General features: G+C 60.9%; 112 protein-coding genes and 2 tRNA genes (1 of these 114 running past the window's edge). 54 read left to right on the top strand and 60 right to left on the bottom strand.

Features of this window, described 5'->3' with window-relative positions; all coding sequences use genetic code 11:
* Window positions 1-266: 266 nt before the first annotated feature.
* Window positions 267-638, top strand: a complete 372-nt coding sequence (locus tag FHK92_RS18035) for a hypothetical protein (protein WP_181289237.1) — start codon at window positions 267-269, stop codon at window positions 636-638.
* A complete protein-coding gene (locus tag FHK92_RS27825) occupies window positions 635-760 on the top strand; it encodes a hypothetical protein (protein WP_258232681.1) in 126 nt (41 codons plus the stop codon). Before FHK92_RS18035 ends, FHK92_RS27825 begins: the two co-directional genes overlap by 4 nt.
* A gap of 1,043 nt (window positions 761-1,803) precedes the next feature.
* On the opposite strand, the gene FHK92_RS18040 is transcribed toward FHK92_RS27825, so the two are convergent.
* Window positions 1,804-2,157 carry a DUF6124 family protein gene (locus FHK92_RS18040; RefSeq protein WP_181289238.1) on the bottom strand — a complete coding sequence of 118 codons (354 nt, stop codon included), beginning with the start codon at window positions 2,155-2,157 and terminating at the stop codon, window positions 1,804-1,806.
* Between the two features lie 556 nt (window positions 2,158-2,713).
* Between FHK92_RS18040 and FHK92_RS18045 the strand changes: the two genes are divergently transcribed.
* The 24 genes from FHK92_RS18045 to recX all read left to right on the top strand — a co-directional run bounded on the left by FHK92_RS18045 (window position 2,714) and on the right by recX (window position 20,655).
* The gene (locus FHK92_RS18045; RefSeq protein ID WP_181289370.1) at window positions 2,714-3,448 is read left to right on the top strand and encodes a LexA family transcriptional regulator; all 735 of its coding nucleotides are present in this window, start codon (window positions 2,714-2,716) and stop codon (window positions 3,446-3,448) included.
* Window positions 3,449-3,909: 461 nt separating this feature from the next.
* Complete coding sequence (locus FHK92_RS18050) at window positions 3,910-4,068, top strand: Com family DNA-binding transcriptional regulator (RefSeq protein ID WP_181289371.1); 159 nt, start codon at window positions 3,910-3,912, stop codon at window positions 4,066-4,068.
* A gap of 64 nt (window positions 4,069-4,132) precedes the next feature.
* Window positions 4,133-4,714, top strand: a complete 582-nt coding sequence (locus FHK92_RS18055) for a DUF642 domain-containing protein (protein ID WP_181289239.1) — start codon at window positions 4,133-4,135, stop codon at window positions 4,712-4,714.
* A 48-nt stretch (window positions 4,715-4,762) separates the two neighbouring features.
* Entirely contained in the window at window positions 4,763-5,113 is a 351-nt protein-coding gene (locus tag FHK92_RS18060) for a phage holin family protein (RefSeq protein WP_181289240.1), read from the top strand.
* Between the two features lie 36 nt (window positions 5,114-5,149).
* On the top strand, window positions 5,150-5,662 hold the full coding sequence (locus FHK92_RS18065) for a hypothetical protein (RefSeq protein WP_181289241.1): 513 nt from the start codon (window positions 5,150-5,152) through the stop codon (window positions 5,660-5,662).
* Between the two features lie 3 nt (window positions 5,663-5,665).
* Window positions 5,666-6,277, top strand: a complete 612-nt coding sequence (locus tag FHK92_RS18070; protein WP_181289242.1) for a phage baseplate assembly protein V — start codon at window positions 5,666-5,668, stop codon at window positions 6,275-6,277.
* An 11-nt stretch (window positions 6,278-6,288) separates the two neighbouring features.
* Window positions 6,289-6,621 carry a phage baseplate protein gene (locus FHK92_RS18075; protein WP_181289243.1) on the top strand — a complete coding sequence of 111 codons (333 nt, stop codon included), beginning with the start codon at window positions 6,289-6,291 and terminating at the stop codon, window positions 6,619-6,621.
* Window positions 6,618-7,613 (top strand): baseplate J/gp47 family protein, encoded by a 996-nt coding sequence (locus FHK92_RS18080; protein ID WP_181289244.1) that lies wholly within the window; start codon window positions 6,618-6,620, stop codon window positions 7,611-7,613. The genes FHK92_RS18075 and FHK92_RS18080 overlap by 4 nt, the downstream gene beginning before the upstream one ends.
* Window positions 7,610-8,245, top strand: coding sequence for a phage tail protein I (locus tag FHK92_RS18085; RefSeq protein ID WP_181289245.1), 636 nt, complete (start codon window positions 7,610-7,612; stop codon window positions 8,243-8,245). Before FHK92_RS18080 ends, FHK92_RS18085 begins: the two co-directional genes overlap by 4 nt.
* A complete protein-coding gene (locus FHK92_RS27830) occupies window positions 8,246-10,357 on the top strand; it encodes a phage tail protein (RefSeq protein WP_258232682.1) in 2,112 nt (703 codons plus the stop codon).
* A gap of 10 nt (window positions 10,358-10,367) precedes the next feature.
* Window positions 10,368-10,769, top strand: a complete 402-nt coding sequence (locus tag FHK92_RS18095) for a phage tail assembly chaperone (RefSeq protein ID WP_258232683.1) — start codon at window positions 10,368-10,370, stop codon at window positions 10,767-10,769.
* 92 nt (window positions 10,770-10,861) lie between these two features.
* Complete coding sequence (locus tag FHK92_RS18100; RefSeq protein WP_181289247.1) at window positions 10,862-11,071, top strand: hypothetical protein; 210 nt, start codon at window positions 10,862-10,864, stop codon at window positions 11,069-11,071.
* 2 nt (window positions 11,072-11,073) lie between these two features.
* On the top strand, window positions 11,074-12,240 hold the full coding sequence (locus FHK92_RS18105; RefSeq protein WP_181289248.1) for a phage tail protein: 1,167 nt from the start codon (window positions 11,074-11,076) through the stop codon (window positions 12,238-12,240).
* Window positions 12,240-12,746: a phage major tail tube protein gene (locus FHK92_RS18110; protein WP_181289249.1), complete on the top strand. Its 507-nt coding sequence runs from the start codon at window positions 12,240-12,242 to the stop codon at window positions 12,744-12,746. Before FHK92_RS18105 ends, FHK92_RS18110 begins: the two co-directional genes overlap by 1 nt.
* 150 nt (window positions 12,747-12,896) lie before the next feature.
* Entirely contained in the window at window positions 12,897-13,463 is a 567-nt protein-coding gene (locus FHK92_RS18115; RefSeq protein ID WP_181289250.1) for a phage tail assembly protein, read from the top strand.
* 128 nt (window positions 13,464-13,591) lie between these two features.
* Window positions 13,592-15,742 (top strand): phage tail tape measure protein, encoded by a 2,151-nt coding sequence (locus tag FHK92_RS18120; RefSeq protein ID WP_181289251.1) that lies wholly within the window; start codon window positions 13,592-13,594, stop codon window positions 15,740-15,742.
* The gene (locus tag FHK92_RS18125) at window positions 15,742-16,125 is read left to right on the top strand and encodes a phage tail protein (protein ID WP_181289252.1); all 384 of its coding nucleotides are present in this window, start codon (window positions 15,742-15,744) and stop codon (window positions 16,123-16,125) included. The genes FHK92_RS18120 and FHK92_RS18125 overlap by 1 nt, the downstream gene beginning before the upstream one ends.
* Window positions 16,118-16,330 carry a tail protein X gene (locus FHK92_RS18130; RefSeq protein ID WP_181289253.1) on the top strand — a complete coding sequence of 71 codons (213 nt, stop codon included), beginning with the start codon at window positions 16,118-16,120 and terminating at the stop codon, window positions 16,328-16,330. Before FHK92_RS18125 ends, FHK92_RS18130 begins: the two co-directional genes overlap by 8 nt.
* Before the next feature lie 9 nt (window positions 16,331-16,339).
* Complete coding sequence (locus tag FHK92_RS18135) at window positions 16,340-17,356, top strand: contractile injection system protein, VgrG/Pvc8 family (protein ID WP_181289254.1); 1,017 nt, start codon at window positions 16,340-16,342, stop codon at window positions 17,354-17,356.
* A gap of 33 nt (window positions 17,357-17,389) precedes the next feature.
* Window positions 17,390-17,953 carry a glycoside hydrolase family 19 protein gene (locus FHK92_RS18140; RefSeq protein WP_181289255.1) on the top strand — a complete coding sequence of 188 codons (564 nt, stop codon included), beginning with the start codon at window positions 17,390-17,392 and terminating at the stop codon, window positions 17,951-17,953.
* Window positions 17,935-18,471: a lysis system i-spanin subunit Rz gene (locus tag FHK92_RS18145; protein ID WP_181289256.1), complete on the top strand. Its 537-nt coding sequence runs from the start codon at window positions 17,935-17,937 to the stop codon at window positions 18,469-18,471. The genes FHK92_RS18140 and FHK92_RS18145 overlap by 19 nt, the downstream gene beginning before the upstream one ends.
* A gap of 71 nt (window positions 18,472-18,542) precedes the next feature.
* Entirely contained in the window at window positions 18,543-19,043 is a 501-nt protein-coding gene (locus tag FHK92_RS18150) for a CinA family protein (RefSeq protein ID WP_181289257.1), read from the top strand.
* A gap of 83 nt (window positions 19,044-19,126) precedes the next feature.
* Window positions 19,127-20,179 carry a recombinase RecA gene (gene recA, locus FHK92_RS18155; protein WP_003198351.1) on the top strand — a complete coding sequence of 351 codons (1,053 nt, stop codon included), beginning with the start codon at window positions 19,127-19,129 and terminating at the stop codon, window positions 20,177-20,179.
* A gap of 8 nt (window positions 20,180-20,187) precedes the next feature.
* On the top strand, window positions 20,188-20,655 hold the full coding sequence (gene recX / locus FHK92_RS18160; protein WP_181289258.1) for a recombination regulator RecX: 468 nt from the start codon (window positions 20,188-20,190) through the stop codon (window positions 20,653-20,655).
* Window positions 20,656-20,703: 48 nt separating this feature from the next.
* Here recX and FHK92_RS18165 read toward each other — a convergent pair whose 3' ends face one another.
* Window positions 20,704-21,822: an LOG family protein gene (locus FHK92_RS18165; protein WP_181289259.1), complete on the bottom strand. Its 1,119-nt coding sequence runs from the start codon at window positions 21,820-21,822 to the stop codon at window positions 20,704-20,706.
* A gap of 470 nt (window positions 21,823-22,292) precedes the next feature.
* Here FHK92_RS18165 and FHK92_RS18170 point away from each other — a divergent pair, with 470 nt between their 5' ends.
* Window positions 22,293-22,487: a hypothetical protein gene (locus FHK92_RS18170; protein ID WP_030139438.1), complete on the top strand. Its 195-nt coding sequence runs from the start codon at window positions 22,293-22,295 to the stop codon at window positions 22,485-22,487.
* Here the strand turns inward: FHK92_RS18170 and FHK92_RS18175 are convergent, their stop codons facing one another.
* On the bottom strand, window positions 22,488-22,910 hold the full coding sequence (locus FHK92_RS18175) for a quorum-sensing-regulated virulence factor family protein (RefSeq protein WP_181289260.1): 423 nt from the start codon (window positions 22,908-22,910) through the stop codon (window positions 22,488-22,490).
* Between the two features lie 183 nt (window positions 22,911-23,093).
* Between FHK92_RS18175 and FHK92_RS18180 the strand changes: the two genes are divergently transcribed.
* The 3 genes from FHK92_RS18180 (at window position 23,094) to FHK92_RS18190 (ending at window position 25,139) form a co-directional block, all read left to right on the top strand.
* Window positions 23,094-23,837 carry a tRNA-uridine aminocarboxypropyltransferase gene (locus FHK92_RS18180; RefSeq protein WP_181289261.1) on the top strand — a complete coding sequence of 248 codons (744 nt, stop codon included), beginning with the start codon at window positions 23,094-23,096 and terminating at the stop codon, window positions 23,835-23,837.
* A 214-nt stretch (window positions 23,838-24,051) separates the two neighbouring features.
* Window positions 24,052-24,705: a response regulator transcription factor ErdR gene (gene erdR / locus FHK92_RS18185; RefSeq protein WP_181289262.1), complete on the top strand. Its 654-nt coding sequence runs from the start codon at window positions 24,052-24,054 to the stop codon at window positions 24,703-24,705.
* A gap of 71 nt (window positions 24,706-24,776) precedes the next feature.
* Window positions 24,777-25,139 carry a diacylglycerol kinase gene (locus tag FHK92_RS18190; protein ID WP_030139434.1) on the top strand — a complete coding sequence of 121 codons (363 nt, stop codon included), beginning with the start codon at window positions 24,777-24,779 and terminating at the stop codon, window positions 25,137-25,139.
* A gap of 4 nt (window positions 25,140-25,143) precedes the next feature.
* On the opposite strand, the gene FHK92_RS18195 is transcribed toward FHK92_RS18190, so the two are convergent.
* Window positions 25,144-26,070 (bottom strand): LysR family transcriptional regulator, encoded by a 927-nt coding sequence (locus tag FHK92_RS18195; protein ID WP_181289263.1) that lies wholly within the window; start codon window positions 26,068-26,070, stop codon window positions 25,144-25,146.
* 122 nt (window positions 26,071-26,192) lie between these two features.
* On the opposite strand from FHK92_RS18195, the gene fpr reads away from it, so the two are divergent.
* Window positions 26,193-26,972 (top strand): ferredoxin-NADP reductase, encoded by a 780-nt coding sequence (fpr, locus tag FHK92_RS18200; RefSeq protein ID WP_003198368.1) that lies wholly within the window; start codon window positions 26,193-26,195, stop codon window positions 26,970-26,972.
* Window positions 26,973-27,174: 202 nt separating this feature from the next.
* Here the strand turns inward: fpr and tsaA are convergent, their stop codons facing one another.
* From tsaA to rimO, 5 genes are all read right to left on the bottom strand, one after another.
* Window positions 27,175-27,873, bottom strand: a complete 699-nt coding sequence (gene tsaA / locus FHK92_RS18205) for a tRNA (N6-threonylcarbamoyladenosine(37)-N6)-methyltransferase TrmO (RefSeq protein WP_181289264.1) — start codon at window positions 27,871-27,873, stop codon at window positions 27,175-27,177.
* Between the two features lie 206 nt (window positions 27,874-28,079).
* Window positions 28,080-28,541 (bottom strand): YehS family protein, encoded by a 462-nt coding sequence (locus FHK92_RS18210; RefSeq protein ID WP_181289265.1) that lies wholly within the window; start codon window positions 28,539-28,541, stop codon window positions 28,080-28,082.
* Between the two features lie 57 nt (window positions 28,542-28,598).
* Entirely contained in the window at window positions 28,599-29,309 is a 711-nt protein-coding gene (locus tag FHK92_RS18215) for an rRNA pseudouridine synthase (protein WP_181289266.1), read from the bottom strand.
* 82 nt (window positions 29,310-29,391) lie between these two features.
* Complete coding sequence (locus tag FHK92_RS18220) at window positions 29,392-29,865, bottom strand: GNAT family N-acetyltransferase (protein ID WP_181289267.1); 474 nt, start codon at window positions 29,863-29,865, stop codon at window positions 29,392-29,394.
* A 251-nt stretch (window positions 29,866-30,116) separates the two neighbouring features.
* A complete protein-coding gene (gene rimO / locus FHK92_RS18225) occupies window positions 30,117-31,457 on the bottom strand; it encodes a 30S ribosomal protein S12 methylthiotransferase RimO (protein WP_181289268.1) in 1,341 nt (446 codons plus the stop codon).
* Between the two features lie 334 nt (window positions 31,458-31,791).
* Here rimO and FHK92_RS18230 point away from each other — a divergent pair, with 334 nt between their 5' ends.
* Window positions 31,792-33,633 (top strand): potassium transporter Kup, encoded by a 1,842-nt coding sequence (locus FHK92_RS18230; protein ID WP_375154615.1) that lies wholly within the window; start codon window positions 31,792-31,794, stop codon window positions 33,631-33,633.
* Window positions 33,634-33,830: 197 nt separating this feature from the next.
* Here FHK92_RS18230 and FHK92_RS18235 read toward each other — a convergent pair whose 3' ends face one another.
* From FHK92_RS18235 to FHK92_RS18250, 4 genes are all read right to left on the bottom strand, one after another.
* Window positions 33,831-35,120: a virulence factor family protein gene (locus FHK92_RS18235; protein WP_181289270.1), complete on the bottom strand. Its 1,290-nt coding sequence runs from the start codon at window positions 35,118-35,120 to the stop codon at window positions 33,831-33,833.
* Complete coding sequence (gene mprF, locus FHK92_RS18240; protein ID WP_181289271.1) at window positions 35,120-37,762, bottom strand: bifunctional lysylphosphatidylglycerol flippase/synthetase MprF; 2,643 nt, start codon at window positions 37,760-37,762, stop codon at window positions 35,120-35,122. Before mprF ends, FHK92_RS18235 begins: the two co-directional genes overlap by 1 nt.
* 150 nt (window positions 37,763-37,912) lie before the next feature.
* Window positions 37,913-37,989, bottom strand: a tRNA-Met gene (locus tag FHK92_RS18245).
* Window positions 37,990-38,208: 219 nt separating this feature from the next.
* Window positions 38,209-38,285 (bottom strand) — tRNA-Met (locus tag FHK92_RS18250).
* A 282-nt stretch (window positions 38,286-38,567) separates the two neighbouring features.
* On the opposite strand from FHK92_RS18250, the gene dinB reads away from it, so the two are divergent.
* Window positions 38,568-39,629, top strand: a complete 1,062-nt coding sequence (gene dinB / locus FHK92_RS18255; protein WP_181289272.1) for a DNA polymerase IV — start codon at window positions 38,568-38,570, stop codon at window positions 39,627-39,629.
* A gap of 149 nt (window positions 39,630-39,778) precedes the next feature.
* On the opposite strand, the gene FHK92_RS18260 is transcribed toward dinB, so the two are convergent.
* The 4 genes from FHK92_RS18260 to FHK92_RS18275 all read right to left on the bottom strand — a co-directional run bounded on the left by FHK92_RS18260 (window position 39,779) and on the right by FHK92_RS18275 (window position 44,578).
* Window positions 39,779-40,732: a hypothetical protein gene (locus FHK92_RS18260; RefSeq protein ID WP_181289273.1), complete on the bottom strand. Its 954-nt coding sequence runs from the start codon at window positions 40,730-40,732 to the stop codon at window positions 39,779-39,781.
* 17 nt (window positions 40,733-40,749) lie between these two features.
* The gene (locus FHK92_RS18265) at window positions 40,750-42,465 is read right to left on the bottom strand and encodes a proline--tRNA ligase (protein ID WP_181289274.1); all 1,716 of its coding nucleotides are present in this window, start codon (window positions 42,463-42,465) and stop codon (window positions 40,750-40,752) included.
* 143 nt (window positions 42,466-42,608) lie between these two features.
* Window positions 42,609-44,180 (bottom strand): AmpG family muropeptide MFS transporter, encoded by a 1,572-nt coding sequence (locus FHK92_RS18270; protein ID WP_030139421.1) that lies wholly within the window; start codon window positions 44,178-44,180, stop codon window positions 42,609-42,611.
* Window positions 44,181-44,224: 44 nt separating this feature from the next.
* Window positions 44,225-44,578, bottom strand: coding sequence for an MGMT family protein (locus FHK92_RS18275; RefSeq protein ID WP_181289275.1), 354 nt, complete (start codon window positions 44,576-44,578; stop codon window positions 44,225-44,227).
* A gap of 156 nt (window positions 44,579-44,734) precedes the next feature.
* On the opposite strand from FHK92_RS18275, the gene FHK92_RS18280 reads away from it, so the two are divergent.
* Window positions 44,735-45,742, top strand: a complete 1,008-nt coding sequence (locus tag FHK92_RS18280; protein ID WP_181289276.1) for a DUF481 domain-containing protein — start codon at window positions 44,735-44,737, stop codon at window positions 45,740-45,742.
* Between the two features lie 195 nt (window positions 45,743-45,937).
* Here FHK92_RS18280 and FHK92_RS18285 read toward each other — a convergent pair whose 3' ends face one another.
* Window positions 45,938-46,147 (bottom strand): cold-shock protein, encoded by a 210-nt coding sequence (locus FHK92_RS18285; protein WP_002554837.1) that lies wholly within the window; start codon window positions 46,145-46,147, stop codon window positions 45,938-45,940.
* A gap of 351 nt (window positions 46,148-46,498) precedes the next feature.
* Between FHK92_RS18285 and dcd the strand changes: the two genes are divergently transcribed.
* Together dcd and FHK92_RS18295 are read left to right on the top strand one after the other, a co-directional pair.
* Window positions 46,499-47,065 carry a dCTP deaminase gene (gene dcd / locus FHK92_RS18290; protein WP_017126297.1) on the top strand — a complete coding sequence of 189 codons (567 nt, stop codon included), beginning with the start codon at window positions 46,499-46,501 and terminating at the stop codon, window positions 47,063-47,065.
* Between the two features lie 104 nt (window positions 47,066-47,169).
* Window positions 47,170-47,376: a hypothetical protein gene (locus FHK92_RS18295; RefSeq protein ID WP_030139418.1), complete on the top strand. Its 207-nt coding sequence runs from the start codon at window positions 47,170-47,172 to the stop codon at window positions 47,374-47,376.
* Window positions 47,377-47,411: 35 nt separating this feature from the next.
* On the opposite strand, the gene pdeM is transcribed toward FHK92_RS18295, so the two are convergent.
* From pdeM to FHK92_RS18345, 10 genes are all read right to left on the bottom strand, one after another.
* Window positions 47,412-48,068, bottom strand: a complete 657-nt coding sequence (pdeM, locus tag FHK92_RS18300) for a ligase-associated DNA damage response endonuclease PdeM (protein WP_181289277.1) — start codon at window positions 48,066-48,068, stop codon at window positions 47,412-47,414.
* Window positions 48,068-50,554: a ligase-associated DNA damage response DEXH box helicase gene (locus FHK92_RS18305; RefSeq protein WP_181289278.1), complete on the bottom strand. Its 2,487-nt coding sequence runs from the start codon at window positions 50,552-50,554 to the stop codon at window positions 48,068-48,070. Before FHK92_RS18305 ends, pdeM begins: the two co-directional genes overlap by 1 nt.
* Window positions 50,555-50,761: 207 nt before the next feature.
* Window positions 50,762-51,526 (bottom strand): ABC transporter ATP-binding protein, encoded by a 765-nt coding sequence (locus tag FHK92_RS18310; RefSeq protein WP_181289279.1) that lies wholly within the window; start codon window positions 51,524-51,526, stop codon window positions 50,762-50,764.
* 13 nt (window positions 51,527-51,539) lie between these two features.
* Window positions 51,540-52,658 (bottom strand): succinylglutamate desuccinylase/aspartoacylase family protein, encoded by a 1,119-nt coding sequence (locus tag FHK92_RS18315; protein ID WP_181289280.1) that lies wholly within the window; start codon window positions 52,656-52,658, stop codon window positions 51,540-51,542.
* A gap of 27 nt (window positions 52,659-52,685) precedes the next feature.
* Complete coding sequence (locus tag FHK92_RS18320; protein WP_030139413.1) at window positions 52,686-53,396, bottom strand: ABC transporter permease; 711 nt, start codon at window positions 53,394-53,396, stop codon at window positions 52,686-52,688.
* The gene (locus FHK92_RS18325; protein ID WP_030139412.1) at window positions 53,393-54,121 is read right to left on the bottom strand and encodes an ABC transporter permease; all 729 of its coding nucleotides are present in this window, start codon (window positions 54,119-54,121) and stop codon (window positions 53,393-53,395) included. The genes FHK92_RS18320 and FHK92_RS18325 overlap by 4 nt, the downstream gene beginning before the upstream one ends.
* Window positions 54,122-54,178: 57 nt before the next feature.
* Complete coding sequence (locus tag FHK92_RS18330; protein ID WP_030139411.1) at window positions 54,179-54,961, bottom strand: transporter substrate-binding domain-containing protein; 783 nt, start codon at window positions 54,959-54,961, stop codon at window positions 54,179-54,181.
* A gap of 243 nt (window positions 54,962-55,204) precedes the next feature.
* Window positions 55,205-56,893 (bottom strand): ATP-dependent DNA ligase, encoded by a 1,689-nt coding sequence (locus FHK92_RS18335; protein ID WP_181289281.1) that lies wholly within the window; start codon window positions 56,891-56,893, stop codon window positions 55,205-55,207.
* Complete coding sequence (locus FHK92_RS18340; RefSeq protein ID WP_181289282.1) at window positions 56,890-57,921, bottom strand: ligase-associated DNA damage response exonuclease; 1,032 nt, start codon at window positions 57,919-57,921, stop codon at window positions 56,890-56,892. The genes FHK92_RS18335 and FHK92_RS18340 overlap by 4 nt, the downstream gene beginning before the upstream one ends.
* A gap of 234 nt (window positions 57,922-58,155) precedes the next feature.
* Entirely contained in the window at window positions 58,156-60,606 is a 2,451-nt protein-coding gene (locus tag FHK92_RS18345) for a penicillin acylase family protein (protein WP_181289283.1), read from the bottom strand.
* A gap of 212 nt (window positions 60,607-60,818) precedes the next feature.
* Between FHK92_RS18345 and FHK92_RS18350 the strand changes: the two genes are divergently transcribed.
* Window positions 60,819-61,376, top strand: coding sequence for a cysteine hydrolase family protein (locus FHK92_RS18350; RefSeq protein WP_181289372.1), 558 nt, complete (start codon window positions 60,819-60,821; stop codon window positions 61,374-61,376).
* A gap of 131 nt (window positions 61,377-61,507) precedes the next feature.
* On the opposite strand, the gene FHK92_RS18355 is transcribed toward FHK92_RS18350, so the two are convergent.
* From FHK92_RS18355 to FHK92_RS18370, 4 genes are all read right to left on the bottom strand, one after another.
* Window positions 61,508-61,711 carry an SEC-C metal-binding domain-containing protein gene (locus FHK92_RS18355; RefSeq protein ID WP_003198420.1) on the bottom strand — a complete coding sequence of 68 codons (204 nt, stop codon included), beginning with the start codon at window positions 61,709-61,711 and terminating at the stop codon, window positions 61,508-61,510.
* Between the two features lie 6 nt (window positions 61,712-61,717).
* Entirely contained in the window at window positions 61,718-62,203 is a 486-nt protein-coding gene (locus tag FHK92_RS18360; RefSeq protein WP_181289284.1) for an LEA type 2 family protein, read from the bottom strand.
* A 69-nt stretch (window positions 62,204-62,272) separates the two neighbouring features.
* The gene (locus FHK92_RS18365; protein ID WP_181289373.1) at window positions 62,273-62,749 is read right to left on the bottom strand and encodes a YchJ family protein; all 477 of its coding nucleotides are present in this window, start codon (window positions 62,747-62,749) and stop codon (window positions 62,273-62,275) included.
* Window positions 62,750-62,763: 14 nt separating this feature from the next.
* On the bottom strand, window positions 62,764-63,261 hold the full coding sequence (locus FHK92_RS18370) for a DUF6231 family protein (protein WP_181289285.1): 498 nt from the start codon (window positions 63,259-63,261) through the stop codon (window positions 62,764-62,766).
* A 191-nt stretch (window positions 63,262-63,452) separates the two neighbouring features.
* Here FHK92_RS18370 and FHK92_RS18375 point away from each other — a divergent pair, with 191 nt between their 5' ends.
* The 4 genes from FHK92_RS18375 to FHK92_RS18390 all read left to right on the top strand — a co-directional run bounded on the left by FHK92_RS18375 (window position 63,453) and on the right by FHK92_RS18390 (window position 66,144).
* Window positions 63,453-64,148 (top strand): OmpA family protein, encoded by a 696-nt coding sequence (locus FHK92_RS18375; RefSeq protein WP_181289286.1) that lies wholly within the window; start codon window positions 63,453-63,455, stop codon window positions 64,146-64,148.
* A gap of 90 nt (window positions 64,149-64,238) precedes the next feature.
* Window positions 64,239-64,964: an OmpA family protein gene (locus FHK92_RS18380; RefSeq protein WP_181289287.1), complete on the top strand. Its 726-nt coding sequence runs from the start codon at window positions 64,239-64,241 to the stop codon at window positions 64,962-64,964.
* 156 nt (window positions 64,965-65,120) lie between these two features.
* Window positions 65,121-65,393, top strand: a complete 273-nt coding sequence (locus FHK92_RS18385; protein WP_181289288.1) for a DUF1145 domain-containing protein — start codon at window positions 65,121-65,123, stop codon at window positions 65,391-65,393.
* On the top strand, window positions 65,386-66,144 hold the full coding sequence (locus FHK92_RS18390) for a collagen-like protein (RefSeq protein WP_181289289.1): 759 nt from the start codon (window positions 65,386-65,388) through the stop codon (window positions 66,142-66,144). Before FHK92_RS18385 ends, FHK92_RS18390 begins: the two co-directional genes overlap by 8 nt.
* A gap of 122 nt (window positions 66,145-66,266) precedes the next feature.
* Here the strand turns inward: FHK92_RS18390 and FHK92_RS18395 are convergent, their stop codons facing one another.
* Window positions 66,267-66,731: a CopD family protein gene (locus FHK92_RS18395; protein WP_181289290.1), complete on the bottom strand. Its 465-nt coding sequence runs from the start codon at window positions 66,729-66,731 to the stop codon at window positions 66,267-66,269.
* Between the two features lie 99 nt (window positions 66,732-66,830).
* Between FHK92_RS18395 and dinG the strand changes: the two genes are divergently transcribed.
* The 4 genes from dinG (at window position 66,831) to pdxH (ending at window position 72,188) form a co-directional block, all read left to right on the top strand.
* Window positions 66,831-68,975, top strand: a complete 2,145-nt coding sequence (gene dinG, locus FHK92_RS18400) for an ATP-dependent DNA helicase DinG (protein ID WP_181289291.1) — start codon at window positions 66,831-66,833, stop codon at window positions 68,973-68,975.
* A 271-nt stretch (window positions 68,976-69,246) separates the two neighbouring features.
* The gene (locus FHK92_RS18405) at window positions 69,247-70,392 is read left to right on the top strand and encodes a serine hydrolase domain-containing protein (RefSeq protein ID WP_181289292.1); all 1,146 of its coding nucleotides are present in this window, start codon (window positions 69,247-69,249) and stop codon (window positions 70,390-70,392) included.
* A gap of 119 nt (window positions 70,393-70,511) precedes the next feature.
* Window positions 70,512-71,516: an OmpA family protein gene (locus FHK92_RS18410; protein WP_181289293.1), complete on the top strand. Its 1,005-nt coding sequence runs from the start codon at window positions 70,512-70,514 to the stop codon at window positions 71,514-71,516.
* Between the two features lie 24 nt (window positions 71,517-71,540).
* Window positions 71,541-72,188: a pyridoxamine 5'-phosphate oxidase gene (gene pdxH / locus FHK92_RS18415; protein WP_181289294.1), complete on the top strand. Its 648-nt coding sequence runs from the start codon at window positions 71,541-71,543 to the stop codon at window positions 72,186-72,188.
* Here the strand turns inward: pdxH and FHK92_RS18420 are convergent.
* On the bottom strand, window positions 72,136-72,420 hold the full coding sequence (locus FHK92_RS18420) for a hypothetical protein (protein WP_181289295.1): 285 nt from the start codon (window positions 72,418-72,420) through the stop codon (window positions 72,136-72,138). The genes pdxH and FHK92_RS18420 overlap by 53 nt on opposite strands.
* Before the next feature lie 169 nt (window positions 72,421-72,589).
* Between FHK92_RS18420 and FHK92_RS18425 the strand changes: the two genes are divergently transcribed.
* Entirely contained in the window at window positions 72,590-73,054 is a 465-nt protein-coding gene (locus FHK92_RS18425; protein ID WP_024776354.1) for an outer membrane lipoprotein, read from the top strand.
* 88 nt (window positions 73,055-73,142) lie between these two features.
* Here the strand turns inward: FHK92_RS18425 and nhaA are convergent, their stop codons facing one another.
* Window positions 73,143-74,330: a Na+/H+ antiporter NhaA gene (gene nhaA / locus FHK92_RS18430; protein ID WP_181289296.1), complete on the bottom strand. Its 1,188-nt coding sequence runs from the start codon at window positions 74,328-74,330 to the stop codon at window positions 73,143-73,145.
* A gap of 271 nt (window positions 74,331-74,601) precedes the next feature.
* Here nhaA and FHK92_RS18435 point away from each other — a divergent pair, with 271 nt between their 5' ends.
* Window positions 74,602-75,696 (top strand): PLP-dependent cysteine synthase family protein, encoded by a 1,095-nt coding sequence (locus FHK92_RS18435; RefSeq protein WP_181289297.1) that lies wholly within the window; start codon window positions 74,602-74,604, stop codon window positions 75,694-75,696.
* A gap of 112 nt (window positions 75,697-75,808) precedes the next feature.
* Here the strand turns inward: FHK92_RS18435 and FHK92_RS18440 are convergent, their stop codons facing one another.
* From FHK92_RS18440 to FHK92_RS18450, 3 genes are all read right to left on the bottom strand, one after another.
* Window positions 75,809-77,422, bottom strand: coding sequence for an NAD(P)/FAD-dependent oxidoreductase (locus FHK92_RS18440; protein WP_181289298.1), 1,614 nt, complete (start codon window positions 77,420-77,422; stop codon window positions 75,809-75,811).
* A gap of 108 nt (window positions 77,423-77,530) precedes the next feature.
* Window positions 77,531-78,205, bottom strand: a complete 675-nt coding sequence (locus FHK92_RS18445; RefSeq protein ID WP_181289299.1) for a COG3650 family protein — start codon at window positions 78,203-78,205, stop codon at window positions 77,531-77,533.
* Between the two features lie 60 nt (window positions 78,206-78,265).
* The gene (locus tag FHK92_RS18450) at window positions 78,266-78,865 is read right to left on the bottom strand and encodes a short chain dehydrogenase (protein WP_181289300.1); all 600 of its coding nucleotides are present in this window, start codon (window positions 78,863-78,865) and stop codon (window positions 78,266-78,268) included.
* A gap of 105 nt (window positions 78,866-78,970) precedes the next feature.
* Here FHK92_RS18450 and FHK92_RS18455 point away from each other — a divergent pair, with 105 nt between their 5' ends.
* Window positions 78,971-79,879: a LysR family transcriptional regulator gene (locus FHK92_RS18455; protein WP_181289301.1), complete on the top strand. Its 909-nt coding sequence runs from the start codon at window positions 78,971-78,973 to the stop codon at window positions 79,877-79,879.
* A gap of 118 nt (window positions 79,880-79,997) precedes the next feature.
* Here FHK92_RS18455 and FHK92_RS18460 read toward each other — a convergent pair whose 3' ends face one another.
* The 6 genes from FHK92_RS18460 to FHK92_RS18485 all read right to left on the bottom strand — a co-directional run bounded on the left by FHK92_RS18460 (window position 79,998) and on the right by FHK92_RS18485 (window position 85,307).
* A complete protein-coding gene (locus FHK92_RS18460) occupies window positions 79,998-80,699 on the bottom strand; it encodes an ABC transporter ATP-binding protein (RefSeq protein WP_181289302.1) in 702 nt (233 codons plus the stop codon).
* Window positions 80,700-81,467, bottom strand: a complete 768-nt coding sequence (gene livG / locus FHK92_RS18465) for a high-affinity branched-chain amino acid ABC transporter ATP-binding protein LivG (protein ID WP_181289303.1) — start codon at window positions 81,465-81,467, stop codon at window positions 80,700-80,702.
* Window positions 81,464-82,720: a high-affinity branched-chain amino acid ABC transporter permease LivM gene (locus FHK92_RS18470; protein WP_181289304.1), complete on the bottom strand. Its 1,257-nt coding sequence runs from the start codon at window positions 82,718-82,720 to the stop codon at window positions 81,464-81,466. The genes livG and FHK92_RS18470 overlap by 4 nt, the downstream gene beginning before the upstream one ends.
* Window positions 82,717-83,640 (bottom strand): high-affinity branched-chain amino acid ABC transporter permease LivH, encoded by a 924-nt coding sequence (gene livH / locus FHK92_RS18475; RefSeq protein ID WP_181289305.1) that lies wholly within the window; start codon window positions 83,638-83,640, stop codon window positions 82,717-82,719. Before livH ends, FHK92_RS18470 begins: the two co-directional genes overlap by 4 nt.
* Before the next feature lie 230 nt (window positions 83,641-83,870).
* The gene (locus FHK92_RS18480) at window positions 83,871-84,998 is read right to left on the bottom strand and encodes a branched-chain amino acid ABC transporter substrate-binding protein (RefSeq protein WP_181289306.1); all 1,128 of its coding nucleotides are present in this window, start codon (window positions 84,996-84,998) and stop codon (window positions 83,871-83,873) included.
* A gap of 60 nt (window positions 84,999-85,058) precedes the next feature.
* Entirely contained in the window at window positions 85,059-85,307 is a 249-nt protein-coding gene (locus FHK92_RS18485; protein WP_181289307.1) for a hypothetical protein, read from the bottom strand.
* A 30-nt stretch (window positions 85,308-85,337) separates the two neighbouring features.
* Between FHK92_RS18485 and FHK92_RS18490 the strand changes: the two genes are divergently transcribed.
* On the top strand, window positions 85,338-85,643 hold the full coding sequence (locus FHK92_RS18490) for a DUF2288 domain-containing protein (RefSeq protein ID WP_181289308.1): 306 nt from the start codon (window positions 85,338-85,340) through the stop codon (window positions 85,641-85,643).
* Window positions 85,644-85,928: 285 nt separating this feature from the next.
* On the opposite strand, the gene FHK92_RS18495 is transcribed toward FHK92_RS18490, so the two are convergent.
* The gene (locus FHK92_RS18495; protein WP_181289309.1) at window positions 85,929-88,106 is read right to left on the bottom strand and encodes a hypothetical protein; all 2,178 of its coding nucleotides are present in this window, start codon (window positions 88,104-88,106) and stop codon (window positions 85,929-85,931) included.
* Between the two features lie 365 nt (window positions 88,107-88,471).
* Between FHK92_RS18495 and FHK92_RS18500 the strand changes: the two genes are divergently transcribed.
* Window positions 88,472-89,821, top strand: coding sequence for a spinster family MFS transporter (locus FHK92_RS18500; protein WP_181289310.1), 1,350 nt, complete (start codon window positions 88,472-88,474; stop codon window positions 89,819-89,821).
* A 150-nt stretch (window positions 89,822-89,971) separates the two neighbouring features.
* Here the strand turns inward: FHK92_RS18500 and FHK92_RS18505 are convergent, their stop codons facing one another.
* On the bottom strand, window positions 89,972-91,489 hold the full coding sequence (locus FHK92_RS18505; protein WP_181289311.1) for an MDR family MFS transporter: 1,518 nt from the start codon (window positions 91,487-91,489) through the stop codon (window positions 89,972-89,974).
* Window positions 91,490-91,550: 61 nt separating this feature from the next.
* On the bottom strand, window positions 91,551-92,741 hold the full coding sequence (pobA, locus tag FHK92_RS18510) for a 4-hydroxybenzoate 3-monooxygenase (protein ID WP_181289312.1): 1,191 nt from the start codon (window positions 92,739-92,741) through the stop codon (window positions 91,551-91,553).
* Window positions 92,742-92,913: 172 nt separating this feature from the next.
* On the opposite strand from pobA, the gene FHK92_RS18515 reads away from it, so the two are divergent.
* Window positions 92,914-93,807 (top strand): helix-turn-helix domain-containing protein, encoded by an 894-nt coding sequence (locus tag FHK92_RS18515; protein WP_181289313.1) that lies wholly within the window; start codon window positions 92,914-92,916, stop codon window positions 93,805-93,807.
* A 7-nt stretch (window positions 93,808-93,814) separates the two neighbouring features.
* On the opposite strand, the gene FHK92_RS18520 is transcribed toward FHK92_RS18515, so the two are convergent.
* From FHK92_RS18520 to gap, 13 genes are all read right to left on the bottom strand, one after another.
* On the bottom strand, window positions 93,815-93,991 hold the full coding sequence (locus FHK92_RS18520; protein WP_181289314.1) for a hypothetical protein: 177 nt from the start codon (window positions 93,989-93,991) through the stop codon (window positions 93,815-93,817).
* Between the two features lie 263 nt (window positions 93,992-94,254).
* On the bottom strand, window positions 94,255-94,614 hold the full coding sequence (locus FHK92_RS18525; RefSeq protein ID WP_181289315.1) for a DUF5064 family protein: 360 nt from the start codon (window positions 94,612-94,614) through the stop codon (window positions 94,255-94,257).
* Window positions 94,615-94,678: 64 nt separating this feature from the next.
* Window positions 94,679-95,608, bottom strand: coding sequence for a carbamate kinase (gene arcC / locus FHK92_RS18530; RefSeq protein WP_181289316.1), 930 nt, complete (start codon window positions 95,606-95,608; stop codon window positions 94,679-94,681).
* Between the two features lie 153 nt (window positions 95,609-95,761).
* On the bottom strand, window positions 95,762-96,772 hold the full coding sequence (locus FHK92_RS18535; protein WP_181289317.1) for an ornithine carbamoyltransferase: 1,011 nt from the start codon (window positions 96,770-96,772) through the stop codon (window positions 95,762-95,764).
* A 67-nt stretch (window positions 96,773-96,839) separates the two neighbouring features.
* The gene (gene arcA, locus FHK92_RS18540; protein ID WP_181289318.1) at window positions 96,840-98,096 is read right to left on the bottom strand and encodes an arginine deiminase; all 1,257 of its coding nucleotides are present in this window, start codon (window positions 98,094-98,096) and stop codon (window positions 96,840-96,842) included.
* A 31-nt stretch (window positions 98,097-98,127) separates the two neighbouring features.
* Window positions 98,128-99,555, bottom strand: coding sequence for an arginine-ornithine antiporter (arcD, locus tag FHK92_RS18545; RefSeq protein WP_181289319.1), 1,428 nt, complete (start codon window positions 99,553-99,555; stop codon window positions 98,128-98,130).
* Between the two features lie 208 nt (window positions 99,556-99,763).
* Window positions 99,764-101,110 carry a CoA transferase gene (locus FHK92_RS18550; RefSeq protein ID WP_181289320.1) on the bottom strand — a complete coding sequence of 449 codons (1,347 nt, stop codon included), beginning with the start codon at window positions 101,108-101,110 and terminating at the stop codon, window positions 99,764-99,766.
* 56 nt (window positions 101,111-101,166) lie between these two features.
* Window positions 101,167-101,577: a YbaN family protein gene (locus FHK92_RS18555; protein WP_181289321.1), complete on the bottom strand. Its 411-nt coding sequence runs from the start codon at window positions 101,575-101,577 to the stop codon at window positions 101,167-101,169.
* A gap of 178 nt (window positions 101,578-101,755) precedes the next feature.
* Entirely contained in the window at window positions 101,756-102,346 is a 591-nt protein-coding gene (locus FHK92_RS18560) for a biliverdin-producing heme oxygenase (protein ID WP_181289322.1), read from the bottom strand.
* 167 nt (window positions 102,347-102,513) lie between these two features.
* Window positions 102,514-105,105 (bottom strand): TonB-dependent receptor, encoded by a 2,592-nt coding sequence (locus tag FHK92_RS18565; RefSeq protein WP_181289323.1) that lies wholly within the window; start codon window positions 105,103-105,105, stop codon window positions 102,514-102,516.
* Window positions 105,106-105,225: 120 nt separating this feature from the next.
* Entirely contained in the window at window positions 105,226-106,188 is a 963-nt protein-coding gene (locus tag FHK92_RS18570) for a FecR family protein (protein WP_181289324.1), read from the bottom strand.
* Window positions 106,189-106,280: 92 nt separating this feature from the next.
* Window positions 106,281-106,793 carry an RNA polymerase sigma factor gene (locus FHK92_RS18575; RefSeq protein WP_181289325.1) on the bottom strand — a complete coding sequence of 171 codons (513 nt, stop codon included), beginning with the start codon at window positions 106,791-106,793 and terminating at the stop codon, window positions 106,281-106,283.
* Between the two features lie 202 nt (window positions 106,794-106,995).
* Window positions 106,996-107,997, bottom strand: a complete 1,002-nt coding sequence (gap, locus tag FHK92_RS18580) for a type I glyceraldehyde-3-phosphate dehydrogenase (protein WP_039593774.1) — start codon at window positions 107,995-107,997, stop codon at window positions 106,996-106,998.
* Between the two features lie 231 nt (window positions 107,998-108,228).
* Between gap and edd the strand changes: the two genes are divergently transcribed.
* From edd to FHK92_RS18595, 3 genes are all read left to right on the top strand, one after another.
* A complete protein-coding gene (edd, locus tag FHK92_RS18585; protein WP_181289326.1) occupies window positions 108,229-110,055 on the top strand; it encodes a phosphogluconate dehydratase in 1,827 nt (608 codons plus the stop codon).
* Window positions 110,052-111,011 (top strand): glucokinase, encoded by a 960-nt coding sequence (locus tag FHK92_RS18590; protein WP_181289327.1) that lies wholly within the window; start codon window positions 110,052-110,054, stop codon window positions 111,009-111,011. The genes edd and FHK92_RS18590 overlap by 4 nt, the downstream gene beginning before the upstream one ends.
* A gap of 182 nt (window positions 111,012-111,193) precedes the next feature.
* Window positions 111,194-111,493: the start of a response regulator gene (locus tag FHK92_RS18595; RefSeq protein WP_030139365.1), read on the top strand. The gene runs 432 nt beyond the window's last position; the window shows 300 of its 732 coding nt (coding positions 1-300); its start codon is at window positions 111,194-111,196; its stop codon lies beyond the right edge, outside the window.

Consider the following 111,493-nt stretch of genomic DNA (forward strand, 5'->3'; position numbering starts at 1 on the left):
TTTGCTAACAAATTGCGGTACGTCGCACCGATTAAGATTTTGTTGGACTCCATTTTGATTGATTTGGAAAATTAATCGATGATTCATTTGACAAGTGTGGGCTGCGAACGCCTATAGTCATCGCAGAGGGTATGCAAGCTGAATCGGATGGACTGCGTGCGGGTCTGGCCTTCCGACTAGTGGCATAGTGATTTTTCGACGGAGCGCGTGTAGAATCGCGACTCCAAAAATTCTTGTCGAATTTTCATCCATTGGCGTAAGGGAATATGACTGAAGGCACTCAAACTTTTTCGGTTTCGGACGATCATATTCAGTACAAGATCCCGCAAAACGTCCAGGACGCTTACGATATCGTTCTTGATGTTGCAAATCGGGTGCTGCGCCAATGCAAGCTCTTCAGTATTGAAAGCCTGCAGGAAGAGAACCCAACAGTCGGTGAAATCGCTCGTCGCTTGCATTTTATCTGCGGTTTGATGCAACAGCTTGACGAGTGCTCCGGCCTCGAAGGTGAGGCGACTGTTCAGAAGGCGCACGAATACGCCAAGCATGTCCAAGCGCTCGCAAATGCGATCGAAAAAGGTGACGTGATGGCCCTTGACCATGAATGTAATGAACTTAACCGGAGGAGCTTCATATGAACAATGACCTGAAGCGGCGTCGTATTCTTAAGGCCCTGCAAGCCGAGTGTGCCGCCCTTGGCAAGCTGACCAATAAGCTCGAGAGCAATCTCAAAGCAAAGCACATGAAAAAAGTAGCTTGATCTAAGGCTCAAAAAAAACCCGCTTCGGCGGGTTTTTTTGTGGATGCCTCAAAGATATGTCGACAGGGGTAATGGGCCTGGGGCTGTGGTTCTTGGGAGATGTTAGGCAGTGTCGATAAAGTTTGCTGCTGTTGATTATAAATATTTGAGGGGCAGCCTAACGAAGCGAATCCCGTACCCCAACAAGCCCCACCTTGTGTAGCAGAGTCATAACGCACGCAATACAGGCTCAAGCCTTTGATGAGCCCGTGGGGCAAAAATGGGGCAAGCCGGACGCCAAACCATGCCATTCAATGCCCATTATGCGTCTATGCAAGTCCGCCGAAGCGCGCTTTAAAGCCAGTAAATACGGGCTCCAACGCCAAATTCCGCCAGATACCCCAGCACAATCGGCGTGTGGGAGGACAGGTCGTTCACGGCTGTATTCATGGGTGTCAGGCAAAGCTCGTTGAAGGGTGTAGGCAAAAGGAGGGGCATTGGCCCGGCTTTTCCGCGATGGGCGCAAGATTAACATGGGCGGTCTGGTGCTACCCATATGTGAGTGGTTTTGGTGTATGTGGGATTGAGTGCATATCCGTTGCTGCGGTAATGGCTGCTGACGGTTCCGCTCTTACAGCGGGTCACTTTCGAAAAGCCCGGAAGCCGGCCCAGTCGAAAGTAACCAAAGCGCTTTTGCCCCACCACTCGGTGCCTCGCCTAGGCTCGGCATACCCTCACTCCGGCCTTGCTCCGTGGGCCCGCCGCGATGGGCCATCCATGGCCCTGCGCGGCTAACCCGGCATCCTTGCCGGGTTGCCCACTGCGCAAGACCTGCGTTCGGCCAGCGTGGTTAACGGGGCGCCGAGATCAACGTCCACCCCGAGGCGGCCTGATAGCCGACCTGGTTCTGTTTGGGATCACGTTCCCCCTGTGGGAGCGAGCTTGCTCGCGATGACGGCAGCCCATACGACTCAGTTGTAACTGGACTACCGCCATCGCGAGCAAGCTCGCTCCTACAGTGATTACCCGGGCTGCTCTTAGGTCTCGGCTTGCGTCATGAGTGCCTACCTCACCTCAACCACATCCAACGCCCGATTCGCCAACAACTGGCTCAGCTCGATCATCTGCTGGATCCCTAGCGCGATATGCCGTCGCGAGCCGTCCAGGTCGAATGCAAGATCACTGACCATCGCATTGGCCGAGGCCAACGTTTCGCTGAGGTTGGCGAGCAGGTTTTCGGCGTCGATGTTGGGGGCGATGATAAAAAGGGTGTCGGGTGTGTCGCCGATTTCTTTGTCGGCTTTCGGCTTGAGGTAATAGTCCAGGGCACGGGTGGCCGCGTCGTCGAGTTTCTTGGCGTTGGCCGATTGGGTGCGGGAAATGTGTTCTTTGGGAGGATTCGGTGTGTGCTTCGGCATTCTATGGATCCTTGAGGTTGAGCCACCACTCACTCGCGACTAAACGAGGGGGCGGCAGCTGTACGCAGGTTAGTCGACCGGGGATCCAAGGAACCGGCGCGCCCGAGGGCGCCCTGCGCACAGCTACCATCAAGTGCAGGCATAGAAATACCTGACTGAATGGAGCAGTGAGCACCTTGGAATACCGAGCGACTAAACCCGATCACTGATGGGCAGTGACAAGATCAAAACTACCGATGGGATCCAAGGCGCGCAAGCCGGCGGATTCTGGCGTAGTTGTAGGCAGAGGCGCAAGTTGACGTAGTCTTGTGTTGCGCATTTGAAGGACGGGCTTGGAGCCTTTTCCTAGGGACGTGTAGGGCAAATCCCGTGGCGAGGGAGCTTGCTCCCGCTGGGCTGCGCAGCAGACCCTTTTTTGTGAGCGCTTCGCACTGGAGCGCCAGCCCGGTCAAGCGGGAGCAAGCTCCCTCGCTACAATGAATGCAACTGGATGGAATTGCATATTTATGCAAATCAGCATTTGTCTTCTGCGAAAAGAACAAGCACTATGCGCGTTATGCAAAAACGCAACGTTTCTACCGTATTAAGAGCATTGCTCGATCAGCACGGGATCTCCCCTACGGAGCTTCACCGGCGTACCGGCGTGCCTCAGTCCACACTCTCGCGGATCCTCAGCGGCAAGATCGTCGATCCTTCGGATAAACACATTTCGAAGATCGCCGAATATTTTGCCGTCAGCACCGACCAGTTGCGCGGGCGTGCCGATGTTGTGCCCGCCGGTAACAGCCGCCGCGACGAGCCGCATTCCGAACTCAAGGATATAAGCCTGTGGGACGATGACACGCCCGTCGAGGAAGACGAGGTGTCCGTTCCTTTTCTGCGCGAGGTTGAATTGGCTGCTGGATCAGGAAGATTCGTCATCGAGGAAAGCGAGCGCTCCAGCCTGCGTTTCGGCAAGCGCAGCCTGCGCCACAACGGCGTGCAGTTCGATCAGGCAAAGTGTGTGACGGTGCGCGGCAACAGCATGTTGCCGGTGCTGCGCGACGGCGCCACGGTCGGGGTGAATTCGGGCAAATGCGGGATCGGCGACATCGTTGATGGTGACCTCTACGCGATCAATCACAACGGCCAGCTACGGGTAAAACAGCTTTACCGCCTGCCCACCGGCATTCGCCTGCGCAGCTTCAATCGCGATGAGCACCCGGACGAGGACTACACGTTCCAGGAAATGCAGGACGAGCAGATCGTCATCCTAGGTCACGTCTTCTGGTGGGGCATGTACGCCCGTTAACCCCTTCCGCTGTCAGATAAAACCCGCCGCCGTGCGGGTTTTTTTTCGCCTCCTGATAACCCGCGACCCCTGCATTTATGGGGGTTTCATGCGTTTACGCATTCTTCATGCATAAATAAATGCATTTACGCATTGACTGTATATGCATCCATGCATATTCTGTGTCCAAGCCGCTCGACAAAGCGGCTGGCAACAAAGCTCTTTAGTTCCACCAACAGGCAGCGATGAACCGGCCTTAACGGTTCAGAGGGTTGGCAACTGGCCCGGGTGTGCAGCGTAAAGCACCAGAAGCAGTTATCCGGCGGGCAGGGACCGCGGCCGGAGGAACAATTTGAATGGATCCGTACCGCGCCAGTCGCGCCGAAGGATCAAGCGCATTACTGAAAAGCCTGGGCGACCGGGCTTTTTGGAATGCCTGTGCCGCGAGGCAATTCAAACCGCCGCCAATGGGAGGGCTTTCGATGCTGAAGGATTTCAGATGCGGTCATTGCAAAAAACTTCTGGCCCGAATGGGCGAGCACACCGAACTCCAAATCAAATGTTCCCGATGCGGGACATTGAATCATGTGAAGGCCGTTGAGCCTCGAGTGAACGCCGGCGAGCGAACTGCGTGTGGGTAAACCCTGCATGCCATACCCAATGCCAGTCCTCCGCAAACAATCACTCGACTTAATAGGTATCACCATGACCTCTATTAAAAAAACCATTGCCCCGTTCCTGCTGGCCTTCGCTCTTTTCACGGCAACGGGTAACGCCACGGCGGCCAATCTTTTGATCAACGGCAGCTTCGAGCAGCCGGGCTGCGCCAACAGTTGTGTATTGGATACGACGGGAGAGGCTGATTTCATCACCGGTTGGACAACATTCCTGTCTGGAGCGGAGTACTTCAATTTAGCCGCTTCGATCCGTGGTTCCGTAGCGCCTGAAGGTGTGGTGATTGTCGATCTGGCTAATAGCGTTTACGGCAACGGCGGGGGGATTCAGCAGAACTTTGCCACCGTGGTCGGCGCTAAGTATCGCTTGACGTTCAGCGCCGGTAATTCGGTTTACGCCAACCGCTCCGGGGAAGGTGTTATCCAAGTAAAAGTCGCCGGGCAAACCGCAACATTCAACACACCTGCGGCCCGAGGCAGCGTGGTCGAATGGGCCACCATGACCCTGGACTTTACCGCGACCACCACCAGAACAACCCTGGCTTTCTTCAACGAACAGAACCCTTACACAAATTTCGCCTTCATCGACAACGTCATCGTTGAGCGACTGTAGAACTACGCCTGTCTCCAACGTTCACCACTCACCCCCAGGAAGCCTGACATGACAAACGAGCAACAAGCGTTGCTGGACATGCCGATCTGGCTGGTCATCGTGCTCGCCCTGGTGGGCGGGGTGTCCGGCGAGATGTGGCGCGCCGACAAGGAGGGCGCCCGTGGCTGGCCGTTGCTGCGCCGCGTGGTTCTGCGCTCCGGTGCCTGCGTGGTCTGCGGCGTGTCGGCAACGATGCTTTTGTACGCCCTCGGGATGTCGATCTGGAGCGCGTGCGCCTTGGGTTGCCTGACCGCCATGGCCGGAGCCGATGTGGCCATCGGTCTTTACGAGCGCTGGGTCGCCAAGCGAATCGGCATCGGCGAAATACCCCCGCGGGACGTTCCTCCCGACCAGCCGTGAACCTACGTCGCTGATCCATAAAAAAGGAGGCGATCAATGCCCACCCTTATCGAAAAACCCTCGCAGATGTTCTTCGCCATCGCCCAGACACTGCGCGCCATTTATCCCGCCTTGAAAGTCGGCAGTCCCCGAGAGTTCGACGGCACTGACGACCAACCTTGGGTGCTTATCGCCATTGAGCGCGATGCCCCCGGCCACCGTTCCAACAACGGGCGTATCGCCCATGTATTGACGGTGTCACTGCAAGTGGTCATGGCCGTTCCGGGATGGGACGCCTGCGACTTGGCCGCTGAGCTGAAACACCTGGTCATGGATAACCGCTGGGGGCTGTCCGGCGATCAATGCGATCTGCCCACAGAGATCGATGGCCTCCCATCCGCATTCATCAACCCGACACGGCAATACACCGCCTGGACCCTTTCCTTCAGCCAAACCCTGTACCTCGGTCCGACGCTGTTGGATGACCCGCTGGGCATCCCGAAGTTTGCCCGCACCTGGGAAGTGTCGAATATCGACGACCCGGACCAATACACCTCACTTGAGGGCTGAGCCATGTTCGATGCGCTGTTACGGATGCATCTGGGGCCGATCATCGAGCGTCTGGCGCAAATGGAAACCGAGCTGGACGACCTGCATCGGCGCGCGGAGAGTTTCTGCCGCATCGGTGTTTGCCAGGAAGTCGACGCGGCCAGCAATACCTGCAAAGTCAGCCATGGCGGGCTGCTGACGCCGGCGATCCGTTTCTTCAACCCGAGCGCCGGCGCCCAGAGCGAGTCGCGGATTCCGTCCGTGGGCGAGCAGTGCCTGCTGCTGAACCATGGTGGCGGCGACGGCGGCGGGCAAGCGGTGGCCTTGTTCGGCCTCAATGGCGGTCAGTTTCCGCCCGTCTCGACCCAGGCTTCGCTGACGCGTCGCCTCTATCAGGACGGCACGGAAAACGGCTACGACCACGCCAGCCATGTCCTGCATTGGGTGAACGGCCCGGCGACGTTCAGCGGTTCCCGTGAATCGCTCCAGTTGAGCATTGGCCCATCGAGTCTGGTGATGACGCCGCAATCCATCGAACTAAAGCTGGGCGCCGTTGGCATGCGAATCGACGCGGCTGGGGTGCATTTCAGCGGCCCGGTGGTGGATCACCAGGGACGCGTCATCAGTACCGCATAAGAGATTTCCTCATGATTGGAATCGATCGAAATACCGGCGCCACGGTGGACGACTGGCTGCAGTTCGTACAGCGCGCCACCCGTGCCTTGACCACGCCGCTGGGCACTCGCCAGAAACGCCCTTTATATGGCTGCGCATTGACCGAGTTGCTCGGACAGAACCTCGGCGACGACCTGCTGATCCTCGCCCAGAGCCACGCGGCCCAAGCGTTCTACAACCCCCACAACGGCATCGATGACTTCAACCCTGAGGTCATCGTCGCCAGCCGGCACGGTGCCGGATTGCTGCTGCGTTTCGCCGGCACCTGGAAAAACCGCAAACAGACTTTCGAGGTGGTGACATGAGCATGTTGATACCCGGCCAGAACCAACTGGCCGAACCGGCCATCGTCACCGTCGAAGCGTTCGAGGACTTGCTCGCAGAGTTCAAGACCTTTGTGGTCGAGTACGTCGCCGCACGCTCTCCCGCAAGTGCCACCAAGTTGGTGGACAGCCTGGAAAACGAAAGCGAATTGCTGACCCTGGCCCTCGAGGCGTTCTGTGTCCGGCTGCAAACCCACGAACGCAAATACAACGCTCGTATCAAGCAGATGCTGGCGTGGTGGGCCACCGGCACCAACCTCGACGCACGCCTCGCGGACATGGGCCTTGAGCGCCAGTTGCTCGACCCGGGTGACCCTGCGGCATTCCCGCCCGTTCCCCCGGTCTACGAGAGCGATGACGATGCACGGTTGCGCTACTACTTGGCGCCCCACGCCCCGGCGGCTGGCTCGCGCATGCAGTATCGGCGGGAGATTTTTACCTTGGGGCAACGTCCTGTGGTGAAGGTCGAAAATGCCTCGGCGGGTGTGGTGACGGTCACCTACACCTTCGCCCCGGACAGCTACGCCGCCCGGATCAAGGACGGCAACGGACGCCGTACCGCACCCGGCGAAGTCACGGTCACGGTGTTGTCCCGCGACGGCGATGGCACGCCGTCCGAAGCGTTGCTCGACGGCGTCCGTGAGCACTTCGCCCGGCCGGATGTACGGCCGGAGACGGACTTGGTCATCGTGCAGGGCGCGCAAATCAAACCTTACAAAATCCGCGTCGTGGCGAAGATCAATCCCGGGCCTGACTCGGGCCTGACCAAAGCTGCCGCACAGCAACAATTGCAGGAATACGCCGAGGCCTGCCATCGCCTGGAAGGGCGAGTGGACCCGAGCTGGATCGACTACACACTGCACAGCGCTGGCGCGGTTCAGCTGCAGATTCTCGAACCGCTGGCACCGATTGTGACGACGGCTTTCCAGGCGCCGTACTGCACGGGCGTCGAGGTCGAGGTGGACACGTTATGAGTGACGACACATCTCGCCCGAGCTTGCTGCCGGTCAACAGTTCACCGCTGGAGCGGGCGCTGGATCTTGGGTTTGCCCGGTTGCTTGGGCGCATCGATCCGCCGTTTCCGGAGTTGATGAATCCGCAGGAAACACCTTTGGCATTCCTGCCGTATCTGGCGGCGGATCGTGGGGTCAGTGAGTGGAGTTCCGAGGCGGTCGAGGCGGAGAAACGCCTGACGGTAGAACTCGCTTGGCCTACCGCGCGACAAGCCGGGACGCGAACGGCGCTGGAAAACGCCGCCAAGGGTTTGCAACTGAGACCGGAGATCCGGGCCTGGTACGAGCAAACGCCACCTGGCCCGCCCTACAGCTTTTCCGTCAGGGCATTCACTGAGCAGCCCTACAGCGAAACCATCGACGCGCGTCTCGATCGTCGCTTGGCCGACGCAAAAAGCGAGCGCGACATCTTGACGGTTTCCGTCGGCTTGAGTGCCTTCGGCCGTCACGTCATCGGCGCCGCCACGCTGTGCGGCGAGTTGACCACGGTTTATCCGATCGTCATCGAAGGCCTCGAAGCTTCGGGCCAGGCCTTCTTGGCCGCCGCGCTCTACACCGTCGAAACCTCCACTATTTATCCACAGGGGTCCTAAATGGCCGATTACTACACCCTGCTCACCGATGCGGGGATCGCCTACGAAACCGCCTGCAAGGCGGCGGGCACACCGATCAAGCTGTCACAGATATCCGTCGGTGACGGCGGCGGCACCGTCTACAACCCGGCGGCCACCGCTACCGCACTCAAGCGCGAAGTCTGGCGCGGGCCGCTGAATGCGCTGTTCCAGGATGAGAAGAATCCGAGTTGGTTGCTGGCCGAAGTCACCATCCCGTCCGAGGTGGGCGGCTGGTATGTGCGTGAAGCCGGGATTTGGACCGATACCGGGATTCTGTATGCGATTGTCAAATATCCGGAGTCGTTCAAGCCGGTGTTGGCGACGTCCGGTTCGGGGAAAGAGTTTTATATTCGGTCGATATTCGAGACGAGTAATGCCGAGCTGGTGACGTTGTTGATTGACGATACGGTGGTCAAGGCGACGCGGGCTTGGGTTGCAAGCTACGTCGCTGATGAGTTGGCCAAGCTCGACAGGAAACAGTCTGTACGGGTGGCCACGACGGCAAACATCGTGCTGAACGGCGCGCAGACAGTCGACGGTGTTGCCGTGGTGGCTGGGGATCGTGTGCTTGTTAAATCCCAGACGTTGGCGAAAGACAACGGGATCTATGTGGCTGCGAACGGCGCTTGGGGTCGGACAAAGGATGCCGATGCGAGTGCCGAAGTGACTTCGGGGTTGATTGTCTCGGTGGAGGAGGGGACGACGCTTGGTAACACGATCTGGCAGTTGATTACCGATGGGGTGATTGTACTGGGCACCACGGCGTTGGCGTTTCAGAACATCACGCAAGGGTTTGCGCCGCTAAATTCGCCGGTGCTGCTGGGCGTTCCGACAGCACCGACAGTGTTGGGGACCGACAACAGCACCAAAATTGCTACATCTGCTGCCGTACGCGCCATCATGGCTCAATTTGGCTTGGGTTCTTCCGCATTTAACTATACGGGGAGCATCGACGACATCGCGCTAACTGGCGTTTACATGATTTCCAGTGCCTCCACGGGTACCAAACCGGTGATGGAAGGAACCGCGGCGGTTATCCCAAACGGGACGATTTTCCATATGGAGCGTGGGAGTTCCAACATGGCGACCCAGTGGTGGGACTCTCTCGTGAGTAACTCCGTTACGATTGGTTGTATGCGTACGCGCAATTCTGCCGGTGTCTGGACGCCCTGGGAGCATGTGACTTCGGTTGAACGGGTTCGGACTGTTCTGGACACATACGGACTTGGCCCGGATGCCGCAAGAATCCCCCTGATTACCGACTTTTCGGCAGACATAAAGCCAGGGCTCTATCGGGCATTTACGCTGGGGCACCCTGAAGCATCTATCGGAGGGCCGCCAGAAACGAGCGACATTGGCGGTACGTCCATGACGGTGCTGGTTGGCGGTGGCTATCTCACACCCAGCTATAAGACTTTTCTGGCGATCGTCAACCTCAATGCTAACTCTCCAACGCGGGCTTATATCGGTCACAAAGTCACTGCTGGTGAGCCACCGATTTGGAATGAAATCGCGCAAAGCGTCCATCTGCCCTATCGCGCAAAAGTTTACTACAAGGCAGCCGGCGTCTATCAATGGACGGTTCCCGCAAATGTCTGGAAGGTTTACGTGGAGGTTCGCGGTGGTGGCGGAAGCGGCGCCTACGGGGCGTTAGAGACCGGTGCCGGTGGTGGCGGCGCCGGTGGCATCAGCAAGCGACTTGTCTCTGTTACGCCTGGCTCAAAAGTCACGGTGACTGTGGGGGCTGGAGGCGCTTACGTAACAGTTGCCAACACGGTAGGCAATCCGGGCGGGTCTTCTTCCTTCGGTGCACATTGCTCGGCGACAGGCGGCGCAGGGGGACTGGTAATTGGCGGTGCCGGTGCTGGTTACGGCTCTGGCGGCGACTTCAACGGTACGCTCGGTGCTGGAAATCCACCGGTGCGTAATGCGGCCTCTAATGGCGCGATTGGCGGTGCTGGAGGGGGTGGAGAGAGTATTTTCGCCGCAGTTGATACCACCACGCTGATGCAGCCAGGTATGGGAGGGGGCGGCCGCATCGGGACTCGATCTCAGGCCGGTGCCGATGGCTGTGTGCTCATCACCTATTAAGGAGAACTGTATGTTTTGGGCAAGAATTGAAAGCGGGTCGGTGGTCGAAACGACCGATTGTGACCCCTCTGAACGTTTCCACTCGGATCTATTGTGGCAAGCCTGCCCATCCGACGTGCGACCGGGTTGGGCCATCCTCGACGGGGAATTTTTCCCTCCTCCAGTGCAAACCTCTGAGCAAGCCGAGGTCGAACGGGTATGGCGCAGTTTTGAGTTGGTGACCACCGAATGGTTGGTAACACGCCACCGTGACGAACTAGATTTAGGCCTGGTCCCTACGCTGACCGCGAAGCAATTCCCTGAACTGCTTTCCTATCGCCAAGCGCTTCGGGATTGGCCGCAAACATCGGCTTTCCCCAGCGCTGAGTTTCGGCCCATCGCACCACTCTGGATAGCTGAACAATCCCAATAAACGCCCCGCACCGACGGGGCGTTTTCTTATCCATCCAAAACCCAACAGCCCCTTCCTTAAAAAGGGGCTTTTTCATTTCCGGAGAAACCCAAATGGCACCACGCCAAACCTACACCGTCCTCCTCCCATTTCCCTCCGGAGGCGGGCACTGGTCCCGCGCCGGCCAGGAGCTCGACCTGCTCGACGTCGAGGCCAGCGCCTTGCACAGCGCCGGTCGCCTGGAACTGAAAAAAACCGAAGCCGTCGATCCGGCTCCTGCATCCACCCCGGCCAAAAAGGCCACCACCAAAAAGGCTGAATAACCATGGCTGAGGTTTTGAACTTCGAGCACAACGGCATCACCGTCAATGCCACTGAATCTCCCGAGGCCGTGGGTGGCCTGGGGGACAACGTCATCGGTCTGGTCGGCACCGCGCCGAATGCCAATCCGTTGATTCCGAAAAATACTCCGTTCCGCATCAACAGCTTCACCACCCAGGCCCAACTGGACCCGACCGGTGCCGAAGCGGGGACGTTGTTCCATGCGGTCTACCAGATCCTCAAAGTGGTCAAGGTGCCGGTGTACGTGGTCATCGTCGAAGAGGGCGCGACACTGGCCGATACGCAGAACAATGTGATCGGCGGCATCGAGGCGCAGACCGGGCGCAAGTTGGGCCTGGCGGCGTTGAGTGGCGTTGCTGAAGACCTGACCATCATCGGCGCGCCGGGCTTCACCGGCACCAAGGCTGTGGCCGGCGAATTCGCTTCGTTCGGCAAGCGCATCAAGGCCCGTGTGGTGCTCGATGGCAAGGACGCCTCGGTCGCTGATCAAGTGACCTACAGCCAGGAACTGGGCGGCGCCGACCTCGGTTTCGACCGTTGCCTGGTGGTGCACAACATGCCGGCGGTGTATTCCAAGGCCGCGAAGAAAAACGTCTTCCTGGCCCCGTCGAGCCTGGCCATCGCCGCGCTTGCCAAGGTCAAGCAGTGGGAGAGCCCGGGCAACCAGGTGACCTACGCCGAGGACGTCTCGCGCACCGTCGAATACAACATCCTCGACACCTCCACCGAAGGCGATCTGCTCAACCGCTACGGCGTCAGCTACTACGCCCGCACCATCCTCGGCGGCTTCTCGTTGCTGGGCAACCGTTCCATCACCGGCAAATTCATCAGCTACGTCGGCCTGGAAGACGCCATCAGCCGCAAGCTGGTGAAGGCCGGCCAGAAAGCCATGGCCAAGAACCTGACCAAGTCGTTCATGGACCAGGAGGTCAAGCGCATCAACGACTGGCTGCAAACCCTGGTCGCCGACGAAACCATTCCTGGCGGCAGCGTATACCTGCACCCGGAACTGAACAGCGTCGAGAAGTACAAGAACGGCACTTGGTACGTGGTCATCGACTACGGCCGCTACGCGCCGAACGAACACATGATTTATCAACTCAATGCCCGCGATGAAATCATCGAGCAGTTCCTGGAGGACGTTCTCTAATGTTTACCAACCGCGTAAGACAGGCCATCGCGGCCACCCTGCAAGGCCTGCCGTTGTCGGCGACCGTGGAAGATTTCACCCCGCCGAAGATCGAATTCGAAATGGAAGAGATGCGTGGCGGCCGTTTCATTGGCGAGGAAATGGCCAAGGGCGGCAAGGTGCTGACGGCCAAGCTGACGCTGCAAGGCCTCGGCCCGGAAGTCATGTTGGCGCTGGGCGTGAGCGTGGGCGACGACATTTTGCTCAACGTGCGTGAAGCCGGTCAGGACCAGGACGGCAACACCTGGTTCACCTATCACACGGTGGGTGGCAAGTTGAAATCCCTTGAGGAAACCACGCTGAAAATGGGCGAGAAGCCCAAGACCATCCTCGACCTGTCCTGCCGCACCTACAACCGCCTGGAGAACGGCGTGCCGGTGATCGACATCGACGTGCGCACCCAGAAGTTCGTGCTCAACGGCGTAGACATTCTTGGCGATGCACGCCGTGCGGTGTTGCTGCCTTAAACCTTTGCCAGCCGGCAAATGCAGTCCTTGTGGGAGCGAGCTTGCTCGCGATGGCGGAGTATCAGTCGACATCAATAGTGATTGTCAGACCGTTATCGCGAGCAAGCTCGCTCCTACAGGATTTCCATTGATTCACAAGGAATTGATTCCATGTCCTGGACCCCACCTATACATGAGCTGTTGTCGCCGATCACCGCTGACGACGGCTCGCAGATCGAGCAGCTCCCACTCAAGCCGCTGCATTACGCCGCGCAAAAAGACGCCCTGGCCCGCGCTGGCGATGACGAAGACGATCAGTTCTTCGAGTTGGCCAAACTGGCCACCGGCCTATCGGCCAAGGAGCTGGACCAGCTCAAGCGCCCGGACTACGTGAGCATTGCGCAATACGTGCACGAAATGTCCACGCGCCCGGCGTCGTACTTTTTGGATGATCCACAGGTCGATCCCGACCAGATGCAACTGCTGCAACCGCTCGACGTCGCGGGCCGCAGCCTGACCTCGTTGACCCTGGAAATGCCAGTGCTGCGTGCCACCAAGGCGATGAAAAAACTGAAGACGGCCAAGGAACGCGCCGAGTTCATCACCGCCCATTGCACCGGCTTGATGATTCCCGACCTCGATCGGCTGACTGTGCCCGACTGGACCCAGTTGCAGGTACGCATCGATGATTTTTTAAACAAACCGGCGGACTTCTTTCGGAGCGCGACATCGAAGTGATCCTCGATGTGGTGCCGCTCATTTACTCGGTAAGTGAGGCGGAAATCCTGGAGTGGGACGCCGGCAAGGCCTTGCGCCGATACGACATCGCGATCACTCGCCTTGGCATGAAACAGGAGTAGAGCGGGATGGCGGACGATAGATATTCGCTCAGATACGCAGCCTTCGATGAGAGTGGGTTGGCGTTCGGTAATACCAGCCTCACCAGTGGCGTGTCGGGACAAGGCGCGTTCGCCAGGGATCAACTGGCGAGTCTTGATCTGGCATTGGAAACGCTCGGGCTCAAACTCGGGCTGCTGACTACGGCGATCGAATCGCTGACCGTGAAGCTTTCGGCGCAACGATTGTTCTCCCAAGCGATGGGAGCCGATGCCAAGGGTGAGTCGGCCGGTGGGCCAAAGAGCAAGCTGAGTGGCGGTATCGAACCGCCGGCGCTGCTCAAACCCGCGATAGCGATGGATACGGCCATGGCCGATCTGACAAAGGCAACCCAATTTGGGCCTCGCCAGATTCAACAGGTGGCTGAGTCAACCCAACAGATCGCCACCGCGCCACTGGTGGCAGCCGGGGGCACCACGGCGGTAGAAGTGGTGGGGATGCAAAGCCTGGCGGCCAGGAAAGGCATCGGTAGTAATGTGCACGATGCCTCGGAGCGACAGTTGCTCCTGTCGAATTTCGCCTCGGATGCGGGTGTCACTGCGACGGCGTTCGAGATGCCGGCCATGAAGGCCGCCGAAATGCTGGCCGACTGGCGCATCTCCATGAAGCTCAGCGGCGCTCAAGCCTTTGACTTGGCGGACGCAACCAACCAGTTGGGCAAGCTACCCAACGGTGCGAAACCGGCTGAAATCGGCGCGGTCTTGCAGCGTGATGGTGCGGCTGCGACGACGGCAGGCCTGGCCCCCGCGCAAGTCGCAGCGGTGACGGCGGCATTGCTCAATACAGGTACTAAACAAGCTGAGGCCGGCGTGGCGCTGGATAGCTTCACCACGGCCCTGGGCAAAGGTGAGCAGGCCTCCGCCACCGAGCAAACGGCCTGGAAACAGTTGGGCTTGGAACCCAGGGCGGTGGCGAGCGGCTTGCGTGACAAGGATACAGCGGCTGGCACGGTGATGACGGTGCTGGCGGCCTTGAACGCGCAACCGGCCGAAAAGCGCTCGTCTCTTGCCACTACGTTATTCAGCAATGGCGATGAAGCCGTGCTGCGCATGGCGCAGAAACTTCCTGATGTGAACGCAGCTTTCTGGCAGGTGAAAGACCCAAGCCAATATGCGACGTCACAATTGGGAAACGACGGTTCGGTGCGGCAGGACGCCTTGGCGCTGTCAAAAACCCAGCAAGGCCAATTGAACATCCTCAACGCCCGCAGCGAGCGTTTGTCATTGGCCACGGGAAACGCGCTGACGCCTTCGGCGGATAGTTCGTTCCAGTGGCTGGGTTCGCTGGCCGATGGCATGAGTGAGTTGGCTGAATCCTCACCCAAAGCTGCCGCGGCCATCGTGTTGATTGGCGCGGCGATCAAACCGCTGGTGGGCGCGTTGCTCAAGGCGGTAGGGGATGAGATGTCCAATCAGGTGGCCAAGCGGGTGTTGGGTCGAGCCGCCCCGCATCTTCCCGGCCGTTTGGGTGAGGTGATCTCCGAAGACTTCAGAAAGAATTCTAATGGGGACAAGCTGGAGACAAGCAATGCCGGCCAGCGTCCCGAACCCAGGAGAGGGCCGAAAATACGCGTCAGTTCACGAGGCTCACTCGGGCCAACCGCCTCATTACGCTCGTTGACTCGCCGTGCGCCCGGCCCATTGAAATTAGTCGGCGCCGTCGCTGATGTGGCCGAGGGTGTGCTTACCGGTGACAAACGGATGATAGGTGCCGGCCTCGGAGCCGCAGGTGGCGGCTGGGCAGGCGCTGCTGCGGGGTCTGCGGCCGGTGCCGCTTTGGGAAGTGTCGTGCCGGTGCTCGGCACGGCCATTGGTGGTGTGCTTGGCGGACTGTTGGGCGGCTGGCTGGGGAGCGATGCCGGCGCGTCTCTGGGCGAAAAACTCGTCGCCCCCGTCGACAGACTCGCTGCTCCAGATCAGGTCAGCAAAGACCTGACCGGCACCCAGGCGAGCAGTCAGCAAAACACCCTGACCGCGAACATCTACATCAACGGCCAGGATCAGGCCAGTGCCGCCCAATTGGCGAACCTGGTTGTGCAACAGATCGCCAGCCAATTCCAACTTATGCCCAACTCGCTCGCCATGCGCAGTGACGCGGCCCTGACCGATGGAGTGACCTGATGCGTCAGCAAATGGCCTTGGGCAGTTTCATTTTTGGCCTCTCCCGCAATTTCGCTTACCACTCGCTGGTTCGCACGTCGGATGGTGGCTGGAAAAACATCGACATCCTCACTAGCAAACCCAAGTCCAGCCAGGTCGGCCAAGGCCTGCAAGGGCTGGTGATCACCGGCAAGTCGATGTACGCGACCGCCATGGATCGCCTCGACGAACTGCGAGCGCTGCAAGCCTTGCGCATCCCATTGCCGTTGGTCGATGGCATCGGCCGTAACTGGGGCTTGTGGCAGATCAACAAGGTTTCGGAAACCCAGACCGAGATCATCGACGACGGCACGGCGATGGTGGTCGGCTGGGTGATTGAATTGACGGAGTTCGCCAATGCGTAGGGTTCGAAGTATCGCCGGTGACTCGGTGAATCTGTTGCTGTACCGCGAGCTCGGGCGTTGTGATGACGCCGTTGAAGAAGCGCTCTGGCTGCTCAATCCAGGATTGGCGGAATGGGGCCCGGTATTGCCGGCGGGTGTGTGGGTGGTCTTGCCGGAAGTGGACCTCAAACCGGTGGCAACCCCACCGGTTTCGGCCTGGGATTAAGGAGGCGACATGTCATTGGGTTTCACGCCTGCGGTTGAAATTTATGGCGCGAACGCTGCGTTGCTTAACGAGCGTCTGCTCAAGTGGGAGCATGTCGACGCGGCGGGGATCGAGTCCGATCAGCTGACGCTCACCCTCAGCTTGGACGGGCTGGAAGGGTTGCCCAGCCTGGGTGGGAAAATCGGCCTGCGGGTCGGTTATCTGGAGTCGGGTCTGGTGGACAAAGGTGAGTTCGTCATCACTCGGCGCACGCCGTTCCTGTTCCCGCTACAACTGGTGCTGGTGGCTATGGCGGCGCCGTTCAGCGCGGCGGACCAGACCGGTTTCAAGCAGCGCCGATCCGCCAGCCATGGCCCGACGACCTTGGGGGCGCTGTTTCGTCAGCTGACCTCCAGGCACGGGTTTTCGCCCCGTGTGGCGCCGGAGCTTTCGCTGATTAAAATCCAGCACATTGACCAATCCAACGAAACCGACATGGGCTTCCTGACGCGCCTGGCTCATCGTTATGACGCCGTCGCCAAACCGGTCAACGAGTTGTATGTACTGGCTCGGCGCGGCCAGGCGAAGTCGTTGTCGGGCAAGGTCCTGCCCGAGATGAAGCTGTCGGTGACGACAAACAATCGCCCGGGCGACCACGCCTTCATCTCCGCTGTGCTGGATGAAAACGCCCGGGCGAAATACCAGGGCTGCAAGACGACGTGGTGGGATGCGGAGGCTGGCAAGGTCCGTGTCGAAGAAAGCGGCATCGCACCGTTCAAGACCCTTCGCCAGCGTTTCCAGAGCGCAGACGATGCCCGCGCGGCCGGTGAAGGCGAGGTGCGCCGGATGATGCGCGAAGCCCTCAAGGTGAAGATCGAATGCCCTGGCAACCCGTGGCTGGCTGCCGAAGGCATCGTGCTGCTGGACCCCTCCTGGCCGGATTTCATGCGTGGTCGCTGGTCGATCGACAAGGTCACTGCCAGCGGCAGCCGGGAAAGGAGCTACCGCTGCAGCATCGACGCGACCTGCCTGGACGCCAGGGAGTGATGCCAACCGTTACGTAGCATCAAGGAGAACGCTATGCCAATCACGCAGGCACAACTGCTGCGTATCCTTCCAAACGCCGGCATCAACGCCGGCGTTTTTGCACCTGTGCTCAACGCTGCCATGGGGCGCTTTCACATCATCAGCTCGAAGCGCATCGCCGCGTTCCTGGCCCAGGTCGGTCATGAATCCGGCCAACTGCGTTACGTGCGGGAGCTGGGCAGCGAGCAATACCTGAGCAAATACGACATCGGAACCCTGGCCGTCCGCCTGGGCAATTCGCCCCAGGCCGACGGCGATGGCCAGAAGTATCGCGGCCGGGGGTTGATCCAGATTACCGGCCACGACAATTACCTTCGTTGCAGCCTGGGATTGTTTGGCGATGAGCGCCTGCTGGCCTTGCCCGAACTGCTGGAACAACCGCAATGGGCCGCCGAGTCTGCCGCGTGGTTCTGGGAGCGGAACGGCTTGAACGAGCTGGCTGATCGTGACCAATTCAACAGCATCACGCGACGCATCAATGGTGGTTTGAATGGGTTGCAGGATCGCTTGCAACTCTGGGCCAGGGCGAGGGAGGTGTTATGCCAGCCTTCGGCCTGATGTCTTTTTCTTTGCGCTCGCTTGGTGTCGTGATGTTGCTGATGCTGTTGATCGGCGGTCCCGCGATGGTGATGTGGCGGCTCCAGGATTGGCGATACGGCAAGCAGTTGGCGCAGCTGGCGCAGTCGCAGTCCGAAACCCTGAATCAAATCACCCAGGCATCTGTGATGCAGCAAAAGGTTGAGCAAGACAAACGTCTTGCCCTGGAGCAGCAGCTCTCCGCCAGCGAACAAACCCACTACCGAGCCCTGAGCGATGCCCAACGTGACCAGGATCGCCTGCGCGATCGCCTTGCTACTGCCGATGTCCGGCTGTCAGTCCTCCTCGACGCCGACGATGTTGCCGCCGGTTGCGCAGTGCCTGCCGCCGCCGGCACCAGCAGAGTGGATCATGGCGCCCCACGCGCCCGACTTGACCCGGCGCATGCTCAACGAATTATCGCCATCACCGACGAGGGCGACCGTGGATTGATCGCCTTGCAGGCTTGCCAGGCCTATGTCCGGGCGCTGCGCCAGTGATCCGCCGAGCCTTGCAAGCTTCGAATGCTCGTGTACGGTAGGCGCCAATCGCGTTGAATCAGGAGAGCATCATGGACGACATTACCGAGCAGGCCGCTGAACTGGGCAGGCGCTTGCAGTTGCTCAATGCCCATGTCACCACCGCCGAGTCCTGCACTGGTGGCGGGATTGCCGAGGCGATCACCCGGATACCGGGGAGCTCGGCCTGGTTCGAGGCCGGTTTTGTCACCTATTCCAATCGCCAGAAGACCCAGCAGTTGAGTGTGCCCGACGAGTTGTTCGAGAAAGTGGGCGCGGTCAGCCGTGAGGTGGTGGAAGCCATGGCGCGGGGCGCGCAGCAGAAAAGCCTGGCGCGTTTCGCCGTGGCGGTCAGCGGCGTGGCCGGGCCGGATGGCGGCTCGCCGAGCAAGCCAGTGGGCACCGTGTGGTTGGCCTGGGCCGTTGGCGAAGCGGTGTTCAGCGAGCAGAAGTTCCTTCCGGGCAACCGCGACGAGGTCCGCCGACAAACGGTGAAGGCCGCGCTAGACGGGCTGTTACAACATGCCGCCGGAGAAATCTCAAATCAGGGGTAGGCGATCCCCGATCGCTGTGGAATAATACTGGCTACTTATACAGGTGTTGGCCGTCAGGCCTTATTGATTACGTGAGGACTTTAATGGACGACAACAAGAAGAAAGCCTTGGCTGCGGCCTTGGGTCAGATCGAACGTCAATTCGGCAAGGGTGCCGTAATGCGTATGGGCGATCAGGACCGTCAGGCTATTCCTTCCATCTCCACCGGCTCCCTGGGCCTGGACATCGCGCTTGGCATCGGCGGCTTGCCAAAAGGTCGTATTGTTGAAATCTACGGTCCTGAATCCTCCGGTAAAACCACGCTGACCCTGTCCGTGATCGCCCAGGCTCAAAAAGCCGGCGCGACTTGCGCCTTCGTCGATGCCGAACACGCCCTGGACCCGGAATACGCCGGCAAGCTGGGCGTCAACGTAGATGACCTGCTGGTTTCCCAGCCGGACACCGGCGAGCAGGCCCTGGAAATCACCGACATGCTGGTGCGTTCCAACGCGGTAGACGTGATCATCGTCGACTCCGTGGCAGCACTGGTACCAAAAGCGGAAATCGAAGGTGAAATGGGCGACATGCACGTGGGCCTCCAGGCTCGCCTGATGTCCCAGGCCCTGCGCAAGATCACCGGTAACATCAAGAACGCCAACTGCCTGGTGATTTTCATCAACCAGATCCGCATGAAGATCGGCGTGATGTTCGGCAGCCCTGAAACCACCACCGGTGGTAACGCGTTGAAGTTCTACGCTTCGGTTCGCCTCGACATCCGCCGCACTGGCGCGGTGAAAGAAGGTGATGAGGTTGTCGGCAGCGAAACCCGCGTCAAGGTTGTGAAGAACAAAGTGGCGTCCCCGTTCCGCCAGGCTGAATTCCAGATCCTGTACGGCAAGGGCATCTACCTCAATGGTGAGATGATCGACCTGGGTGTGTTGCACGGTTTTGTCGAGAAGTCGGGCGCCTGGTATGCCTACAACGGTACCAAGATCGGTCAGGGCAAAGCCAACTCGGCCAAGTTCCTGGCGGACAACCCGGAAGTGGCAGCAGCCCTCGAGAAGCAATTGCGCGACAAACTTTTGAGCCCGGTCGCCGACGTCAAATCCGTGGCCAATCGCGAGACGGCTGACGATCTGGCTGACGCTGATATCTGATCGATCCGATGACCGCTGAGCTCGATACCCTCGTCGCGGTGCGGCGAACCGCAATGGACCTGCTCGCAAGGCGCGAGCATGGTCGAGTTGAACTGACCCGTAAATTGCGTCAGCGCGGTGCTTCCGATGAGTTGATCGATACCGCCCTTGACCGTTTGATGGAAGAGGGCCTGTTGTCGGAAGCGCGTTACCTTGAGAGTTTTGTCTCTTATCGCGCTCGCTCCGGCTACGGTCCGATGCGGATTCGCGAAGAACTTGGCCAGCGTGGCCTGCAACGTCCGGATATTGAACTTGCCTTGCGCGAAAGCGGTATCGATTGGCAGGAACAGCTGATGGAAACCTGGCGTCGCAAGTTCTCCGGACATCTGCCTGTTGATGCCAAGGAGCGAGCCAAGCAGGGGCGCTTCCTGGCGTATCGGGGATATTCCATGGAAATGATCAACCGTTTGTTCAGCGGTCGTGGCATGGATGATTGAATAAAAAACGGCCCGCTATTTCGATAGCGGGCCGTTTTTTTATGGGCCTCAAGTGACCTTGATCGGTTCCCAGGTGAGCGGGTGGACCTTGGTGGAAGGTTGAGCCCAGTTTTCCGGCAGATTGATGTAATCCACCAATGCCCTTAAACGGCCGTGATCCCGGGCATTGAACGTAAATGCCAATCGCGTCAGATGACTGAAAGGCGCTTCCTCGGGTTCTTCGCCGCTATAGGCATGCTGATGAAAACAGTCGTTCAGGCACAGGTCGGCAAATTCGACCTGCATCTGCTGCAACGCCTGTTCATTGAGTTTGTGATTCATGCGAATCACGAATTGATGCTTGAGCCAGCGGCTGGAATGGAAGTTGCGATAGAACTGATTGATTTCCTCTACAGCTTCCTCGGCGCTATACACCAGACGCATCAACTTCATGTCGGTCGGCAGGATGTAGCGGTTCTCCTCCAATTGTTCGCGGATGAAGTCCAGGGCGCTCTGCCAGAACTTGCCGCCGGGCGCGTCCAGCAGCACTACTGGCACTAATGGGCTCTTGCCGGTCTGCACCAGCGTCAAAACCTCCAGCGCTTCATCCAGGGTGCCGAAACCGCCCGGGCAGAGCACCAGTGCGTCGGCTTCCTTGACGAAAAACAGCTTGCGGGTGAAGAAGAAGTGGAACGGCAATAGGTTTTGCGTGCCTTCGACGGTCGGGTTGGCGTGCTGTTCGAAGGGCAGGGTGATGTTGAATCCCAGGCTATGCTCCCGGCCCGCGCCTTCATGGGCTGCGGCCATGATTCCGCCGCCGGCGCCAGTGATGACCATCATGTCCGAGCGAGCCAGCGCCGCGCCCAGTTCGCGTGCCAGCCCATAGAGTGGATGCTCAATGGGCGTTCGGGCCGAGCCAAAGACCGTCACCTTGCGGCGCCCCTTGAATTGTTCAAGCGTGCGAAACGCGTGCTCCAGTTCGCGCAGGGCCTGAAGGGTAATCTTGGCATTCCAGCGGTTGTGATCTTCCTGGGCCATGCGCAGCACGGTCAGGATCATGTCGCGGTAGATGGGGAGGTTGGGGCTGTTGGGCGATACCAGGTTGAGTTGCTCTTCGACCCTGCGGGTGAGGTCGTGGCCATGCTTCTCAAAATGACGGCTGAGCAGATCATTCGGTTTGTACGGCATTCAGCTTCTCCTTCTGGACAGAACCCCCGGCCCCGGCGAGAGATTCGTCAGGGCCGCGACACCTCCTGTGCCGTTGTCAGTCCGGGCGTATGCCCGGGCGTTAACCTGGCTCGACGCAATTTGCAGCAAGGCGGCCAAGCGATCCAATGGGTCCTGCTGTTTCCCTTGGATGAAAAAACAATCATGCGTTACGTACTGGCGAGGGCAGCCTCTGTCTGCCCGCTATCAGGCGATACGTTGAATTTAGTCCGTTGCTGATCATGGCGCTCGAACATGAACGTTTGCAACTCCTCCCCGGTTGTCCTGGGGAATCAGAACTCACCTCGAATTTCGTACCGCTCGTCAGATCGCCGACTGGGTGCGTGCCGCTCTGATTTACTCAATAACAAGCGTGTCAATGCAATTCGACGTCCAGGGCTGGGCGTCCGCGCGATGGAGTGAGGCATTGGATGGGCAGGGAGGCGGGAGAGATGACCAGAGTGACTCTGGAGCTCGACAGGCAGTTGTACCTGACACTTTTGGAGGCGGCCCAAGCCAATCGGGTAAGCCTCGAGGAGGAGTGCTGCCGTCGATTGGAAGGTAGGGAGTGGCGCTCGCGCTATCTGCAAGCGTTGGTGGCGGAGCTGCGCGCCGACGAAGAGCAGCGGCGCGCGCGTACGGGCTGATTATTTCTTGGTCTTGGCCGCTTTCGGGCAGTCCGATTCCTGGAAGCGTTCGGTGGCGACCGGGCGGTTGGTCTTCACTTCAGTGAACTCGTAGCGCATGGTCGCGCCCTTGGCCATCAGCTTGCGGAATCCCGGATTGGTGCACACCGTGGAGCCCAGTTGGAAATAGACTGCCTTGGGATCTGCGCGCATTTTCTGGGCATGGCTGCTTTGCACGCTGAGGTGGTTGACCAGCTCGGTGCCTTCAACGGTATAACCCTGGTCGAGAATGTCTTCGTTGATCGCCCGCGGCGTACCGACGCTGCTTTCCTTGGCGACGTTCTGCAGCATCTTGTTCAGTTCGAGTTCTTTCAGCGACGCAGCCTGAGCGCTGATGGACGTCGCCAGTAGAACGGCAACGGTTGGGACGATAAGGCGCAGCATGAAACTCTCCTGGTTCAGTGACTGGTGGTTCGACCGGCCACGTGACTGTGCGTTCAGTGGCGGCGATTATAGGGGAGCCCGGGTGGACGGTACAGGCTTGCGCGCTCTGGTAGACTGCCGGCCTTCATTGTTCTGCCGAGTCCTGTTCGTGTCGAGTTCTCCTGTCTACGGGCACTGCCCGCGATGAACCATGCCCCTAACGCCGTAGCCCGCCTGCGCGACCAGCGTGTCGATGAAGGCATCAAGCCGATCCAGGCCCGGGGTTGGCGCGCTCCCCGCTGTGGCGCTTGCCGTGTCATCGAGAGTCATTGCCTGTGCGCCTGGCGCCCTAGCGTCGAGACCCGCTCCGGGGTCTGCCTGATCATGACCAATAAAGAAGTCTTCAAGCCAAGCAATACCGGTTGGCTGATTGCCGATGTGGTGCGCGAAAACCATGCGTTCATCTGGTCGCGCACCGACGTCGACAAGCAATTGCTCGCATTGCTGAACGACCCGCAATGGCAGCCATACCTGGTATTTCCAGGGGAGTATGTCGAACCGTCGCGGGTCACCCACACGGTCGAGCTCAACCCGGGCAAGCGTCCATTGTTCATCCTGCTGGACGCCACTTGGACGGAAGCGCGGAAAATGTTCCGCAAGAGTCCTTATTTCGATCAATTACCGATCTTGAGCCTGCTGCCCGATAAACTGTCGCGTTATCGCCTGCGGCGCTCGACGCGAAGTGAGCACTTATGCACCGCTGAAGTGGCGGCCCTGTGCCTGGAGCTGGCAGGGGACAGCGACGCCGCGTCGGCGCTGGATGCCTATTTCGATGTGTTCAGCCAACATTACCTGGGTGCCAAGCGCCAGCAGGAAGTGGACGTGTCGACCCCGGCCCATGCCGAATTGCAGCCCTTTGTCCGTGCCGGCCAAGCGGTATTGGCCTAATAGTGGCCCATACTGGACATAGCGGCGGCCGTGCTGCTTGACCACCCTGGCTTCGCTGGGCATGCTTGGCGCCGACCAGGGTGCGGCCAGAGTTTGAAACGCTGTGATTGGCGTTGAACGTGCCCCTGTGGATGCCGCTGTCGGCGGTGTCTTGAGTTGTTTGGCGAGGCGCGAATGCATCGGGCCTGCCATTAAAAACAGGATCATTTGAAAAATGGCCACATACGAAATCCTGATTGCCGATGACCATCCGCTCTTTCGCAGCGCGTTGCATCAGGCAGTGACCCTGGGCCTCGGCTCGGACGTCCGGTTGACGGAGGTGGCCAGCATTGCGGAACTGGAAACCCGATTGGCTGAGAAGGCTGACTGGGACCTGGTGCTGCTGGACTTGAACATGCCCGGTGCGTATGGCTTTTCCGGCCTGGTGCTGTTGCGTGGACAGTACCCACAAATTCCCGTGGTGATGGTCTCGGCCCAGGAAGAGGCCTCGGTGATGGTGAAGGCCCGGGAGTTTGGCGCCAGTGGATTCATTCCCAAATCCAGTTCCCTGGAAATGATTCAGCACGCAGTCAAGGCTGTCCTCAATGGCGACGTATCCTGGCCGCCGCAGGCATTCGAGGCGGTGAGCGTGTCCGAGGAAGCCAAGGCTGCCAGCGAAGGATTGGCCAGCCTGACACCGCAGCAGTTCCGGGTGCTTACCATGGTCTGCGAAGGCCTCCTGAACAAGCAGATTGCCTATGAGTTGAACGTCTCGGAGGCCACCATCAAGGCTCACGTCACGGCCATCTTTCGTAAACTCAACGTGCGGACGCGAACCCAGGCGGCGTTACTGCTGCAACAACTTGAGTCAATTTCCCCGCAATCGTAGGTTGTGAATTCACGCTTTTTTGACCGCGTTTGCATTAGCTTCCCCACTCCTTTCGACCAGTTGCCAATTCTATGTCTCCTTTTAAAGGCCAAACCGGCCTGAAACGCATCCTCAACGCTTCCGGCTATTCCTTGGACGGGCTGCGTGCAGCTTTTGTCGGCGAAGCCGCGTTCCGTCAACTGGTGCTGCTCAACGTTATCCTGATTCCGTTGTCGTTCTTCCTGAACGTCAGCCGCGTCGAGCAGGCATTGCTGGTCGCGGTATGCCTGCTGGCCTTGATCGTGGAGTTGCTCAACTCGGCGGTAGAGGCGGCGATTGACCGCATTTCCCTCGAACTGCACCCGTTGTCGAAAAACGCCAAGGACATGGGCAGCGCCGCCCAGCTTGTCGCCTTGACGATGATTGCCTTGGTCTGGGGCCTCGTGCTGCTCTGATAGCTCAGGCGATGGCCGGCAGGACGATCTCGTCGCTGCGTTGCACCCCAGCGGTGAATGCCCGGCACAGGTCGAGGAATTCACGCATGGCCGAGGTCTGGTATTTCTGCTTGTGCCAGATGAAGTAGAACTGCCGCGCCAGGTCCATGTCCGGGGTTTCCACTGCCACGAGGCTGCCGCGGCGGAATGCATCACGCAGGGCCAGCCGTGAGATGCAGCCAATCCCCAGGCCGGACTCCACGGCACGCTTGATCGCTTCAGTGTGTTCCAGCTCCAGGCGGATGTTCAGCGCGCTGCGGTGGTGGCGCATGGCCTGGTCGAAGGTCAGTCGGGTGCCGGAACCCTGTTCGCGCAGGATCCAGGCCTCGCGGGTCAATTCCTCCATCGTCGCCTGCCCACGCTTGGCCAACGGATGCTGGGGCGCGCAGAACACCACCAGTTCATCCTCGACCCAGCTCTGCACCTCGATGTCCGGATGACTGCAGTCGCCTTCGATTAGACCCAGATCAATTTCATAGTGGGCGACCTGGTGCACGATATTGGCAGTGTTTTGTACGTGCAGCTTTACCTGGCTTTCCGGGTGGCGTTGCATGAAGCCGCCGATCAGCAGCGTCGCCAGGTAGTTGCCAATGGTCAGCGTGGCGCCGACCGCCAGCGAGCCGAATCCAGACTTGCCGTTGAGCAAGTCTTCGATTTCCTTGGCCTGGTCGAGCAACGCCACGGCCTGGGGTAGCAACTGCTTGCCCAGGGCGTTGAGGCTCAGGCGCTTGCCGGCGCGATCGAACAATTGGCAGCTGGATTGGCGCTCCAATTCAGTGATGGAGGTGCTGGCGGCCGATTGCGACAGATTGAGCAGGCCCGCGGCACGGGACACGCTTTCCTGTTGGGCGACGGCGACGAAGACTTGTAGTTGACGTAGAGTAAATCGCATATCTATATAACCGATAACCCTTATCTTAATAATCCATTTAACAGATATTGTCGCCGCCATTAGAATGCGATGCAATTGCGCAGATTATCGGCGCAGGCATCATTTCCAGGAGTCCCCCGTACATGAGCAACATGAACCACGAGCGTGTCCTCAGTGTTCATCACTGGAACGACACTCTGTTCAGCTTCAAGTGCACCCGCGATCCGGGCCTGCGCTTCGAGAACGGTCAGTTCGTGATGATCGGCCTGCAACAGCCCAACGGCCGCCCGCTTATGCGCGCTTATTCGATTGCCAGCCCGAACTGGGAAGAGCATCTCGAATTCTTCAGCATCAAGGTTCCCGACGGTCCGCTGACTTCCCAGTTGCAGCACCTGAAGGAAGGCGACGAGATCATCATCAGCAAGAAGCCTACCGGCACGCTGGTGCTGGACGACCTCAAGCCAGGCAAGCATCTTTACCTGCTCAGCACCGGCACCGGCCTGGCGCCGTTCATGAGCGTCATCCAGGATCCGGAAACCTACGAGCGTTTCGAGAAGGTGATCCTGTGCCACGGCGTGCGTTACGTCAATGAAGTCGCCTACCGCGAGTTCATCACCGAGCACCTGCCACAGAACGAGTTCTTCGGCGAAGCGCTGCGTGAAAAGCTGATCTACTACCCGACGGTGACCCGCGAGCCATTCGAGAACGAAGGCCGCCTGACCGACCTGATGCGCAGCGGCAAATTGTTCCGCGATATCGGTCTGCCGCCGATCAATCCACAGGACGACCGCGCGATGCTGTGCGGCAGCCCGAGCATGCTCGACGAAACCAGCGAAGTGCTCAACAGCTTCGGCCTGACCGTTTCGCCGCGTATGCGCGAGCCGGGTGATTACCTGATCGAGCGGGCGTTTGTAGAGAAATAAGCTGAAATTGTGGTGGCTGATAGATCGCCATCGCGAGCAAGCTCGCTCCCACATTCGATTTGCAGTGACCACAAGAGTCGTGGCACACATATCCCAGCGTGGGAGCGAGCTTGCTCGCGATGGCAGCGACTCGGTCCAACTGAAAGACAGAAAAGCCCGCGCCGCCTGACGAAGGCCGCGCGGGCTTTTTCGTTTCCGGCGATTACTCCTTCGCTGGGATCACTTCCAACACCCGAATTACCCCCGCCTCCGGATAATGCCAACGCACATCCAAGTCCCAGAACTGCGCACCATATTCCCGTTCGGCTGTAGGAATTTGGTACGCCGGGCGTGGGTCCTGGGCCAGGCACTGATCAATCAGCTCCACCAAGGGCTCTTCCAGGCGCATGGCATGTTCGCGGGCCTGGATCAGGGCTGCCTCAGACCATTGCACCGGAATCAACTCAGGCGCGGCACTGGCGATGCTGTTGGAGGCCGAGTCGATGATGTCCGCATAGGGCACGTAGGGCTTGATGTCGAGCACCGGTGTGCCATCCAGCAGATCGATACCCGAGATCCACAGGCGTCCAGCTTCGACCCGTTCCAGCTTCACCACTGACTGGCCGATGCCGTTCGGGCGGTGTGTCGCGCGTGTGGCGAAAACCCCCATGGATTTGTTGCCCCCCAGGCGTGGCGGGCGGACTTTCAACCGTGGCTTGTCTTCCAGCGCCTGGTGGAACAGGAACAGCAACCAGACATGGCTGACTTGTTCCAGACCCTGCACCGCCTCACCCTGGTCGAACGGCGCCACCAGTTCCAGCACACCGCGCGCGGCCGGGGCCAGTTGCGGTTGGCGGGGGATGGCGAACTTCTCCTTGAAGCAGGAGCGGACGAAGCCAATGGGGGAGACGCTGTAGGTCATGGGCTGGGATCGACGCAGGATTAAATGGGCATCATAGCGCGGGCGGCAGGTCTTGCCCTTGGTGGCGGAGGCTTTTGTGGCGAGGGAGCTTGCTCCCGCTGGACGCGTAGCGTCCCCTCGCGGTGTGTCAGGCAAAACCAGAGGGCCGCTTCGCAGCCCAGCGGGAGCAAGCTCCCTCGCCACAGAGTCTTTGGAGACCGAGATAGTCAGCCGCGAACGCGCAGCGTCAGGCCCTTGAGGAAGTTGCGCAGCAACTGGTCGCCGCACGGGCGATAGTTGGTGTGGCCGAATTTGCGAAACAACGCGCTCAGTTCCGGCTTGGACACCGGGAATTCGGCGGCCTTGAGGATGGCGTGCATGTCGTCTTCCTTCAGCTCGAACGCCACGCGCAGTTTTTTCAGGATGATGTTGTTGGTCACCGGCACTTCGATCGGCTGCGGTGGACGGCTTTCGTCCTTGCCACGCTTGAAAACCACCAGGCCATCGAGGAAATGCGCCATGACCAGGTCCGGGCAAAACACGAAGCCTTCTTCCTCATCCTTCTTGAGATAGCCGGTGAGGTCCGCCAGGGACACTTCCAGCCCGCCCAGTTTGATGATCTCGATGACTTTCTTGTCGTTGATGTCGAGCATGTAGCGCACGCTGCGCAGTACGTCGTTGTGAATCATGTATGCAATCCTGATGAATCGGCAGTGGGCGCCCCGGTTCGGTGTGGCGCCGGAAAATTAGAATTTTTCTTTGGCAGACAGGTAGCGCCACTGGCCCAGGGGCACCTTGCCGATGGACACGCCGCCGATGCGGATGCGGCGGATGGCGACGACCTTCAGGCCGACCGCCTGGCAAAACAGCGCGATCACGCCAGGTTGCGGGTTCTTCATGGCGAAGCGCAGGCGGTTTTCGTTCTGCCAGCTGGCCTTGACCGCCGGCAATTCCTTGCCTTTGTAGGTCAGCCCGTGATTCAGGCGATTGAGGCCATGGGCGACCATCTCGCCTTCGACTTCCACTACGTATTCCTGCTCGATCTTCGCTGCGTCGGCGGTCAGCTTGCGCAAGATCTTCCAGTCCTGGGTAAATACCAGCAACCCGCTGGCGTTGGCCTGCAGGTCGGCGCTGGCGGTCAGGCGCAGAAAATGGCCCTTGAGCGGGCGCTTGCCGAAGCGATGCTCTTCGCTCAAGGTCTGTGGCCCAAGGGTTGCCATGGCCGTGTCGACATCCATGCCTGCCGGGACGTTCAACAGCAACGTCACGGGCTCCGGCGCGGTGGCCTTGGCCTCGGGATCGAGTTCGACCTTTTCGGTGGTGACCTTGAACTGCGGCTCATCGATCACTTCGCCGTCCACGGTGACCCAGCCGCCCTCGATGAACAGCTCCGCTTCTCGACGGGAACAGCCGACGAGTTCGATGAGGCGCTTGGAGAGACGTATCGGGTCAGTCATGACGGGGCCGTAACAAAAAGAGGGTGGGCATTGTACCTGTGTGGCGCCGGTTAATCGCGGGTCCATTTGCCTCATGCCGTTTTTAGCCGCGTCCTGCCTTAAGGTCAGGTTGTTTGTAGCGCATGTGCAGGAGCGGGTAGGGCTGGTCCATTCCATCCCGTGCCGAACGGCCCACCACTTCGAACCCTTGCTTGAGGTAGAAGCCCAGGGCCTGCGGGTTCTGCTCATTGACGTCCAACTGGTCGGCGTTCAAGTTTTCCATGGCGTAGCGCAGCAACTGTTTACCCAGGCCCTGGCCACGATGTTGCGGGTCGATGAACAGCATTTCAATCTTGCCAGCCGCCACGCCCGCAAAACCGGTGATGCGTTGACGATTGTCGCGAGTGCAGATGAGCATCACCGCGTCCAGATAACGGGTGAGCACGAGGTTTTTCAGCAGCTCGATGTAGCTGTCCGGCAAAAAGTCATGGGTGGCCCGTACCGAGGCCTCCCAGACCTGGGTCAATTCCTGGTAGTCGCTCGGTTTCGGTGTGTGGATGACCGAATGCTGGCGCATGTCCGCCTGTTCCTTGTGGTGTTAATTTCCCGTCTGCATACGATAGCCGTAAAAAAGCCCTGCTTCTTGTTACAGAGCAGGGCTTCATAAAATTTTTTCGTGAGACGGCGAATGGCTTGCAAACAATCCGTGGCGAGGGAGCTTGCTCCCGCTCGATTGCGTAGCAATCGCAAAGATGGGCCTACTTCGTAGCCCAGCGGGAGCAAGCTCCCTCGCCACAAAAGTCTACCCGGCCTGAGTCCAGGCCTGGATCAACCGATCTGTTCAGCCCACAAATCATACTCATCGGCGTCGGTGACCTTGCACCAGACCTTGTCGCCCGGCTTGAGGTTGCTGCCGTTGTCGATGAACACGTTGCCGTCGATTTCCGGGGCGTCGAAGAAGCAGCGGCCCACAGCGCCTTGTTCGTCGACTTCGTCCACCAGCACTTCGATTTCACGGCCGATGCGCATCTGCAGGCGTGCCGAGCTGATGGCCTGTTGGTGCGCCATGAAGCGCTCCCAACGGTCCTGCTTGACCTCATCCGGCACCACGTCCAGGTTCAGGTCATTGGCGGGTGCGCCTTCGACGGGCGAGTATTGGAAGCAGCCGACGCGGTCGAGCTGGGCTTCGGTCAGCCAGTCCAACAGGTATTGGAAATCTTCTTCGGTTTCGCCCGGGAAGCCGACGATGAAGGTCGAGCGGATGATCAGGTCCGGGCAGATTTCGCGCCAGTTCTTGATGCGCGCCAGGGTCTTGTCTTCGAAGGCCGGACGTTTCATGGCCTTGAGGACTTTCGGGCTGGCGTGCTGGAACGGAATGTCCAGGTACGGCAGGATCTTGCCGGCGGCCATCAGTGGGATCAGCTCGTCGACGTGTGGGTACGGGTAGACGTAGTGCAAGCGGACCCAGACGCCGAGGGTGCTGAGGGCTTCGCACAGCTCGGTCATGCGGGTTTTCACCGGCGCGCCGTTCCAGAAACCGGTGCGGTACTTGACGTCGACACCGTAGGCGCTGGTGTCCTGGGAGATGACCAGCAGCTCCTTGACGCCGGCCTTGACCAAGCGCTGGGCCTCGTCGAGCACATCGCCCACCGGGCGGCTGACCAGTTTGCCGCGCATCGACGGGATGATGCAGAAGCTGCAGCTATGGTTGCAGCCTTCGGAAATCTTCAGGTAGGCGTAGTGACGCGGCGTCAGCTTGATGCCTTGAGGCGGCACCAGATCGATCAGCGGGTTGTGGTCCTGGCGCGGCGGCACCACTTCGTGCACGGCGTTGACCACTTGCTCGTACTGCTGCGGTCCGGTCACCGACAACACGCTCGGGTGCACGTTGCGGATGTTGCCTTCTTCCACGCCCATGCAGCCGGTCACGATGACCTTGCCGTTTTCCTTGATGGCCTCGCCGATCACTTCAAGGGATTCGGCCTTGGCCGAGTCGATGAAGCCGCAGGTGTTGACCACTACCACGTCGGCGTCCTGGTAGGTGGACACGACGTCATAACCTTCCATGCGCAGTTGGGTCAGGATGCGCTCGGAGTCGACCAGAGCCTTCGGGCAACCCAGGGATACGAAGCCAACCTTTGGATTGGCTGGCGCGGTAGTGGTGGACATGTCTAACCTCGGTGTAGGGGGATCGTCTCTTGCCGAGACAGGGCGCCTGACGCGCCTCTGATCAAAAAGTGCGCAATTCTATCCGTGGTCGACGCACTTGACCAGCTTTATACCGGGAAATGCGACGAGTGCTGCGCTATGCTTCGCGCCTTTGCCTTCTGGCTATTGCTACAGTCAACAAAACGTCTGTAACAAAGCGTAAAACAGCGCATGCTGCGCCACAAAGTGTACGGCTTCTCTAATAGAAGACAGGTCTGGAAATCAGGAGTGTTGGATGGGTCATGCAAGTAGTCAGGCGGTGGGTGCCGAGCATTCGGCAGCGAAACCGCTGAGCATGCTGGTCGCAGCGGTCGGGGTGGTTTATGGCGACATCGGCACGAGCCCGTTGTACACCCTGAAGGAAGTGTTTTCCGGTGGTTACGGTGTACCGGTCAACCACGACGGGGTGCTGGGGATTCTCTCACTGATCTTCTGGTCGTTGCTCTGGGTCGTTTCGCTCAAGTACATGATGTTTGTCCTGCGCGCCGACAACCAGGGCGAGGGCGGCATCATGGCGCTCACCGCCCTGGCGCGGCGGGCGGCGGCGGGAAGGGCGCGGTTACGTATGTTGCTGGTGGTCTGCGGCCTGATCGGCGCGGCGCTGTTCTACGGCGACAGCATGATTACCCCGGCGATCTCGGTGCTGTCGGCCATCGAAGGCCTCGGCCTTGCGTTCGACGGCATCGATCATTGGGTGGTGCCGCTGTCCTTGGTGGTGCTGGTGGCCCTGTTCCTGATCCAGCGCCACGGCACCGCGCGCATCGGCATTCTGTTCGGCCCGATCATGGTGACTTGGTTCCTGGTGCTGGCCGCCCTGGGCGTGTATGGCATCAGCCAGCATCCGGAAGTGCTGCAGGCGGTCAATCCCGCGTGGGCCGTGCGGTTCTTCGTCGTGCATCCGGGAATGGGCGTGTCGATCCTTGGTGCGGTGGTGTTGGCGTTGACAGGCGCCGAAGCGCTCTACGCCGACATGGGCCACTTCGGTCGCAAGCCGATTGCCCGCGCCTGGTTCCTCCTGGTGCTGCCGGGCTTGATGCTCAACTATTTCGGCCAGGGCGCCTTGCTGCTCGGCGATCCGGAAGCGGCGCGCAACCCGTTCTATCTGCTGGCGCCGAGTTGGGCTTTGCTGCCGCTGGTGGGCTTGTCGACGCTGGCCACGGTGATTGCCTCCCAGGCAGTGATCTCCGGCGCGTTCTCGCTGACACGCCAGGCGATCCAACTCGGTTACATCCCGCGCATGTACATCCAGCACACCTCCAGCGCCGAACAGGGCCAGATCTACATCGGTGCTGTGAACTGGTCGCTGATGGTCGGCGTGGTGTTGCTGGTACTCGGCTTCGAGTCCTCCGGTGCGCTGGCTTCGGCCTATGGCGTGGCGGTAACCGGTACGATGCTGATGACCACGATTCTGGTTTCGGCCGTGATACTGCTGTTGTGGAAGTGGCCACCGCTGCTGGCGGTCCCGGTTCTGGTTGGTTTCCTGTTGGTGGACGGGCTGTATTTCGCCGCCAACGTACCGAAAATCATCCAGGGCGGCGCATTCCCTGTCATCGCCGGTATTGCCTTGTTTGTGCTGATGACCACTTGGAAGCGCGGCAAGCAGTTGCTGGTTGAGCGTCTCGACGAAGGCGCGTTGCCGCTGCCGATCTTCATCAGCAGCATCCGCGTGCAACCGCCCCATCGGGTCAAGGGGACTGCGGTATTCCTGACCGCGCGTTCGGACGCCGTACCTCATGCACTGCTGCACAATCTGTTGCACAACCAGGTGCTGCATGAACAAGTGGTGTTGCTGACGGTGGTGTACGAAGACATTCCCCGCGTACCGCTGCAGCGGCGTTTCGAGGTCGATGCCTACGGGGACGGATTCTTCCGGGTGATCCTGCACTTCGGCTTCACCGACGAACCGGACGTGCCCCAGGCGCTCAAGCTCTGCCACTTGGATGACCTGGATTTCAGTCCGATGCGCACCACGTACTTCCTCAGCCGCGAGACCGTGATCGCCTCCAAGCTCGAAGGTATGGCGCGCTGGCGCGAGTCGCTGTTCGCCTTCATGCTGAAGAATGCCAACGGTAATTTGCGGTTCTTCAACCTGCCGTTGAACCGGGTGATCGAGTTGGGGACGCAGGTGGAGATGTAGGCCCGTAACAAGGCCATGGCAAGGCGGATTCCTTGTAGGAGCGAGCCTGCTCGCGAAAGCGTCGGATCAGCGGGCCCTCGATGCTGGATGTGCCACCGCCTTCGCGAGCAGGCTCGCTCCCACAGAGGGCACCAAGCGGCCAACAAAAAGCCCCTGCACCGTGAGGTTGCAGGGGCTTTTTGTCATGTGGGCCTCGGTTATTGCTCGGCAGGCTTGCTCTGCCGCTTGTTGATCTCATCGATCAATCGCTTGGCCAGGGCCGGGTAGTTTTCGTCGAAGTGGTGGCCGCCCGGCAGTTTGATCGCCTCACCCACGGCGGTCTTGTCGGTGCAGCCACTTTCGTCGGCTTCTTCACCGCCATAGATGCACACCACTTTCTCGGCGGGCAGCTTGGCCATTTCCGGTCCGGTGGCGGCTTCGGTGCCAGCGTTGCCGAGCCAGCCTTCAACTTCGATCTCGAAGCTGCCGGTGCGGGCGAAGGCGAGCAGGATAATTGCATCGACCCGTTGCTGTTCGGTGGCTGGCAGGCGATTGTAAATCGCCGGCAGCACATCGGCGCCGAAGGAGTAGCCGGTCAGGATGAAGCGCTTGGTGCCCCAGATCTGCCGGTAGTGCTGCATCAGTTCGGTCAGGTCGGCCGCGCTTTGTTCGGGGCTCTTGTGCTGCCAGTAGTAGCGCAGGGTGTCGATGCCGACCACCGGATAACCGATCTTGGCCATTTCATCGGCCACGTCGCGGTCCAGGTCGCGCCAGCCGCCGTCACCGGAAAGGAACAGCGTCACGGTATCGCGCGTTTGGCTGGCAGGTACTTCCACCACCGGGATGCTCAAGCCACCCTTGCCCTTTTCCGTACCGACCAGAATCTTGCGCAACTCGTTGTTCAGCACCTGCGGCAGGTTGATGTCGTAGTCGCTGATGCTGGTTTCGGCGTTGTGCTGGTCCCGCACGAAACCGGCGCTGGTGTCGTCGGGGTTGTCGTTCCAAGCCACCAGCCAGCGACCGTGGGCGGCGCTTTTTGGCAGCAGGTGCGTGCAGCCAGGTTTTTCCAGGGCCAGGTCCACCGAAACAGCCTGGGCCTTGTCGTCCTTCTGTTCCGCCAACCAACGCCAGGCCAGCACGGCGCCAGGGCCGATGCCGCTGACCAGCGTGGCCGGCCCATGAAGCTGTCTCAGGCCGGCCTGCAAGGCGCGGCCTTGCAACATGCAGTCCTTGGGCAGGATCACCTGGACGATCTCTGCCGAACCGCTGCGGCTGAGGGTCGTCAGTTGGGTGTCGCTGAGCTTCTGGTCTTCATTGACCGTCACCAGCACATGGGCGCGCGACTTGGTGCCAGGAATGACTCGGGTCATCGCCACGCCGTCGGCGGGCTCCAATTGCTCCAGGGTCGGTTGCGGGGCAGGGCGGTTCCAGTACCAGTAACCGCCACCAAGAATCACCGCCAGCACCAGCACGCTGGTTACCAGGTATCGCCAAAACCGTTGCGTCATCAGCGTTTCACCAATCCAGTCAGGCCGCCTGCAATCAGGGCGGCGGTATCGGCCAGCGCGACCAGCGGATCGAGTCCGGCGGGCACGGCCATGTAACGAGGTTCCCAGTCAGGCTGGAATTTGTCTTTGAAGCGGCGCAGTCCCTGGAAATTGTAGAGCTGCTCGCCACGGCGAAACACCATCGAACCCAGGCGTTGGGTCAGCGGTGCGCCACGACGCGGTTGCAGGCCCGAGAGCGGGACCATGCCGAGGCTGAAGCGGGCGTAGTCATGGTTTTTATAATGCTGTATCAGGCCGACCATCATGAATTCCATGGTCAGTTTCGGCGCTTCGGGGTGAGCGCGCATCAAGTCGAGGCTGGCCAGTTCATGGCTGTGGGTTTCCAGCAGGTTGGCGAACGCGACGGGCTTGCCCTCGAAACGAATCACCGCGATGCGGAAATGCTTGAGGTAGTCGTCGCTGAAGCGGCCCAGGGAAAACCCTTTTTCCCGTACGTTCTTGCCGGTCAGCCAGGCATCGGAAATGACCTTGAGCTCATCCATCGGCGCCTGCCCCGGCTCGTGGATCTCCAGCGACAGGCCATCCCGGGTGCCGCGGTTCCAGGTGTAACGCAGGTCCTTCATCTCCTTGCCCTTGGCCTCGAGGTCGAAACGCTTGAGGTTGACCCGCGCTTCTTCACCCAGCTTGATCGCGGTCAGGCCGATGTCCATGTAGTACGGCAGGTTTTCGGCTCGCACCTGATAGAACACCGGGCGGGCATGGTGGATGTCACAAAGATCGCGGAACTGCCAGATCATTTCCGCCCGTTGCTGGGTCGGTCCGATCGGATCATACAGTGCCACCAGGCTGCGGCCACGACGCGCGTACATCAGGAACGCTTCGTCGTTAGGGTGAAACAGCAGTGCTTTGTCACCGGTCAGCGCCAACCCGCCGTCCGGTTGCGAGGACGCCATGAGGATGGTCTTGGCACGCTCGAGCTCTTCCGCCGTGGGTTGATGGATCACGGGCCGCGCCGTGCGCAGCAGCCAAGTCAGGGAAACCACTACCAGCAGGACGGCGGCGCCCAACAACGAGCGCAGGCCTCGGGGGGCGTCGGCATCGAGGGTGAACTGCCACCACAGTTGGTGGCTGTAGGGCACGTCCTGATAGGCAAACAGCAGCAGCCAGATCGATGCGCCCAGCACGCAAAGGCTGGCAATAAGGAACAAAGGCGAAAACGGCAGTTCGGTCAGGCGACTCGGGCGATAGAAAGAGCGCCGGAACACCGCCAGCAAGGCCGCGGTCAGGGTCAGCAGCGTGGCTTCTTCCCAGTCAAAGCCCTTGAGCAGCGAGAGCAGGGCGCCCACCAGCAGCAAAACGGTGGTCAGCATCCAGGCGGCGGACAAGCGTCGGCGCAGGCCTTGGGCCAGCAACAGGCAGAGCACGCCCACCAGGCTCGCGCCAAAGTGCGAGGCGTCCACCAGTCGATGAGGAATCAGGAAGCCGATGTGCTCCAGGCGTGTGTCGATCTCGGGCGTTACTCCGGAAAACAGCAGCACCACGCCAGACAGGAAGACCAGTACGGCCAGGATCGGCGCGGCAAAACCTGACGCCGCCCGCAGGGTCTGGCGCGTCTGGAACAGCCGTTGCGCCTCGTTGATCAGCAGCAGCACGCAAGCCACCAGCATCGGCAGCAGCACGTAGATCAAGCGATACAGCAACAGGGCGGCGGCAAGCGGTGCGGCGCCCAGCTTATCGGCAAACGCGGCCAGCAGGATCGCTTCGAATACTCCGACGCCACCCGGCACATGGCTGAGTACCCCGGCGGCCAGCGCGAGCAGATACACCAGCAGGAACGGACCAAACGGTGGCGCTTCCGGCAACAGTAGGTAAAGCACTGTGGCGGCTGCGGCGACATCCAGCGCCGTAATGACCAGTTGCAGGAATGTCAGGCGCCGGCCCGGCAGGCGCAGCGTACGGCGACCGGCCTTGACGAGCAGGCTGTCCCGGTAGGGTTGCTCGGGCAACCGACGACGATAGATGCCAACGGCCAGCACGCTGGTGAGCAACAGAACCGCCACGGCGATCGACCCCAACAAGACTGCGGGAAGGTGCAATGCAGCAGACGCGGCGGGTAGGTTGCTCAAAGTTGCCAGCGCGGCCAAGGGGGGCAACGCGCAGCCCAGGGACAGGCTGGCGAATAAGGTCATATGGGCGACGTCGGCGGCCCCCAGGCCGTGACGTGCGTACAGGCGATAGCGAACCGAGCCGCCCGACAACAATGAGAGACCGATGGCGTTGCCGATGGCAAACGCAGTGAAACCGCCGAGGACCATGGTTTGAGGCGGCAGCGTTACGCCCGCATAGCGGGTGGCGGACCATTCATAACCCAGCAGAATCACGAAGCCGGCGACAGTGGCGGCAACAGCACCGAGTAGCGCCGGCCTCGGCACGTCCAGGATCGAGTCATGCAATGCGTAAAGATCGAGCTCGCTCAGGAGGTGGCGACAGGCGATCAACGCGATCGCAAACAGCAGCAGCGTGATGGCGAGACCGATAGGTTGGCGGTACTGGCTGATCCGGTCCAGCCAACGCAGTTGCCCGGCTTTGATCGGTTGTGTCGCAGTAACGGGGTCTTGCGGGTCAGACGAGTGGGCGCGCATCAATCACCTCTTGAGCTATGCGCGACAGGATGGGGGTATCCAGCCAAGTTACCAATCCCTGCGGCGGAAAATAATTACAAAATATTTGTAATGCAGCTTTTTCGATAGACACAAAAAAGGCCACTCTTTCGAGCAGCCTTTCTTGATATTTGGTTGCGGGAGCCGGATTTGAACCGACGACCTTCGGGTTATGAGCCCGACGAGCTACCAGACTGCTCCATCCCGCGTCTGTGTGGCGGCATTCTACAGGCGAACGCCAGAGTGTCAACCGTTAATAAGGCAAAGGGGCAAATAAACGGTCGGTTCGCCTAAATACGCGAAAACAAAAAGAAAATTGTCCTACAACTCCACGGCGCGTGGCGGCGATGGGCCGCGAGCTCCATCGGTTGGTGTAAAACTGGCGCGCACAAAAAAGGCCACTCTTTCGAGTAGCCTTTCTTGATGTTTGGTTGCGGGAGCCGGATTTGAACCGACGACCTTCGGGTTATGAGCCCGACGAGCTACCAGACTGCTCCATCCCGCGTCTGTGTGGCGGCATTCTACAGAGGATTGGCTGGCTGTCAACCTCTTATCCGGAAAAACCTGTTCCGCTTCAAGCGGTTAGCCTTCAGAAATACAAGATGGCAGGGCTGTGACGCAGGCCTGGCAAGGGTTTCTGCTCTATCGCCAGGTTGGTTGCGATTAAGTAAATGTATATATGTAGGCATTTTCGAGTTCCGTTGAAGGATCTTTCAAACTACTGGTGCTATATACAGGTTCGAGTGAGATACTGGCGCTCCGATTCGTCCCATGTGCCGCTTCTTTTATGACGCAACGCAAAATCATCCACGTCGACTGCGACTGCTTCTACGCCGCTATCGAAATGCGCGATGATCCGCGGCTGGCCGGCAAGCCCCTGGCGGTTGGCGGTTCGGCGGACCGGCGAGGGGTGATCGCGACTTGCAACTACGAAGCGCGGGCCTACGGCGTGCGTTCGGCCATGTCTTCCGGTCATGCCCTGAAACTCTGTCCTGACCTGACCATCGTCAAGCCGAGGATGGAGGCGTACCGGGAAGCATCGAAGGAAATCCACACAATCTTCAGCGATTACACCGATCTGATCGAGCCGCTGTCCCTGGACGAGGCTTACCTGGACGTTTCCACCAGCGCGCATTTTGGCGGCAGCGCCACGCGTATCGCCCAAGACATCCGTCGACGTGTGTCCAACCAACTGCACATCACCGTCTCCGCAGGCGTCGCGCCGAACAAATTTCTCGCGAAGATCGCCAGCGACTGGAAGAAACCCAACGGTTTGTTCGTCATTACCCCTGACCAGGTGGAGGATTTCGTCTCGGCGCTACCAGTGAGCAAGCTCCACGGCGTTGGGAAGGTCACCGCCGATAAGCTGAACAGGCTAGGTATCGTTGATTGCCAGCATCTGCGCCAGTGGGAAAAGTTGGCGTTGGTGCGCGAATTCGGCAGTTTCGGCGAGCGACTCTGGAGTCTTGCCCGTGGGATCGACGAGCGCCTGGTGCAGAACGACAGCCGGCGACAGTCCATAAGCGTGGAAAATACCTACGACGTTGACCTGCCTGACTTGAAAAGCTGTCTCGACAAACTGCCGGAGTTGATGCAGACCCTTAGCGGGCGCATGGCGCGGATCGACAGCAGTTACCGGCCGGGCAAGCCGTTCGTGAAGGTGAAATTCCACGATTTCACCCAGACCACCCTGGAACAGGCCGGGGCAGGGCGGGACCTGGGGAGTTATCAGCTGCTATTGACCCAGGCATTCAACCGGGGCGGCAAGCCGGTACGGTTATTGGGGATTGGGGTACGGTTGGAAGATTTGCGGGGCGGGTATGAGCAGTTGGAGTTGTTCGAGCGTTGAGCGCTCGTTGTGGCGAGGGGATTTAGCGAAACGTCGCACCGCCCCGCTGGCCGCGTAGCGGCCCCTTGCAGTGTGTCAGGCAAAATCAAGGGGGGCGCTACGCGCCCCAACGGGGATAAATCCCCTCGCCAGAGGGGAGTATCCAGGAGTCAGTTGGCGCCAGGATCCGCCACCAACCGCCCGCCATCCTTGGTCAACGCTTTCATGAACTCGGTTTGCAGCTCCGGATCGTTGCGGGTCAGTTCGATCAGGCTTTGTTCGAGCTCGCTGGCTTCTTCTTCAAGTCCCAGCTCCGACAGGCGTTTGACCCGATGAACCCACTGGCTCACTTCGTCGTCTTCCAAATCGTCGTAGATCAGCCCATGGGCTTCCACCAGCTTGCTGCGCAGCGTGCTGCTGATGCTCAGGGATGAGTCGGTGTGCACCTCGTCCTGGGCGTCGGTCACGCTGATCTGCAATTTCCCGAATTGGCTCAGGTCGTGCTCGGCGAAGGGGCTTTCCAGCAGGTTCAAGCGCAACACGCCGTTACGGTCGGTGGTCATTTCGAAAGTCTGGCGAGCGGCTTTCACTTCCACCGGGCGCTCGCTCCAGGGCAGGCTCGAGTGTTCCGTGCGCTTGTCACGCTGGACTTCGTCGATACCGGCCAGGTTCTGTTGCGCCCGGCCGTTGGAAGGTACGTTCATGAACGGGTTCAGCCCGGCGAAACCGTAGCTGATCCAGTCGCGCGTCGCGGAATCCGGGAGGCTGCCCAAGGCGAACACGTTGACCACGTTCGCGCCGACGCCGGCGACCACCGCCACCGCGCCCAGCGGGATCTCGTAGATCTCCCGCCAAGGCTGGTAGGGCGTGTAGCGATCATAGTGCCGGGTAACTTCGAATTCGGTGACTTCGAAAGTCTTCTGCTCATTGATCCGGACTCGACGCTGCGGCAGATCGAGCACCTTGGGTTCGCCCACATCGATCTGCAGGCTGTGGTCGAGCAGCTTGCGCTCGATCCGTTCTTCGTGCTCGTTGCGTTGCGACATCTGGTTGGCGCAGCCGCTGACCAGCAGGGCGCCGCACAGTGCGGCGCCCCCGAGGCCTAAGGTGTTTCGCTTGAACATGACGTCTCTATCTGGTCTCAGCGGCGGATACGGGCCTGGAGGAAGGACAGCACGTCGGCGACCGGCAGCGCTTGCGGCTCGGCCTCGGTACGGCTCTTGTATTCCAGGTTGCCTTCGGCCAGGCCACGGTCACTGACCACGATCCGGTGCGGGATACCGATCAGCTCCATGTCGGCGAACTTGATGCCGGGGCTGGTTTTCTTGTCGCGATCGTCCAGCAGCACTTCGAAGCCGGCGGCCGTCAATTCGGCGTAGAGCTTGTCGGTGGCTTCGCGAACCTGTTCGGTTTCATAGCGCAGCGGCACCAGGGCGATCTGGAACGGCGCAAGTGTGTCGCTCCAGATGATCCCGTTCTCGTCGTTGTTCTGTTCGATGGCGGCGGCTACCACGCGGGATACGCCAATGCCGTAGCAGCCCATTTGCAGGGTGACTGGCTTGCCGTTCTCGCCCAGCACTTCGCATTTCATCGCCTTGCTGTACTTGTCGCCCAGCTGGAAGATGTGACCGACTTCGATGCCCCGCTTGATTTCCAGGGTGCCCTTGCCGTCCGGGCTTGGATCGCCGGCCACGACGTTGCGCAGGTCTGCGACGGTTGGGATCGGCAGGTCGCGCTCCCAGTTCACGCCGAAGTAGTGCTTGTCATCAATGTTCGCGCCAATGGCGAAGTCGCTCATCAACTCCACCGAGCGGTCGATGATGATCGGCAATGGCAGGTTTAACGGGCCGAGGGAACCGGCGCCGGCGCCGATGGCGTCGCGCAGCTCGGCATCGGTGGCCATGACCAGCGGGCTGGCGACGCCAGGCTGGTTGGCGGCCTTGATTTCATTCAGCTCATGGTCGCCACGGATGATCAGGGCAATCAGCTTGCCTTCTTCTTCCGCGCGCACGATCAGCGTCTTGATGGTGCGCTCGATGGGCAGGTTGTAGCCTTCCACCAACTGGGCGATGGTCTTGGTGTTCGGCGTGTCCACCAGGCGCAATTCTTCGGCCGGCGCGGCGCGGGAGGTTTCCCGTGGCACGGCTTCGGCTTTCTCGATGTTCGCGGCGTAGTCGGAGCCGTTGCTGAAGACAATGTCGTCTTCGCCGGATTCGGCCAGGACATGGAATTCATGGGAGCCGGCACCGCCGATAGAGCCGTTGTCAGCTTCTACAGGGCGGAACTTCAGGCCCAGGCGGGTGAACACGTTGCAGTACGCCTGGTGCATGCGGTCGTAAGTGACCTGCAGCGAGGCCAGGTCGGCGTGGAACGAGTAGGAGTCCTTCATGATGAACTCGCGACCGCGCATCAGGCCGAAGCGCGGGCGGATCTCGTCGCGGAACTTGGTCTGGATCTGGTACAGGTTGATCGGCAACTGCTTGTAGCTGCTCAACTCGTTGCGCATCAGGTCGGTGATCACTTCTTCGTGAGTCGGGCCTGCACAGAAGTCGCGACCGTGACGGTCTTTGATGCGCAGCAGCTCGGGGCCGTATTCTTCCCAGCGCCCCGATTCCTGCCACAGTTCGGCCGGTTGGGTGCTCGGCATCAGAACTTCCAGAGAGCCGGCGGCGTCCATCTCTTCACGAACGATGGCTTCGACCTTACGCATCACCCGCAAGCCCATCGGCAGCCAGGTGTACAGGCCGGAGGCGAGTTTGCGGATCATGCCGGCACGCAACATCAGCTGATGGCTGATCACGACGGCGTCGGAAGGCGTTTCTTTCTGTGTGGCGAGCAAAAATTGACTGGTGCGCATGGTTGGCCGTTGTCGGTTGCTGATGACGAGAAGTGACGCAGCATTGTACGGGCGAGATGCCCTGGCGTACAGGCGCGTGGCCTGTTGCCGGATCCAGGCGCCGGTTTCTTCGGCGCCTGTTGAACTTTCCTACGACTTTTGGCCTACGACTCTTGGGCGGGCCGGGTTGGCGTTGATTCCGGTTCCGACTCCGATTCCGGCGTCGGGCCTTGGCGGCTATTCTCCTGATACCAGTGCAGCGCGATCAGGAGCAGGGTCGGCACGCCGAGCAGGGCGGTGATCAGGAAGAAATCGTGATAACCGAATTTCTCTACCATCACCCCTGAGTAGCCGCCAATCAGGCGTGGCAGCAGCAGCATGATCGAGCTGAGCAGCGCGTATTGGGTGGCCGAGAATTTCAGGTTGGTCAGGCTCGACAGGTAGGCGACGAATGCCGAGGTGGCCAGGCCGGAGCTGAAGTTGTCCAGGGAAATCGTGACAATCAGCATCTTCAGGTTCGGGCCCATGTCGGTGAGCATCAGGAACAGGATGTTGGTGGCGGCCGAGGAAACGCCGCCGATGAACAGGATCGGCAGGATCCCGAAACGCACGATCAGCAGGCCGCCCATGCCGGCGCCGACCAGCGTCATGATCAGCCCGAAGATCTTGCTGACGCTGGCGATCTGGTCCTTGGTAAAGCCTTGGTCGATGTAGAACACATTGGCCATTACGCCCATGACCGTGTCGGACATCCGGTAGGTGGCGATCAGTCCCAGCAGCAAGAGTGCCTGCCAGCGGTAGCGCAGGATGAAGTCGTTGACGGGCGTCAGCACCGGCGCCAGGCCTCGGCGCCCCATGGACGACAGGCACAGGGCGGTGAGAAGGATATAGAGGATCGCCCGCAGGAACGCGCGATCTTCGAGCAGCAGGTCGAGCAGGCTGACGCCTTCGAACAATACGCTGGCGAAGTCGGTGTTGTAGAGCTGGGTGAACATCGCCGGGACCGACACCAATAGCACGATCAGCACGAAGACCGAAGCCAGTTGGTGAACGAAGGTATAGCGCCCGGCCTGCAACTGCGTGCGCAGCGGCACGGGTGGCTCGCGCATCAATAATGACGTCAGCAAGGCTGGCACCATCAACACGCCAAACAACAGGTACGTACCGGCCCAGGCCGAATGTTTGTAGCTGAACCCGGTGGAGCCGAACCCTTCGGCGAAGAACAGCGCGCCGGCCGTGGCGAGCAGCGCGGCGACCCGATAGCCAGACATGTAGCTGGCGGCCAACGCAGCCTGGCGGGTGTCTTCGACGATTTCCAATCGATAGGCATCGACGGCAATGTCCTGCGTGGCCGATGCAAAGGCGACTATGACGGCAATCGCGATCAGCCAGGACAGGTGTTTTTGCGGGTCACAGAAGCTCATCCCGACCAGGCCAAGGATCACCAGGCCTTGGGAAAGCACCAGCCATGAACGACGGCGCCCCAATTTGCCCAGCAATGGCAGGCGCCATTGGTCGAGCAGTGGCGACCACACCCATTTGAAGGCATAGGCCAGGCCAATCAGGCTCGCATAACCGATGGTTTCGCGGGCCACGCCGGCCTCGCGCAACCAGACTGAGAGCGTGGAAAACACCAGCATGTACGGCAAGCCGGCGGCGAAGCCAAGCAGCAACAGCACGAGCGTCGAAGGACTGGCATAGGCGGCGAGGGCGGCGCGCCAGGTTTTACGGGGCATGGGCTGGAGTCTGCCTCAAAAATTGCGAAAACAAAGCGCGCACTCTAACCGCTGTGCTCTACCGGACGCCAGCCATGGCGCTGAATATCAACACGATTGTTCAGGATACTGACGCCTTCCATTCGCAAGCGCGCACGTTGCTCATCCCCCGAGGCGCTGCCCGCCGGCAGGCTGATCCGACCGCCAGCCGCCAACACGCGGTGCCAGGGCAGCTTGGTGTCGTTCGGCAATTGGCTGAGAGTACGTCCGACCCAGCGTGCCGCGCGGCCAAGGCCGGCCATATCGGCAAGCTGACCATAAGTGACGACTTTGCCTTCCGGTACCTGCGCCAGGGTCAGGTAAAGCGTGGTTCGTCGGACTTGGGCTGGATTTTCGGGGTCCGCTGGGGCGTCAGTCACGGGGTTGTTCCTGGAAATAGGTCCGTCTGTAGATTAATTCCTACAGATCGGGTTGATAAGTGAACTCATCATCGGTACGCGGGTCAGTCGTTCCTGAGGTGTCATCCTGGGGGATAATGCCGCCTTTTCACCGAAAACTTGAGCCCATTATCGCTTATGTTGTCCAGAACCCTGCTGTGCCTAGCTGTTACGAGCGCCTCCATGCCATTGCTTGCCGATACCGTCTGGTTGAAGAACGGCGACAAGCTCAGCGGCAAGATTACCGTTTTCGATGGCGGCAAATTGTTGATCCAGACTGACTACGCCGGCGCGGTCCCTATCGACTGGAAACAGGTCAAGACGCTTGAAAGTGACCAGCAATTATTGGTCAAGCAGGATGCTTATTCCGGCGAGAAGGCCAAGTCGCTGCACGCCGCCGACGATGGCAAGGTCATCCTGGCCAACGGCGAAGCGCCGAAGACCGTTGAGCTGGCAAGTATCCAGCAGATCCTCAAGCCCAAGCCGGTGGTCGAAGATCTGGTCTGGAAAGGTAATATCGACGCCGCGCTGGATTACCAGCGAGCGGAAAACGATACCGATGATTACGACATCGACTTCAAGACCTCGGCGCGTCACGGCAGATGGCGGCACACCGCTGAAGGCGAATACAACCGTGAATTCCAGGACGATGTGGTTTCGACCGACAACTGGCGCCTGGAATATTCCCTCGACCGGTTCATCACCGACAAATGGTTCTGGCAAGGCCGCCTCAATTACAAGCGCGACAAAGTCGAAGACCTGGCGCGCCAGCGCGTAGTAGGCACCGGTCCGGGCTATCAGTTCTGGGACGATGAATTGGGGGCGTTCTCGCTGGGGTCGCTGCTCAACCGCACCGATTACGAGTACCGCGACGGCAGCAAGGACAACTTCTATTCCGTCGCGATGAAGTGGGATTACAACCGCTACCTGATCGGCAAGCGCGTCGAGTTCTTCACCAATGGCGAAGTGGGCAAGCCGCTGTCCGATGTCGCCGACTATGCCTACGACGCCGAGGTCGGGCTGCGCTACAAAGTGACCGACTGGGCGTCGCTCAACCTCAAGGCCGAGAAGGACGTGATCGAAGGGACTGACGACAGCGACCTGAGCAAGACGCGCTACACGGCTGGGTTTGGCGTGACTTGGTAATCCCAGGTCAACCACCAATTCCCTGTGGGAGCGAGCTTGCTCGCGATAGCGTTGGATCAGCAACATCAACGTTGACTGACAGATCGCTATCGCGAGCAAGCTCGCTCCCACAGTTTTTTTTTGTGCCTGAAAAACTGACAGGCACAAAAAAGCCCCGCTTTTAAGGGCGGGGCTTCTTACTAAAGCAAGGACAAGTTAGATAACTTGAACTTCTTCAGCTTGCATGCCTTTCTGACCGCGGGTAGCGATGAAAGAAACCTGTTGGCCTTCTTTCAGGCTTTTGAAGCCGTCGGATTGGATAGCTTTGAAGTGAACGAACAGATCGTCACCGGATTGTGGGGTGATGAAGCCGAAGCCTTTTTCATCGTTGAACCACTTAACGGTACCGGTTTGGCGATTAGACATGGTGTAACTCCTTGAACAAAGATAACTGCGACTCAGGAAGAACCCTGGCCGAGACTGAGTGCAAAGAGCAGGAAAAATTCTTGTAGATGGTTGGATCGAAATTCAACATATCGTGTAGAGATTCTCAGTGACACAAGCAGCACAGTGGCGCCACCTTAACCCTTTTTCCGGAACGTGCCAATGGTCTTTGCGAAGGTTTCTCGGTTTTAATGACTGACGGCAAGCGCGATTGCGGCCGGGGCCCGGAAATCAAGGCGGATCGCCGAGATTTGCGTCCTGCACTTTGAACGCGCCCCGCGCCCCGGTAAGATGCCGGACAGTTTTTTCCACCTCGCTATTCAGGAACCCGCCATGAGCATCAAATCGGACAAGTGGATTCGCCGCATGGCGCAAGAGCACGGCATGATCGAGCCTTTCGTCGAGCGCCAGATGCGTGGCGAAGGCGCCGACCGGCTGATTTCCTTCGGCGTTTCCAGCTACGGCTACGACGTGCGCTGCGCCGATGAATTCAAGGTGTTCACCAACATCAACTCCGCCACTGTCGACCCGAAGAATTTCGACGAGAAGAGCTTCGTCGACATCAAGAGCGACGTTTGCATCATTCCGCCGAACTCCTTCGCCCTGGCTCGCACCGTCGAGTACTTCCGCATCCCGCGCAACGTATTGACCATTTGCCTGGGCAAAAGCACCTATGCCCGTTGCGGCATCATCGTCAACGTGACGCCGTTGGAACCCGAGTGGGAAGGCCACGTGACGCTGGAGTTTTCCAACACCACGACCCTGCCGGCAAAGATCTACGCCAACGAAGGCGTGGCGCAGATGCTGTTCCTCGAATCCGACGAGGAGTGCGAAGTTTCCTATAAGGATCGGGGTGGCAAATACCAGGGCCAGCGCGGCGTGACACTGCCGCGTACCTGATTCTGACGAGCTGTCGGAATTCCTGAGCGGGCAGGCACTCTATGAAGTGTACTGCCCGTTTTTTTTGCGTCAGCCGCAATGGGCCTTCGCTCAGGAGTAGCTCTATGAAGATCGATCCGCGAATCAGTGCCGAACTGGCAAGGCTTGAGCCCAATCAGATCGGCGTCCTGGCCTGGTCACTGCTGGCCCATCCTGTCGAAGCGGCGGGTGGCATTCCCGGTGACCCCGATCCTGATCCCAATCCCACGGAACCCACCGAACCCGGTGAGCCGACGCTTCCGGACGAGCCACCTCCTGCGCCCGTAGCCTGATCCGAATATGGCCCGTCAGTGGAAGCGCGAGTGCTTCAACTGACGGGCCATATATCGTTGTCACCGACGACAAAGATCTTGCAGTCGTTCTCTTGCTCGACCCGATAGCCCCCCGTGAACGCGCCAAAGGCCGGCAGCAGGCTGATTTCGCTGCCGAGGCGAAAGCATGGGAGGCGCAGCCGCTGCCGACCCTTGCCACTGAGGTGGTAGACCGGGTGCACGTGGCCGGCAAGGACGTGTCGGCTCGAATGCGGGTGCGGTTCGTGTTGCACGGCGAAAGGACCCAGTAGCAGCGGTTCGGGGACGACGCGGATATTCAGGTCCGATGGCGGATCGCCGGCACGTTTGTCGTGATTGCCGCGTATGAGGGTCATGGCCAGGGACGGGTGTCGCGCACGCCAGTCCGCCAGCGCCCTCAAGGTTCCCGGCGCATGGGAGCCGGGCCCATGGAGAAAATCCCCAAGAAAAATCAGCAGCCGGCAAGGCAGGCTCGCCAGCAATGCATCAAGCACGGCGATGTTGCTCGCTGTCGTGCCATGGGGCACCGGCTGGCCCAGGCTGCGGTAGGCGGCGGCTTTGCCGAAATGCACATCCGCCACCATCAACGTTTCCTGGGCGGGCCAATACAGGGCTTTTTGCGGGAGCAGCCAGAGCTCTTCCCCTGCGAGATTGACGGGATAGGGCGCGGCCATCAGGCGGTCCCCCGATCGGCGGTTTTTTCCAGTTCGCTGACCATTCGGCGAATGCGGTCGGCGAGCTTTTCCGAACTCATGCTTTCGCGGAACCGCTCCACCAGCAATGGGAAACCCAGCGGGGTCGGGCGCTTGATGACATGCAGGTCGAGCTTCAAGGTATCGAGGCGTTCCAAGGTCTGCTCCAGTCGGCGTATATCCAGTTCTTCGCGCAGGACTTCCTCGCCGGCCTGGGCCAGCAGCAGGTTGTCGGCGTCGTATTGCTTGAACACCTGGAAAAACAATCCGCTGGACGCCTGGACTTGCCGAGTGCTTTTCGGCGCGCCGGGGTAGCCGGCGAACACCAGCCCGGCGATCCGGGCGATTTCCCGGAAGCGGCGCAAGGCCAGTTCGCCGGCATTCAGGCTGGCAAGCACGTCAGCCAGCAAGCGGTCGGTGTGCAACAGCTTCGGGTCCAGGTGTTCGGACCAATCCAGCTCGGTGGCGCTGAGCAGTTCCAAGCCGTAGTCGTTGACCGCAATGGAAAACGTCACCGGTTGCCGCTGGCTGACACGCCAGGCCAGCAAGCTGGCGAGTCCCAGGTGAACCTGGCGTCCGGCGAACGGATACAGGAACAGGTGCCAACCTTCCCGGGATTTTAGGGCTTCAGCCAGCAACGTACCCTGCGTGGGCAAACCGGACCAGCGCAGTTGCGTGCTCAACATGGGCTGCGCCGCTTGCATTTCCGGGCCGTCGAAATGACCGGCGGCGGCTTCGCTCAGGCGCGCCACGACAGCCGCGGCGAGCTCGCTGGAAAGCGGCATGCGCCCGCCGTTCCAGCGCGGTATGGCGGCTTTCTTCGCCTGGCTGCGCCGCACGTAGGCGGTCATGTCTTCCACCCGGACCAGTTCCAGCAATCGACCGGCGAAGAGAAACCCGTCGCCAGGTCTTAGCCGCGCGATGAAGCCTTCTTCCACGCTACCCAGGGTCTTGCCGCCACCGCCCTTGCTCCAGAACTTGAGTTGCAGGCTGGCGTCGCTGACGATGGTGCCGATACTCATGCGATGACGCCTGGCGAGGCGGGCATCGGGGACGCGCCAGATGCCGTTTTCGTCCGGTTCGACTCGTCGATAGTCGGGGTAGGCCGTCAGCGACAACCCTCCATGACGGACGAACGCCAGGGCCCAGGCCCATTCGGCCAGATTCAGGTTGCGGTACGCCCAGGCGCCACGCACTTCATCGAACAGCTCATCGGGCCTGAAACCGCCGCCCAGGGCCATGCTGACCAAATGCTGGACCAGGACATCCAACGGTTTGTCGGGCGATTCCCGGGGTTCGATGCGCCGCTGCGCCACGGCGTCCTGGGCAGCGGCAGCCTCGACCAGCTCCAGTGTATGAGTGGGCACCAGGGTTATCCGCGAGGTCCGTCCCGGCGCATGGCCGGAGCGCCCGGCGCGTTGCATCAATCGTGCGACGCCTTTGGCCGAGCCGATCTGCAGAACGCGTTCGACGGGAAGGAAATCCACGCCAAGGTCCAGGCTGGACGTGCACACGACGGCCTTGAGCTGGCCGTCCTTCAGCGCCCGCTCCACCCAGTCGCGGGTATCACGGGACAGCGAGCTGTGGTGCAGCGCAATCAGCCCGGCCCAATCCGGTCGCGCCTCGAGAATGGCCTGGTACCAGATTTCCGATTGCGCGCGGGTGTTGGTGAAGACCAGGCAGCTACCGCTGGCGTCGATTTCGGCGACGACTTGCGGCAGCATTTTCAAGCCGATGTGCCCGGCCCACGGAAAGCGCTCGAGGGTCGGTGGCAATAGCGTATCGACCTGCAGGGCTTTACCGTTGGCGCCCTGCACGCTGATCCCGTTGCCTTGCGGGATGAGCACTTGCTCGGCATGGGCCTGATTACCCAGGGTCGCGGAGACGCCCCATACAATCAGCCCTGGATGCCAGCGTCGCAGGCGCGCCAATGCCAGTTGCAACTGCACGCCACGCTTGTTGCCGAGCAGTTCGTGCCATTCGTCCACCACGATCATGCGCAAGGTCGAGACGGCGATTTGCGCATCGGCACGGGCCAGCATCAGCGTCAGGCTTTCCGGCGTGGTGATCAGCGCCGTGGGCAGGCGCCGGCCTTGGCGGGCGCGTTCGCTGGCGCTGGTGTCGCCCGTGCGCAGGCCGACGCTCCAAGGGATTTGCAACGGCATGAGCGGTGCTTCGAGGGCTTTGGCGGTGTCGGCGGCCAAGGCCCGCATGGGTGTGATCCACAAGACCGTCAACGGCTCGGCCGGCGGTTTGCGTTTGCGCGGTTTATCCGGCGGCGGCGCTGAGCGCGCGAAACGATCGAGGGCGGCAAACCAGACGGCGTAGGTCTTGCCGGCACCGGTGCTGGCATGCAAAAGCCCCGACTCGCCACGCTTGACCGCGGCCCACACGTGTTTTTGAAAAGCGAACGGCTTCCAGCCGCGGGCATCGAACCACTGTTTTGCGAAGTTGTTGGATGTCGCCATGGGTGCCGTGCATGCCCTGAAAGTCCTTCTTCAGAGACCACGGCAGGAGATGAAAGGTTTTATGGCCTGGTTGTGGCAGGCGCGCTGTTGTGGCGAGGGAGCTTGCTCCCGCTGGAGGCGCAGCCTCCCCAGCAGCGTGTCAGCCAAGGCCAGGGGGCCGCTTCGCCGCCCAGCGGGAGCAAGCTCCCTCGCCACAAAAGCAGTCTGTTATTTCAGATTGCCGCTGAGGAACTGCTTGAGCCGTTCGCTCTTGGGATTGCCCAGCACGTCTTCCGGCGCGCCTTCTTCTTCCACCAGGCCCTGGTGCAGGAACAGCACCTGGTTGGACACCTTGCGGGCGAAGCTCATTTCGTGGGTCACCATGATCATGGTCCGGCCTTCTTCGGCCAGGCCCTGGATGACCTTCAACACTTCGCCCACCAGTTCCGGGTCCAGGGCCGACGTCGGTTCGTCGAACAACATGACTTCCGGCTCCATCGCCAATGCCCGGGCAATCGCGACGCGCTGTTGCTGGCCGCCGGAGAGGAACGCCGGGTATTGCTCGGCGACGCGGGCCGGCAGGCCAACCTTGTCGAGGTAGCGACGGGCGCGGTCGTCGGCTTCCTGCTTGCTGACACCCAGCACCCGGCGCGGCGCCATGGTGATGTTTTCCAACACGGTCATGTGGCTCCACAGGTTGAAGTGCTGGAACACCATGGCCAGGCGCGTGCGGATGCGCTGCAACTCGTCGGCGTCGGCCACGCGCATGCCGTGGTGATCCTTGATCATCTGGATCGACTGGCCGTCCAGGCTCATGGCGCCGTCGTTGGGTTGTTCGAGGAAATTGATGCAACGCAGGAAGGTACTTTTGCCCGAGCCGCTGGCGCCGATCAGGCTGATCACGTCGCCCGTCCTGGCCTTGAGCGAAACCCCTTTGAGCACCTCATGCTGGCCGTAGCTCTTGTGCAGGCCTTCAATGGTCAGTTTGTACATGGAGCAGGCATCCTCAAGGCGAAAGTAGGTAACCACTGCGGTAGGCTTCGGTCCCGGCGACATGGGCGATGACCATGCCGGCAGTGGCCATGCGACGCAGCGAGCGGGCATACAGCAGCCCGGCATTACGGCAATGAACGGGGGTAACGGTGTCGTTGACCGGGTCGATGATCTCGGCGATCAGTTGTCCGGCCTCCATGTATTCGCCGGGCAGGGCGCTGTACACCAGCAGGCCGCCTACCGGCGTCGACACCGGTTCGACGGCGGCCAGTGGCGTGGCCGGGTAGGGCAGGTCGGGCAACGGCACCGGTTCGCCGTCGATGGCGCCGAAGCGGATCAGGTATTCGATCAAGGCCTGGCAGTCGAGGCTCGCCAAGCCATGGTTGACGTCGCCCTGGCCGCGCAATTCGACGGTGACCGAAAAGCTGCCCAGGGGGATTTCGAATCGTTCGCCAAAACGCTCCTTGAGTTGCCACCAGAGCAGTGTGAAACACTCATCGAACGATTGGCCGCCCGAGTCGGTGGCCAACAGACTGGCCTCGGCACCGATGTAGCGTGCCAGCGGCTCCACCTGGGGCCAGGCTTCGGGCGTGGTGTAGAGGTGGGCCACGGCTTCGAAGTCGCAATGCAAGTCGAGCACCATGTCGGCGTCGCAGGCCAGTCGTTGCAGGACCAGGCGCTGGGATTGCAGTTGAGTGCCGACGGTCTGCCGACTCAGGGCATCACGCAGGCTGGTGCGGATGAGCAACAGGTTGTGCTGCGGATCGTCGGTGAGCAGCTCTTCGATTTCGTTACCGATCTCTTCGCTCAGGTCGACGAAGCGGCGATTGAAATTCTGCCCACTCTCCAATTCGTAGCGGCCCAGGGGCACATCCATCAATACCTGTTCAAGGCCGATGGGGTTGGCGACCGGCACCAGCACGATTTCGTGTCGCAGATGGCCGGATTTTTCAAGTTCGGCCAGGCGCTGCTTGAGGTGCCAGGCCACGAGCATGCCGGGCAACTCATCGGCGTGCAGGGACGACTGGATATAGATTTTGCCCTCGGCTTTTTCCGGGCCGAAGTGGAAGCTGTGGATCTTGCGTGCGGTCCCCGGCAGCGGGGCCAGCAGGTCATGGATCTGGTGGCGCATTTACGTGTATGTCCTGGAACGGAAGCCTTAGTGGGTTGGGCCGAGAAAGGCCAGCCAGCGGCGCTCGGCGAGACGGAAGAGGCCCACCAGTGCAAACGTGACGGTCAAATAGATCAGCGCGGCGATCCCGAACGACTGGAACGTCAGGAATGTGGCCGAGTTGGCGTCTCGCGCGACTTTCAGTACATCGGGAACGGTAGCGGTGAACGCCACGGTCGTCGAATGCAGCATCAAGATGACTTCGTTGCTGTAGTACGGCAACGAGCGACGCAGCGCGGACGGCATGATCACGTAGGTGTAAAGCTTCCAACCGGTCAACCCGTAAGCCTTGGCCGCTTCGACTTCGCCATGGTTCATGCTGCGAATCGCCCCGGCGAAGATCTCCGTGGTGTAGGCGCAGGTGTTCAACGCAAACGCCAGGATCGTGCAGTTCATCGCGTCGCGAAAGAAACTGTCGAGCAGGGGCTGGGCGCGTATCGCGGCGATGCTGTAGATGCCGGTGTAGCAAATCAGCAATTGGATGTAGAGCGGTGTGCCGCGGAACAGGTAGGTGTAGAACTGCACCGGCCAACGCACATAGAACTTTGGCGAAACCCGGGCGATGGACAGCGGGATCGACACCAGGAAACCGATCAGCAGCGAGGCGCTGAGCAGCCAGAGGGTCATGGCCAGGCCGGTGATGTTGGTGCCGTCGCTGTAGAGGAACGGTCGCCAGTATTCTTGCAGGAGCTCGATCATCGCACGGCCTCCCGGGCTCCGGCGGCGTAGCGACGTTCAAGTCGACGCAGGATGAAGTTGGACGCGCTGGTGATCAGCAGGTAGATCAGCGCCGCCAGCACCAGGAAATAAAACAGTTGGTAGGTACTCTTGCCCGCATCCTGTGCCGCCTTGACCAGGTCGGCCAGGCCGATGATCGACACCAGGGCGGTGGCCTTGAGCATGACCATCCAATTGTTGCCGATGCCCGGCAAGGCAAAGCGCATCATCTGCGGAAACACCACAAAGCGAAAACGCTGGCCACGCTTGAGGCCATAGGCCGTGGCCGCTTCGACCTGGCCGCGAGGCACCGCGAGAATCGCGCCACGGAACGTTTCGGTGAAGTACGCGCCGTAAATGAAGCCCAGGGTAATCACCCCGGCGCCGAATGGGTCGATCTCGATGTATTCCCATTCCATCAGATCAGTCAAAGAGGTCAGCCAGGTTTGCAGGCTGTAGAAGATCAGCAGCATCAGCACCAGGTCGGGTACGCCGCGAATCAACGTGGTGTAGAGCTGGGCGGGAATACGTAGCAGTTTGACGCTGGACAGCTTGGCGCTGGCGCCCAGCAGGCCGAGCAGGACACTGAGCAGCAAGGAAAGGGCCGACAGCTTGATGGTCATCCAGGTGCCTTGCATCAGCAGCGGGCCGAAGCCCTTCAGGCTGAAGGCAGAGAGCCCCAGATTTTGTAGGAGTTGTTCGAACATGGAGAAGGCCTTTGGCAGGAAAAAAGCGCCCACCCGAGGCCGGGTGGGCGCCGCGCATTATTTGCCGCTGTACAGATTCAGATCGCCAAAGTGTTTTTTCTGGATTTCGGCGTATTTGCCGTCGTCGTGTAACGCTTTGATACCTTTATCCAAAAGCGCCTTCAGCTCTTTGTTACCTTTCTTGATACCGATAGCGGTCTTGGCTGGCAGCAGTTCGCTGTCCACCGGCTTGCTGATTTCATAGCCTTCGCCTTTTGGCGACTTCAGGAAGCCCAGCTCGGCCTGGAGCATGTCCTGGATCGCCGCGTCGAGGCGGCCGGAGGTCAGGTCGGAATAGACCTGGTCCTGGTTCTGGTAGGCCTGGGTCTTGACGCCAGCTTTGTCCAGCACGGCTTTGGCGTAGGCTTCCTGGATGGTGCCTTGCTCGTAGCCGACGGTCTTGCCCTTGAGCGAGGCGACGTCTTCGCTCAGGCCCGAACCTTTCTTGAACACATAGGCTGTTGGGCCGGAGAACAGCTCGCTGGAGAAGTCGATAGCCTTTTCGCGGGCTGGAGTAACGGTCATGGAGGAAATCACGCCGTCGAATTTATTGGCCTTGAGGCCTGGGATCATGCCGTCGAAATCGCTTTCGACCCATTTGCATTTGACCTTCAGTTCTTCGCAGATTGCGTTGCCCAGGTCGATGTCGAAACCGACCAGGCTGCCGTCGGCGGCCTTGGATTCGAACGGGGCGTAGGACGGGTCGACACCAAAACGCAGTTCCTTGTATTCCTTGGCCGTGGCAGCGCCAGCAGCCATGCACAACGCCAGTGCAGAAAGGGTCAGCAGTGCTTTTTTCATTATCGAGTCCCTAAAACCAATTTGAGCGCTTGTGGCGCATAAGATTGTTACCGGTGAAGGTCTGAACGGTATGACGGCATAAAGGTAGCAATTTCCGAACCATAGTGCCGAACAAGTGTTTTAAAAGCACTGGCGGCGGGTGACGGAACGCGATGGTGCGCGAGGGTGAGCGTACATCAAAAAGCGCACCGGGATGGAGCGTGCTGTTCGTTGGCTCTGGGCTTTTGTGGCGAGGGAGCGGTGTTATTTCAGCAAGTCCTGAAGGGTCGCCAGTGTGTCGGCCTCATCGACGCTCTTATCCTTGCGCCAACGCAACATCCGTGGAAACCGCACCGCGATCCCGCTCTTGTGGCGCTTGGACAAGGCAATGCCTTCAAAGCCCAATTCGAACACCAGGGTTGGCGTCACGCTGCTCACCGGGCCGAATTTTTCCACCGTGGTCTTGCGCACGATGCTGTCGACCTGGCGCATCTCCTCGTCGGTCAGGCCTGAATATGCCTTGGCAAAGGGCACGAGGGTACGCTCGCGACTGCCGGGCGGGTTGTCCCATACGGCGAAGGTGTAATCGCTGTACAGGCTGGCGCGTCGGCCATGACCGCGTTGTGCGTAGATCAATACGGCATCGACACTGAAGGGGTCGATTTTCCATTTCCACCAGACGCCCATGTCCTTGGTCCGACCGACACCGTACAGGGCGTTGCGGGCCTTGAGCATCATGCCTTCCACGCCCAGGCTGCGGGACGCTTCACGTTGGCGGGCGAGGTCGAGCCAGTCCTGGCCGGTCACGACGGGCGATGGCAGCAGTACCGGGCTGTGGCAGCAGGCGACCAGGGTTTCCAATCGCTCGCGGCGCTCGGCCTGGGGCCGGCTGCGCCAATCCTCGCCTTGCCATTCCAGCAGATCGTAGGCCATCACCACCACGGGTGCGTCTTCAAGGATTTTCTTGCCCAGGGTCTTGCGACCGATGCGTTGTTGCAACAAGGCGAAGGGTTGCACGGCCGGTTGTAGCGGCGCCTCCGGGTCGAAGGCGTCCTCGGTGACCGATCGGGGGGCTTTCCAGACTACGATTTCGCCGTCGATCACCGTACCGTCGGGCAACGCCTGGGCCAGAGGATGCAATTCCGGAAAGCGTTCAGTGACCAGGTCCTCGCCTCGCGACCACACCCACAAATGTCCGTCGCGCTTGATCACCTGGGCGCGGATCCCGTCCCATTTCCATTCCACCTGCCAGTCGCTGGCCGGCCCCAGCAGTGCGTCGAATTGATCCACTGGCGCAGACAACGCGTGGGCCAGGAAGAACGGATAAGGCTGGCCGCCGCGTTGGGCATGTTCGTCAGCGGATTCGATAGCGATCAGCTTGAGGTAGCTGGCCGCCGTGGGGCGGTGGGACAGGTCGGTGTAGCCCACCAATCGTTGGGCCACCCGTTTGCTGTCCAGCCCGGCCATGGCGGCGAGCGCCCGGGTCACCAACAGCTTGGACACGCCGACGCGGAAACTGCCGGTGATGAGCTTGATGCACAGCATCAGGCTTGGCCGGTCGAGCTGTGCCCACAGCGCCGGCAATCGTTTGGCCAGCACCTCGGGCGACTCGCCGCGTAACGGCAGCAGCTTTTCCTCGATCCACTGCGCCAGGCCTTCATCGGAGCTGTGGGGGGATTCCGGCAGTACAAGCGAGATGGTCTCGGCCAGGTCGCCCACGGCCTGATAACTTTCCTCGAACAACCACAATGACAAACCGGACACCTGGACCGCCAGCTCCCGAAGGATCTTCACGGGTACCAACTGCCGAGGTCGCCCACCGGACAGGAAGTACACCGCCCAGGCGGCGTCCTCGGCTGGCGCCTTGGCGAAATAATCCTGCATGGCGGCCAGCTTGGCGTTGCTGGACGTGGTGGCGTCCAGTTCGGCGTACAGCTCGGCGAAGGCTTTCATGAAGCATCCTCACCCGTGCCGACCGCCGAGGCGATGTCTTCTTCGTCGTCGCCGTACTCTGTGGTGAAGCCTTGGGCGTCGAGGCCTTGTTCGCGCAGATGGCGCACCAACACGGCCACCGAGCCATGGGTCACCATGACCCGCTCGGCACCGGTCTGTTCAATCGCCCAGAGCAGGCCCGGCCAGTCGGCGTGATCGGACAATACGAAGCCCCGGTCCACTCCACGGCGCCGACGTGTGCCGCGCAAGCGCATCCAGCCGCTGGCAAACGCATCGCTGTAATCGCCGAACCGCCGCATCCAGGTGCTGCCACCGGCGGAGGGCGGGGCGATGACCAAGGCTTGGCCGATGATCGGGTCGTTCTTTTTGACGTCGCCGGCATAAAGGGTTGGCGGCAAATGCACCCCGGCCTCGCAATAGACCCGGTTCAGCGGCTCCACCGCACCGTGGGCGAGGATCGGGCCGAGGCTTGCGTCGATGCCATGGAGAATTCGCTGGGCCTTGCCAAAGGAATAGCAGAGCAACACGCTGGCCCGGCCAGCAGCAATGTTCCCGCGCCACCACTGGTTGATCTCATCGAAGATCTGCGCCTGGGGCTGCCAGCGATAGATCGGCAGGCCGAAGGTGGATTCGGTGATGAACGTATGACATTTCACGGGTTCGAACGGCGCACAGGTGCCGTCGGGCTCGACCTTGTAGTCGCCGGACGCCACCCACACCTCGCCTTGATATTCCAGCCGCACCTGGGCTGAGCCCAGCACGTGGCCGGCAGGGTGAAAGCTCAAGGTGACGCCGTGATGTCGCAGGCGCTCGCCGTAGGGCAGGGTTTGCAGATTGATGTCCTGGCCCAGTCGCGAGCGCAGGATGCCTTCGCCGGGTGCCGCTGCCAGGTAGTGCTGGTTGCCGCCGCGCGCATGGTCACCGTGGGCGTGGGTGATGACCGAGCGTTCCACTGGGCGCCAGGGGTCGATGTAGAAATCTCCCGGCGGACAATAGAGGCCTTCGGGGCGGGCAATGACAAGATCCATGCGGTTACCGGGGCGATGGGCTTGTCCGGTAGAGGCGGGGGCGGGGGGAGAAGTTCGATTGGGTTTGGGGCGAGAGTAGAGTTGAAAAGTACGTGGACAGAGTATTGATTCTGGTTCTCCAAGTTCTCGTGGCGAGGGAGCTTGCTCCCGCTCGGCTGCGCAGCAGTCGCAAAAAGGGGGCCGCTACGCGACCCAGCGGGAGCAAGCTCCCTCGCCACGATGATCAGGGTCGGCTTACTTGCCGGGCACCAACGTCAACCGTGTCTTGCCGTACGCCCGGTCGAAGTTCTGCGGCTGCAACGGCACGCTCTGGTATTGCCCCTTGATCCACGGATCAACTCCGTTCAGATAGCTCGGGCTGGCCGGGTTGCCTGACTGACCGGCGGTGCCCTGGAGGGTCAATGGCTCGGGTTGGCTGAAGTCAACGAGAAAGCGCGTGGCCGGCGCTACAGTCGTGTTGAAGTCCTGGCCCCAGGCGAACGCGGCGGTATTAAGCGTGGTGCCGTCGCCACCCGCCGCCAGCGGTCCACGTACGACTTGGCCACTGGCGTTTTTCCACTCATAACGATGCAGTTTGCCCCACTGCCAGGCAGTGTGATCACCGCCCAACTGGGTTTCACCAGCACTGATGGCCGCCACCAGGCTACGGGCCAGGATCACCGCCTTGTCTTCTTTTTGCGGCGTGCGGACGTCGTCCCAGAATGGGCTGTCCTCGCGACCGAGCAGGTGATCGGCCTGCGCCGAGTAGGACAATTGGCCGTTGGCGACGAGCGCTTTCCACGCCGCGCTGCTTTCCGGACCCAGTTCGTCGAGGAAAATCTGTTTCATGCTTTCTTGCAGGAACAGTTCATAAATCGCCGCGTCGGTCGACACCGGACTGAGCCTGCCGTCGAACGCCATCAGGCGGGTATAGGCCTCGCGAGCCTTGGCCCGGTCCGCCACCGGCAGGGCTTCGATCGACTGTTTCAGCGGCTGGGCCATGCCCGGGGCTTCGAAGGTTTTCTTGAGTTTGGCCGCGAAGGTCGTGGTCTGGTCATATTGCATGGCGCTCAGGCTGCGAACGTCGTGCTTGCCCGCGCCGGCCAGTTCGGCGAGGCGCTCGCCACGCTCCGGCGTCGCCCAGGAATTGGACAACTGCATGCCGTAGCCATGGGGAATGACGCGTTGGTTGGCGGTGCCAAGCCAGCCCTGGGATGGATCCTGGTCGTACGGGTGCAGCATCGGGTCGGCATAGCCGTCCCAATCGTAGCGACCGTCCCAACCCGGCGACGGCAGCAGGCCTTCGCCTTCGCGACGGTTCGGATAGCGGCCGGTGACTTGCCAGCCGATATTGCGCGCGTCGGCAAACACCATGTTCACCGCCAGGGCGCGGATTTCCCGGCTGGCATCCGAGGCTTTCTCGACGTTTTTCGAGCGCGACAGATCAAAGAGCGCGTCCAGGGTTTTGTCGTCGGTGAAACTCGGCAGTTGCAAGGCCAGCCCCAGGCCGTTGGCCATGGCCGTTCCCTGGGCACTGTTGAGCAAGGGCCCGTGGCGGGTTTCATAGACGGCTTCGCGAATGGACCGTTGACCCTTGATGAAATAGGTTTCGTTGCGCACGGCTACCGGCTGCCATTTGCCATTGGCTTCGTAGGACAGGCCGTTACCTTGGCGTCGGATCTTTTCCAGGAACAGATCCTGGTTGTCACCAAGAACGCTGCTCATGCTCCACGCCACGTTACCGTTGAATCCCGCCAGGATGAGCGGAATACCGGCTATGGAAAGCCCGGCGGCCTGGTACTTGGGCGCGCGGATCTGCACCGGGCTCCAGAGCGACGGCACGCCCAGCGGGCCATGGCTATCACTGGCCAACAGGCTTTTGCCGTTGCGACTGCGTTGGGGGCCAATGGCCCAGTTGCTTGAAAACGCCGAGCCCATCAGATTCAGATCGGCCAGCTGGGCGCCAGCCTTGCTGATTTCAGCCAGGCCTGGAACCTGGCCGTTGAGCCGGACACCTTGAAGCTTCTCGCCTTCCGCCTGCGGCAGGGGTTCATCCGGGTAGGACGGGCTCAGCCAGGCCAGTTTGTCGTTGGTCACGCTTTGGGCCAGCACCAAGGTCGAGATTTCTTCGGGCAAGTTGGCCGATTGGCTGAAATTCAGCAGGCAGAACAACAGCGCCGAGTCTTCCGGTTTCCAGTATTCAGGCTTGTAGCCAGTGGCAGCCAGGTCCGACGGCAACTTGTCGCGGTAGCGGAACAGGTAAGCGTTGACGCCCCTTGCATAGACTTCAAAGAAGCGCTTGATGCGTGGCGACGATGCCTTGTACAGCTCGTCAGCACTTTTTTTCAGGTTCACCGCACGCATGTAGCGGTCGATATCCAACCGTTCGACGCCGGACATTTCCGCCAAGCGGCCCTGGGCGAGCAGGCGCAGGGTGGCCATCTGCGTGATACGGTCGCTGGCATGGACATAACCGAGTGCGAACAAGGCGTCGTGGAAGCTGTTGCTTTCGATCAGCGGCATGCCCGTGGCGTTGCGCCGAACCGAGACATTTTGCGCCAGCCCCTTGAGCGGTTGTACGCCGGTGGTGGGCGGGACAGTGTCCTGGGTATTCCAGGCCTGGCAACCGCTCAAGCCGAGCATGCTGACCACTGCTGCGGCAACGCCGAGCTTGGGAATGAAGGAAATCGAGGCTGGCGAGGCCATGGCAAAGCTCCTGCGGGAGGGGGTGGCACAATAAAGGCGCTACGTTAGTGAGCAGGAGGAGGGCGCGCAAGCCGGTGGTGGGGTTATTTATTGATTTGGCGATGAAAGCCCGGAATCGCCCGTGACTTCACGGGCCGATTGATGACTTGCTTGTAGGAAAAGGTGATGCTCAAGTATCGGAAAACCCAACGATAGAGCATGAGAAAACCGGCATGGAGCTAAGAGAAAACGCAGCGCTTGTCATCATCGACCAACAAAAAGGCATCCTCCATCCCAGGCTCGGCCCTCGCAACAATCCCGAAGCGGAGCTGCGCATGCTGGAACTGCTTGCCCACTGGCGAGATTCGGCGCGGCCAGTCATCCACGTCCATCATCTTTCCCGCTCCGAGGATTCGGTATTCTGGCCTGGGCAATCAGGCGTAGAGGTACAGGAGCGGTTCGAGCCGATAGCCGGGGAGCGATTGATCCAGAAGCAAGTGCCGGATGCCTTTTGCGGCACGACCCTGGAGGCAGATTTGCGCAGCGCCGGGATCGGACAGTTAGTGATCGTTGGCGTGGCGACGAACAACTCGGTGGAGTCCACCGTTCGTACGGCGGGCAATCTGGGATTCGACACCTGGGTGGCCGAAGATGCCTGTTTCACCTTCGACAAGGCCGATTACTTTGGCGTAGCCCGTTCGGCTGCCGAGGTGCACGGGATGTCATTGGCAAACCTGCATGGGGAATACGCGACGGTGGTAAGTGTGGAGCGGATTTTGCGGGCGGGGTGAACATGAATATTGGATGTCCGGCCCCATCGCGAGCAAGCTCGCTCCCACAGTGGTTCTGTGACGCTCACAAATCCCTGTGGGAGCGAGCTTGCTCGCGATGACGGTCTAGCAGACAGAAAAATCTTGAGCCATCAAGCCCCGTGGCACTTCTTGAATTTCTTGCCGTTGCCGCACGGGCAAGGGTCGTTGCGGCCGACGTCCTTCAGGGCGTTGCGCACGGGTTCCTGGTGGGCGTGGCCGCAGTTCGGGCCGTGGACATGGCCATGATCATGATCGTGGTGATGGTCGTGATCGTGGTTGCAATCGGGGCCGTGGACGTGGGGTTGTTGGGTCATCTGGGGTTACTCCGAAATAAAATCGGCGGCGATTATCACGCCATTGCGCTCCAGGTGCACGTAGTCGGCGATGAATAAACCCGTTTCCAGCTCTCCTTCCAGGCGATAGGGGATCTGTTCTCGGGGTTTCTCCAGCAGTTTCACCACCCCCCGGACTTGCGGCCACAGGTTGGTCCGGATCGGCACCTTGAAATAGGCGCTGTGCCGCGGGCTCACGGTGAACCAATGTTCATGCTCTCCTTCGGTCAGCAAGAGATCGCCCAAGTGAATCCGATAGGTCAGGCCGCGGACGGTGAGGTCGCTGTCGCCGGGATTGTCGACGCGAAAGTGCAGCATGAACTTCTGCTCCAACAGTCGTGCCCGCACGACCTCGACCTTGACCAGGTGCACTTGCGGTTCAGGCGCCTCCTCACCTCGCCAGGACGCGCAACCGCCGAGCCCGACGAACAACAGCAGGCAAGTGATGCGGAGCAAGCGTGATGTCTGGGTCATGTCCGTACCTCGGGTTTATTCCCAGTCTAGTCCTCCTGACCTGAGGATGAGTGTCGGACGTTTCCGAAACTAGCGATTGAAATAGCCGGCGCAGCACTTCTTGAATTTATGCCCGCTGCCGCACGGGCAACTGTCGTTGCGACCAGCCTTGACCGGCACGGTGGGGTCGATGAAGTACCATCGCCCGCCGTTCTGCACGAACGAAGACTGCTCCCGATGGCTGTGTTCGCCCTGGCTGTCGTGCCAGCGCGCGGTGAACGTGACAAAGGCGTGTTCCGGTTGTCCACCAAATACCTCGCTGCTTTCCACTTCCAGCCCCAGCCAGGTGCTGCTGGCACTCCATTCACCGATGGATTGGCGATCGAGGCCATCCTGCTGGGCGGGGAGCGTGGTGCCGACAAGGTAATCCACCAGGCCCAACACATAGGCGCTGTAGCGCGAGCGCATCAAGGCTTCGGCACAAGGCGCCGGATGACCGTCGTGGTAATGGCCGCAGCAGGCGTCCAGCGGGTTGCCGCTGCCGCAGGGGCAAATGGTTGAGTGCAGGCTTGTATCCACAGCTACCACCAGTATTTTCCAAAATTTTCAGGGTTGGCCCAGAAGCGTGAGTTGAGCCAGTCGGGCACCTGTTTGTATTCAAGCAGATCGTAGGTGAACAGGGTCAGCACCTGGTCCTCGCGCTGAAAGCGCTCGCTGGCTTGCAGGGCCAGGGAAAAGAAGTCCGTCTCTTGCCAGCCACAGGCGTTGAGATCCGCCAGTACCGCGATCCGGCTGGCGTTGAGATTGCGAATGCCGCCCAACAGGTTCAGACCGTCGCGCTTGGGCAAATGCTCCAGGCAATCGAGCGCCAGGGCCAGGTCAAAACGTCGCGCCGCGACATCCGTCGGTAACGCGCCAGGCCTGGCGTGGACCACCTCGGCGTCGGGGTGGGCCTGCTGGAATGCCTCGAGTGTGGGAAAGCTGCTCGCGCCGATCAACAGCAGGCTTTGCGGGGCATAACGGTCCAGCACGGCGGCGAGAGCTTGCTGGGGCGTACGCGAAGAAATGGCAACAGTCATCGAAGTTCCTCAGTCAGAGCCGCCACGATAGCCTGCCTGGACATCATGGCCTAGAGCGGTTTGTCCCTGAACGTACGGAATTTGCGTGAACACGGGGCGAAATCCGCCGATTGCCCAGGCTGGCGCAGATCCGAAGTCGGGTCTTTACTCCCCTGAATCGGCGCGATGCCGATCCTTCAAGGAGAAAACCGATGAGCATAGTTCGGACAGCGTTACCCCTGGTTCTGCTAACCAGTGTGTTGACTGGTTGCGCAGGTTTGCAGAAAACCGACTGGCCGATCTGTGCGGCCACGGGCGGTGTCGTTGGCGCGGGATTGGGCGCCATCGAAAGTAGTTCCTGGATCGGCCCGGGTGCATTGGTGGCCGGCACGGTGGCGGCGGGCTGGTGCTGGGCCCATGGCGACGGCGACGAAGACGGGGATGGTGTGCCGGACAGCCGCGACAAATGCCCGGGCACGCCGAAGGGCGTGCAAGTCGATGCCGACGGCTGCCCACCGCCCGCGCCAGCGCCTGTCGCTGCAGAGCCCGTCATGGTCAAGGAAGAAACCATTGTGGTTCGCGATGTGCACTTCGAATTCAACAAGGCCACGCTGACGCCGGCTGACAAGGAAGTGCTGAGCACCATCGCGACCCGGTTGAAACAGGAAAGCTCCACCGCGCAACTGCGCGTGACCGGCCACACCGACAGCGTCGGCAGCGATGCCTATAACCAGAAACTGTCGGAAAAACGCGCCAATTCCGTGGTTCAGTACCTGGTCGACAGCGGCGTGCCTCGCGCCAGTTTCGTCTCCGTGGCAGGCGCCGGGGAAAGCCAGCCGGTCGCCGATAACAAAACCGCCGATGGACGTGCGATGAACCGCCGTACCGAAATCAAGATAAACCGCTGAAACCCTTGTCATCCGCGGCTTGTACAGTCGCGGATGCGGGTCTTTACTCCTGTGTGACCGGTATGGGCCGGTGACACAGGAGCATTCATCATGAAGGTTCTCATCAGGGTTGCCTTACCGGTACTGCTGGCCAGCGGTCTGTTGTCCGGTTGCGCCACTCACAGCGACGGCAGCGCATCTCTCAACCAGCGCACCTGGCCAATCTGCAGCTTGATCGGTGGGCTGGTCGGCGGCGGCCTGGGCGCCATCGAAAGCGGCGGTTGGGCCGCTGGCGGCGCGGCGTTGGGGCTGCTCGGCGGCGGGTTGATCTGTTACGCCCAGGATGGCGATGAAGACGGTGACGGTGTATTCGATCGCCGCGATCGCTGTCCCGACACACCGGCCGATACGCCTGTCGAACACCATGGTTGCCCGCAGCCGCAATATCCGGCCAGCGCTCCACCGGTCGAACCGCAAGCTCCGGCCAGTGAAGTCATTACCCTTAGTGACGCTGGCAAGGTGCTGTTCGATTTTGATAAGTCCGATCTCACGGCGGCAGCGCGAAGTCAGCTGGACGGGCTGATGGGCAAGCTGAGCCATGCCAATGTCGCCAGCATCCGCGTGGTCGGCCATACCGACAGCGTCGGTACCGATGCCTATAACAAAGGGTTGTCCGAGCGTCGGGCCAGCAGCGTGGTGGAATATTTGCTGACCCAGGGCCTGGCTCCGGAAAAACTCACCAGCGAGGGCAAGGGCGAAAGCGAACCGGTTGCCGACAACGAGACCGATGAAGGGCGCGCCCAGAACCGTCGCGTGGAGTTGCATATCCAGCGTTGAGTCCATGGATTGCGTTGACTCAGGACCGCCGGGTCGTGATGCGAGCGACTTGGCGGACGCCGGTCGACGCCAGGATTAAATTTGTCCCGCCCTCTGGCTTATCCAGCGCGCAAGCCGTTACTGTGCGCCAAAGAATAATGTCCGTCGGAGGGCCATATGAAGGTGTTTTGGGGGCTGGGGCGTTTACTGACGCTGCTGTTCTGGCTGGTCGTGCTGGTCAACCTGGTCGTGCCATTCGTCTATCCGCTGCATCTACTGGTCAATGTCACCGGTGTTTTTTTGCTGGCACTCCATCTGCTTGAACTGCTGTGGTTCCGGGCCAGCTTTCGTGGCCGTCCCGCACCTGGTCGCGATCGCCTCCGAGTATTGATGTTCGGCATCTTCCACCTGCAAACCCTTCCGACCGCGCCAGAGGCTTCCCATGCGTAAATTGTGTCTGCTCGCAGCATTTGTGTGCCCAATGGCGAGCGCTCAAGTGGTCCAGGTTGAAAGCAACTCATTGGTGCGCCTGCCTAACACCACCAGCTCGCTGGTTCTGGAGCGCTTGGACGTCGCTGATTTCGGCACGCTGCTCGTGCCTTCGAACGTTACGGAACTGTCCGTCGGACAATTGCACCTGGGGCGCGAGGCGCGGATTGCGATCGTGCCGGCGCAACAGGCGTTGGAATTGAAAGTGGCCCAGGCCGAATTGGCCGAGGGAAGCCAGATCGCGGCTCGCGGCGCGCCGGGTACCTATACGAAGGCGGCGCGGCCGGGGCGCAATCTCAATTTGCGCTTCAATGCGTTGAGCGCGCCCCTGCTGTCGGTGGACGCGCGGGGTGGAACGGGGGCGCCAGGTTACGTGGGCCTCGACGGCGCCAACGGACAGGCGCCAGGGTGCACCTGGGGTTCGGCTGGCCGCGGCGCCGATGGCAGCAATGGCGGCGATGGCCAGCCGGGCGCGACCGGCGCATTGGTTCGCCTTGAATTGCCCCGGGCCTACCCGGACGAGCAAATCAAAGTGACGGTGGACGGTGGCGCCGGTGGCCCGGCCGGCCACGGTGGCAAACCCGGTGCAGGCGGTAAGGCCAAGGGTTGCCTGGTCTACACGGCCGATGGTGGCAAGAGCGGCCGTCCTGGTGCTGATGGCCAGCCGGGGCCAGCCGGAGCGGCGGGGGCGGTGACGGTGCAGCGGTTCTAAAGACAGCGCGTTTGGACTTGTGGGAGCGAGCTTGCTCGCGATGGCGTTGTGTCAGTCCGTCTAGTGTTGCCTGATACACCTCATCGCGAGCAAGCTCGCTCCCACAGGGTTGCATGTAGTCTTCAGAACATCGGCCGCGCCGCGCCAATCGCCACCACCAGCAGCCCGATCAGCAGATTGATTCCCACCAATCGCCGAATCTTCCCCAATACCGCCGCACCCGTTGGCCAGTCCTGCGCCGTCACCGCGTTACGCAATGCGGGCAGTTGTAAGCCCTGGATACGAATGAACAGCGCCGTCATCACCACGTACAAGCCCATCATCACCTGGACATAACGTGGCGCGGTTTCGAAACCGGCGAAGCGCATGTGGATCAGGCCCACGCCGCTGATCGGCAGCAGTACCACGGCGATCCAGACCCAGACAAAAAAACGCTGAAACACTTCTACCCATAGTTTTAGCCGGGCAGGGCCCTCGAGGGCCGTGATTGCGGCGGGACGCAGGACCATCCAGGCGAAAAACATGCCGCCGACCCAGATCAGGGCCGCCAGTAAATGCAGGGTGTAGACAAGGGCAAAGGGTGTCATTGGGTCACTCCGTTCTGCGCAGGATTCATTAGCGGGGTATGATAGCCGCCGATCCGAACCACTGAAAATTTATCCAGCGTTTTTTGCGCCCGACCATTCATGATCAGCACCGAACTCAAAACCACGATCCAGGGCGCCTATTCGCGTTTTCTCGAAGCCAAGAGCCTCAAGCCGCGATATGGCCAGCGCCTGATGATTGCCGAAGTGGCAAAAGTCCTGGGTGACATCGACACCGACGACGAAGGCCGGCGCAGTGGCGAACCGGCCGTCGTGGCGGTGGAGGCCGGCACCGGTACTGGCAAGACCGTGGCCTACAGCCTGGCGGCCATCCCTACCGCCAAGGCTGCCGGCAAGCGCCTGGTCATCGCCACGGCCACCGTCGCCCTGCAGGAACAGATCGTCTACAAGGACCTTCCCGACCTGATGCGCAACAGCGGGCTGAACTTCACGTTCGCCCTGGCCAAGGGTCGCGGCCGCTACATGTGCCTGTCCAAGCTCGACATGTTGCTCCAGGAAGGCCATGCGCAGACCGCCACGGCCCAGTTGTTCGAAGAAGAAGGCTTCAAGATCGAAGTCGACGAAGCCAGCCAGAAACTGTTCACCAGCATGATCGAGAAGCTCGCGGGCAATAAATGGGACGGCGATCGCGACAGTTGGTCCACGGCCCTTGAAGACGCCGATTGGTCCCGCCTGACCACCGACCATAGCCAATGCACCAACCGCCATTGCCCGAACTTTGGCCAATGCGCCTTCTACAAGGCCCGCGAGGGCATGGGCAAGGTCGACGTGATCGTCACCAACCACGACATGGTCCTGGCCGACCTGGCCCTTGGCGGCGGTGCGGTGCTGCCGGACCCGCGCGACACGATCTACGTGTTCGACGAAGGTCATCACCTGCCGGACAAGGCCATCGGCCATTTTGCCCACTACACCCGGCTGCGCTCCACCGCCGACTGGTTGGAAACCACCGCCAAGAACCTCACCAAACTGCTGGCGCAGCATCCGTTGCCGGGCGACCTGGGCAAGTTCATCGAGCAAGTGCCGGAGCTGGCGCGGGAGATCAAGACGAACCAGCAGTTCATGTTCACTGCCTGTGAGCAGGTTGCGGACTTCAAGCCCGGTGAAGACGTCGAGGGCCGCGAGCGGCCACGGCATCGGTTTGTCGGCGGGGTGATTCCTGAGCACATGCGTGAAATGGGGATCGAGCTCAAGAAAGGCTTTGCTCGCCTGACCGACCTGTTCACTCGCCTGACCGACCTGCTCAAGGAGGGCATGGATGGCGAGGTCAACATCGGGATCGCCAGCAACCAGGCCGAGGAATGGTACCCACTGTTTGGCAGCCTGTTGTCCCGCTCGCAGGGCAACTGGGAGCTGTGGACGGCCTTCACTACGGAAGACCCGGAAGACAACCCGCCGATGGCGCGTTGGCTGACCCTGGCCGAAAGCGGTTCGCTGTTCGACATCGAGGTCAATGCCAGCCCGATCCTTGCGGCGGAAATGCTGCGCCGCAACCTGTGGAACGTGGCCTACGGCGCGCTGGTGACGTCCGCTACGCTGACGGCCCTGGGCACGTTCGACCGTTTCCGCATGCGCGCCGGGCTGCCGAAAAAAGCCGTGACCGCCGTGGTCCCGAGTCCATTCCATCATGCCGATGCCGGTGTGTTGCGGGTGCCGGACCTCAAGGCCGATCCACGGGATGCCGCCGCCCACACGGCCGCGATCATTCGCGACCTGCCAGAATTGGTGGAGGGATCGCGAGGCACCCTGGTGCTGTTTTCCTCGCGCAAGCAGATGCAGGACGTCTTCGATGGGCTTGACCGTGACTGGCGCAAGCAAGTGTTCATCCAGGGCAACCTGTCGAAGCAGGAAACCTTGAACAAGCACAAGGCGCGGGTCGATGGCGGTGATTCCAGCGTACTGTTCGGCCTGGCAAGCTTTGCCGAAGGGGTGGACTTGCCCGGCGCCTATTGCGAACACGTGGTGATCGCCAAGATTCCTTTCTCGGTCCCGGACGACCCTGTGGAAGCCGCGTTGGCCGAATGGATCGAAGCCCGGGGTGGCAATCCGTTCATGGAGATTTCCGTGCCGGATGCTTCGCTGAAACTGGTCCAGGCCTGCGGTCGCCTCCTGCGTACCGAGGAAGACCGCGGCACCATCACCTTGCTCGACCGCAGGCTGGTGACCCAACGCTACGGCAAGGCGATCCTCAATGCGCTGCCGCCGTTTCGGCGGGAGATTTCCTAGTACGCCTGGCGAGGGGCTTTGGTCTGTGGGAGTTGCCGAAGGCTGCGATCTTTTGATCTTTCGCTTGGGACTCAACTGTTTGGGGAAAGATCGCAGCCTCCGTTGCACTCGGCAGCTCCTACGCAGCTCCTACAAAGCGGTCCGGCGGGAGCAAGTTCCCTCACCACAGGAGACTGCGCTTAACCAGCCGTCTCACGAAGGTTCACAAAAACACCAATGGCTGAAACAATGCCAGCTACCTGAAAAAGTCTTTGTTTCAACGGAGTTGCGGGTGCAAATTCAAGGTCATTACGAGCTTCAGTTCGAGTCGGTGCGTGAAGCCTTCGCCGCGCTGTTCGACGATCCCCAGGAACGTGGCGCTGCGTTATGCATCCAGGTGGGTGGCCGCACCGTTATCGACATCTGGGCCGGCACCGCCGACAAGGATGGCAGTGAAGCCTGGCACAGCGACACCATCGCCAACCTGTTCTCCTGCACCAAGACATTCACCGCCGTCACGGCCCTGCAATTGGTGGCCGAGGGCAAGTTGCAGTTGGATGCCCCGGTCGCGCGCTATTGGCCTGAATTCGCCGCAGCCGGCAAACAATCGATCACCCTGCGTCAGTTGCTTTGCCACCAGGCCGGTCTTCCGGCGCTGAGGGAACTGTTGGCCCCAGAAGCACTTTATGACTGGCAGACCATGGTCGATGCCCTGGCCGCTGAAACACCTTGGTGGACGCCCGGCGAAGGCCACGGTTATGCCGCGATCACCTACGGCTGGTTGGTGGGCGAACTGCTGCGCAGAGCCGATGGCCGTGGGCCGGGGGAGTCCATCGTGGCTCGGATCGCCAAACCCTTGGGCCTGGATTTTCACGTTGGCCTGGCCGACGAAGAGTTTCATCGCGTGGCGCATATCGCCCGGGGCAAAGGCAATGTCGGCGACGCAGCGGCCCAGCGCCTGTTGCAAGTGACGATGCGCGAGCCCACGGCGCTGACTACGCGGGCCTTCACCAACCCGCCGTCGATCATGACCAGCACCAACAAGCCCGAATGGCGGCGTATGCAGCAACCGGCAGCCAATGGCCACGGTAACGCCCGCAGTCTCGCCGGGTTCTACGCCGGCCTGCTCGATGGCAGCCTGCTGGAAGGTGAAATGCTCGATGAGCTGACCCGCCAGCACAGCTTCGGCGAGGACAAGACGTTATTGACCCAGACCCGCTTCGGCCTGGGGTGCATGCTCGATCAGCCTGATCTGCCTAACGCGACCTTTGGCCTGGGGCCGCGAGCGTTTGGTCACCCTGGGGCAGGAGGCTCCATCGGTTTTGCCGACCCGGAACATGATGTCGCGTTCGGTTTCGTGACCAATACACTCGGGCCCTATGTCTTGATGGATCCGCGTGCGCAGAACCTTGCGAGGGTGCTTGCCACTTGTCTATAAAGCGCCACTGAGGTGAGCGGATACAGGAACCTCGTGTTCCTTTTGGTTTCCAAGCGTCTGTTTATGCGGCCGGAACATGGCCTTTGTTTTTTCATCTAGATCATTTTGTGGATTATCCAATGTCATCGAACAAAACCCTTGCCCTGGCGCTGTGCTTCGCCATTACCGGTTGCGCGCAAAATCCACAAAATGATGCCGAGGGCGGCAGCGCCTGGTGGCCGTTCGGGTCGTCCGACAAGGTTGCGAGCAAGGATCCGGCCCCGGAGACTCCGGTGAAACCCGCTACCGTCGCACCGCAGGCGAAGGCCGAAGCCGAGAGTAACGGCAAATGGTGGTGGCCATTCGGCGGCAAGGATCAGGAAACCGCCAAGGCGGTGCCGATGCCTGACCCTAAAGTCACCCAGGCCTGGCTCGACGACTATGAGCCGAAATTGCGCACCGCCATCAAGGACAGCAAGCTTGAACTCGAGCGCCGCGATAACGTGCTGGTGGTCACCGCGCCCGTGGACAGCTCGTTCAACCCGGACCGTCCGGCCATGCTGCTACCGGTGACACTCGGCCCGTTTACCCGTGTCGCCAAGGTGCTTGAAGCTGACCCGAAAACCGCCGTGCTGATCCTCGGTCACGCTGATACGTCCGGCGCGGCGCCGGCCAATCTGAAACTCAGCCAGGAACGTGCCCAGTCCGTCGCAGCGATTTTCCGCCTCAGCGGATTGCAGCGTGATCGGCTGATGCTGCGCGGCATGGGCTCGGTGGCGCCACGTGCGGCCAACGACAGTGTTGAAGGTCGAGCCTTGAACCGTCGCGTGGAGTTGTTGGTCACTCCGGCCAATACCATGGTTGCCTTGTTGAGCAAATACAACATGCCGGCCCCTGCACCGATGACGATGGTTGCTGCGCAGGACGTGAAGCCGGCGGCCCCGGCTCCGGCCGCTGCGCCGAAAAAAGCCGCAGCCCCGGCCACCAAGAAAGCGGCGGCCAAGAAGGCTCCTGCGAAGGCGCCCGCGAAGGCTCCTGCGAAGAAAAGCCCGGCCAAGAAAGCCACCCCGGCGAAGAAACCAGAGCCGGCCAAGGCTGCGACCGATGCGAAAAAAGTCGCTGCCGCCGACACCCCCAAACAGTGATTGGCTAATCACAAGGAACGCGCCATGACCCAAGCGCTGGCTGATATGCGTCGTGACTACACCCGTGATGGCTTGACCGAGGCGCAAGCCCCGGCCGAGCCGTTCGCGCTTTTCCACCAATGGTTTGCCGACGCGGTGAAAACCGAACAGGCCCCGGTGGAGGCCAACGCCATGACCCTGGCGACCGTGGATGCGGACGGTCGTCCCCACTGCCGGATCCTGCTGCTCAAGGGACTCGATTCCCAGGGCTTCACATTCTTCACCAACTACGACAGCGCCAAAGGTCAGCAAATTGCCGCGAATCCATTCGCGGCCATGACGTTTTTCTGGCCGACCCTGGAGCGCCAGGTGCGCATCGAAGGCAAGGTTGTGAAAGTCACGGCGCAGGAATCGGACGCGTATTACCAGGTCCGGCCGCTGGGCAGCCGCCTCGGTGCGTGGGCCTCACCCCAGAGCCGGGTAATCGCCGGGCGCGGTGAGCTTGAGGATCTGCTCAAGGCCACCGAACAACGTTTCAGCGACAGCCAACCCCATTGCCCCGAGCATTGGGGCGGTTATCGGCTGCTGCCCGAGCGTATCGAGTTCTGGCAGGGCCGCCCGAGCCGCCTTCACGACCGTCTCAACTACCGCCTTCAAGGGGCGGACTGGATTCGCGAGCGCCTGGCGCCGTGACATCCGGATAATCTGTCGCAGCGGCGTCGAGCCATTGCGGCAGGTCCCGTCGCTTGATTCGTTGTTCACGGGCGCGGGCCAATTGTTCCAACATGTAGCTTTTCTTCTGCTCGTCCTGCCCCGCCAGCGACAATGCCAGGTCGCGGTCCGCCCAACGTTTGATGCGTACGTACAGCCACCAGTGGAAGTACAGGCCGGCCAAGGTGGTCGCGACGATGATGAAGTAATCCATGAAAAATCCTGGGTCAATGACGCAGACTTTTGAAATTGGCGCTACTGTGTGATGAATTTTTTCGGGTGCGCCTGTATCCCACCTGAATGAAAGCAAATTTTCCCGGTGAAGCCGTGACAGGCGTCAAGCCGGGGAGTTTAATGGATCCCTGTCTTTTGGAGTTGATGCTATGCGTAAGTCTGTTTTGCTGGTTGCTTCCTTTTCCACGATGGCGATGTTGCTCACTGGCTGTCAGTCGAGCCTGACCGGTGACTCCTATTCCCGTGACGAAGCGCGTCGCGTCCAGACGATTCGCATGGGGACCATTGAATCCCTGCGCCCGGTCAAGATCGAAGGCACCAAGACCCCGATCGGCGGAGCTGCCGGTGCGGTGGTCGGTGGCGTGGGTGGCAGCGCCATCGGTGGTGGCCGTGGCAGCATCGTAGCAGCCGTCATCGGTGCAGTGGCCGGCGGCCTGATCGGCTCCGCGACTGAAGAAGGCTTGACCCGTACCCAGGGTGTTGAAATTACTGTTCGTGAAGATGACGGCAGCATGCGTGCCTATGTGCAGCAGGTTCAGGAGAATGAGGTTTTCCGCGTGGGTGAGCGGGTGCGGATTTCGACTGTGGGTGGTACGAGTCGCGTATCGCACTAAGTTGGTTTGATCCTTCCTTGGAATGGGTGCATATCCATTCCTGCGGAACCGCCAGCAGCCGTTACCGCAGAAACGGATATGCACACCATCACGAAGCCGTCACAGCAATCCTGCGACTGGCCATAGCCGTAACCCCATACCCAATCAACGCCGCCAGGATCGACCCGGTAAGAATCCCCATCCGATCCATGCCCGCGTACTCACTCACACCCGGCTCAAACGCCAGGGAGCCTACGAACAGGCTCATCGTAAAGCCGATCCCGCAAAGTATCGCCACCCCCAGTATCTGCCCCCAATTAGCCCCGGCGGGCAGGCTGGCGATGCCGATCTTGACGGCCAGCCAAGTCAGGCCGAACACGCCGACGGTCTTGCCAAGCAACAGGCCGATCGCAATGCCCATCGGCACATGATGAGTGAAGCTCTCCACCGTGACGCCATTCAGCGACAGACCGGCGTTGGCGAACGCAAACAGCGGCAGGATGCCGTAGGCCACCCAGGGATGCAGGGCATGCTCCAGTGTCAACGACGGCGAGGTTTCGGCGTTTTTCGTGCGCAGCGGAATGCAGAACGCCAGAGTCACACCGGCCAGCGTGGCGTGGACGCCGCTCTTGAGTACGCAGACCCAGAGAATCAACCCGACCACCATATACGGTCCGAGCTTGACCACGCCCATCCGGTTCATCGCCACCAGGCCGGCTATGCACGCGGCGGCCAACCCCAGCGACAAGGTCGACAAGGCACCCGAATAAAAGATCGCGATGATAATAATGGCGCCCAGGTCGTCAATGATCGCCAGGGTCATCAGGAACAGCTTGAGCGACACCGGGACCCGCTTGCCGAGCAATGCCAGCACGCCCAGGGCAAAGGCGATGTCGGTGGCGGTCGGAATAGCCCAGCCAGCGAGGGCGGCGGGATTGTCGCGGTTGAGGAACCAGTAGATCAGGGCCGGTACCAGCATGCCACCGATCGCTGCTGCGCCTGGCAAGACGATTTGCGACGGCTTCGACAGTTGTCCGTCGAGCACTTCGCGTTTTACTTCCAGGCCAATCAGCAGGAAGAACAACGCCATCAAGCCATCGTTGATCCACAGCAGAAGGGGCTTGGCGATTTTCAGCGCACCGACTTGTGCAACCACTGGCGTGTCAAGCAAGCCCTCATAGAGCCAAGACAATGGCGAGTTGTTGATGAGCAGGGCCAGCACGGCGGCGGCGATCAGCAACAGACCACTGGCTGCTTCGAGTTGGAAAAACCGTGATAGAGAATTACGTAGAGCCAAGGTTGCTCTCCATTTCATCATTTCAAAAAGATGGCACACCCTAACCTGTACCGTTGGTTACTAAAACAAAAGTTATATTCTATTTTGTTATATGTCGTTGCAAAGCACTGTCTCAGGTGATCAGGCAGTTCCGTGCCATATTGGACCTTAGCTGTACCTGTGCGGGATGTCGGTTTTTTCCTAAGCTTGCGTCTCGTATTTCCGAACCAGATCGTGCCCCACGGCCATCGGTCTGCCTGTGTCGTACCGATCCAGTGAGAACACACACACCATGAACGACCACCGCCAGTGGGCGCGCGAGGCCATTCGCATCATCGAGGCCGATTTCCAGCGCAGCGCCGATACGCACCTGATCCCGCTGCCGTTGCCGGGGTTGCCGGGCATAGAGCTGTATTTCAAGGATGAGTCGAGTCATCCCACCGGCAGCCTCAAGCATCGGCTGGCCCGGTCGCTGTTTCTCTACGCGTTGTGCAACGGCTGGCTCAAGCCCGGTGCGCCGGTGATCGAGGCGTCCAGCGGATCGACGGCGATCTCCGAGGCTTATTTCGCAAGATTGCTGGGCCTGCCGTTTATTGCGGTGATGCCCGCGAGCACCTCCCGGGAAAAAATCGCACAAATCGCCTTCTATGGCGGCCAGAGCCATCTGGTGAATGATCCTACGCAGATTTACGCCGAATCCGAGCGCCTGGCCCATGAGCATGACGGGCATTTCATCGACCAATTCACCTACGCCGAGCGCGCCACGGACTGGCGAGCCAATAACAATATTGCCGAGTCGATCTTTCAGCAGATGCGCTTCGAGCAGCATCCGGAGCCGACTTGGCTGATCTCCAGTCCCGGCACCGGCGGCACCACCGCCACCCTCGGACGCTACGTACGCTACCGCCAGCATTGCACTCGTGTGCTGTGTGCCGATGCCGAGCGGTCGGTGTTCTTTGACTACTACCGCAGCGGCGATGCCAGCCTGCGCCTGGATTGCGGTTCGCGGATCGAAGGCATCGGCCGACCGCGGGTCGAAGCGTCGTTCCTGCCCAAGGTCATCGATGCGATGGTCAAGGTGCCGGACGCCTTGTCTCTCGCGGCCATGCACTACCTGGCCCAACGCTTGGGTCGGCGGGTCGGCGGTTCCAGCGGCACCAACCTGATCGGCGCGCTGATTGCCGCAAGATGCATGGCGGACGCCGGCGAATCGGGCTCGATCGTGGCGATTTTGTGTGATGGCGGGGAGCGTTACGCCACGACTTACTACGACCCGGGGTGGCTCAAGGAGCAAGGGTATGAATTGGATGCGTTGATCAGCGCGGTGGCGGCGTGTGTGGAGCGGGGCGAAGCGCTGCCGGAGAGTGTGTTGCGGGCCAATATCTGAATCACCGCGATCCCTTGTGGGAGCGAGCCTGCTCGCGAAAGCGGTAGATCAATCAATCTATATTGAATGTCCGGCCGCCATCGCGAGCAAGCTCGCTCCCACAGGTCCGGTGTCAGGCCTCGAGGCCGAGCATGTCCCGCGCCACCGCCTCGGCAATCCGGATTCCATCGACGCCCGCCGAGAGGATCCCGCCCGCATAACCGGCGCCTTCGCCTGCCGGGAACAAGCCTTTCACATTCAAGCTCTGCAGTGTTTCGTTTCGCGTGATGCGCAGCGGCGACGACGTGCGCGTCTCGATGCCGGTCAGCACGGCGTCATGCAGCGAATAGCCACGGATCTGTTTTTCGAACGCAGGCAGCGCTTCGCGGATGGCTTCGATGGCGAAGTCCGGCAATGCCAGGGCCAGGTCGCCCAAGGCAACCCCAGGCTTGTAGGACGGTTCGACGCTGCCCAGCGCCGTGGACGGCTTGCCGGCGATGAAATCGCCCACCAGTTGCGCAGGGGCTTCATAGTTGCTGCCGCCCAGCACGAAGGCATGGGATTCGAGACGTTCCTGCAACTCGATGCCCGCCAGCGGGCCACCTGGATAATCCACTTCCGGAGTAATGCCGACAACGATGCCGGAGTTGGCGTTGCGCTCATTACGCGAATACTGGCTCATGCCGTTGGTCACGACGCGGTTCGGCTCGGAGGTTGCCGCCACCACGGTGCCGCCCGGGCACATGCAGAAACTGTACACGGAACGGCCATTCTTGGCGTGGTGCACCAGTTTGTAGTCCGCGGCGCCGAGTTTCGGGTGTCCGGCGTACTTGCCCAGGCGCGCGCTGTCGATCAGCGATTGCGGGTGTTCAATGCGGAAACCCACCGAGAACGGCTTGGCTTCCATGTACACGCCACGGCTGTGGAGCATGCGGAACGTGTCCCGGGCGCTGTGGCCCAAGGCAAGAATTACATGTCTGGAATGGATCTGTTCACCGCTGGCCAGCTCGACGCCGATCAGTTGGCCGTCCTCGATCAGCACATCTGTGACCCGCTGTCCAAAGCGGACTTCGCCGCCCAGGGCGCGAATCTGCTCACGCATGTTTTCCACGACGCCTGTCAGGCGGAACGTACCGATGTGTGGCTTGCTGACGTAAAGGATTTCTTCCGGCGCCCCGGCCTTGACGAACTCGTGCAGGACCTTTCGCCCGAGGAATTTCGGATCCTTGATCTGGCTGTAGAGCTTGCCGTCGGAGAAGGTTCCCGCGCCGCCTTCGCCGAACTGCACGTTGGATTCGGGGTTGAGCACGTTTTTGCGCCACAGGCCCCAGGTATCCTTGGTGCGCTGGCGCACTTCCGGGCCTCGTTCGAGGATGATCGGCTTGAAGCCCATCTGCGCCAGCAACATGGCGGCGAAGATGCCGCACGGGCCGAAGCCGACCACGATCGGCCGTTCGCTCAGGTCGGCCGGCGCCTGGCCAACCACCTTGTAGCTGATGTCCGGCGCTTCGTTGACGTTACGATCATCGGCGAACTTGCGCAGCACGCTGGCTTCATCCCGCACCGTCAGGTCGATGGTGTAGATGAAGCACAGCTCGGAGGATTTCTTGCGTGCGTCGTAGCTGCGCTTGAACAAGGTGAAGTCGAGCAGGTCATCGCTGGCGATGCCCAGGCGTTGCACGATGGCGGGACGCAGGTCTTCTTCGGGATGGTCGATCGGCAGCTTGAGTTCGGTGATTCGTAACATGACGGGGTCCGGTTCGCGGGGCGCACTACTGCGCCAGGGCGTATTTCAAACCGGCGATTATAAGCCGCAAACCCGCTTTCGGTGAGGTTTAAACAACTTCCCGTCGGATCAGTCGTCGCGCGCGCCGCCGAAATAGGCACAACCGCGCTGGACCTGGCCATTGACCCGCAACTCCGCAGTCATGTGTTGCACGCTGCCGGACTTACTGTCGACACAGCGCGCAGGCGTGACCCAGAGCTCGACTTTCTGGCCGTTGGCCTCGGTGCCAAGGTTGAAGCGGCCGTCGCCCAGTTGCTCCTCGACGTAAGGCACCGCCAGCGGCGATTGGCCTTCGCGATCGAGGACCAGGCCTTTGCCGGTGGCCGTGAGGGTCCATTCTGGGCTGTGGCCCGTTGCGCGCAGAATCACGCGCTTGAAGTCAGCGTCGTCGCAAGCGGTCCCCGAAGGTTCCAGACGATACAGTTGCTCCACATCCAACTGGCTGCCGGTACCGGCCGACGGGCTGGAAACGATGCGGCCGCGCAGGTCGGCGAACAACTTGCCGCTATCATCCGCCAAGGTGGCGGCTTGTTGCAGGACGCTGGTGCCGCCGGTGTCATTGATAATATAGCGGCGCTGTTCCTGGCATGGCTGGAACACCAGCTTTCCATCCGCCGCCGTCAGTTCGCCTTGCATACGCGTCTGCCCGGCATGGGACGCGCTCTGGCGCGGGGCTTCGAGCAACTGGCAGCCGCCGAACAGCGGGAAAAGGGCGACAAACAACAGGGAACGAGCGGCACGCATCATTGGGTCTCCAGACAAGTGCCGCCACGTTACTCAGACTGATCCATCATCACAAGGGGGTTAGCCCACGTGAAAGGTCTGTCCGGTTTGTAGGCCTTCGACACTCTTGGCGTAGGCCAATGCCACTTCCGCTGCGGGAACCGGCTTGTAGCCACGGAAGTACGGCGCATATTTATCCATGGCTTCCAGCAGCACGTTCGGACTCACCGAATTGATCCGCAGCCCTCGTGGCAATTCGATTGCCGCCGCGCGCACGAAACTGTCGAGGGCGCCGTTCACCAGGGCTGCCGAGGCGCCGCTTTTGATCGGGTCGTGGCTGAGTACGCCAGTAGTGAATGTGAAGGATGCACCGTCGTTGGCAAATTCGCGGCCGATCAGCAGCAGGTTCACCTGACCCATCAGTTTGTCTTTCAAACCGAGGGCGAAGCTTTCTTCAGTCATGTCGGACAAGGGCGCGAAGGTGACATTGCCCGCGGCACAGATCAGCGCGTCGAAGCGTCCGGTCTTTTCGAACAGGGCGCGGATCGAGGCGCTGTCGCTGATGTCCACCTGAACGTCACCGCTGTGTCGGCCGATGCGCACGATTTCGTGGCGGGGCGATAACTCGTTATCGATGGCTGAACCGATGGTGCCGTTGGCGCCGATCAACAGGATTTTCATGGGCTGTACCTCAGTGGGGTTGAACGAGGTTGAAGTCTAGAGTGGATTTTCCTGGGGATAAGCGTGCTAATGGGAAACCTTTGGTTTTCATTTGGAAACAATCCAATGAGCGAAATAGACGACCTCGCCGCGTTTGCCGTGCTGGTGGAGGCTGGCAGTTTCACCTTGGCGGCGCAGCAGTTGGGGTGCAGCAAGGGGCAACTGTCCAAGCGCATCAGTCTTCTGGAGGAACGGTTTTCGGTGCTGCTGCTCCAGCGCACGACACGGCGCTTGAGCCTCACTGCGGCGGGCGCTGCATTGTTGCCTCAGGCCCAGGCGTTGCTGGTCCAAGTGGAAAGGGCGCGTCAGGCATTGGCGCGCTTGAAAGGCGAAGTTTCCGGGCCGGTGCGTATGACGGTTCCGGTTTCGTTGGGTGAAACCTTCTTCGAGGGGCTGCTTACCGAGTTTGCCCTGGCCTATCCCGACGTGCAGATCGAGCTGGAGCTCAATAATGGCTATCGCGATCTGTCCCGCGATGGCTTTGACCTGGCGATCCGCTCCGATGCGGCGATCGATGAGCGATTGGTGGCTCGTCCGTTGCTGGCCTGGCATGAAATGACCTGCGCCAGTCCGGCTTATCTGGAGCGCTACGGCGAGCCGCAAACGCCCCAGGCCTTGGCGGAGCATAAGTGCTTGCTCAACAGTCACTACAGCGGACGGGAGGAGTGGCTGTATCACCAGCAACATGAACTGCTACGGGTGCGAGTGTCCGGGCCGTTTGCCAGTAACCATTACAGCCTGTTGAAAAAAGCCGCTCTGGCGGGGGCTGGAATTGCCCGTTTGCCGTCTTACCTGCTCAACGAGGAGTTGGCCGATGGACGGCTGCGCTGGCTGCTGCGTGATTTCCAGACCCGGCGTATGCCGATGTATCTGGTGCACCCGTACCAAGGCGGATTACCCAAGCGGACGCAAGTGCTGGCCGATTATTTGATTGAGTGGTTCAAGAGGAGCGGGGAGGCGTTGGATCGGTTGTAGCAGTTCCTGACGCTTACCTTTTGTGGCGAGGGGATAAATCCCCTCGCCACAAGGGGCGGCACTTGCGATCGGGGCGAAAAAAAACGGCCCGAAGGCCGTTTTTTTCATTGCAACAGACTCAACCGCCCAAGTACGCCTCGCGCACTTTCGGGTCGGTCAGCAGCGCTTCACCGGTGCCTTGCATCACCACGCGACCGTTCTCCAGCACGTACGCCCGGTCGGCGATTTTCAGCGCCTGGTTGGCGTTCTGCTCCACCAGGAACACCGTCACGCCATCCTTGCGCAGCTGTTCGATGATGTCGAAGATCTGCTGGATGATGATCGGCGCCAGGCCCAGGGAAGGCTCGTCGAGCAGCAGCAGCTTGGGCTTGCTCATCAGCGCACGACCGATGGCGAGCATTTGCTGTTCACCGCCGGACATGGTGCCGCCGCGCTGGTTAAAACGCTCTTTCAGGCGTGGGAAAAGGTGCAGCACCTTGTCCATCTGTTCCTGGTAGTCGCCCTTGTCGGTGAAGAACCCGCCCATGGCGAGGTTTTCTTCCACGGTCAGTCGGGCAAACACCCGACGACCTTCCGGCACCACCGCGATGCTCTTGCGCATGATGCGCGCCGAGTCCTGACCCACCAGTTCCTCACCCATGTAGCGGATGCTGCCGCTGTGGGCCTGGGGCGAACCGCAGAGCGTCATCAGCAGCGTGGACTTGCCCGCGCCGTTGGCACCGATCAGCGTGACGATTTCGCCTTGGCGGACCTCGACGTTGACGCTGTGCAGGGCCTGGATCTTGCCGTAGAAGGTGGAAACGTTTTCGAACTGCAGCATTTACGCTTCCCCCAGGTAGGCTTTGATCACTTCAGGATTGTCGCGGATCTGTTCCGGCGTGCCGTCGGCCAGGGGCGTGCCCTGGTTGATCACGACGATGTGGTCGGAAATGCTCATGACCAGCTTCATGTCGTGCTCGATCAGCAGCACGGTGACGTTGTGCTCCTCGCGCAACACGCTGATCAGCGCCTTCAGGTCCTCGGTTTCCTTCGGGTTCAGACCGGCGGCCGGTTCGTCGAGCATGAGGATCCGCGGGCGGGTCATCATGCAGCGGGCGATTTCCAGGCGCCGTTGTTGACCGTAGGCCAGGGTGCCAGCGGTACGGTTGGCGAACTCGGTGAGGTTGACCTTGTCCAGCCAATACTCGGCGTACTCCATGGCCTCGCGTTCGCTCTTGCGGAACGACGGGGTCTTGAACAGGCCGGCAAAGAAGTTGGTGTTCAAGTGACGGTGCTGGGCGATCAGCAGGTTCTCGACCGCCGTCATGTCCTTGAACAGCCGCACGTTCTGGAAGGTCCGCACCACGCCCTTGCGAGCGATGTGGTGGCCGGCCAGGCCCTGGATCGGCTCGCCATCCAGCAGGATGGTGCCGCCGGTGGGCTGGTAGAAGCCAGTCAGGCAGTTGAACACCGTGGTCTTGCCCGCGCCGTTCGGCCCGATCAAGGCAACCACTTGTTTCTCTTTCACGGTCAGGGCCACGCCGTTGACCGCCAGCAAGCCGCCGAAGCGCATGCTTAAATTTTCGACTTTCAGGATCTCGCGGCTCATTTGCGCAGCTCCATGTGCGGGCGTTGCATAGGCAGCAGACCTTGAGGACGCCAGATCATCATCAGCACCATCAAGGCGCCGAACATCAACATGCGGTATTCACTGAATTCACGCATCATTTCGGGGAGCAGGATCATCACGATCGCTGCCAGGATCACACCCAATTGCGAGCCCATCCCGCCCAGCACGACGATGGCGAGAATGATCGCCGACTCGATGAAGGTAAAGGACTCGGGCGTCACCAGGCCTTGGCGAGCGGCGAAGAAGCTGCCGGCGAAACCGGCGAACGCAGCGCCCAGGGTAAACGCCGACAGCTTGATCACGGTCGGGTTGAGACCCAGCGCACGGCAGGCGATTTCGTCTTCACGCAGCGCTTCCCACGCACGGCCGATCGGCATGCGCAGGAGGCGGTTGATGACGAACAACGCCGCCAGGGCCAGCAACAGGGCAACCAGGTAAAGGAAGATCACCTTGTTGATCGAGTTGTATTCCAGGCCGAAGTACTCGTGGAAGGTCTGCAGCCCTTCGGCGGCTTTACGCTCGAAGGTCAGGCCGAAGAACGTCGGTTTCTCGATGTTGCTGATGCCGTTCGGACCACCGGTAATGTCGGTCAGGTTGCGCAGGAACAGCCGAATGATCTCGCCAAAACCCAGGGTCACGATCGCCAGGTAGTCACCGCGCAAGCGCAGGACCGGGAAGCCCAGCAGGAAACCGAAGGTCGCGGCCATCATCCCGGCGATCGGCAGGCAGATCCAGAAGCTCAGGCCGAAGTAGTGGGACAGCAGCGCGTAGCTGTAGGCGCCGACGGCGTAGAAACCGACGTAGCCCAGGTCCAGCAGGCCGGCCAGGCCTACGACGATGTTCAGGCCCAGGCCGAGCATCACGTAGATCAGGATCAGCGTGGCGATGTCCACCGCACCGCGCGAGCCAAAGAACGGCCACACCAGCGCCACGACGATCAGGCCCAGCACGATCCAGCGTTGGGTCGACGGCAGGGTGAGGAAGTTGCTGGCCTTGGCCGGGATCACCGGCACGCCGGGCGACGCCTTCCACGCCGCGCTGATCTGCGTGCTGAACAGCACCCGCAGAAACATCAGCACAGAGCAGATCGCGATGGTGGCGAGGATGGCCGGGCTGGTGCCGTGCACTTCCAAGTTGATGCCGACGATGGTCAGCTTGAGACCGAGTACCGGGTAGGCCACGGCCCAGACCAGCAGGGCGCTGAAGAGCGCCGATTTGAGATGCCTAGTCATACTTTCTCAACCTCCGGACGGCCCAGGATGCCGGTCGGCCGGAATAACAGAACCAGAACCAACAAGCCGAACGCCACGACGTCTTTGTACTGATCGCCGAAGATATCGGCGCCAAAGGCTTCCGCCACGCCCAGCACCAGCCCGCCGAGCATCGCGCCGGGGATGCTGCCGATGCCGCCGAGTACCGCGGCAGTGAAGGCTTTCAGACCGACGAGGAAGCCGGCGTTGGGGTTGATTACGCCGTATTGCATGCTCAACAGCACCGCGGCGATCGCCGCCAGGGCGGCACCGATGACGAAGGTCAGGGCGATGATGTTATTGGTGTTGATACCCAGCAGGTTGGCCATCTTGATGTCCTCGGCACAGGCGCGGCAGGCGCGGCCCAGGCGGGAACGGGAGATGAACAGCGTCAGGCCGAGCATGGCGACCAGGGTCACCACGAACACCACGATTTGCATGTAGGAAATCAGCACTTCATGTGCCCCCCCTGGCCCGATGGCGAAATTGCCCGGAATCAGGTTGGGGATTGCTTTGTCCTTGGAGTCTTGCGAAAGCAGAACCGTGTTCTGCAGGAAAATCGACATGCCGATGGCGGAAATCAGCGGGATCAGACGGTTGCTGCCGCGCAACGGGCGATAGGCGATCCGTTCGATGCTGTAGCCATAGGCACTGGTAACCACGATGCTCGCGAGAAACGCCGCGGTCATCAACAGCGGGACACTGTCGAGTCCCATCATGGCCAGCCCGGCGATGGCGATGAACGCCACGTAGGAGCCGATCATGTACACCTCGCCGTGGGCGAAGTTGATCATTCCAATGATGCCGTAGACCATCGTATAGCCGATGGCGATCAGGGCATACGTGCTGCCAACGGTCAGGCCGTTAACCAGCTGCTGGAAGAAGTGATAGATGTCAGGCATTACAGCGCTCCTAAAAACCTGATACGCATTTCACTGGTGGAGTCATTTTCCCGCCCGGGCCCCATGGATCTTCATCCACTTCGAACACGAGGTTTGCCAGCGAACCGCTGATGACGGTTTTGAGATTTTCAGGTGGGGAGACTGGCGGATCACGCCAGCGCGGCCCAATACATTTAAAACAAAGCCCACGGCACGCCGTGGGCTTTATTGGCAGTCAGTCAGGCCAGGCCTTACTGAGGCGATACTTCAGTTTTAGGCTTGCCGTTGTGCCACTCGTAGACCACGAATTTGAAGTCCTTCAGGTCGCCCTTGTCGTCGAAGCTCAGGTCGCCGGTCGGAGTCTTGAAGGTACCTTTGTGAATGGCCTCGGCCACTTTGGCTGGATCTTCGGACTTGGCAGCCTTGATGCCTTCGGCGATCACTTCAACAGCCGAGTAGGACGGGAATACGAACGGGCCGCTCGGGTCTTCTTTCTTGGCCTTGAACGCGTCCGCCAGGGCAACGTTGGCAGGATCCTGGTCAAAGGATTTCGGCAAGGTCACCAGCAGGCCTTCGGCCGCATCCTTGGCGATCTGGGTGATCGAGTCGTTACCCACGCCTTCCGGACCCATGAACTTGGCTTTGAGGCCTTTTTCCTGGGCTTGACGCAAGATCAGGCCCAGCTCCGGGTGGTAACCGCCGTAGTAGACGAAGTCGACGTTGGCCTGCTTGAGCTTGGCGATCATCGAGGAGAAGTCCTTGTCGCCGGCGTTCACGCCTTCGAAGACGGCGACTTTCACGCCTTTGCCTTCGAGGGTTTTCTTCACAGCGCTGGCGATGCCTTCACCGTACTGTTGCTTGTCGTGCAGGACCGCAACGATTTTCGGCTTGACGTGGTCGGCGATGTAGTTGCCGGCCGCCGGGCCTTGGGCGCTGTCCAGGCCGATGGTGCGGAAGATCATCTTGTAGCCACGAGCGGTGATGTCCGGGCTGGTGGCGGCCGGGGTGATCATGATCACGCCTTCGTCTTCGTAGATGTCCGAAGCGGGCTGGGTAGAGCTGGAGCACAGGTGGCCGACCACGAACTTGACGCCGTCGTTGACGACTTTGTTCGCGACCGCGACTGCTTGTTTTGGATCGCAGGCGTCATCGTATTCAACGGCGACCAGTTGCTTGCCGTCGACGCCGCCCTTGGCGTTGATTTGCTCGATCGCCATCTTGGAACCGCTGAACTGCATGTCGCCGTATTGGGCTACAGGGCCGGTTTTCGGGCCGGCGATGCCGATCTTGATGGTGTCGGCGGCAAACGAATGGCTGGCAACCCCGGCCAGAACCATAGCGGCAAACAGTTTGGAAATCTGCTTAGTAGCCTTAGTCATAGTGCTCCACTCATGCTGTTGTAGTTTTTATAGTCCTGGCGCCGTAGCAGCAGAACCGGGTCAGATATCTTGGATATCCTCGCGGAAAATGCCCCCGGCAACTGTACCGGTACAGTGTAGAGCGCCGATTGTTGGCAAGGGAAGCTGGCGCTTGGGGGCAAAACCTGAGGGTGTCGCTTTATTGAAAGAAAAAGACAGATTCGCGGCGGGGGTTGTCCGGTCAAATCGGCAATCCTTGGCTTTGCTGCGCTTTTCAATCGGTGCTGCAATTGCAACCGGGTTTTTCTGCCAGACCACCGACGTTATCATTCGCGCCGATTTCTTTTCCGGACAGCTCCCATGAATCAAGAACCTAGCACCCTCTATGCCAAATTGCTCGGTGAAACCGCATCTATTACCTGGAAGGAGCTGGAGCCGTTCTTTGCCAAGGGTGCCCTATTGTGGGTCGACCCGGCACTGGATCTGATCGCAGCCGCCGAGGCCGTTGCCCAGGACGAAGGTACCAAAGTCGCCGCCTGGCTGGGCGCCGGGCAGGTCGCCAAGCTGTCTGAAACGCGGGCGCTGGATTTTTTCGAGCGTGATCCAGAACTCTGGGCCGTAGTGGTTTCGCCGTGGATCCTGACCCAGGAAAGGGCGTCGAATTGATCGATGCACCAAATTGGTTCGTGCTTGATCCCGCTGGAAAGTGTGTAGGCGAGTAGCGTGATGGCATCCTGCCGTGGTGAAACGCCACAGGGGAGGGTGACGTATACGTAACGGGAACAGTTTATTGAGCGGCCTTTTGGCTGCTCAATTGTTTCTAGATGTTGTTTCGAGGCGTTGCATAGGCCGCCTTCGCGAGCAGGCTCGCTCCCACAGGATTTGTGAACACAAGTCCCTTGTGGGAGCGAGCCTGCTCGCGAATCGGGGCGACCCGGTTCCAAACCAGCCTCAGTAAGTCCGGCCCGTATGGTTATTAAGCGAAATAACCTTGGTCTTGCCGATCCGGTGACGGTAGATCTCGCGCAGGTACTTGATGGACTTCTTCACGCAGTCACGGGACAGGCGGATGTCGTTGATCGAGACGAACTTCTCCTTGTCGCTGATCAGCTCGCGGTACTTCTTCTCGTACATCGGCTTGATCGCGTACCAGTTGGTGTCGAGGATCTTCGCCGGATTCTCGAATTCGTTGAGCAGGTCATCGATGCGTTGTTCATCGAAATCTTCGTTGATGATGAAGTCCAGGATCGAGTTGTCCAGGGTCTCGTCGAAGCGGTACGGCGTGCGAGCGAAGCAGCGCTTGATGAATGCCACGATCAGCGTCAGGAAATCGTCCGACAGGCACGGGCTCTTGGCGATCAGGGTGGTCAGCGACAGGTTTGCCGAGGCGCCGATCACCAAGGCGTAGCGCTTCAGCGTGGTGTTGGGGAACAGGCTGTTGAGGTGGGTCTTGAGCCGGTTCAGGTCCATGTAGGACAGCTTGTAGTCTTTCGGCAACGAGACGATGGATACCACCGACGAGCAGTTCTTGAAGAAGTGCAGATCATGCAGGGCGGCGGCGTCGTAGCCGGAATTCTTGTATTGCTCAAGCGAAGCGCGATAGCGCTTGGACTCGATGGGCAGCAGGCTGATGCCTTCGATGGCCTGGGTGACCTTGTTGAAATGCGGCAGGTCGATGGAGCGGAAGAACAGGTCGTCGATGTTCAGGCGCGGCGGCTCTTTCTCGAACACCTTGAACTTGTCGCCGCTCGGCGCCGGGGTTTCCGGGACGACGGACTCGGCGTAGGCAATCGCCACCGGACCGGCCAGGCTCATGAACAGGTCGTTGGCGTCCAGACGAATGGTTTCGCCGATGTCGATGCCGGCGCGACGGAAGTAGTTCTGGTCGTAGTCGGTCGTCACGGCCTGGGCCGTCAGGATGTTGAAGATCTGCTGGGAAATGTACTGGTTGGCGTGCTTTTCCATGGCATTGACGTCAATGTTCTGGATGTTGCCGTCATCGCTTTCTTCGGCGTAGCGCATGATGTCGTTGGAGATCAGCATCATTGCGTTCCAAGGGCGGATACGGCCCATGACGCTGGCTTCGCTGCTGTCTTCGTTGGCGAAGTTGTACGAGAAATCCCATTCTTCCGAGAGATATTTGCACAACAGCCGTCCGGCGTTGATGTGCAGGGCCTCGGACATTTCGCTGCGGTGGTCGGAAATATTCGGCAGCACGCAGATGCCGCTGGTGAAGATCGGCTCGAAGACGAAGGAATGACCGCTCTTGCTGTCGTGCTCGTCCATCGGCTTGGTGTCGAACGTCTTGTTCATGTACGAGTACTGCTGGGCCAGGCCGAACTCCGAGGCCATGCCTGAACCGGTACCGCCGCCGGCGCTGAAAATCGAGAAATACAGGCGCGACTGGTTGGCCTTGATGCCGCAGCTGTCGATCAGGTACGAGTGGATCATCTTCCAGTCGGGGCTGGAGAAGCGCTGGGTGTCCTTGTTCAGGATGATCTTCGCCAGGTACTGGCCGAGGATCGGCGCGTTACCGGCACCACCGGCATGGACTTCCGACAGGTCCATGATTTTCATTTTGCTGTAGTCGCGCAGGAAGCCGCTCTTTTCGCCCTTGCGCGAGAAGCGAATGCGCCCGGCGATGTCTTTGTCCAGGTCGCCCAGCATGACCAGCGGCTCCACCAGGAACACCGGTTTGCTGGCCTTGCTGGTGCCCAAGCGAAGGTTGTTGCGGATCCACTGCGCGGGGCTGTAGCCCTTGTCGCTGTAGCCCTTGTCTTCGGCGTTGAACTCGTTGAGGTAGAACTTGCGAGCGTTGTAGACCAGCTCCGCGACGTCCAAAGCGATGTTGGAACCGCAGCGCCCGAGGCCGATCAGGCACACCGACGGAAATTCCTGCTGGCCGCGTTCGCTCTCGTCATCCACCAAGTGCGGCGGGCGCGGGAACACGGCATCACGCAGGCCGTCGAGGTTGTCGAGGATGCGGTCGGTGTTGGTCTCGGTGAAGTACAGGTATTGCTGGGTCGCCAGGGATCGCGAGCTGCTCGACAGTGTCGAGGCTTCAGGGCCGTTGGCGGCTGGGCTCAGGGTCAGATCGGAAACCGCAGTGGCTGATTTTTTGGAGGTCATTGTGCGCCGTATGCCTGGACTGGTCGGATCGACGATCTGGGTCGTCGAACCATCGCGAATGGGAACTCGCGTCCTTTGATGGCGACGCGAATGTCGGCCCAAGCGTTCAGGGCTACAGCCTGAGCAGCGCTCGGGGAGAATCTATTCCTGATCATGTTGGATCGGCCATGCCACGGCGTTCTTTAATCGAAAACAGGCGAAATGATGGCAATTGTTACAGGAAATTGACCGCCGTCATGAAACACGCTCGGCGCCATGGCCGGGTATCAGCCAGGCGAATGATTGGAGACAGCCTGCACATCGCTGTCTAGATTGCAGATTCCGGGCTCGGAAGCCTCGCCCATAACAATAAAAGAGACGGACCCATGCAGAACTCGACCCAAGCGGCGAATGCCTGGCGCATTCTGTTCCTGCTGTTCCTGGCCAACCTGTTCAACTTTTTCGACCGCACCATTCCGGCGATCATCATCGAGCCGATCCGCATGGAATGGAGCTTGAGCGACTTTCAGATCGGCATCATCGGCACCGCGTTCACCATCGTCTACGCCATTGCCGGCTTGCCGCTGGGGCGCATGGCTGATACCGGTTCGCGCAGCAAACTGATGGGCTGGGGCCTGGCGGCCTGGAGCGGCCTGACGGCGGTGAATGGCCTGGTGGGCAGTTTCTGGGCGTTCCTGTTGGTGCGCATGGGCGTGGGCATCGGTGAAGCGAGTTATGCACCGGCGGCGAACTCGCTGATTGGCGATCTGTTTCCGGCTCACCGTCGGGCTCGGGCGATGGGCATCTTCATGCTGGGTCTGCCGCTGGGCCTGCTGCTGGCGTTCTTCACCATCGGCGCGATGGTCAAGGCGTTCGACAGTTGGCGCGCGCCATTCTTCATCGCGGCGGTGCCGGGGCTGGTGCTGGCGGTGTTCATGTTTTTCATCAAGGAACCCAAGCGCGGCGCGGCTGAAACCGTGCAGGTGTCCCAGGAAAAGGTTGATAAACCGGTTCGCCGGGTGCTGGCGATTCCGACCTTTCTCTGGCTGGTGCTGGCGGGGCTGTGTTTCAACTTCGCCACCTATGCCTGCAACTCGTTCCTGGTGCCGATGCTGCAGCGTTATTTCGCCATGCCGCTGCACGAGGCGGCCGTGGCGACTGGCGTCATGGTCGGCGTAACCGGTTTGTTCGGGCTCACCTTGGGCGGTTGGGTCGCCGACAAGATTCACCAGCGCGTGCCCAACGGCCGTCTGCTGTTTGCAGCGTTCAGCCTGGCGATTTCCACCGTCACCACGGCATGGGCCCTGCATGCCGGGCGCATCGAGATCGGCGTGTTCGTCGCGGTGTTCAGCGTTGGCTGGTTGTTTGCCTATAACTTCTACACCTGCGTCTATACGGCGATCCAGGACGTGGTGGAGCCGCGCCTGCGTGCCACGGCGATGGCGTTGTATTTTGCCGGATTGTATTTGCTCGGCGGTGGCCTGGGGCCGGTGGTGGTGGGCGGCCTGTCCGATTATTTCGCCCGCACGGCCATGGCGGCCGCCGGTGTCGACCAGATGACCGAAGCGTTCAAGGCCATCGGCCTGCACGACGCGATGTACCTGATCCCGGTGGCGCTGCTGCTGACCATGGTGTTCCTGTTCCTGGCGTCTCGCTGCTTTGTCCGCGATGCCAAGCGGATGAAGGAGGGGATGAGCGTGGTGGTGGAGCCGGGTGGCGTGGTGGCGACGGCCTGATATCGCCAGACTCAAGCCCTGTGACGAGCGAGCTTTTGTGACGAGGGAGCTTGCTCCCGCTCGGTTGCGCAGCGACCGCAACATTTTTGGGGCCGCTTCGCCGCCCAGCGGGAGCAAGCTCCCTCGCCACAGGGTTCAGTGTTGTTCTGGCTAGCGAGCCTTTTCCTCTCGCCCGCGCAACAGGCGATCGGGCATCGCCACGGCAGCCGCCAGCCCCAGCAGCGACACCGCCGCGCTGATCATCAGCAGGTGGCGGAACGTTGCCTGCAATTCTTCGCGCAAAGCGTCCAGCGCCTCGCCCGGCGCGGCATTCAGGCCATCGAGCAGCACGTTGCCGGAATGCCCTTCGCCCAGCATCGACGAGCCAGCGAGCTGGGCGAAACCGGAATCCTGCAGCAACGCCAGCAGCAACGCCGACATCAATGCCACGCCCACCGCGCCGCCCAATGAGCGGAACAGGTTGGTGGTGCTGGTGGCGACGCCGATGTCTCGTTGCTGCACCGAATTCTGCGAGCCTACCAACGAGGTGGGAAATTGCATGCCGGAGGCGATGCCGCTGAGCAGCATGAACAGGCTGCTCAGCCAGAACGCAGCGGGCGGTGTGAAGGCCATGCCGAGGATGGCGAACGGGAACAGCAGGGCGCCACTGAGGATCATCGGTTTGTAGCGCCCAGTGACCGAAGTCCGCCGCCCGGCAAAATAAGCGCCGATCGGCAGCCCCATCGCCAGCGGCAGCAAGTGCAGGGCGGCGCTGTCGGCGCCGGCGCCGGTCACGCTCTGGAAGCGCAACGGCACCAGCACCGTCAGGGAGATGGCCTGGAAACTGGTGAAAAACACCGTGCACCAGCACAACACCGCGCTACGGTTGACGAAAAGATGCATCGGCAGCAACGGCTCGCGGGCGCGGCGTTCATGCCAGGCGAACAGGCCCAGCACCACTACAGCGCAACCCAGCAACCCGAGCACTTCGCGGCTGTGCCAGGCGTGTCCCTGGCCAATCTGAGTAATGCCCAGCAGCAACGCGGTCAGGCCGATGATCAGCAACACGGTGCCCAGGTAGTCGATGATCGGCGCGCGTTGCGGCACCGGCAGCCCCACCAGCGTGCGCCGCGCCACCAGCCAGGCGCCCAGGCCCAGCGGCAGGTTGATCCAGAAGACCCAGCGCCACGACAGGTATTCAGTCATGTAGCCACCCAGTACCGGCCCGGCGACGCTGGCCACTGCGTACATACTGCTGAAATAGCCCTGATAGCGACCGCGCTCGCGGGGCGGGATGATGTCGCCGATGATCGCCTGGCTCACGGAAATCATGCCGCCAGCACCGATGCCCTGGAAAATCCGCGCCAGCACCAATTGCTCCATGTTCTGCGCCATCCCGCAGAACAACGAGGCGAGGGTGAACAAGCCCATGCCGAACAGCATCAGCGGCCGCCGGCCATACAAGTCGCCCAGCTTGCCGTAGATCGGCACGGCCACGGTCATGGCAACCATGTACCCGGAGATCACCCAGGCCAGTAGGCTGACGTCTTTGAATTGTGCGGAAATGGCCGGCATCGAGACCGCGACGATGGTCTGGTCCAACGCCCCGAGGAAAATCGCCAGCATCAATGACACCAGCACGCTGCGGAGCGCGGGCTGCGGGGCTTGGGGGGTATTGAGCTGAGTCACGGTGGAACCTGCGGGCATCGTGCCTGGCGGCGAAATGCCCGCAGTTTAAATCGATAGCCGGCTATTCGATAGCCTCGTAAGGAAGGCCGACGTAATTTTCCGCAATGGTTTTTCGACCCGCCTCGGAATCGACGAAATACTCCAGCTCCGCTTCGCTGATGCGCTGGTTGAACGCATCGTCATCGAAACGGTGCAGCATCGAGGTCATCCACCAAGAGAACCGTTCAGCTTTCCAGACCCGTCGCAGGCAGATGTCGGAGTAGCGTTCCAGCAGATCCACGCGTCCGTCGCGATAGACCTTGAGCAGGATATTGAACAGCGTGCTGACATCGCTGGCCGCCAGGTTCAGCCCCTTGGCACCGGTCGGTGGGACGATGTGGGCGGCGTCGCCCACCAGGAACATCCGCCCGTACTGCATTGGCTCCACGACAAAGCTGCGCAGCGGCGCGATGCTTTTTTCGATGGAAGGACCGGTCACCAGCGTTTCGGCCAGGTCTGCGGGCAGGCGGTTTTTCAGTTCGGTCCAGAAACGCTCGTCCGGCCAGTCGGCCACCTGTTCCTCGGCGGGCACTTGCAGGTAATAACGGGTACGGGTGCGTGAGCGCATGCTGCACAGGGCAAAGCCGCGCTCGTGGCGCGCATAGACGAGTTCTTCGTGGACGGGTGGAGTGTCGGCGAGAATGCCGAGCCAACCGAACGGGTAGACGCGTTCGAAGACCTTGAGTTTTTCCGCCGGGATCGATTGCCGCGCCACGCCATGGAAACCGTCGCAGCCGGCGACGTAATCGCAATCCAGGCGCCAGGTTTCGCCGGCGTGTTCGAAGGTCACGAAGGGGTGATCGGTCGTGAGATCGTGGGGCTTGGCATTGTCGACCTGATACAGCGTCCGCGCGCCGGATTGCTCGCGCGCTGCCATCAAGTCGCGGGTGACTTCGGTCTGGCCGTAGACCATGACGTTTTGCCCGCCGGTCAGGCCCTTGAGATCAATGTGCACGCGGCGACCATTGAGGACCAGTTCAAAGCCATCGTGGGGCAGGCCTTCGGCGTCCATGCGCTGGCCAACCCCGGCCTGGCGCAGCAACTGCACCATGCCTTGTTCGAGCACGCCGGCGCGGATGCGGCTGAGGACGTAGTCGGGCGTCTGCCGTTCGAGGATCACGGTGTCGATCCCGGCGTTGTGCAACAGCTGGCCGAGCAGCAGTCCAGAGGGGCCGGCGCCGATAATGGCGACTTGGGTCTTGAGGGTTTTCATTGTTGTTATGACTCGCAAGAGGCACGCGACCAGGGTCGACGTTTATTTTTAGTAATCCTGGCGTGCATTTTTCGCTTGCGGACCTGTCAATTGAAGGGGAAAACTGCGCTGAAACCTGTACTTTCTGCCAATCGGTGCGATTACCGCCCGTAACCCGAGGCCTATCCTCGTTATGAAGAAAACCGAGCTGCCTTCGATCCCGGTGTTCAAGCTCTATGGCGAAAGCCAGGATTGGCCTACGCCGGACCTGCTGCACTGCGAAACCATTTCCAGCCGCAGCAGCGAGCACCAATGGGAAATCAAGCCCCATCGGCATGCCGACCTGTGCCAGTTGCTGTTTGTCTTCAAGGGCCAGGCAGAGCTCGAGATTGAAGGCCAGCGCACCCGGCTCGACGAGCCGGCGGTGCAGATCCTGCCACCGTTATCGGTCCATGGTTTTCGTTTTTCCGAGGATGTGCAGGGTTACGTAGTCACGCTGGCGGCGCCGCTGGTGACGCACCTGCAGGGGCAGCTCGGTCATTCGGTCAACATCCTGGCCCAGGCCGAAGCCTACCCGGCCGGCGAGAACGCCGATTATCTCAACAGTTTGTTCAGCGCCTTGCAGGCCGAGTACGTCGGGCATCAACCGGCCCGAGAAATGCTCATGCACGCATTGGTCAGCGTGATCATGGTCTGGGTCAGTCGCCAGGTGATGAGCCGGCGCACCTCGACCCAACGCCCGCAACGGGCCCGGGAATACCTCAACGGCTTCATTCAGCTGGTGGAGGAAACCTATCGCCAGCACGTCAAGGTCGAAGACCTGGCCCATCGCCTGGGCATTTCGGTGTCGCACCTCAACGGTACCTGCCGCGAGCTGGCGGGCCAGCCAGCATTGCAGATCATGCATGAGCGGCAATTGTTGGAAGCCAAACGGCTGCTGACCTACACCGGCATGACGATCTATGAGATATCCGAACTGCTCGGCTTCTCTGACCCGACCAACTTCACCCGACTGTTTCGCCGACGCGTCGGCATTTCGCCAAAAGCCTTCCGCGACCGGCTCAAGACCGATCAGCTAGACGACTGAAACCGCCTCAGCGCAGAGCGTTCAGGGATGCGTTGTGCGGTATGCAGCGTTCAAAGTTGCAACTGGCGTAGTCACGGGGCAACTGCCTGGCCTGCTCGACCCGATACGCCGCGGTGCCATACAGCGCAAGCGTGGCGGTGCAGGTGATGAAAATGGCGAGGCGTCTTCTTGTTTTGATGTTCATGGCGATGACCTCTGAACGAATACCCGGGGGTACTGTTTTCAGCATAGGTCAGCTGTGGCGGGTTGCCAGCGAGGTGGGTCTTGTATGTGACCCGGTATTCAGAACATTTATGTCCATCAGGTGCAGGGATTCATCGTGGCGAGGGAGCTTGCTCCCGCTCGGTTGCGCAGCGGCCGCAAATTTTGGGGCCGCTGCGCAGCCCAGCGGGAGCAAGCTCCCTCGCCACAGGTGTGCTTTTCATGCCCAAAAAGGCATGTCAGGGATCATGCCAAATGCTCAGGCTTCATCGGGTCCCCCGGCTTGACGTCCAGTTGGTGGCGCACATCCTCGAACATTTCGTCGTAGTACTTGTGCATCGAGCCGATGCTGGCAGTCTTGGGCATGCCGTATTGCTGGGCGATGCGGGTGGCGTGGCGGGCGAAGTCGAAGGCCTGGTCCTTGGCCAGGAAAAACGTCTCGTCCACGTTCTTGTCTTCCACCGTGCCGTGCAGGCGGAAGGACATGCCCGTTCCCTCCTTGGGATCCTGTGCAATTTCGTAGTCGATGCACAGGTTGTAGCTGTAATCATCCTTGTTCAGCGCATGGCGCTCCATGTGCAGGTGACCGGGTTGGAACGTGGCCATAAGCGTCTCTCCTTCGAAGGCGTGGAGAACGGCAGACACCGCGCCTGCCGCATAAGTTTTGCTGTCACCGATAAACGATACCCGGCGTTGCCATGCTGATGCGGGTGCCGGCGGTGCCCTGGACGATAGCATCGATGTCCGACAGCGATCCGATCACCGCGACCTTACCGGTGTTACGGGCGAATTCGCAGGCGGCTTGTACCTTCGGCCCCATGGATCCGGCGGCGAAACCGAGCCGTTCCATGTCGTCGGGGTGGGCCTGGGCAATGGCTTTCTGGGTCGGTTTGCCGAAATCGATGAACGCGGCGTTGACGTCGGTGGCGATTACCAGCAGATCGCTTTCCAATTGTTCAGCCAGCAGCGCCGAGCACAGGTCCTTGTCGATCACCGCTTCCACGCCTTGCAGCTTGCCGTCGGCGCCGTACATCGTCGGGATGCCGCCACCGCCGGCGCAGATCACGATGCTGCCTTTTTCCAACAGCCATTTGATCGGGCGGATCTCGAAGATGCGCTTGGGCCGGGGGCTGGCGACCACGCGGCGGAACTTGTCGCCGTCCGGGGCGATTGCCCAGCCTTTCTCGGCGGCGAGTTTTTGCGCGTCTTTCTGGCTGTAGACCGGGCCGATGGGCTTGGTCGGGTTCTGGAAGGCCGGGTCGTTGGCGTCCACTTCAACCTGGGTCAGGAGCGTGGCGAAGGGCACTTCGAAGTCCAGCAGGTTGCCCAGTTCCTGTTCGATGATGTAGCCGATCATGCCTTCGGTTTCGGCGCCCAGCACGTCCAGCGGGTACGGCGTGACCGAGGTGTAGGCCGCCGCTTGCAACGACAGCAGGCCGACCTGCGGGCCGTTGCCGTGGGCGATGACCAGTTGGTTGCCCGGATGGATCTTGGCGATCTGTTCGGTCGCGGTGCGGATGTTGCTGCGTTGATTGTCTGCGGTCATGGGTTCCCCCCGACGCAGGAGGGCGTTACCGCCCAGGGCAACGACGATGCGCATGGTGTTGTCCTTATAAAATGGAACGAACAATGCAGTTCCCCTGTGGGAGCGAGCTTGCTCGCGATGACGGCGGCACATCCGGTATCAATGCAAGCTGACGCTCCGCCATCGCGAGCAAGCTCGCTCCCACAATGAAAAGCACTTCAATGGGGGTCAGATATCCGCCAACGCCGCCACCAGGATCGCCTTGATGGTGTGCATGCGGTTTTCCGCCTGTTCGAAAGCAATGTTGGCCGGGGATTCGAATACTTCCTCGGTCACTTCCACGCCATTGGCCAGGTTCGGATAGCGCGCGGCGATGTCCTTGCCGACCTTGGTTTCGCTGTTGTGGAACGCCGGCAGGCAGTGCATGAACTTCACCCGTGGGTTGCCGGAGGCCTTCATCATTTGCGCGTTGACTTGGTAGGGCAGCAATTGCTCGATGCGCTCGTCCCAGGCTTCCACCGGCTCGCCCATGGACACCCAGATATCGGTGTGGATGAAATCGACGCCCTTGACCGCTTCCTGCGGGTCTTCGGTGATGGTGATCCGCGCGCCGCTTTCGGCCGCGAAGGCTTGGCACTGGTCGATGAAATCCTGGTGCGGCCACAGCGCTTTCGGTGCGCCGATGCGCACGTCCATGCCCAGTTTGGCGCCGATCATCAGCAACGAATTGCCCATGTTGTAGCGCGCATCGCCGAGGTAGGCGTAGCTGATGTCATGCAGCGGCTTGTCGCTGTGCTCGCGCATGGTCAGGGTGTCGGCGATCATTTGGGTGGGGTGGAATTCGGCGGTCAGGCCGTTGAACACCGGCACCCCGGCGAACTTGGCCAGCTCCTCGACGATCTCCTGTTCGAAGCCCCGGTATTCGATGGCGTCGAACATCCGCCCCAGCACCCGGGCGGTGTCCTTCATGCTTTCCTTGTGGCCGATCTGCGATGACACCGGGTCGATGTAGGTGACGTGGGCGCCCTGGTCATGGGCCGCGACTTCGAAGGCGCAGCGGGTGCGGGTCGAGGTTTTTTCGAAAATCAGCGCGATGTTCTTGCCCTTGAGGTGCGGCTGCTCGGTGCCGGTGTATTTGGCGCGCTTGAGATCACGGGACAGGTCCAGCAGAAAGTGCAGCTCGCGGTTGGTGTGGTGCATCAAGCTCAGCAGGCTACGGTTGCGCATATTGAAAGCCATGGTGGATCTCCTTGGGTGTCGGTTATCCCCTGGGCCGTTTTCGATAAAAGCGGTCCAGGCTCGAAGGTCAGTAGTCGATAGGGTCGCGAATGATCGGGCAGGTCATGCAATGGCCGCCGCCTCGGCCCCGGCCCAGCTCGCTGGCGCTGATGGTGATGACTTCCACGCCAGCCTTGCGCAGCAGGGTGTTGGTGTAGGTATTGCGGTCGTAGCCGATCACCACGCCTGGCTCCAGGGCGACCACGTTGTTGCCGTCGTCCCATTGTTCGCGTTCAGCGGCGAAGCTGTTGCCGCCAGTTTCCACTATCCGCAGCGCCGGCAACTTGAGGGCGGCGGCTACGGTATCGAGGAAACTGCCTTCCTCGCGGCGCACATCGATGCCGCCGGGTTTGCTCTCGTCCGGACGCAACGAAAACGCCACGATCTGGCTGACCACTTCCGGGAAAACCGTGACCAGGTCGCGGTCACAGAAACTGAACACGGTATCCAGGTGCATGGCTGCGCGGGATTTCGGCAGCCCCGCAACGATCACGCGCTCCACGGCGTTGTGCTTGAACAGGTTCAGCGCCAGTTGGCCGATGGCCTGACGGGATGAGCGTTCGCCCATGCCGATCAACACCACGCCGTTACCGATCGGCATCACGTCGCCGCCTTCGAGGGTGGCATTGCCATGGTCGTGGTCCGGGTCGCCGTACCAGATCTGGAAATCGGCATGGGTAAACTCCGGGTGGAATTTATAGATGGCTGTGGTCAGCAGGGTTTCCTGGCGCCGCGCCGGCCAGAACATCGGGTTCAGGGTCACGCCGCCGTAGATCCAGCACGTGGTGTCGCGGGTGAACTGGGTATTGGGCAGCGGCGGCAGGATGAAGCTGGAGTGCCCGAGGAAATCGCGGAACATCTGGATTGTCTTGCCGCCGAAGCTATCCGGCAGGTCATCGGCCGAGACGCCGCCGATCAGGTATTCGGCGATATGGCGCGGCTCCAGGCTGCGCAGCCACGCGCTCACTTCATGCGCCAGGCCCAGGCCCACGGCGTTGGCCGTGACCTTGCGATGCAGAATCCAATCCAGCGCCTCGGGGATGGCGACAATGTCGGTCAGCAGGTTGTGCATCTCCAGGACGTCGATATCGCGTTCGCGCATCTTGGTGACGAAATCGAAGTGGTCGCGCTTGGCCTGGTTGACCCACAGCACGTCGTCGAACAGCAGTTCGTCGCAGTTGTTCGGGGTCAGCCGCTGGTGGGCCAGACCGGGTGAACAGACCATGACTTTGCGCAATTTGCCGGCTTCGGAATGGACGCCGTATTTCACTTTTTCCGTGGTCATTACACATCCTCCAGATAAAACAGTTAACCGGTCAGAGGGTCAGGAAACCCGCGTAGAGCCCGTAGGCCGCTACCAGCGCTCCGACGATCACGGCGGCGAAAATCAGCTTCTCGACCGAGGTGAAAACCGGTTTGCCCAGTTCGTGCTTGGCCTTGGCGAACAGGATCGCGCCGGGGGCGTAGAGCAGGGCGGAAAGCAGCAGGTATTTGATCCCGCCGGCATACAGCAGCCACATCGCATAGATCAGCGCGATGGTGCCGATGAGCAGGTCCTTGCGGCGTTCGGCCAGGGCGTTCTGATAGGTCTCGCCGCGCACCGCCAACAGCACCGCGTAGGCGGCCGACCACAAATACGGCACCAAGATCATCGAAGTGGCGAGGTAGATCAGCGACAGGTAGGTGCTGGCGGAAAACAACGTGATGACCAGGAACAGCTGGACCATCGCGTTGGTCAGCCACAGGGCATTGGCCGGCACATGGTTGGCGTTTTCCCGGCGCAGGAACGCCGGCATGGTGTGGTCCTTGGCAGCAGCGAACATGATCTCGGCGCACAGCAGGACCCAGGACAGCAGGGCGCCGAGCAGCGAGATGATCAGGCCAACGCTGATCAGTACCGCGCCCCAGTGGCCGACCACGTGCTCCAGCACGGCGGCCATCGACGGGTTCTGCAACTTTGCCAGTTCCGGCTGGGTCATGATCCCCAGCGACAGCACATTCACCAGTACCAGGAACAACAGCACGGTAATGAAACCGATGACGGTGGCCTTGCCGACGTCGCTGCGTTTCTCGGCGCGGGCGGAGAAAATACTCGCGCCCTCGATACCGATGAACACCCACACGGTGACCAGCATCATGTGTCGCACCTGGTCCATTACGCTGCCCAGGTCGGGGTTCTTCAAGCCCCAGATGTCAGCGGTGAATATCTCCAGCTTGAAGGCGAATACCGCGATCAGCACGAACAGCAGCAGCGGCACGATCTTGGCGACGGTGGTCACCAGGTTGATGAACGCGGCTTCCTTGATGCCGCGCAGCACCAGGAAATGCACCGCCCACAGCAACACTGAGGCGCCGATTACCGCGGCGACAGTGTTGCCCTCGCCAAACATCGGGAAGAAATAGCCCAGGGTACTGAACAACAAGACGAAGTAGCCGACGTTGCCCAGCCAGGCGCTGATCCAGTAGCCCCAGGCCGATGAGAAACCCATGTAGTCGCCGAACCCGGCCTTGGCGTAGGCATACACGCCGCCGTCCAGGTCGGGCTTGCGGTTGGCCAGGGTCTGGAACACGAAAGCCAGGGTCAGCATGCCCACTGCGGTGATGGCCCAGCCGATCAACACGGCACCGACGTCGGCACTGGCGGCCATGTTCTGCGGCAGGGAAAAGATCCCGCCGCCGATCATCGAGCCCACTACCAGCGCGACCAGCGCACCCAGTCGTAGTTTTCCGGGGGTATCGGACATTGCATGACTCCCATGCGGGGGAAGAGAGTCAACAGCCTATGTCGATTGGAAAGGCTGGCATCTGATCTAGGTCAGGTAACTGTTCGACGTGGATGTAGTGGTGACTCATGCGCCGCTATCGCGAGCAAGCTCGCTCCCACAGTTTCACGCATATCCTTGTGGACGCGAGCTTGCTCACGGCGGCGATCCGACGATGGCGATCGGGCGATCACCACTGCGCCCGGTGAGCCCCCAGCTCGGCGGCCGGCAACGCCCATTGCAGCGGCGTGCCGGTGATCTTCAGCGGCACCTGCAAACGATGCGCCGGGCCCCACGGTGTTTGTTCCACCAGCAGACCCTGGTCGGCCTCGTCTTCGGGTCGCAATCCACCCCCACTGCCGGCGCCATGCTCGATCAACAGCTTCGCCGTGCGCGCCAGCGACAAGCGTGCCGAGCCGCCATGGCCGGTGAGCAAGCGGCGGGAGACCAACACAATCGCGCTGGCGGCCATCAGGTAACCGGTGCCGTGGTCCAGCGCCTGGACCGGCAGCGGCGTTGGTTTGTCCGTGTGTTTCCAGGCCATGCCGGCGTCGGCGATGCCGCTGCTCATTTGCACCAGGCTGTCGAAGCCGCGGCGGTGTTGCCAGGGGCCGCTCCAGCCGTAGGCGTTGAGGCAGACATCGATCAGGCCTGGGGCCAATTGTTGGCGCTGCGTGGCGCCGTAGCCCAGGCGTTCCAGTGCGTCGGCGCGGTAGCCGTGCAGCAGGATATCGGCCTCCTTGAGCAGCGCCTCGAACGTCGCGCGGTCGGCGGGCTGGTGCAAGTCGAGGCGGGCGCAACGTTTGCCAAGGGTGACTTCCGGCACCACGCCGGGTTCGTTCCAGGTCGGCGGGTCGATGCGCAGTACGTCGGCGCCCAGGCCAGCGAGAAAGCGGCTGGCAATCGGGCCGGCCAACACGCGGGTCAGGTCCAGCACCTTGAGGCCCGCCAGCGGCTGGGCGACGGAGCCGAGCCAGGGCGTAGGGGAGCCCTCGACGCCGTGTTCCAATTGAACGAGAGGCTCGGCATTCACCGCCATGCCCTGCGGATGCACTTGCCACGCCTGCCACGAGCGCATCTGTGCGGCGCAACCGCCGGCATCGACCACGGCCTGCTCCAGCTCGGCCTTGTTCCAACGGATCACTTTGCCTGCCATGTCGGCGCGGTCGGTGCAGGCCCCGAGGACCTTTTCCGCCGCCCGGCGATGATGCGGCGCGTTGGTGTGCAGGCGGATCCAGCCGTCGGCGGTGGCATAGTCGCCAGCCACCGGATCCCACATCGGCGGCACGCTCCAGCCGATGGGCCGCAGGGAGGTGGAAAACCAGAACGAGGCCAGGCGCCGGTCGACTTCAAGCGTTGGCGGGCGACCGGTTTGCTGGTGGATGAGCTCGGCGACCGCTTGACCGGCCACACCGATGCTCGCGCTGGCCAGTTCCGTGACCGCGAAGGCCGAGGGCAGGGCGCCTTCGCCTGTGAAGGGGATCGGTGTCGTGGGCAAGCCGATGGCGGTTTGCATGGATGTAAGTAGGTCTGACATTTGGAATCCCTCCTGAACCAGAGAGCGAGCATAGATCAAACGAACCTCGGGGGCCGCTACGCGCCCCGGCGGGAACAAGCTCCCTCGCTACGGTGTTCCGGGCGTGACCATATCCAGAGATTACCCAGGCCCATGCCCGCGAGCGCGAGGTAAACCGGCCAGTGGTGATCGAGCACCAGCAGCATCAACGCTGCGCAGCACAGCATGCTGGCCGTTGCGGCGATCTTGGCCCGACGCGGGATGACCTTGCCGTTGCGCCAGTTGTGCAGCATCGGCCCGAACAACCGATGGCCCTCCAGCCAGGCACTCAGGCGTGGCGAACTGCGGGTCGCGGCCCAAGCGGCGAGCAGGATGAACTCAGTGGTCGGCAAGCCGGGCACGACGAGGGCGACCAGGCCGATGGCCAGGCTGGCGTAGGCGAGGAGGGCGAAGAGCAGTTGGGTGAGTTTGGAGGTTGTGCGGCTCATGTATTTCTATCCGACATGCGCTTGGCCCTGTGGGAGCGAGCTTGCTCGCGATAGCGGTGTATCAGGCGCATGAAGGTCGACTGATCTGACGCCATCGCGAGCAAGCTCGCTCCCACACTGGTTCTTGGTGACTGCAGAATATGCATCCACCATGAATCTCCTTTGGGAGTGGTGTGAGTCAGGCCAACTCGGTCGCGTAGGCTTGCTCCAGCAACACCGTAAATCGGTTGAACGCCGCCAGCGCCCCTTGGTCCGCCTCGGCTTCCTGTTGTTCGGTGAAGGGCAGCTCGTCGAGGGTCCGTGTGAAGGTTTTCCAGCCTTCGGCGCGGCCGCCCGCGGGTTCTGCCAAGTGGCGGGCACCGAAGGTTTCGTTCATTCCAAGGGCGACGGCGCGCTTGATCAGGAACGCAGCGCCAAGCTTGGAACCCTCGGAGACGAACAGCCAGCCGAGGGCCTCGGCCTGGGTCGGGTTCTTCACCGCGCCTGCCACGGACGCCGGCACTTCGGTGTCCAGGTCCGCGAGGTCGGCCTTGGCCGCTTCGGCGCGGCAACGTGCAGGCAAATCGGCAACCAGCGCGGTCAGTTGCGCGTCGTTGTACAGCGCCACCAGTTCCGACTGGAACTGGTATTGGGCAACCACGAAGCGAGCGTAGCTGGCCTGGGTTTCGAATGGGGCGTGTGCCTTGACCAGCGCGTCGAGCTTGCCGTGGGGCTCGTGGGTAATCTGGTTCAGGCGTTGGGAGCGGGTAACGGGGCGGTGTGTGGTCATGAAAAATTCCTTCGAATGAAAGTTGTGGCGAGGGGATTTATCCCCGCTGGGCTGCGCAGCAGCCCTAACAAAAATGGAACCGAAAGAAGCAGGCTTTGGGGGCGCTGCGCACCCCAGCGGGGATAAATCCCCTCGCCACAGGTAGTTTGTTTTGGCTGAACGCTGGATCAGATATCCCAGATCAGGTTGACCGCGAAGTTGCGTCCAGGCGCCGTGAGGCGATCGAGATTGGCCGGGTTCAGCACCGCTGCTTCGCCGACGCTGTCGTAGCCGCGCACGTCGTCCCACAGCCAGTACTTCTTGTCGGTGAGGTTGTAGAGGCCGCCGCTGACCGTGACGTCGTTGGTGACCTTGTAGTACCCGCTCAGGTCGACAATGCCGAAACCCGGCGTCTTGAACTGGCTGCTGACGCCGTCAGGGGACTTGAAGTTGCTGTCATCGACGCGGTCTTGCTTCTTCACCAGGGTCCAGCTGAGCAAGGTGCCGAACTGCGCCTGGTCGTAACCCAGGCCGAACACGCCGGTCATTGGGTTGATGCTGTTGAGCGGTTCGCCGGTATCGTCGTTGCGGCCATGGAGGTAAGCCACCGAGCCTTGGGTATAGAGCCCCCGTGGCGCGCCGAACACGTCCAGGTCCAGGCGACCCTTGGCTTCGATGCCCTTGATGGTGGCGTGCTTGATGTTGTTGCTCTGGAAGGTCAATTGGTCGGCGCCGGGGATGATGGCGTCCTCGTTGATGAAGTCGCGGTACTTGTTGTAGAACACCGCCACGTCGAACGAGCCGGAGTCGAAGCGACCGCGCAGGCCGGTTTCGTAACTCTTGCTTTTTTCCGGTTCGAGGTCGGGGTTGGGTTTCACGCTGTAGCCCACGCCCGCGTTATCGAAACGTCCGTACAGGGCCTTGGCCGTCGGCGTGCGGAAGCCTTCGGCGTACTGGCCGTACCAGGTGTGCTGATCGGTCAGGGCATAGGTCAGGCCGAACTTGGGCGATACGCGATGCCAGGTCTTGTCCTCGGCACTGACGGTGCCGCCGCTGGTAGGGTCCACGGTGCGGAGGAATTCCTCGGTGAGGCGCGGCTTGAGCCGGGTGTAGTCGTAGCGCAGCGCGGGGGTGAAGGTCCATTTGTCCCAGCTGATCTGGTCCTGGGCGAACAGGCTGTAGGTATTGATCGTCGGGTCCGGGAAGTCACTGGCTTTTGCCAAAACGTCCCGCGTGCTGATGGTTCCCACGGCGGAGCAGCCCACGCCAACCGCCAGGCACACGCCGTTGCCGCTGCGCGAACCGGTGACTTTCTGTTGCTTGAGCGTGGTGCCGTAGGTCAGCGCGTGACCGGTGTCGGCGACGCTGAAAGACTTGTCCAACTGGGCATCGAAAACCCACTGTTTCTCTTCGTAGAGCGTTTCCCGGGTGCGCAGTATCTGACGAGTAATCGGGAAGTAGAACTCGGCGGTGCTCTGGTCGGTCTTCGCGACCTGGTGGTTCAGGCTCCACTTGATGTTATCGGCCAGCAGGCTGTCGAGGGCGAAGCTGTGCTCCAGGCCGAACCGCTCGCGGGTGACGGTGTCGTTGCCGGTGCGCCACTGGTACATGCCGCCGGGCAGAATCGAGCCGGGTATGGTTGGTCGACCGTTGGAATACGGGCCGCCATAGGCGCTTTTCAGGTCAACGTCGCGGTCGTCCTTGTACTTCTCGTATACCAGGCTCAGGCGTGCGTCATCGCTGTAGTCCCAGCCGAGCTTGGCCAACACGCTATTGGCCCGCACGTCTTCCGGGTTGGCCGCGGTGCGATCCAGGCCCGTGCCATTGTTGCCGCCGTAGGATTCGGTCTCGTGACCGTCACGCTGGCTGTAATGAAGCAAGCCGTCGAACGGACCGCTGCGACCGGCGACGGTGGCGGATTTGAGCCAGCTCTCGTCAACGGAGCTGTAGCCGGTCTTCAGGCGTGCGCCGACGTCCTGGCCGGGCTTGATGATGTCATCCGCATCGAGGGTGAAATAACTGACGACGCCGCCAATGGCGTTGCTGCCGTACAGCACCGAGGCTGGGCCCCGAAGGATTTCCACGCGCTTGATGATTTCCGGGTCGACATAGTTGCGCTGGGTTTTTGCGTAGGGGCCGTTGAAGAAACCGCCAGGCACTTCCACACCATCGACCTGGGTCAGGATCCGGTTGCCGTCGATGCCGCGAATGTTGTAGCCGCTGATGCCGCCGCGCTGGCCCGCGCCGCCCACCGAAACGCCGGGCTCGTAGCGCACCAGGTCCTTGAGGGTGTTGACGTTGTTGCGATCGAGTTCCTGGCGATCATGGATGGAAACCGTGCTCGGTACGCTGGTGATGTCTTGTTCCTGGCGGGTGGCACTGATGGTGACTTGCTGCAAGTCCAGCACGTTGCGGGCGCTGCGTTTTTCCAGAACGATGTTGTTATCGCCCAGTTTGCGGTAGCTCAGGTCGGTCCCCACCAACAAGCGCTCCAGGGCTTTTTCTGGCGGCAGCGAGCCGTTAACGCCCGGCGAAGCGACGCCTGCGGCCAGTTCAGCCGGCAAGCCTACTTGCCAACCCGTGACGGTCGTGAACGCGTTGAGCGCGGAAACCAGCGGTTGTCGGGCAATGTTGAAGGTGTAGTCGCCCATGTTGTGGGCGGGTGGTTGCCCCGCGGCGGCAAGGACGGCCGGCGCGGCACCGGCCATCAGGATGGCGGCGGTCAGCAATGACAGCGCGCGGGAAGGTGCGAGGAACCGGCAGGTAAGGCGAGAGGACATCGATAGCGCTCCGTGTCGCATCTGTTATAGGTGCAGATCGGCATCTGGAAGATGCGAATCAATTGCATTGGCTATAACGAGACGAACCAGCGACGGCTATCGAGTAAAAATAATTCTCATTTAGTTCAATATCACCAGTGCCGGGTATTCCTGCAGCCGCGCGGAGGTGATGTGCGCCAGGGAGCGGACCACATCCAGCGGCTGGTCGAGGCGGTAATTGCCCGTCACCGCGATGTTGGCCAGCCGTTCGTTGGTATTGATGATCCAGCCAGGGTAATAGCGCCGGAGTTCGGCCAAGACCTGGCTCAGCGGCCGATTTTCGAACACCAGCCGACCTTGGACCCAAGCCAGTTCGGTACCTGCATCGAGGCGTGTGGGGCGGTCGAAGCCGTTGGGGCCGATGCGGATGCTTTCTCCAGCCGACAACCGCACGTGGGTGTCGTACCGGGTGGCCCGCAGGTCGAGGTCGCCGCGCTGCACTTGGATTTGGGCTACGCCGTCGAGGTAACGCACGGCAAATGTGGTGTCGCTGACGCTGGCAATGACCGGGCCGGCATCGATTTCCAGTGGCAGGTTGCGGTTGCCCGGCACTTCGAAGAATGCCTCGCCCTTATACAGGCGGGCCACGTGCCGTTGTTCGCTGAACGTGCTGGAAAACGCCGAATCGGTGTTGAGCAGGACCTTGGAGCCGTCTTCCAATTGCAGGCGCTGGCGCTCACCGACGACCGTCAGGTGATCGGCTTCGAAGTGCAGGGGCAAGTCGCTGAAATTGAACAGGCCGAGAAACAGCACGGCGGCCGTTGCCAACGGTTTCCAATGGGCACGCAGGCGCGACAGCGCGGTGACTTTGGGCTGGCCGCGCAGTTGTCGGGCGCTTTCGATAACGTGCGGGCCATTCCAGATCGCCTGGGCCCTGGCGAACGCTTCGCCATGGCGAGGATCGGCCGCCAGCCAGGCTTGGAAGTCTCGACGCTGCTCCTCGCTGGGGCTGTCGAGCAGGATCAACCAGTCCAGCGCCTGGTCCATGGCGTGGGCAGTGTCCTGTGCCTCGGCGGCTTCAGGTGGGCGATGGTTGTCCGTCACGGTGGATTCTCATTATTGGCGGCAAGCACACGCTACAAGCCGCAAGCGGTAGCTGGCAAGCATGCATCCAGCTTGCGGCCTTGCCGCTTGATTCATGGGTTGCGTTCGGCCACGCCCACGCAGATGGCCATGATCAGTTTCAATTCTTTTTGCACGGTACTCAGGGACACGTTCAAACGTTGCGCGATGTCTTGGTAACTGTGGCCATGCAGCCGGTTGAGAATAAAGATCTGCTGTTGGCGCGGGCTGAGGGATTGCAGGCTGACGTTGAGGCGTTCGAGCATTCGTTCGGCATGGGTGGCGTCTTCGGCGCTGCTTTGAGGCGCGACCACATTGTTCATGACATCCAGCGGTACGTCATCCACCAGGGTTCGCGACTGGACTCGCCGCGCGCGCAGATGGTCCAGCGCCAGGTTGCGGGCGGTCTGGAAAACGAAGGGTTCAAGATGATCGACGGTGCGCTCGCTCAGGGCACGGGTTACGCGCAGGTAGGTTTCCTGAAGCAGGTCTTCGGCGGTGCTCGGGTTGTTGACCATCCGCTCGAGGGTGCGCAGCAGCGGGGTGCGCTGGGCGAGGAAGACGTGGTGAAAGCGTGATTGACTCACGGTAGGGCCCGATCCGGTTTGACAAGATGATAATGCTTATCATCTGCGCGAGCGGTCAAGCCTTCATTTTCGTGAGTGCCGAAACCCTGTGGGAGCGAGCTTGCTCGCGATAGCGGTGGGCCAGCCACCTATGATGCAGGCTGACCGGACGCTATCGCGAGCAAGCTCGCTCCCACAAAAAAGCTTCTTGCTGCTGTATCGGTTACTCCGCGTTACACAACGCCAGGCAGTTATCCAGCATGCGGTTGGAGAAACCCCATTCGTTGTCATACCAGGCCAATACCTTGAGCAGCTTGCCGCTGGCCTTGGTGTGGTTGGCGTCGAAGATCGACGACAGCGGGTTGTGGTTGAAATCGCTGGAGACCAGCGGCAGGGTGTTGTAGCCGAGGATCTTCGAATGCTGGCTGGCCTGCTTGAGCAGTGCGTTGACTTCATCGGCCGACGCTTCGCGCTTGAGCTGCACGGTGAGGTCCACCAGCGACACGTTGATCACCGGTACGCGCACGGCCATGCCGGTCAGCTTGCCCGCCAGTTCCGGCAGCACCAGGCCCACCGCTTCGGCGGCGCCGGTCTTGCTCGGGATCATGTTCTGGGTGGCCGAACGGGCGCGATACGGGTCGCTGTGGTAGACGTCGGTCAGGTTCTGGTCGTTGGTGTAGGCATGGATGGTGGTCATCAGGCCGCTTTCGATGCCCAGCTCGCGGTGCAGCACCTGGGCCACCGGGGCCAGGCAGTTGGTGGTGCACGACGCGTTGGAAATGATCTGGTGGGACTGGCGCAGGATGTCATGGTTCACGCCATACACCACGGTGGCGTCGGCACCCTTGGCCGGGGCCGAAATGATCACCTTGCGGGCGCCGGCGCTGATGTGGGCGGCCGCCTTGGCGCGGTCGGTGAACAGGCCGGTGCACTCGAACACCACGTCGATTTTCTCGGCGGCCCAGGGCAGCTCGGCCGGGTTGCGGATGGCACTGACCGAGATGCGGTCGCCATTGACCGTCAGGCTTTCGTGATCGTGCTGGACGTCGGCATCGAAAGTGCCGTGCACGGTGTCGAACTTGAGCAGGTGAGCATTGATTGCGCTGTCGCCCAGGTCGTTGATGGCGACGATCTGCAAGTCGCGACGATAGCCTTGGGTATACAGTGCACGGAGGACGTTGCGGCCGATGCGGCCAAAACCATTGATTGCGATTCGAAGAGTCATTAACTGCGCCGCCGTCGATTTGTTGTTGGAATTACAAGATTATTCGCATAAAAATAGAAAACAAGCCTTTTTAGTGGCAATATTTTGTTTTATCTACAACGAGTGACCTGAATCAACTGGTCCGATTGGTCAAAAACCGTTTGTCGCCCTGTCTTACCTGCGGTGTACAAAGGGCTTTTGAACCAGCATAGACAATCAGGTCGCCACACCCGTTAGCCTGGAGTTCTACACATGCATCCCCGCGTACTTGAGGTCACCGAACGGCTTATCGCCCGCAGTCGCGCTACTCGCGAGGCTTACCTTGCACTGATCCGCGGTGCAGCCAGCGACGGCCCGATGCGCGGCAAGCTGCAGTGCGCCAACTTCGCCCATGGCGTGGCCGGTTGCGGCACCGAAGACAAGCATCACCTGCGGATGATGAACGCCGCCAACATCGCCATCGTGTCGTCCTATAACGACATGCTCTCGGCCCACCAGCCGTACGAAACCTTCCCCGAACAAATCAAGAAAGCCCTGCGCGAGATCGGCTCGGTCGGCCAGTTCGCCGGCGGTACGCCGGCCATGTGCGACGGCGTGACCCAGGGCGAGGCCGGGATGGAACTGAGCCTGCCGAGCCGCGAAGTGATCGCGTTGTCCACGGCGGTGGCGCTGTCCCACAACATGTTCGACGGCGCCTTGATGCTCGGCATCTGCGACAAGATCGTCCCGGGGCTGATGATGGGCGCGCTGCGCTTCGGTCATCTGCCGACAATCTTCGTGCCCGGCGGGCCGATGGTCTCGGGCATTTCCAACAAGGAAAAAGCCGACGTGCGCCAGCGCTACGCCGAAGGCAAGGCGACGCGCGAAGAGCTGCTGGAATCGGAGATGAAGTCCTACCACAGCCCCGGCACCTGCACCTTCTACGGCACCGCCAACACCAACCAGTTGCTGATGGAAGTGATGGGCCTGCACTTGCCGGGCGCTTCGTTCGTCAACCCGAACACACCGCTGCGCGACGCCCTGACCCGTGAAGCCGCGTTCCAGGTCACGCGCCTGACCAAGCAGAGCGGCAACTTCATGCCCATCGGTGAAATCGTCGACGAGCGCTCGCTGGTCAACTCCATCGTTGCGCTGCACGCCACCGGCGGCTCCACCAACCACACCCTGCACATGCCGGCCATCGCCATGGCGGCGGGCATCCAGTTGACCTGGCAGGACATGGCCGACCTCTCCGAGGTGGTGCCGACCCTGAGCCACGTCTACCCGAACGGCAAGGCCGACATCAACCACTTCCAGGCGGCGGGTGGCATGTCCTTCCTGATCCGCGAACTGCTGGAAGCCGGTCTGCTCCACGAAAACGTCAATACCGTGCTCGGCCATGGCCTGAGCCGCTACACCCAGGAGCCGTTCCTGGAGGATGGCGAGCTGGTGTGGCGCGACGGCCCGATCGAGAGCCTCGACGAGAACATCCTGCGCCCGGTGGCCCGTGCTTTCTCGCCGGAAGGCGGCTTGCGGGTGATGGAAGGCAATCTTGGCCGTGGCGTGATGAAGGTTTCGGCCGTGGCCCTGGAAAACCAAGTCGTCGAGGCGCCGGCCATGGTCTTCCAGGATCAGCAGGATCTGGCCGATGCGTTCAAGGCCGGTCTGCTGGAAAAGGATTTTGTCGCGGTGATGCGCTTCCAGGGCCCGCGCTCCAATGGCATGCCCGAGCTGCACAAGATGACGCCGTTCCTTGGCGTGCTGCAGGATCGCGGCTTCAAGGTGGCGCTGGTCACTGACGGGCGCATGTCCGGCGCGTCGGGGAAAATACCGGCGGCCATTCACGTCAGCCCCGAAGCTTATGTCGGCGGCGCGTTGGCTCGGGTGCAGGAGGGCGATATCATCCGCGTCGATGGCGTCAAAGGCACCTTGGAACTGAAGGTGGACGCCGAGGAATTCGCCGCGCGCGAGCCGGCCAAGGGCCTGTTGGGCAACAACATAGGCACCGGTCGCGAGCTGTTCGGTTTCATGCGCATGGCTTTCAGCTCGGCAGAGCAGGGCGCCAGCGCCTTCACTTCTGCCCTGGAGACGCTTAATTGAAACTGGCTTTGGTCGGTGACATCGGTGGGACCAATGCGCGTTTCGCCCTGTGGAAGAACCACAACCTGGAGAATATCCAGGTGCTGGCGACAGCGGATTACGCCTGTCCGGAAGATGCCATCAAGGTTTACCTGAGCGGCATGGGCATGGCGCCGGGTTCGATTGGCTCGGTGTGCCTGTCGGTGGCCGGGCCTGTGAGTGGTGATGAGTTTCGCTTCACCAACAACCACTGGCGCCTGAGCAACCTGGCGTTCTGCAAGACCTTGGAGGTGGAGAAGCTGTTGCTGGTCAACGACTTCTCCGCCATGGCCCTGGGCATGACCTGCTTGCGTCCCGACGAATACCGGGTCGTCTGCCAGGGCACACCGGAACCGATGCGCCCGGCGGTGGTGATCGGCCCGGGCACCGGGCTGGGCGTCGGCACGCTGCTGGACCTGGGCGAAGGTCGCTTCGCGGCGTTGCCAGGGGAAGGCGGCCATGTCGACCTGCCGATGAGCAGTCCGCGCGAGACCCAGCTGTGGCAACACATCTACAACGAAATCGGCCACGTCAGCGCCGAAACCGCCCTGAGCGGCAGCGGCTTGCCCCGCGTGTATCGGGCGATCTGCGCGGTGGATGGCCATGAGCCGGTGCTCGATACTCCTGAATCCATTACCGCCGCCGGCCTGGCCGGGGATCCTGTTGCGCTGGAAGTCCTTGAGCAGTTCTGCCGATGGCTGGGGCGCGTGGCGGGCAATAACGTACTCACGGTGGGCGGGCGCGGCGGTGTCTATATCGTTGGCGGCGTCGTCCCGCGGTTTGCCGATTTCTTCGTTGAGAGTGGCTTCGCCAAGTCCTTCGCCGACAAGGGTTGCATGAGCGATTATTTCAAGGGCATTCCAGTCTGGTTGGTGACAGCGCCGTACTCCGGCCTGATGGGTGCGGGCGTGGCGTTGGAGCAATCCTCCACGATTTGAAATTGGAAACTCGCCCTGTGGGAGCGAGCTTGCTCGCGATGACGGAGTGTCAGTCGCCATTGAGATTGACTGATACACCGCTATCGCGAGCAAGCTCGCTCCCACAAGGGGCTCTGTAGTGTTTGTAGAACCCGTCCATCAGGCATAATCGCCCCCAATCCAAACAACAAGGACGAGGCCCCGTGAGTTCAGTGAACAAATCGATTTTGTTGGTCGACGACGACCAGGAGATTCGCGAACTGCTGGACACTTACCTCAGCCGCGCGGGTTTCCAGGTGCGGACCACGCCCGACGGCGCCGGATTTCGCCAGGCCTTGAACGAGGCGCCGAGCGACCTGGTGATCCTCGATGTGATGCTGCCCGACGAGGACGGCTTCAGCCTTTGCCGCTGGGTTCGCGAGCATCCGCGCCAGGCCCATGTGCCGATCATCATGCTCACCGCCAGTTCCGACGAAGCCGATCGGGTCATTGGTTTGGAGCTG

The organism is Pseudomonas brassicacearum subsp. neoaurantiaca (genome assembly GCF_013608025.1).
Taxonomy (GTDB): Bacteria; Pseudomonadota; Gammaproteobacteria; order Pseudomonadales; family Pseudomonadaceae; genus Aquipseudomonas.

Coding starts and splice junctions, on each gene's coding strand:
- FHK92_RS18380 (WP_181289287.1), top strand. CDS start 64,239: ATGAAGGTTCTCATCAGGGTTGCCTTACCGGTACTGCTGGCCAGCGGT.
- FHK92_RS18235 (WP_181289270.1), bottom strand. CDS start 35,120: ATGACGCAACGGTTTTGGCGATACCTGGTAACCAGCGTGCTGGTGCTG.
- livH (WP_181289305.1), bottom strand. CDS start 83,640: ATGCCTGACATCTATCACTTCTTCCAGCAGCTGGTTAACGGCCTGACC.
- FHK92_RS18265 (WP_181289274.1), bottom strand. CDS start 42,465: ATGCGCACCAGTCAATTTTTGCTCGCCACACAGAAAGAAACGCCTTCC.
- FHK92_RS18485 (WP_181289307.1), bottom strand. CDS start 85,307: ATGATAACGTCGGTGGTCTGGCAGAAAAACCCGGTTGCAATTGCAGCA.
- FHK92_RS18355 (WP_003198420.1), bottom strand. CDS start 61,711: ATGACCCAACAACCCCACGTCCACGGCCCCGATTGCAACCACGATCAC.
- FHK92_RS18370 (WP_181289285.1), bottom strand. CDS start 63,261: ATGACTGTTGCCATTTCTTCGCGTACGCCCCAGCAAGCTCTCGCCGCC.
- FHK92_RS18210 (WP_181289265.1), bottom strand. CDS start 28,541: ATGATTCACAACGACGTACTGCGCAGCGTGCGCTACATGCTCGACATC.
- FHK92_RS18095 (WP_258232683.1), top strand. CDS start 10,368: ATGTTTTGGGCAAGAATTGAAAGCGGGTCGGTGGTCGAAACGACCGAT.
- FHK92_RS18360 (WP_181289284.1), bottom strand. CDS start 62,203: ATGACCCAGACATCACGCTTGCTCCGCATCACTTGCCTGCTGTTGTTC.
- FHK92_RS18385 (WP_181289288.1), top strand. CDS start 65,121: ATGAAGGTGTTTTGGGGGCTGGGGCGTTTACTGACGCTGCTGTTCTGG.
- FHK92_RS18345 (WP_181289283.1), bottom strand. CDS start 60,606: ATGGCCTCGCCAGCCTCGATTTCCTTCATTCCCAAGCTCGGCGTTGCC.
- FHK92_RS18195 (WP_181289263.1), bottom strand. CDS start 26,070: ATGCGATTTACTCTACGTCAACTACAAGTCTTCGTCGCCGTCGCCCAA.
- FHK92_RS18220 (WP_181289267.1), bottom strand. CDS start 29,865: ATGCGCCAGCATTCGGTCATCCACACACCGAAACCGAGCGACTACCAG.
- FHK92_RS18500 (WP_181289310.1), top strand. CDS start 88,472: ATGCAGAACTCGACCCAAGCGGCGAATGCCTGGCGCATTCTGTTCCTG.
- FHK92_RS18285 (WP_002554837.1), bottom strand. CDS start 46,147: ATGTCTAATCGCCAAACCGGTACCGTTAAGTGGTTCAACGATGAAAAA.
- FHK92_RS18125 (WP_181289252.1), top strand. CDS start 15,742: ATGCGTCAGCAAATGGCCTTGGGCAGTTTCATTTTTGGCCTCTCCCGC.
- FHK92_RS18550 (WP_181289320.1), bottom strand. CDS start 101,110: ATGTCAGACCTACTTACATCCATGCAAACCGCCATCGGCTTGCCCACG.
- FHK92_RS18480 (WP_181289306.1), bottom strand. CDS start 84,998: ATGACTAAGGCTACTAAGCAGATTTCCAAACTGTTTGCCGCTATGGTT.
- FHK92_RS18215 (WP_181289266.1), bottom strand. CDS start 29,309: ATGACTGACCCGATACGTCTCTCCAAGCGCCTCATCGAACTCGTCGGC.
- dcd (WP_017126297.1), top strand. CDS start 46,499: ATGAGCATCAAATCGGACAAGTGGATTCGCCGCATGGCGCAAGAGCAC.
- FHK92_RS18040 (WP_181289238.1), bottom strand. CDS start 2,157: ATGCCGAAGCACACACCGAATCCTCCCAAAGAACACATTTCCCGCACC.
- FHK92_RS18295 (WP_030139418.1), top strand. CDS start 47,170: ATGAAGATCGATCCGCGAATCAGTGCCGAACTGGCAAGGCTTGAGCCC.
- FHK92_RS18075 (WP_181289243.1), top strand. CDS start 6,289: ATGATTGGAATCGATCGAAATACCGGCGCCACGGTGGACGACTGGCTG.
- gap (WP_039593774.1), bottom strand. CDS start 107,997: ATGACTCTTCGAATCGCAATCAATGGTTTTGGCCGCATCGGCCGCAAC.
- FHK92_RS18515 (WP_181289313.1), top strand. CDS start 92,914: ATGAAGAAAACCGAGCTGCCTTCGATCCCGGTGTTCAAGCTCTATGGC.
- FHK92_RS18050 (WP_181289371.1), top strand. CDS start 3,910: ATGCTGAAGGATTTCAGATGCGGTCATTGCAAAAAACTTCTGGCCCGA.
- FHK92_RS18340 (WP_181289282.1), bottom strand. CDS start 57,921: ATGGATCTTGTCATTGCCCGCCCCGAAGGCCTCTATTGTCCGCCGGGA.
- FHK92_RS18180 (WP_181289261.1), top strand. CDS start 23,094: ATGAACCATGCCCCTAACGCCGTAGCCCGCCTGCGCGACCAGCGTGTC.
- edd (WP_181289326.1), top strand. CDS start 108,229: ATGCATCCCCGCGTACTTGAGGTCACCGAACGGCTTATCGCCCGCAGT.
- FHK92_RS18440 (WP_181289298.1), bottom strand. CDS start 77,422: ATGTTACGAATCACCGAACTCAAGCTGCCGATCGACCATCCCGAAGAA.
- FHK92_RS18420 (WP_181289295.1), bottom strand. CDS start 72,420: ATGGATTACTTCATCATCGTCGCGACCACCTTGGCCGGCCTGTACTTC.
- FHK92_RS18535 (WP_181289317.1), bottom strand. CDS start 96,772: ATGGCTTTCAATATGCGCAACCGTAGCCTGCTGAGCTTGATGCACCAC.
- FHK92_RS18335 (WP_181289281.1), bottom strand. CDS start 56,893: ATGAAAGCCTTCGCCGAGCTGTACGCCGAACTGGACGCCACCACGTCC.
- FHK92_RS18555 (WP_181289321.1), bottom strand. CDS start 101,577: ATGAGCCGCACAACCTCCAAACTCACCCAACTGCTCTTCGCCCTCCTC.
- FHK92_RS18325 (WP_030139412.1), bottom strand. CDS start 54,121: ATGTTCGAACAACTCCTACAAAATCTGGGGCTCTCTGCCTTCAGCCTG.
- FHK92_RS18165 (WP_181289259.1), bottom strand. CDS start 21,822: ATGCCGTACAAACCGAATGATCTGCTCAGCCGTCATTTTGAGAAGCAT.
- FHK92_RS18315 (WP_181289280.1), bottom strand. CDS start 52,658: ATGCGCCACCAGATCCATGACCTGCTGGCCCCGCTGCCGGGGACCGCA.
- FHK92_RS18120 (WP_181289251.1), top strand. CDS start 13,592: ATGGCGGACGATAGATATTCGCTCAGATACGCAGCCTTCGATGAGAGT.
- FHK92_RS18445 (WP_181289299.1), bottom strand. CDS start 78,205: ATGCGTGCCGCTCGTTCCCTGTTGTTTGTCGCCCTTTTCCCGCTGTTC.
- FHK92_RS18460 (WP_181289302.1), bottom strand. CDS start 80,699: ATGCTGCAGTTCGAAAACGTTTCCACCTTCTACGGCAAGATCCAGGCC.
- FHK92_RS18150 (WP_181289257.1), top strand. CDS start 18,543: ATGGACGACATTACCGAGCAGGCCGCTGAACTGGGCAGGCGCTTGCAG.
- FHK92_RS18305 (WP_181289278.1), bottom strand. CDS start 50,554: ATGGCGACATCCAACAACTTCGCAAAACAGTGGTTCGATGCCCGCGGC.
- FHK92_RS18060 (WP_181289240.1), top strand. CDS start 4,763: ATGACAAACGAGCAACAAGCGTTGCTGGACATGCCGATCTGGCTGGTC.
- FHK92_RS18130 (WP_181289253.1), top strand. CDS start 16,118: ATGCGTAGGGTTCGAAGTATCGCCGGTGACTCGGTGAATCTGTTGCTG.
- FHK92_RS18280 (WP_181289276.1), top strand. CDS start 44,735: ATGTTGTCCAGAACCCTGCTGTGCCTAGCTGTTACGAGCGCCTCCATG.
- FHK92_RS18560 (WP_181289322.1), bottom strand. CDS start 102,346: ATGACCACACACCGCCCCGTTACCCGCTCCCAACGCCTGAACCAGATT.
- mprF (WP_181289271.1), bottom strand. CDS start 37,762: ATGCGCGCCCACTCGTCTGACCCGCAAGACCCCGTTACTGCGACACAA.
- FHK92_RS18115 (WP_181289250.1), top strand. CDS start 12,897: ATGTCCTGGACCCCACCTATACATGAGCTGTTGTCGCCGATCACCGCT.
- FHK92_RS27830 (WP_258232682.1), top strand. CDS start 8,246: ATGGCCGATTACTACACCCTGCTCACCGATGCGGGGATCGCCTACGAA.
- FHK92_RS27825 (WP_258232681.1), top strand. CDS start 635: ATGAACAATGACCTGAAGCGGCGTCGTATTCTTAAGGCCCTGCAAGCC.
- tsaA (WP_181289264.1), bottom strand. CDS start 27,873: ATGACCTACAGCGTCTCCCCCATTGGCTTCGTCCGCTCCTGCTTCAAG.
- FHK92_RS18330 (WP_030139411.1), bottom strand. CDS start 54,961: ATGAAAAAAGCACTGCTGACCCTTTCTGCACTGGCGTTGTGCATGGCT.
- FHK92_RS18035 (WP_181289237.1), top strand. CDS start 267: ATGACTGAAGGCACTCAAACTTTTTCGGTTTCGGACGATCATATTCAG.
- livG (WP_181289303.1), bottom strand. CDS start 81,467: ATGAGCCGCGAGATCCTGAAAGTCGAAAATTTAAGCATGCGCTTCGGC.
- FHK92_RS18410 (WP_181289293.1), top strand. CDS start 70,512: ATGTCATCGAACAAAACCCTTGCCCTGGCGCTGTGCTTCGCCATTACC.
- FHK92_RS18455 (WP_181289301.1), top strand. CDS start 78,971: ATGAGCGAAATAGACGACCTCGCCGCGTTTGCCGTGCTGGTGGAGGCT.
- arcA (WP_181289318.1), bottom strand. CDS start 98,096: ATGACCACGGAAAAAGTGAAATACGGCGTCCATTCCGAAGCCGGCAAA.
- FHK92_RS18425 (WP_024776354.1), top strand. CDS start 72,590: ATGCGTAAGTCTGTTTTGCTGGTTGCTTCCTTTTCCACGATGGCGATG.
- FHK92_RS18395 (WP_181289290.1), bottom strand. CDS start 66,731: ATGACACCCTTTGCCCTTGTCTACACCCTGCATTTACTGGCGGCCCTG.
- FHK92_RS18110 (WP_181289249.1), top strand. CDS start 12,240: ATGTTTACCAACCGCGTAAGACAGGCCATCGCGGCCACCCTGCAAGGC.
- dinG (WP_181289291.1), top strand. CDS start 66,831: ATGATCAGCACCGAACTCAAAACCACGATCCAGGGCGCCTATTCGCGT.
- FHK92_RS18055 (WP_181289239.1), top strand. CDS start 4,133: ATGACCTCTATTAAAAAAACCATTGCCCCGTTCCTGCTGGCCTTCGCT.
- FHK92_RS18085 (WP_181289245.1), top strand. CDS start 7,610: ATGAGTGACGACACATCTCGCCCGAGCTTGCTGCCGGTCAACAGTTCA.
- FHK92_RS18320 (WP_030139413.1), bottom strand. CDS start 53,396: ATGATCGAGCTCCTGCAAGAATACTGGCGACCGTTCCTCTACAGCGAC.
- FHK92_RS18520 (WP_181289314.1), bottom strand. CDS start 93,991: ATGAACATCAAAACAAGAAGACGCCTCGCCATTTTCATCACCTGCACC.
- FHK92_RS18175 (WP_181289260.1), bottom strand. CDS start 22,910: ATGCTGCGCCTTATCGTCCCAACCGTTGCCGTTCTACTGGCGACGTCC.
- erdR (WP_181289262.1), top strand. CDS start 24,052: ATGGCCACATACGAAATCCTGATTGCCGATGACCATCCGCTCTTTCGC.
- FHK92_RS18145 (WP_181289256.1), top strand. CDS start 17,935: ATGCCAGCCTTCGGCCTGATGTCTTTTTCTTTGCGCTCGCTTGGTGTC.
- FHK92_RS18045 (WP_181289370.1), top strand. CDS start 2,714: ATGCAAAAACGCAACGTTTCTACCGTATTAAGAGCATTGCTCGATCAG.
- FHK92_RS18350 (WP_181289372.1), top strand. CDS start 60,819: ATGGAGCTAAGAGAAAACGCAGCGCTTGTCATCATCGACCAACAAAAA.
- FHK92_RS18495 (WP_181289309.1), bottom strand. CDS start 88,106: ATGACCTCCAAAAAATCAGCCACTGCGGTTTCCGATCTGACCCTGAGC.
- pdeM (WP_181289277.1), bottom strand. CDS start 48,068: ATGGCCGCGCCCTATCCCGTCAATCTCGCAGGGGAAGAGCTCTGGCTG.
- pobA (WP_181289312.1), bottom strand. CDS start 92,741: ATGAAAACCCTCAAGACCCAAGTCGCCATTATCGGCGCCGGCCCCTCT.
- FHK92_RS18375 (WP_181289286.1), top strand. CDS start 63,453: ATGAGCATAGTTCGGACAGCGTTACCCCTGGTTCTGCTAACCAGTGTG.
- FHK92_RS18135 (WP_181289254.1), top strand. CDS start 16,340: ATGTCATTGGGTTTCACGCCTGCGGTTGAAATTTATGGCGCGAACGCT.
- FHK92_RS18230 (WP_375154615.1), top strand. CDS start 31,792: ATGCTGGTCGCAGCGGTCGGGGTGGTTTATGGCGACATCGGCACGAGC.
- rimO (WP_181289268.1), bottom strand. CDS start 31,457: ATGTCCACCACTACCGCGCCAGCCAATCCAAAGGTTGGCTTCGTATCC.
- FHK92_RS18080 (WP_181289244.1), top strand. CDS start 6,618: ATGAGCATGTTGATACCCGGCCAGAACCAACTGGCCGAACCGGCCATC.
- dinB (WP_181289272.1), top strand. CDS start 38,568: ATGACGCAACGCAAAATCATCCACGTCGACTGCGACTGCTTCTACGCC.
- FHK92_RS18100 (WP_181289247.1), top strand. CDS start 10,862: ATGGCACCACGCCAAACCTACACCGTCCTCCTCCCATTTCCCTCCGGA.
- FHK92_RS18435 (WP_181289297.1), top strand. CDS start 74,602: ATGAACGACCACCGCCAGTGGGCGCGCGAGGCCATTCGCATCATCGAG.
- fpr (WP_003198368.1), top strand. CDS start 26,193: ATGAGCAACATGAACCACGAGCGTGTCCTCAGTGTTCATCACTGGAAC.
- FHK92_RS18565 (WP_181289323.1), bottom strand. CDS start 105,105: ATGTCCTCTCGCCTTACCTGCCGGTTCCTCGCACCTTCCCGCGCGCTG.
- FHK92_RS18190 (WP_030139434.1), top strand. CDS start 24,777: ATGTCTCCTTTTAAAGGCCAAACCGGCCTGAAACGCATCCTCAACGCT.
- FHK92_RS18470 (WP_181289304.1), bottom strand. CDS start 82,720: ATGACTAGGCATCTCAAATCGGCGCTCTTCAGCGCCCTGCTGGTCTGG.
- recA (WP_003198351.1), top strand. CDS start 19,127: ATGGACGACAACAAGAAGAAAGCCTTGGCTGCGGCCTTGGGTCAGATC.
- FHK92_RS18260 (WP_181289273.1), bottom strand. CDS start 40,732: ATGTTCAAGCGAAACACCTTAGGCCTCGGGGGCGCCGCACTGTGCGGC.
- arcD (WP_181289319.1), bottom strand. CDS start 99,555: ATGTCCGATACCCCCGGAAAACTACGACTGGGTGCGCTGGTCGCGCTG.
- FHK92_RS18105 (WP_181289248.1), top strand. CDS start 11,074: ATGGCTGAGGTTTTGAACTTCGAGCACAACGGCATCACCGTCAATGCC.
- FHK92_RS18065 (WP_181289241.1), top strand. CDS start 5,150: ATGCCCACCCTTATCGAAAAACCCTCGCAGATGTTCTTCGCCATCGCC.
- FHK92_RS18490 (WP_181289308.1), top strand. CDS start 85,338: ATGAATCAAGAACCTAGCACCCTCTATGCCAAATTGCTCGGTGAAACC.
- recX (WP_181289258.1), top strand. CDS start 20,188: ATGACCGCTGAGCTCGATACCCTCGTCGCGGTGCGGCGAACCGCAATG.
- FHK92_RS18170 (WP_030139438.1), top strand. CDS start 22,293: ATGACCAGAGTGACTCTGGAGCTCGACAGGCAGTTGTACCTGACACTT.
- FHK92_RS18070 (WP_181289242.1), top strand. CDS start 5,666: ATGTTCGATGCGCTGTTACGGATGCATCTGGGGCCGATCATCGAGCGT.
- FHK92_RS18525 (WP_181289315.1), bottom strand. CDS start 94,614: ATGGCCACGTTCCAACCCGGTCACCTGCACATGGAGCGCCATGCGCTG.
- arcC (WP_181289316.1), bottom strand. CDS start 95,608: ATGCGCATCGTCGTTGCCCTGGGCGGTAACGCCCTCCTGCGTCGGGGG.
- FHK92_RS18270 (WP_030139421.1), bottom strand. CDS start 44,180: ATGCCCCGTAAAACCTGGCGCGCCGCCCTCGCCGCCTATGCCAGTCCT.
- pdxH (WP_181289294.1), top strand. CDS start 71,541: ATGACCCAAGCGCTGGCTGATATGCGTCGTGACTACACCCGTGATGGC.
- FHK92_RS18310 (WP_181289279.1), bottom strand. CDS start 51,526: ATGTACAAACTGACCATTGAAGGCCTGCACAAGAGCTACGGCCAGCAT.
- FHK92_RS18390 (WP_181289289.1), top strand. CDS start 65,386: ATGCGTAAATTGTGTCTGCTCGCAGCATTTGTGTGCCCAATGGCGAGC.
- FHK92_RS18140 (WP_181289255.1), top strand. CDS start 17,390: ATGCCAATCACGCAGGCACAACTGCTGCGTATCCTTCCAAACGCCGGC.
- FHK92_RS18450 (WP_181289300.1), bottom strand. CDS start 78,865: ATGAAAATCCTGTTGATCGGCGCCAACGGCACCATCGGTTCAGCCATC.